The 97,252-nt window shown below is 67.9% G+C and carries 100 protein-coding genes, 4 tRNA genes and 1 pseudogene; 41 read left to right on the top strand and 64 right to left on the bottom strand.

What is annotated here, in order from left to right; translation table 11 throughout:
- The 5 genes and pseudogenes from IEX72_RS15570 to hutU all read right to left on the bottom strand — a co-directional run.
- Positions 1-109 (bottom strand): annotated as a pseudogene (locus IEX72_RS15570) (transposase); the annotation flags it as partial.
- A gap of 72 nt (positions 110-181) precedes the next feature.
- Positions 182-757 (bottom strand): iron-containing alcohol dehydrogenase, encoded by a 576-nt coding sequence (locus tag IEX72_RS10835; protein WP_188787408.1) that lies wholly within the window; start codon positions 755-757, stop codon positions 182-184.
- A gap of 128 nt (positions 758-885) precedes the next feature.
- The gene (hutH, locus tag IEX72_RS10840) at positions 886-2,460 is read right to left on the bottom strand and encodes a histidine ammonia-lyase (protein WP_188787409.1); all 1,575 of its coding nucleotides are present in this window, start codon (positions 2,458-2,460) and stop codon (positions 886-888) included.
- Positions 2,450-3,670, bottom strand: a complete 1,221-nt coding sequence (gene hutI / locus IEX72_RS10845) for an imidazolonepropionase (protein ID WP_188787410.1) — start codon at positions 3,668-3,670, stop codon at positions 2,450-2,452. The genes hutH and hutI overlap by 11 nt, the downstream gene beginning before the upstream one ends.
- A 66-nt stretch (positions 3,671-3,736) precedes the next feature.
- Complete coding sequence (gene hutU, locus IEX72_RS10850; protein WP_188787411.1) at positions 3,737-5,500, bottom strand: urocanate hydratase; 1,764 nt, start codon at positions 5,498-5,500, stop codon at positions 3,737-3,739.
- 102 nt (positions 5,501-5,602) lie between these two features.
- Between hutU and IEX72_RS10855 the strand changes: the two genes are divergently transcribed.
- Together IEX72_RS10855 and IEX72_RS10860 are read left to right on the top strand one after the other, a co-directional pair.
- Entirely contained in the window at positions 5,603-6,253 is a 651-nt protein-coding gene (locus tag IEX72_RS10855; RefSeq protein ID WP_188787412.1) for a helix-turn-helix domain-containing protein, read from the top strand.
- A 78-nt stretch (positions 6,254-6,331) separates the two neighbouring features.
- Positions 6,332-7,453, top strand: a complete 1,122-nt coding sequence (locus IEX72_RS10860) for an ABC transporter ATP-binding protein (RefSeq protein WP_188787413.1) — start codon at positions 6,332-6,334, stop codon at positions 7,451-7,453.
- Between the two features lies 1 nt (position 7,454).
- Here IEX72_RS10860 and IEX72_RS10865 read toward each other — a convergent pair whose 3' ends face one another.
- Together IEX72_RS10865 and IEX72_RS10870 are read right to left on the bottom strand one after the other, a co-directional pair.
- A complete protein-coding gene (locus IEX72_RS10865) occupies positions 7,455-8,618 on the bottom strand; it encodes a pyridoxal phosphate-dependent aminotransferase (RefSeq protein ID WP_188787414.1) in 1,164 nt (387 codons plus the stop codon).
- A 50-nt stretch (positions 8,619-8,668) separates the two neighbouring features.
- Positions 8,669-9,652 carry a C-terminal binding protein gene (locus IEX72_RS10870; protein WP_229663819.1) on the bottom strand — a complete coding sequence of 328 codons (984 nt, stop codon included), beginning with the start codon at positions 9,650-9,652 and terminating at the stop codon, positions 8,669-8,671.
- A 232-nt stretch (positions 9,653-9,884) separates the two neighbouring features.
- Between IEX72_RS10870 and IEX72_RS10875 the strand changes: the two genes are divergently transcribed.
- Together IEX72_RS10875 and coaBC are read left to right on the top strand one after the other, a co-directional pair.
- A complete protein-coding gene (locus IEX72_RS10875; RefSeq protein WP_188787415.1) occupies positions 9,885-10,931 on the top strand; it encodes a DNA-methyltransferase in 1,047 nt (348 codons plus the stop codon).
- 83 nt (positions 10,932-11,014) lie between these two features.
- Entirely contained in the window at positions 11,015-12,187 is a 1,173-nt protein-coding gene (coaBC, locus tag IEX72_RS10880) for a bifunctional phosphopantothenoylcysteine decarboxylase/phosphopantothenate--cysteine ligase CoaBC (RefSeq protein ID WP_188787416.1), read from the top strand.
- 23 nt (positions 12,188-12,210) lie between these two features.
- Here coaBC and IEX72_RS10885 read toward each other — a convergent pair whose 3' ends face one another.
- The 10 genes from IEX72_RS10885 to IEX72_RS10930 are packed head-to-tail and all read right to left on the bottom strand — an operon-like array spanning position 12,211 to position 21,575.
- On the bottom strand, positions 12,211-12,963 hold the full coding sequence (locus tag IEX72_RS10885; protein WP_188787417.1) for an acetoacetate decarboxylase family protein: 753 nt from the start codon (positions 12,961-12,963) through the stop codon (positions 12,211-12,213).
- A gap of 58 nt (positions 12,964-13,021) precedes the next feature.
- Positions 13,022-14,824: a Na(+)/H(+) antiporter subunit D gene (locus IEX72_RS10890; protein WP_188787418.1), complete on the bottom strand. Its 1,803-nt coding sequence runs from the start codon at positions 14,822-14,824 to the stop codon at positions 13,022-13,024.
- Positions 14,824-16,782 carry a proton-conducting transporter transmembrane domain-containing protein gene (locus tag IEX72_RS10895; RefSeq protein ID WP_188787419.1) on the bottom strand — a complete coding sequence of 653 codons (1,959 nt, stop codon included), beginning with the start codon at positions 16,780-16,782 and terminating at the stop codon, positions 14,824-14,826. Before IEX72_RS10895 ends, IEX72_RS10890 begins: the two co-directional genes overlap by 1 nt.
- Entirely contained in the window at positions 16,779-18,344 is a 1,566-nt protein-coding gene (locus tag IEX72_RS10900; RefSeq protein WP_188787420.1) for a monovalent cation/H+ antiporter subunit D family protein, read from the bottom strand. Before IEX72_RS10900 ends, IEX72_RS10895 begins: the two co-directional genes overlap by 4 nt.
- Positions 18,337-18,696, bottom strand: a complete 360-nt coding sequence (locus IEX72_RS10905; protein WP_188787421.1) for a cation:proton antiporter subunit C — start codon at positions 18,694-18,696, stop codon at positions 18,337-18,339. Before IEX72_RS10905 ends, IEX72_RS10900 begins: the two co-directional genes overlap by 8 nt.
- A complete protein-coding gene (locus IEX72_RS10910) occupies positions 18,693-19,199 on the bottom strand; it encodes an MnhB domain-containing protein (protein WP_188787422.1) in 507 nt (168 codons plus the stop codon). Before IEX72_RS10910 ends, IEX72_RS10905 begins: the two co-directional genes overlap by 4 nt.
- Entirely contained in the window at positions 19,196-19,738 is a 543-nt protein-coding gene (locus IEX72_RS10915; RefSeq protein ID WP_229663820.1) for a DUF4040 domain-containing protein, read from the bottom strand. The genes IEX72_RS10910 and IEX72_RS10915 overlap by 4 nt, the downstream gene beginning before the upstream one ends.
- A complete protein-coding gene (gene mnhG / locus IEX72_RS10920) occupies positions 19,735-20,046 on the bottom strand; it encodes a monovalent cation/H(+) antiporter subunit G (RefSeq protein WP_188787423.1) in 312 nt (103 codons plus the stop codon). Before mnhG ends, IEX72_RS10915 begins: the two co-directional genes overlap by 4 nt.
- Positions 20,047-20,331 (bottom strand): cation:proton antiporter, encoded by a 285-nt coding sequence (locus IEX72_RS10925; RefSeq protein ID WP_188787424.1) that lies wholly within the window; start codon positions 20,329-20,331, stop codon positions 20,047-20,049. It lies immediately after the preceding gene.
- Complete coding sequence (locus tag IEX72_RS10930) at positions 20,331-21,575, bottom strand: monovalent cation/H+ antiporter subunit E (protein ID WP_188787425.1); 1,245 nt, start codon at positions 21,573-21,575, stop codon at positions 20,331-20,333. The genes IEX72_RS10925 and IEX72_RS10930 overlap by 1 nt, the downstream gene beginning before the upstream one ends.
- A gap of 257 nt (positions 21,576-21,832) precedes the next feature.
- Here IEX72_RS10930 and IEX72_RS10935 point away from each other — a divergent pair, with 257 nt between their 5' ends.
- The gene (locus tag IEX72_RS10935) at positions 21,833-22,288 is read left to right on the top strand and encodes a type IV pilin (RefSeq protein WP_188787426.1); all 456 of its coding nucleotides are present in this window, start codon (positions 21,833-21,835) and stop codon (positions 22,286-22,288) included.
- An 89-nt stretch (positions 22,289-22,377) separates the two neighbouring features.
- Positions 22,378-22,944, top strand: coding sequence for a hypoxanthine/guanine phosphoribosyltransferase (gene hpt, locus IEX72_RS10940; RefSeq protein ID WP_188787427.1), 567 nt, complete (start codon positions 22,378-22,380; stop codon positions 22,942-22,944).
- Positions 22,945-22,971: 27 nt separating this feature from the next.
- Here the strand turns inward: hpt and IEX72_RS10945 are convergent, their stop codons facing one another.
- A complete protein-coding gene (locus IEX72_RS10945; RefSeq protein WP_188787428.1) occupies positions 22,972-23,271 on the bottom strand; it encodes a transcriptional regulator in 300 nt (99 codons plus the stop codon).
- Between the two features lie 112 nt (positions 23,272-23,383).
- Between IEX72_RS10945 and IEX72_RS10950 the strand changes: the two genes are divergently transcribed.
- The 3 genes from IEX72_RS10950 (at position 23,384) to trkA (ending at position 26,635) form a co-directional block, all read left to right on the top strand.
- The gene (locus IEX72_RS10950) at positions 23,384-24,526 is read left to right on the top strand and encodes a LolA family protein (protein ID WP_188787429.1); all 1,143 of its coding nucleotides are present in this window, start codon (positions 23,384-23,386) and stop codon (positions 24,524-24,526) included.
- 75 nt (positions 24,527-24,601) lie between these two features.
- Positions 24,602-25,162 (top strand): SRPBCC family protein, encoded by a 561-nt coding sequence (locus IEX72_RS10955; RefSeq protein ID WP_188787430.1) that lies wholly within the window; start codon positions 24,602-24,604, stop codon positions 25,160-25,162.
- 135 nt (positions 25,163-25,297) lie between these two features.
- Entirely contained in the window at positions 25,298-26,635 is a 1,338-nt protein-coding gene (gene trkA / locus IEX72_RS10960; protein WP_188787431.1) for a Trk system potassium transporter TrkA, read from the top strand.
- Between the two features lie 48 nt (positions 26,636-26,683).
- On the opposite strand, the gene IEX72_RS10965 is transcribed toward trkA, so the two are convergent.
- The 3 genes from IEX72_RS10965 to gatC form a co-directional block, all read right to left on the bottom strand.
- The gene (locus IEX72_RS10965; protein WP_188787432.1) at positions 26,684-28,222 is read right to left on the bottom strand and encodes a TrkH family potassium uptake protein; all 1,539 of its coding nucleotides are present in this window, start codon (positions 28,220-28,222) and stop codon (positions 26,684-26,686) included.
- A 69-nt stretch (positions 28,223-28,291) separates the two neighbouring features.
- Positions 28,292-29,632 carry an amidase family protein gene (locus IEX72_RS10970; RefSeq protein WP_188787433.1) on the bottom strand — a complete coding sequence of 447 codons (1,341 nt, stop codon included), beginning with the start codon at positions 29,630-29,632 and terminating at the stop codon, positions 28,292-28,294.
- On the bottom strand, positions 29,632-29,910 hold the full coding sequence (gene gatC / locus IEX72_RS10975) for an Asp-tRNA(Asn)/Glu-tRNA(Gln) amidotransferase subunit GatC (RefSeq protein ID WP_188787434.1): 279 nt from the start codon (positions 29,908-29,910) through the stop codon (positions 29,632-29,634). The genes IEX72_RS10970 and gatC overlap by 1 nt, the downstream gene beginning before the upstream one ends.
- 552 nt (positions 29,911-30,462) lie before the next feature.
- On the opposite strand from gatC, the gene IEX72_RS10980 reads away from it, so the two are divergent.
- On the top strand, positions 30,463-30,984 hold the full coding sequence (locus IEX72_RS10980) for an NUDIX hydrolase (protein ID WP_188787435.1): 522 nt from the start codon (positions 30,463-30,465) through the stop codon (positions 30,982-30,984).
- On the opposite strand, the gene IEX72_RS10985 is transcribed toward IEX72_RS10980, so the two are convergent.
- Both IEX72_RS10985 and IEX72_RS10990 read right to left on the bottom strand, forming a co-directional pair.
- Positions 30,942-32,096, bottom strand: coding sequence for an asparagine synthase C-terminal domain-containing protein (locus IEX72_RS10985; RefSeq protein ID WP_188787436.1), 1,155 nt, complete (start codon positions 32,094-32,096; stop codon positions 30,942-30,944). The two genes, IEX72_RS10980 and IEX72_RS10985, sit on opposite strands and share 43 nt — an antisense overlap.
- Before the next feature lie 5 nt (positions 32,097-32,101).
- Positions 32,102-32,785 (bottom strand): CehA/McbA family metallohydrolase, encoded by a 684-nt coding sequence (locus IEX72_RS10990; protein WP_188787437.1) that lies wholly within the window; start codon positions 32,783-32,785, stop codon positions 32,102-32,104.
- A gap of 124 nt (positions 32,786-32,909) precedes the next feature.
- On the opposite strand from IEX72_RS10990, the gene purL reads away from it, so the two are divergent.
- Positions 32,910-35,057: a phosphoribosylformylglycinamidine synthase subunit PurL gene (gene purL, locus IEX72_RS10995; RefSeq protein WP_188787438.1), complete on the top strand. Its 2,148-nt coding sequence runs from the start codon at positions 32,910-32,912 to the stop codon at positions 35,055-35,057.
- Positions 35,058-35,082: 25 nt separating this feature from the next.
- On the opposite strand, the gene IEX72_RS11000 is transcribed toward purL, so the two are convergent.
- Complete coding sequence (locus IEX72_RS11000) at positions 35,083-35,298, bottom strand: DUF7550 family protein (RefSeq protein WP_188787505.1); 216 nt, start codon at positions 35,296-35,298, stop codon at positions 35,083-35,085.
- A gap of 290 nt (positions 35,299-35,588) precedes the next feature.
- On the opposite strand from IEX72_RS11000, the gene hisF reads away from it, so the two are divergent.
- Positions 35,589-36,404 carry an imidazole glycerol phosphate synthase subunit HisF gene (hisF, locus tag IEX72_RS11005; RefSeq protein ID WP_188787439.1) on the top strand — a complete coding sequence of 272 codons (816 nt, stop codon included), beginning with the start codon at positions 35,589-35,591 and terminating at the stop codon, positions 36,402-36,404.
- Between the two features lie 35 nt (positions 36,405-36,439).
- Here the strand turns inward: hisF and IEX72_RS11010 are convergent, their stop codons facing one another.
- Positions 36,440-36,727, bottom strand: a complete 288-nt coding sequence (locus IEX72_RS11010) for a DNA-directed RNA polymerase subunit L (protein WP_188787440.1) — start codon at positions 36,725-36,727, stop codon at positions 36,440-36,442.
- Between the two features lie 25 nt (positions 36,728-36,752).
- Positions 36,753-37,754, bottom strand: coding sequence for an MBL fold metallo-hydrolase (locus tag IEX72_RS11015; RefSeq protein WP_188787441.1), 1,002 nt, complete (start codon positions 37,752-37,754; stop codon positions 36,753-36,755).
- A 24-nt stretch (positions 37,755-37,778) separates the two neighbouring features.
- On the opposite strand from IEX72_RS11015, the gene IEX72_RS11020 reads away from it, so the two are divergent.
- Positions 37,779-37,979, top strand: coding sequence for a hypothetical protein (locus IEX72_RS11020; protein ID WP_188787442.1), 201 nt, complete (start codon positions 37,779-37,781; stop codon positions 37,977-37,979).
- Positions 37,980-38,081: 102 nt separating this feature from the next.
- Entirely contained in the window at positions 38,082-38,294 is a 213-nt protein-coding gene (locus IEX72_RS11025; RefSeq protein ID WP_188787443.1) for a hypothetical protein, read from the top strand.
- A 359-nt stretch (positions 38,295-38,653) separates the two neighbouring features.
- Here the strand turns inward: IEX72_RS11025 and IEX72_RS11030 are convergent, their stop codons facing one another.
- Together IEX72_RS11030 and IEX72_RS11035 are read right to left on the bottom strand one after the other, a co-directional pair.
- Positions 38,654-39,283: a uracil-DNA glycosylase family protein gene (locus IEX72_RS11030; RefSeq protein WP_188787444.1), complete on the bottom strand. Its 630-nt coding sequence runs from the start codon at positions 39,281-39,283 to the stop codon at positions 38,654-38,656.
- 58 nt (positions 39,284-39,341) lie between these two features.
- Positions 39,342-39,815, bottom strand: a complete 474-nt coding sequence (locus tag IEX72_RS11035) for a DUF5793 family protein (RefSeq protein WP_188787445.1) — start codon at positions 39,813-39,815, stop codon at positions 39,342-39,344.
- Positions 39,816-40,132: 317 nt separating this feature from the next.
- On the opposite strand from IEX72_RS11035, the gene nrdR reads away from it, so the two are divergent.
- From nrdR to IEX72_RS11050, 3 genes are all read left to right on the top strand, one after another.
- Positions 40,133-40,621 carry a transcriptional regulator NrdR gene (gene nrdR, locus IEX72_RS11040; protein ID WP_188787446.1) on the top strand — a complete coding sequence of 163 codons (489 nt, stop codon included), beginning with the start codon at positions 40,133-40,135 and terminating at the stop codon, positions 40,619-40,621.
- A gap of 133 nt (positions 40,622-40,754) precedes the next feature.
- The gene (locus IEX72_RS11045) at positions 40,755-41,765 is read left to right on the top strand and encodes a ribonucleotide-diphosphate reductase subunit beta (RefSeq protein WP_188787447.1); all 1,011 of its coding nucleotides are present in this window, start codon (positions 40,755-40,757) and stop codon (positions 41,763-41,765) included.
- Positions 41,766-41,767: 2 nt separating this feature from the next.
- Positions 41,768-43,462 (top strand): ribonucleoside-diphosphate reductase subunit alpha, encoded by a 1,695-nt coding sequence (locus IEX72_RS11050; RefSeq protein WP_188787448.1) that lies wholly within the window; start codon positions 41,768-41,770, stop codon positions 43,460-43,462.
- Positions 43,463-44,033: 571 nt separating this feature from the next.
- On the opposite strand, the gene IEX72_RS11055 is transcribed toward IEX72_RS11050, so the two are convergent.
- Positions 44,034-44,942, bottom strand: a complete 909-nt coding sequence (locus IEX72_RS11055) for a serine/threonine-protein kinase RIO2 (RefSeq protein WP_188787449.1) — start codon at positions 44,940-44,942, stop codon at positions 44,034-44,036.
- A gap of 179 nt (positions 44,943-45,121) precedes the next feature.
- Between IEX72_RS11055 and IEX72_RS11060 the strand changes: the two genes are divergently transcribed.
- The 3 genes from IEX72_RS11060 to IEX72_RS11070 all read left to right on the top strand — a co-directional run bounded on the left by IEX72_RS11060 (position 45,122) and on the right by IEX72_RS11070 (position 47,712).
- Positions 45,122-45,949 (top strand): lipoate--protein ligase family protein, encoded by an 828-nt coding sequence (locus IEX72_RS11060; RefSeq protein WP_188787450.1) that lies wholly within the window; start codon positions 45,122-45,124, stop codon positions 45,947-45,949.
- A 52-nt stretch (positions 45,950-46,001) separates the two neighbouring features.
- Positions 46,002-46,829, top strand: a complete 828-nt coding sequence (locus IEX72_RS11065) for a deoxyribonuclease IV (RefSeq protein WP_188787451.1) — start codon at positions 46,002-46,004, stop codon at positions 46,827-46,829.
- A 76-nt stretch (positions 46,830-46,905) separates the two neighbouring features.
- The gene (locus IEX72_RS11070) at positions 46,906-47,712 is read left to right on the top strand and encodes a class I SAM-dependent methyltransferase (RefSeq protein WP_188787452.1); all 807 of its coding nucleotides are present in this window, start codon (positions 46,906-46,908) and stop codon (positions 47,710-47,712) included.
- Between the two features lies 1 nt (position 47,713).
- Here IEX72_RS11070 and IEX72_RS11075 read toward each other — a convergent pair whose 3' ends face one another.
- Both IEX72_RS11075 and IEX72_RS11080 read right to left on the bottom strand, forming a co-directional pair.
- Positions 47,714-48,589, bottom strand: coding sequence for a universal stress protein (locus tag IEX72_RS11075; protein ID WP_188787453.1), 876 nt, complete (start codon positions 48,587-48,589; stop codon positions 47,714-47,716).
- Between the two features lie 192 nt (positions 48,590-48,781).
- Complete coding sequence (locus IEX72_RS11080) at positions 48,782-49,426, bottom strand: DUF7095 family protein (protein ID WP_188787454.1); 645 nt, start codon at positions 49,424-49,426, stop codon at positions 48,782-48,784.
- A gap of 221 nt (positions 49,427-49,647) precedes the next feature.
- On the opposite strand from IEX72_RS11080, the gene ncsA reads away from it, so the two are divergent.
- The gene (ncsA, locus tag IEX72_RS11085) at positions 49,648-50,613 is read left to right on the top strand and encodes a tRNA 2-thiolation protein NcsA (protein ID WP_188787455.1); all 966 of its coding nucleotides are present in this window, start codon (positions 49,648-49,650) and stop codon (positions 50,611-50,613) included.
- A 213-nt stretch (positions 50,614-50,826) separates the two neighbouring features.
- On the opposite strand, the gene ftsZ is transcribed toward ncsA, so the two are convergent.
- The 3 genes from ftsZ to IEX72_RS11100 all read right to left on the bottom strand — a co-directional run bounded on the left by ftsZ (position 50,827) and on the right by IEX72_RS11100 (position 53,017).
- Entirely contained in the window at positions 50,827-52,029 is a 1,203-nt protein-coding gene (gene ftsZ, locus IEX72_RS11090; RefSeq protein WP_188787456.1) for a cell division protein FtsZ, read from the bottom strand.
- A gap of 4 nt (positions 52,030-52,033) precedes the next feature.
- Positions 52,034-52,213, bottom strand: a complete 180-nt coding sequence (locus tag IEX72_RS11095) for a ribbon-helix-helix domain-containing protein (RefSeq protein WP_188787457.1) — start codon at positions 52,211-52,213, stop codon at positions 52,034-52,036.
- Positions 52,214-52,423: 210 nt separating this feature from the next.
- On the bottom strand, positions 52,424-53,017 hold the full coding sequence (locus IEX72_RS11100; RefSeq protein WP_188787458.1) for a double zinc ribbon domain-containing protein: 594 nt from the start codon (positions 53,015-53,017) through the stop codon (positions 52,424-52,426).
- 128 nt (positions 53,018-53,145) lie between these two features.
- On the opposite strand from IEX72_RS11100, the gene IEX72_RS11105 reads away from it, so the two are divergent.
- From IEX72_RS11105 to IEX72_RS11135, 7 genes are read left to right on the top strand one after another with little or no spacing between them, the layout of a single operon-like run.
- The gene (locus IEX72_RS11105) at positions 53,146-53,784 is read left to right on the top strand and encodes an HAD family hydrolase (protein ID WP_188787502.1); all 639 of its coding nucleotides are present in this window, start codon (positions 53,146-53,148) and stop codon (positions 53,782-53,784) included.
- Between the two features lie 2 nt (positions 53,785-53,786).
- Positions 53,787-54,809: a CobD/CbiB family cobalamin biosynthesis protein gene (locus tag IEX72_RS11110; protein ID WP_188787503.1), complete on the top strand. Its 1,023-nt coding sequence runs from the start codon at positions 53,787-53,789 to the stop codon at positions 54,807-54,809.
- A complete protein-coding gene (gene cobS / locus IEX72_RS11115; RefSeq protein ID WP_188787459.1) occupies positions 54,800-55,564 on the top strand; it encodes an adenosylcobinamide-GDP ribazoletransferase in 765 nt (254 codons plus the stop codon). Before IEX72_RS11110 ends, cobS begins: the two co-directional genes overlap by 10 nt.
- The gene (locus tag IEX72_RS11120) at positions 55,564-56,166 is read left to right on the top strand and encodes an NTP transferase domain-containing protein (RefSeq protein WP_188787460.1); all 603 of its coding nucleotides are present in this window, start codon (positions 55,564-55,566) and stop codon (positions 56,164-56,166) included. Before cobS ends, IEX72_RS11120 begins: the two co-directional genes overlap by 1 nt.
- A complete protein-coding gene (locus IEX72_RS11125) occupies positions 56,157-57,200 on the top strand; it encodes a nicotinate-nucleotide--dimethylbenzimidazole phosphoribosyltransferase (protein ID WP_188787461.1) in 1,044 nt (347 codons plus the stop codon). The genes IEX72_RS11120 and IEX72_RS11125 overlap by 10 nt, the downstream gene beginning before the upstream one ends.
- Positions 57,190-58,284, top strand: a complete 1,095-nt coding sequence (locus IEX72_RS11130; RefSeq protein ID WP_188787462.1) for an aminotransferase class I/II-fold pyridoxal phosphate-dependent enzyme — start codon at positions 57,190-57,192, stop codon at positions 58,282-58,284. The genes IEX72_RS11125 and IEX72_RS11130 overlap by 11 nt, the downstream gene beginning before the upstream one ends.
- Complete coding sequence (locus tag IEX72_RS11135; RefSeq protein ID WP_188787463.1) at positions 58,281-59,063, top strand: adenosylcobinamide amidohydrolase; 783 nt, start codon at positions 58,281-58,283, stop codon at positions 59,061-59,063. The genes IEX72_RS11130 and IEX72_RS11135 overlap by 4 nt, the downstream gene beginning before the upstream one ends.
- 32 nt (positions 59,064-59,095) lie before the next feature.
- On the opposite strand, the gene IEX72_RS11140 is transcribed toward IEX72_RS11135, so the two are convergent.
- On the bottom strand, positions 59,096-59,644 hold the full coding sequence (locus IEX72_RS11140; RefSeq protein WP_188787464.1) for a PH domain-containing protein: 549 nt from the start codon (positions 59,642-59,644) through the stop codon (positions 59,096-59,098).
- Positions 59,641-60,444 (bottom strand): hypothetical protein, encoded by an 804-nt coding sequence (locus IEX72_RS11145; protein WP_188787465.1) that lies wholly within the window; start codon positions 60,442-60,444, stop codon positions 59,641-59,643. Before IEX72_RS11145 ends, IEX72_RS11140 begins: the two co-directional genes overlap by 4 nt.
- Before the next feature lie 158 nt (positions 60,445-60,602).
- Between IEX72_RS11145 and IEX72_RS11150 the strand changes: the two genes are divergently transcribed.
- The 6 genes from IEX72_RS11150 to IEX72_RS11175 all read left to right on the top strand — a co-directional run bounded on the left by IEX72_RS11150 (position 60,603) and on the right by IEX72_RS11175 (position 63,671).
- On the top strand, positions 60,603-61,946 hold the full coding sequence (locus IEX72_RS11150) for a cobyrinate a,c-diamide synthase (protein ID WP_188787466.1): 1,344 nt from the start codon (positions 60,603-60,605) through the stop codon (positions 61,944-61,946).
- 87 nt (positions 61,947-62,033) lie between these two features.
- A complete protein-coding gene (locus IEX72_RS11155) occupies positions 62,034-62,309 on the top strand; it encodes an eL43 family ribosomal protein (RefSeq protein ID WP_188787467.1) in 276 nt (91 codons plus the stop codon).
- A 57-nt stretch (positions 62,310-62,366) separates the two neighbouring features.
- Positions 62,367-62,501: a DNA-directed RNA polymerase subunit P gene (locus IEX72_RS11160; protein WP_188787468.1), complete on the top strand. Its 135-nt coding sequence runs from the start codon at positions 62,367-62,369 to the stop codon at positions 62,499-62,501.
- An 8-nt stretch (positions 62,502-62,509) separates the two neighbouring features.
- The gene (locus IEX72_RS11165) at positions 62,510-62,830 is read left to right on the top strand and encodes a KEOPS complex subunit Pcc1 (RefSeq protein ID WP_188787469.1); all 321 of its coding nucleotides are present in this window, start codon (positions 62,510-62,512) and stop codon (positions 62,828-62,830) included.
- A gap of 180 nt (positions 62,831-63,010) precedes the next feature.
- Complete coding sequence (locus tag IEX72_RS11170; protein WP_188787470.1) at positions 63,011-63,415, top strand: prefoldin subunit beta; 405 nt, start codon at positions 63,011-63,013, stop codon at positions 63,413-63,415.
- A gap of 4 nt (positions 63,416-63,419) precedes the next feature.
- Entirely contained in the window at positions 63,420-63,671 is a 252-nt protein-coding gene (locus IEX72_RS11175) for a DUF3194 domain-containing protein (RefSeq protein ID WP_188787471.1), read from the top strand.
- 160 nt (positions 63,672-63,831) lie between these two features.
- Here the strand turns inward: IEX72_RS11175 and IEX72_RS11180 are convergent, their stop codons facing one another.
- From IEX72_RS11180 to IEX72_RS11190, 3 genes are all read right to left on the bottom strand, one after another.
- A complete protein-coding gene (locus IEX72_RS11180; protein WP_188787472.1) occupies positions 63,832-65,739 on the bottom strand; it encodes a DUF2070 family protein in 1,908 nt (635 codons plus the stop codon).
- Between the two features lie 28 nt (positions 65,740-65,767).
- Positions 65,768-66,316, bottom strand: a complete 549-nt coding sequence (locus IEX72_RS11185; protein WP_188787473.1) for a GMP synthase subunit A — start codon at positions 66,314-66,316, stop codon at positions 65,768-65,770.
- Between the two features lie 79 nt (positions 66,317-66,395).
- Positions 66,396-66,938: a DUF7097 family protein gene (locus IEX72_RS11190; protein WP_188787474.1), complete on the bottom strand. Its 543-nt coding sequence runs from the start codon at positions 66,936-66,938 to the stop codon at positions 66,396-66,398.
- Between the two features lie 181 nt (positions 66,939-67,119).
- Between IEX72_RS11190 and IEX72_RS11195 the strand changes: the two genes are divergently transcribed.
- Complete coding sequence (locus IEX72_RS11195) at positions 67,120-67,467, top strand: DUF192 domain-containing protein (protein WP_188787475.1); 348 nt, start codon at positions 67,120-67,122, stop codon at positions 67,465-67,467.
- 114 nt (positions 67,468-67,581) lie between these two features.
- Entirely contained in the window at positions 67,582-69,159 is a 1,578-nt protein-coding gene (locus IEX72_RS11200) for a (R)-citramalate synthase (RefSeq protein WP_188787476.1), read from the top strand.
- Between the two features lie 60 nt (positions 69,160-69,219).
- Here the strand turns inward: IEX72_RS11200 and IEX72_RS11205 are convergent, their stop codons facing one another.
- From IEX72_RS11205 to IEX72_RS11255, 11 genes are all read right to left on the bottom strand, one after another.
- Positions 69,220-69,393, bottom strand: a complete 174-nt coding sequence (locus tag IEX72_RS11205) for a hypothetical protein (protein WP_188787477.1) — start codon at positions 69,391-69,393, stop codon at positions 69,220-69,222.
- A 199-nt stretch (positions 69,394-69,592) separates the two neighbouring features.
- Positions 69,593-69,677, bottom strand: a tRNA-Ser gene (locus tag IEX72_RS11210).
- A gap of 81 nt (positions 69,678-69,758) precedes the next feature.
- A complete protein-coding gene (locus IEX72_RS11215; RefSeq protein ID WP_188787478.1) occupies positions 69,759-71,432 on the bottom strand; it encodes a sensor histidine kinase in 1,674 nt (557 codons plus the stop codon).
- Between the two features lie 155 nt (positions 71,433-71,587).
- Positions 71,588-72,199, bottom strand: a complete 612-nt coding sequence (locus tag IEX72_RS11220; protein ID WP_229663821.1) for a DUF7261 family protein — start codon at positions 72,197-72,199, stop codon at positions 71,588-71,590.
- Complete coding sequence (locus tag IEX72_RS11225) at positions 72,196-72,618, bottom strand: DUF7262 family protein (RefSeq protein WP_188787479.1); 423 nt, start codon at positions 72,616-72,618, stop codon at positions 72,196-72,198. Before IEX72_RS11225 ends, IEX72_RS11220 begins: the two co-directional genes overlap by 4 nt.
- Positions 72,611-73,300 carry a DUF7263 family protein gene (locus tag IEX72_RS11230; protein WP_188787480.1) on the bottom strand — a complete coding sequence of 230 codons (690 nt, stop codon included), beginning with the start codon at positions 73,298-73,300 and terminating at the stop codon, positions 72,611-72,613. Before IEX72_RS11230 ends, IEX72_RS11225 begins: the two co-directional genes overlap by 8 nt.
- Positions 73,297-73,872, bottom strand: a complete 576-nt coding sequence (locus IEX72_RS11235) for a DUF7266 family protein (protein ID WP_188787481.1) — start codon at positions 73,870-73,872, stop codon at positions 73,297-73,299. The genes IEX72_RS11230 and IEX72_RS11235 overlap by 4 nt, the downstream gene beginning before the upstream one ends.
- Positions 73,869-74,642, bottom strand: coding sequence for a DUF7289 family protein (locus tag IEX72_RS11240; protein WP_188787482.1), 774 nt, complete (start codon positions 74,640-74,642; stop codon positions 73,869-73,871). The genes IEX72_RS11235 and IEX72_RS11240 overlap by 4 nt, the downstream gene beginning before the upstream one ends.
- Positions 74,639-76,507, bottom strand: coding sequence for a type II secretion system F family protein (locus IEX72_RS11245; RefSeq protein WP_229663823.1), 1,869 nt, complete (start codon positions 76,505-76,507; stop codon positions 74,639-74,641). Before IEX72_RS11245 ends, IEX72_RS11240 begins: the two co-directional genes overlap by 4 nt.
- A 119-nt stretch (positions 76,508-76,626) precedes the next feature.
- On the bottom strand, positions 76,627-78,975 hold the full coding sequence (locus IEX72_RS11250; RefSeq protein WP_188787484.1) for a type II/IV secretion system ATPase subunit: 2,349 nt from the start codon (positions 78,973-78,975) through the stop codon (positions 76,627-76,629).
- Between the two features lie 104 nt (positions 78,976-79,079).
- On the bottom strand, positions 79,080-79,820 hold the full coding sequence (locus IEX72_RS11255) for a hypothetical protein (protein WP_188787485.1): 741 nt from the start codon (positions 79,818-79,820) through the stop codon (positions 79,080-79,082).
- Positions 79,821-80,154: 334 nt separating this feature from the next.
- Between IEX72_RS11255 and IEX72_RS11260 the strand changes: the two genes are divergently transcribed.
- A complete protein-coding gene (locus IEX72_RS11260; RefSeq protein ID WP_188787486.1) occupies positions 80,155-80,385 on the top strand; it encodes a DUF7564 family protein in 231 nt (76 codons plus the stop codon).
- Positions 80,386-80,432: 47 nt separating this feature from the next.
- On the opposite strand, the gene IEX72_RS11265 is transcribed toward IEX72_RS11260, so the two are convergent.
- The 8 genes from IEX72_RS11265 to IEX72_RS11300 all read right to left on the bottom strand — a co-directional run bounded on the left by IEX72_RS11265 (position 80,433) and on the right by IEX72_RS11300 (position 89,611).
- Positions 80,433-80,957: a phosphate-starvation-inducible PsiE family protein gene (locus IEX72_RS11265; protein ID WP_188787487.1), complete on the bottom strand. Its 525-nt coding sequence runs from the start codon at positions 80,955-80,957 to the stop codon at positions 80,433-80,435.
- Positions 80,958-81,226: 269 nt separating this feature from the next.
- Positions 81,227-81,910: a winged helix-turn-helix domain-containing protein gene (locus tag IEX72_RS11270; RefSeq protein ID WP_188787488.1), complete on the bottom strand. Its 684-nt coding sequence runs from the start codon at positions 81,908-81,910 to the stop codon at positions 81,227-81,229.
- Positions 81,911-81,987: 77 nt separating this feature from the next.
- Positions 81,988-83,064 carry a glutamate--cysteine ligase gene (locus IEX72_RS11275; protein ID WP_188787489.1) on the bottom strand — a complete coding sequence of 359 codons (1,077 nt, stop codon included), beginning with the start codon at positions 83,062-83,064 and terminating at the stop codon, positions 81,988-81,990.
- Positions 83,065-83,176: 112 nt separating this feature from the next.
- Positions 83,177-83,830, bottom strand: a complete 654-nt coding sequence (locus tag IEX72_RS11280; RefSeq protein ID WP_188787490.1) for a fibrillarin-like rRNA/tRNA 2'-O-methyltransferase — start codon at positions 83,828-83,830, stop codon at positions 83,177-83,179.
- Positions 83,827-84,705, bottom strand: a complete 879-nt coding sequence (locus tag IEX72_RS11285; RefSeq protein WP_188787491.1) for an NOP5/NOP56 family protein — start codon at positions 84,703-84,705, stop codon at positions 83,827-83,829. Before IEX72_RS11285 ends, IEX72_RS11280 begins: the two co-directional genes overlap by 4 nt.
- A 187-nt stretch (positions 84,706-84,892) precedes the next feature.
- Positions 84,893-87,076, bottom strand: coding sequence for a PAS domain S-box protein (locus IEX72_RS11290; protein ID WP_188787492.1), 2,184 nt, complete (start codon positions 87,074-87,076; stop codon positions 84,893-84,895).
- A gap of 173 nt (positions 87,077-87,249) precedes the next feature.
- Complete coding sequence (locus IEX72_RS11295) at positions 87,250-88,716, bottom strand: ATPase domain-containing protein (protein WP_188787493.1); 1,467 nt, start codon at positions 88,714-88,716, stop codon at positions 87,250-87,252.
- A gap of 619 nt (positions 88,717-89,335) precedes the next feature.
- On the bottom strand, positions 89,336-89,611 hold the full coding sequence (locus IEX72_RS11300; protein WP_229663822.1) for a hypothetical protein: 276 nt from the start codon (positions 89,609-89,611) through the stop codon (positions 89,336-89,338).
- 190 nt (positions 89,612-89,801) lie between these two features.
- On the opposite strand from IEX72_RS11300, the gene IEX72_RS15380 reads away from it, so the two are divergent.
- Entirely contained in the window at positions 89,802-89,936 is a 135-nt protein-coding gene (locus IEX72_RS15380; protein ID WP_268238889.1) for a hypothetical protein, read from the top strand.
- Positions 89,937-90,162: 226 nt separating this feature from the next.
- Here the strand turns inward: IEX72_RS15380 and IEX72_RS11305 are convergent.
- Together IEX72_RS11305 and IEX72_RS11310 are read right to left on the bottom strand one after the other, a co-directional pair.
- Positions 90,163-90,237 (bottom strand) — tRNA-Ile (locus tag IEX72_RS11305).
- A gap of 100 nt (positions 90,238-90,337) precedes the next feature.
- A tRNA-Asn gene (locus IEX72_RS11310) sits at positions 90,338-90,410 on the bottom strand.
- 163 nt (positions 90,411-90,573) lie between these two features.
- On the opposite strand from IEX72_RS11310, the gene cca reads away from it, so the two are divergent.
- The gene (gene cca / locus IEX72_RS11315) at positions 90,574-91,974 is read left to right on the top strand and encodes a CCA tRNA nucleotidyltransferase (RefSeq protein ID WP_188787494.1); all 1,401 of its coding nucleotides are present in this window, start codon (positions 90,574-90,576) and stop codon (positions 91,972-91,974) included.
- A 19-nt stretch (positions 91,975-91,993) separates the two neighbouring features.
- Here cca and IEX72_RS11320 read toward each other — a convergent pair whose 3' ends face one another.
- From IEX72_RS11320 to IEX72_RS11335, 4 genes are all read right to left on the bottom strand, one after another.
- The gene (locus IEX72_RS11320) at positions 91,994-93,013 is read right to left on the bottom strand and encodes a histone deacetylase family protein (RefSeq protein ID WP_188787495.1); all 1,020 of its coding nucleotides are present in this window, start codon (positions 93,011-93,013) and stop codon (positions 91,994-91,996) included.
- A 1-nt stretch (position 93,014) separates the two neighbouring features.
- Positions 93,015-93,446, bottom strand: coding sequence for a histone family protein (locus tag IEX72_RS15460; RefSeq protein WP_188787496.1), 432 nt, complete (start codon positions 93,444-93,446; stop codon positions 93,015-93,017).
- 187 nt (positions 93,447-93,633) lie between these two features.
- Positions 93,634-95,136, bottom strand: coding sequence for a single-stranded DNA binding protein (locus IEX72_RS11330; RefSeq protein ID WP_188787497.1), 1,503 nt, complete (start codon positions 95,134-95,136; stop codon positions 93,634-93,636).
- A 314-nt stretch (positions 95,137-95,450) separates the two neighbouring features.
- Complete coding sequence (locus tag IEX72_RS11335) at positions 95,451-95,933, bottom strand: hypothetical protein (protein WP_188787498.1); 483 nt, start codon at positions 95,931-95,933, stop codon at positions 95,451-95,453.
- 116 nt (positions 95,934-96,049) lie between these two features.
- Between IEX72_RS11335 and IEX72_RS11340 the strand changes: the two genes are divergently transcribed.
- Positions 96,050-96,122: transfer RNA gene (locus tag IEX72_RS11340), tRNA-Arg, on the top strand.
- Positions 96,123-96,400: 278 nt separating this feature from the next.
- Entirely contained in the window at positions 96,401-97,123 is a 723-nt protein-coding gene (locus IEX72_RS11345; protein WP_188787499.1) for a phosphoglycerol geranylgeranyltransferase, read from the top strand.
- Positions 97,124-97,252: the final 129 nt, after the last annotated feature.

Below are 97,252 nucleotides of genomic sequence, written 5' to 3' on the forward strand. Positions count from 1 at the left end.
CGGCGGTTCGGTTCGCGCAATACAGGTATTGCTCGGCAGTTCGGTGGAGTGCATCACGTTGCCCGTCAGAAAGGTCGAGTTTCACGACGGCAGTTCGACGCACATCCATAACTTCAGGGAGTACCTGACGGTACTTATACATTCGGGAGTCAGTCGGTCGGAGTATGCCGGTTGTGTCGTACTATGTCGGTTTCCTCTCCGGCCTACTCACTCCCTTTGCTACGCTTCGGTCGCTCGTTGAGGCCGGAGGCTCCACCTCCAAAACGCTGAAGAAGCGAACGGGTGCGGCTGCGACAACGGCGGTGTCGACGAGCACCAGATCCGGATGGACGCCGTGGAACCGGAGTGTATCGAACTCCCCGTCGTCGGTGTAGATGACCGAGAGGCTGCTAGTCGGCGCGTCGGTCGAGGCGATGGTGGGGACGGTCACCAGCCGTGTGTCCAACCGGGCACTGACAGCCTTTGCCGTGTCAAGGGCCCGCCCGCCGCCCGCGCCGACAACGAGGTCGGCCCCCGCAGTCACGCCGGCGACACGGTCGATCTCGGCCCGGGTACACGGCCCGTCGAAGGTGACCGCGTCGACGGTCAGCCCGGCGGCCGCAAGCCCCGATGCGATCGAATCGCCGACGATCCCGCGGACTACTGGATCAGCGACGACCACGGCGCGGGACCCGTCTGTCGGCGCGTGTTCGCTGATGGCCTCGACCGCGTTTCGGCCCTGGACGTACGTGCTCGGCGCGCGGAAGATGCGGGTCACAGGAGGCACCCCACCGCGTCGGGGTTGGTCTGTCGTCGCATACCACGTGTCGGATACGGGATGATATCAAACACCGGGGCGGAGACGCCGCGGGAGCGCCGGTCGGGGACGCCGGGTTGTGACACGGACTACTGCAGGTCGCCGTCGACGGCGCTTTCGACCCGCTCGAAGAGCGCGTCGTCGGTGACGAGGTCACGAGCGGTCTCAACGTCGTCGCCGACCGGCCGATCAGCGTCGAGGTGCGGAACGTGCTCGCGCACCAGCCGGGCCGCGGCACCGGTTCCGTCGCCGGGGTCGAGGTCGTCGGCCACGAAATCCAGCGCCTGTGTCGCACACACCAGCTCGGTCGCGACGACGTGGAGGACGTTGCCGACGGCGTCCCGAGCGAGGAGGGCGCTCTGGGCGCTCATACTCACGTGGTCCTCCTGGTTGCCGCTGACGGGGACGTTGTCCGTCGAGGGGCGACCCAGGTTCCGGGTCGAACTGACGAGATCGGCCGCGGTGTACTGGGCGATCATGTACCCCGATTTGAGCCCGCTGCCCTCCGTCAGAAACGGCGGGAGGTGGTCCTCCTGGATTTCGGGGTTGAGCATCCTGTCAACGCGGCGCTCGGCGATGGCACCGAGTTCCGCGAGCGCACTCGTGACGTAATCCAGCGGGAGCGCGAGCGGTTCGCCGTGGAAGTTCCCGCCCGAGAGGACCGCGGCGGTGTCGGTCCCGCTGGCACGGTCGTCGACCGACGCGGCGTCGAACACCAGTGGGTTATCAGTCGCGCTGTTGAGTTCCGTCTCGACCACCGACCGGAGGTGTGATACCGCGTCGCGGACAGCACCGTGAACCTGCGGAAGACACCTAACGGAGTACGCGTCCTGGATCCGGTCGCAGTTCCGGTGGGATTCGACGATCCCTGAATCGGCAGTGAGAACGCGGACGTTCCGGGCGGACACGCCGTGGCCCTCGTGCGGTCGTACGTCGTTGATCCGCGGGTGGGCGGCGGCGATCGTCCCCATCGTCACCTCAGTCGTCAGCGACCCGGCGATGTCGGCGGCGCGCACCGCGCGCTCGGCGTCCCGGACGACGAGCGCCCCGAGTCCGACAGTCAACTGTGTGCCGTTGATAAGCGCGAGTCCCTCCTTAGCGCGCAGGTCGATGGGGTCGAGATCGCGGCGGGCAAGGGCTGCGTCGCCGGGCAGACGGTCACCGTCAACGCGTGCCGCGCCCTCGCCGATGGCAACCAACGCGAGGTGCGCCAGCGGCGCAAGGTCGCCACTCGCGCCGAGGCTCCCTTTCTCGGGCACTATGGGGTGGACCCGTTCGTTGAGCATCGCAACCAGCAGGCCGATCGCGCGCTCTCGGATCCCCGAGTATCCCTTGAGGAGGGCGTTGAGTCGGGTGAGAAGCATCGCACGCACCGCTTCGGTCGGCAGTTCCGCTCCGGTGCCGGCGGCGTGGCTCCGGAGCAGGTTCCGCTGGAGCTCCCCGATGTCGGTCTGAGAGATCCGCTCGCGGACGAGTTCGCCGAACCCGGTGTTGACGCCGTAGACCGCCTCGCCGGAGTCGACAACGTCTTCGACCCGTGCTCTCGAGTTTCGGACGCGAACGCGTGCGTCCTCGGGGATGGCGACGGTGGCACCCTCGCGTGCGACCGCCTCAACGTCTGCCGGGGTGAGCGACTCGCCGTCGGCGCGGACCTCACCGGGCATCGTAGACCACCTCCCCCGCTTTGAGAACGGTTTCGACCGTACTGACGCCGAAGTTATACGGGAGATGCTCACAGTCTGGGACGTCGGCGATCACGAGATCACCGGGGTGACCCTCGCGGAGCCGTCCGAGGCCGTCACGACGGGTGATGGCGGCGGCGGCACCGACCGTTGCCGCTCGGATGGCCGATCCCGGCTCCATCCGCATCCCGTGACACGCAAGGTCGACAGCGAACTCCATGCTCTGTGAGAAGCAGTTGGGGTTGAAGTCCGTCGCGATCGCGACTTCCGCACCCGCGGCCGCGAACTGGTCGGGGTCGGCGTAGTCGGCAGCCAGCGCGAAGGCCGTCCCCGGGAGTAGAACGGGTACCACGTCGGCCCTCGCCAGCGCCTGGGCGTCCGCCGCGGTCGCTTCCAAGAGGTGGTCAGCGCTCGCTGCGCCCAGTTCAGCGGCGAGTTCCGCCCCACCGATTCGCTCGAACTCCTCGGCGTGGACCTTCGGCGTCAACCCATAGTCCCGGCCGGCGGTCAGAATGCGGCGGGACTGCTCCACCGAAAAAATCCCAGCCTCACAGAAGACGTCGCAGAACTCCGCCAGTCCGCGGTCAGCGACGACCGGAAGCTGGTCTTCGATCACGTGGTCGACGTAGTCGTCGGTCGACCAGTCGTCGGGGACAGCGTGTGCGCCCATAAACGTCGGGACAAGGTCGATCGGGTGCCGGTCGTCGGCCTCCCGGATCGCTTCCAACAGCTTCGTCTCGGTGTCGGGGCGCAAGCCGTATCCGGATTTGACCTCCGCGGTCGTGGTCCCGTGAGCGAGCATCCCATCTAACTGCGAAAGCAGGTTCTCGACCAGCGTCTCCCGGGTGGCCTCCCGGACAGCCCGGACGGTCCGGAGGATGCCGCCGCCCGCCGCTGCGATCTCCTGGTAGGTCTTCCCGCGGAGCTTGTCGGTGAACTCGTCGGCCCGGTCGCCGGCGAAGACGGCGTGGGTATGGGGATCGACGAAGCCCGGAAGCACGGTTTTTCCCCCCGCATCCACGGCGACCACGGCGTTTTCTCCGGGGTACGCCCGGACCACCTCGTCGGTCGGGCCGGCCGCCACGACGTGACCGTCTTCGACGGCGACAGCGGCGCCCGACACGGTGTCAAGCCCGTTATCCCCGTTCCGAACGAGCTGTGCGGCGTCGTGAACGAGGGTATACTCAGTCATCCCGACCTCCGCGGAGCGCCGGATCGGTTGTCGCCGGCCGATGCGGACTCTTGGGTCGTGAAAGCGTCACGGTCGGTCTCGCGTCGGGATAGCCACGTCCGACCGCTCGGCTTCGTCGATTGCGTCCCGGTAGCCGGCGTCGGCGTGACGGATCACGCCCATCCCTGGATCGGTCGTAAACACCCGCTTCGCAGTCTCGGCGGCGCGGTCGGTGCCGTCAAGCACGACGTGGTTATTCGTGTGCAGGGAGTTTCCGATCCCGACGCCCCCGCCGTCGTGGACGGAGACGATGTCGGCGCCGGCAGCACAGTTCAGGAGCGCGTTCAGGATCGGCCAGTCCGCGACCGCGTCGGTGCCGTCCTTCATGGCCTCGGTCTCGCGGTTGGGGCTGGCAACGCTGCCCGCGTCGAGGTGATCGCGCGTGACGACGATCGGGGCCGCGATCTCGCCCTCGGCGACGAGTTCGTTGATGCGAAGCGCAAACTGGGCTCGCTCGGTGAGTTCGTCCCCGGGATCGACCGCGGCCAGATCGGACAGCGGGGTGTCGTCGGCCGGCGTGGTCTCATAGCCGAGCCAGCAGACCCGGGAGGGGAGCCCCTGGAACTCGATCTGCTCGTTTGCGAGTTCGATCCAGCGGACCAGACGCTCCTTTTGTGGGAACAGTTGCTTGACGGCTTCGTCGGTGCGGTGGATGTCGGCCTCCTCGCCCGACAGCGCAAGCCACCGGAAGGGGCCCTGCCCCCGGCAGAACATCGGGCGGACGTACGCCGGAACGAAGCCGGGGAAGTCGAACGCGTCGTCGCGGTCGCGGTGCTCTTTGACTTGCCCGCGGATGTTGTTGCCGTACTCGAAGGCGATCGCCCCTCGCTCCTGCATCTCCAGGATGGCGTCGAGGTGTCGCTCCATCGTGTCGATGCTCGCCTCGCGGTACGCGTCGGAGTCGCGCTCACGGAGCGCGTCGGCCGCCTCAACGGTGTAGCCGGCCGGATAATACCCCTCTAACGGGTCGTGAGCAGAGGTCTGGTCGGTTACCACATCGGGGACGAAATCCCGCTCAAGCAGCTGCTCGTACGCCTCCGCGGCGTTCATGTGGACACCGATGCTGTACGCCTCGCCGTTCGCCGCGGCCTCCCTAGCCGCCGCGATCGCCTCATCGAGGTCGTCGGTCATCTCCTGACAGTAGCCCGTGTCGATCCGCCGCTGGATCCGGTCGGCGTCGATGTCGGCCGCGATGCAGACCCCCTTGTTCATCGTGACTGCGAGCGGTTGCGCGCCGCCCATGCCTCCGAGGCCGGCAGTGAGGACGATCCGGCCTTCGAGGTCGCCGCCGAAATGTTGGTCGCCACACTCCGCGAGCGTCTCGTAGGTGCCCTGGATAATGCCCTGCGTCCCGATGTACGCCCACGACCCCGCGGTCATCTGGCCGTACATCATCAGCCCCTGGGCTTCGAGTTCGTGGAAATGGTCCCAGTTGTCCCAGCTCCCGACGAGATTGGAGTTGGCGATGAGAACGCGAGGAGCGGCTTCCCGAGTCCGGAAGCGCCCGACCGGTTTTCCGCTCTGGACGAGCAACGTCTCGTCGTCGGCCAACGCTTCGAGCTCATCCATGATCGCGTCGTAAGCGTCCCAACTACGCGCGGCTCGCCCCGTGCCACCGTAGACGACCAGGTTCTCGGGGTCTTCCCCGACCTCCGGGTCGAGATTGTTGTTCAGGAGCCTGAGGGCGGCCTCCTGGCGCCATCCGTTCGTATTGAGGTCGGTTCCGGTCGGGGCGCCCTGGAGTTCACGCCAGCGCTCGCTGGGCGCGCCGCGTTGCTGTTGTTCGGACATACAAACTCGAAGTAGTATCAACACAGCAATCAAATACGAGCCGTCATATGGGGGTTAATTTAAGTCGTGGAACGGCAATTACACCACGAGTAACGATACCACATGTACGAGGCAACGCTCAGAATAGATCACGACAGCCCCTACGCCGCGATCACCAGAGAGAACGACGCACAGGTTGAGCTGTGGTGCAACCGCTACTGCGATCTGTTGCATCTGACGGGGACGGATCTGGAGCCGTCGCTGGCGGAGGTTTCTGACGAGGTCGGTGTCAAAGACATCGTGCACAAAGACCAGGAGGTTGTACTCATCACCGATAGCTGTCTGTTGGACTCCTGTGATGACCTCCTCGAGGAGTACCTCCAGGAGAACAACTGCCTGTCGCTACCGCCGCTGACGTACGACCACGGGACCCTCCTGACCCGTGTTGTCTCGCTGACCGAAGCGGAGCTAACCGCGGTCTACCAAGCCATCAACCGGGACCACTACGTCGACGTGGAGTCGAAACACGAGATCGAGTCCGTCGTGCCGGACATGCCGCTTCTGATGTTGGACTCCGCGCTACCGAACCTCTCGGATGGACAGACGCAAGCGATCTTCACCGCCATCGACGAGGGCTACTACGAGATCCCGCGGGAGACCACCACCGCCGACGTCGCCGAGCAACTGAACATCTCCCGGCGCACCTTCGAGGAACACCTCCGTCGGGCGGAGAACAAGCTGGTGAAGAACATCACCGAGTATATCACCACCTGAGGTCGGGTCCCGTTCGCTGCAGCCGCCGTTCGGAGGGGTGTATCTATTTTTGTGTGGGCGAGTACGGCACAGCATAGAATGGCGCCAAAGCAGATACCGGAGCGCGACCCCGACGCGGAGGAGGAGCCTGTGGTCGAGATCGACCGTGTCACGAAGCGGTACGGCTCGCTCGTGGCAGTCAACGACGTGTCGATCCCGGTCCGAGACGGGGAGTTTCTGACGATTCTGGGTCCGAGCGGTGCGGGGAAAACGACCCTGTTGCACATGATCGCCGGGTTCGAGCGCCCCTCGGACGGCGAGATCTACATCGACAACCGGCCGGTCTCCGACGAACCGCCGAACGAGCGGAACATCGGGCTCGTGTTTCAGAGCCTTGCGCTGTTCCCGCACATGAGTGTCAAAGAGAACATCGCCTTCCCGCTAAAGATGCGTCGGGAGGCCCCCGAGGATATCGACGGGCGGATCGAGGAGGTGCTCGAACTGGTGCAGCTTCCCGTCGATTACAAGCACAAGCCGGTAGGGGACCTCTCGGGCGGCCAACAGCAGCGCGTGGCCTTCGCGCGGGCGATCGTCTACGAACCCACGCTGTTGCTGCTGGACGAGCCGCTGAGTTCACTCGACAAGAAGCTCCGCGAGGAGATGCGGAGTGAGCTCACGCGGATCCACGCGGAGACTGACCTGACCATCGTCCACGTCACCCACAACCAGACCGAAGCGCTGTCTATGGCCGACCGGATCGCCGTGATCAACGACGGCGCGCTCGAACAGCTCGCGCCGGCGAAGGAGATCTACGCGGAGCCGGCGACGCCGTTCGTCGCGGAGTTCATCGGTGACACGACGATGCTCGACGGGACCGTCGACCGGGTGGACGGCGGGCGGGCCACTGTCGCTGTCGGCGACGACGGGGTCGCGGTCGAGACCGACGGCGGGCTTACTCCCGGCGACGGCGTCCGGATCGCGCTGCGGGCCGAGAAGATCGCGCTCGATCACAACAGCGTGGACGCGGACAACGCCTACGACGCGACCGTCAAACAGGTGGCGTTCGAGGGGGACCAAACCCAGTACACGGTTTCGGTCCCCTCGCTGGACACCGTGATCGACGTGACCCACCAGGATCCCGACCCCGAGACGGTCTTCGACCGCGGCGACGCGGTCACCGCCGGGTGGGACGCCGCCGACACGTTCGTCTACGACCAGTGAGTCACCGCGTTTCGACCGCCCGCTCGAACCGGTCCATCGCCGTTCGGATCACCGTCTCGTCGTTGGCGTACGAGAACCGGACGAACCCCTCGCCCGCCGCCCCGAACACCGATCCCGGGACCGCCGCCACCCCGTCGGAAAGCAGGTGTTTCGTGAACTCGGTGGTGTCGTCCGTGAGGGCTGAGACGTCCGCGAACACGTAGAACGCGCCCTGGGGAGCGCCCGGGTCGACATCCGGGATGTCGGCCAGCCGGTCGAGGATGAGCTCCCGGCGACGGGCGAACGCCTCGTGGATCGCCGATGCGACCTCCGGGTGATCAAGCGCCGCCACTGCGGCGACCTGTGCGGGTTCGGCGGCACACGAGACGGTGTGCTCCTGGAGCACACGCATCTGTTCGATCACGTCGGCGGGGCCGGTCGCGTACCCGATCCGCCACCCCGTCATGGCGTAGGATTTCGAGAAGGTGTGGACCGTGATCGACCGCTCGAAGAACGCGTCGTCGCTGGCGAGTGAGTGGTGGACCGCGCCGTTGTAGACCAGATCCTCGTAGGTTTCGTCGAGAATCGCCCAGAGGTCGTGTGCTTCGAGCACCTCCCCGATCGCCCGGAGTGTCGAGGGAGGCACGACGGCGCCGGTCGGGTTGTTCGGCGTGTTCAGGATCACTCCAGCGGTGTCGTCGGTAATCCGCCGGGCGATGGCCTCGGGGTCGGGGACGAAGTCGTCCGCGGCGGCCGTCGGGACAGTGACCAGGTCCGCACCGGTGTTGGCGACGTGCCCGTGGTAGTTCGACCAGTAGGGCTCGGGAAGCAACACCTCGTCGCCGGCGTCGGCCACAACCTGCGTCGCAGCGAACAGCGCGCCCATCGCTCCGGGCGTGACGATCACCTCAGTTTCGGGGTCGGCGTGGATGCCGTTTGCGTCCGCGAGTTTCTCCGCGATCGCCGCCCGGAGGTCCGATCGTCCGGCGGTCTGTGTGTACCCGCTAGCGCCGGCACCGACGGCGTCGGCCACCGCCGCAGCGATTGGTTCGGGCGTCGCGAAGTCCGGTTCGCCGATGCTCAGGTCGGCGAGGTCGTCGTAGTCTTGGGCAGCGTCGAATATCTCGCGGATCCCCGACTGTGGCATCCGTGCCATCCGGTCGGTACACTCGAAGGAGTACGGCATACGCCACGTACTGATACCACCGAGTAAACGCTATCGCCTCCGTATGGTGGCTACGCGTTCCCCAGCGCGCCGGGGTTGACCAGGCCGTCGACCTCCTCGCCGCGGAGGGCGGCGACCGCGATCTCGGTCCCCCGGCGGCGGAGCGTCGCCGCCGAGCCGGTCGAGTACCACGCGGCGTGTGGCGTAACGATGACGTCGTCGCGGCCGAGCAGCGGGTTGTCGGGTTCGGGCGGTTCCTGCGCGAGCACGTCCAGCCCCGCGCCACGGAGTTCGCCGGCGTTGAGCGCGTCGACCAGTGCCGTCTCGTCGACGACACGCCCGCGCGAGGTGTTGATCAGGACGGCGTCGTCGCGGAGTCGGGCGAGGGCGTCGGCGTCGATCATACCCTCGGTCTCCTCGGTGAGTGGCGTATTCAGCGAGAGCACGTCGGCGCTGTCGAGTAGCTCCCCGAAGTCGACCGGTGTGGCGCCCAGCGCGTCCAGCTGGTCGTCGCTCAGGTAGGGGTCGTGAGCGACCACGTCGAACCCGAGCGCGCTGGCGCGTTCCGCGGCGGCTTGAGCCTTGTTACCGAACGCGAGGAACCCGAACGTCTGGCGTTCCGGCGGCCTGATCGGCGCCGCGCGGTCCCACTCCCAGGTCCCGTCCTCGGCGGCAGCGTCGTACATCGGCAGCCCGCGGACCAGCGCCATCGCCAGCGAGACGATGTGGGTCCCCACCTCGTCGTTGCAGTACGTGGGGACCCGCGTCACGCGGACGCCCCGGTCGGTTGCCGCCTCGACATCGATGCCGTCGATCCCGGTCGCGTAGCGGCTCACGACCTGACACCCGGTCGCGTCCATCACGTCGGCGGAGACGCCGGTGTAATGTGAGAGCAGCAGGTCGGCCTCCCCGACCCGCTCGGGGATCTCGGCCTCGTCACAGTTGATCCCCTCAACCACAACGTCGTCGAGAAGGTCCCGGAAGTGGTCCCGCTCGGCGGCGACGTCCCCGAACCAGTCGGGATCGAGCATCACCGCCCGGATCGCGTCACTCATACCGGAAGGGGACGGCCGACCGTATTGTATATTGCCCCTCCGTGTGGCGGCGGCTGCGGGTCGCGTTTCCCCCTCCGCGAGCGCGGACACCGCGCCGTCCGTGCTCGCGACGGGGACCGTCTCTCCGACCACCGCCGGCGACGACCCGACCGCCGCACCCGGCTCGAACCCCCACTGTTCCGTGACTTCGCCGGCGGGCGAACTAAACGATGGGCGCTCGTGTTGGCGGACAATGGAGACCCGACACCGGGTCGCGACCGGCGACGCCCGCGACCTCGACGGGATCGACGACAACGCCGTCGAACTCGTGGTGACGTCGCCGCCGTACCCGATGATCGAACTGTGGGACGATGTCTTCGCCGACCTCAACCCCGCGGTCGACGACGCCCTGGCGGCCGGCGACGGCGCGACGGCGTTCGAGTTGATGCACAAAGTCCTCGAGGACATCTGGGCGGAGGTCGAACGCGTCCTCGTCGATGGGGGGCTCGCGTGCGTGAACGTCGGGGACGCGACCCGAACCGTCGACGGGAGTTTTCGGATCTATCAGAACCACGCCCGGATCGTCGAGGCGTTTGAGACACTGGGGTTCGACCCGCTTCCGGAGGTGCTCTGGCGGAAGCCGGGCAATGCCGCGGCGAAGTTTATGGGGTCGGGGATGGCACCGCCGAACGCGTACGTCACGCTCGAACACGAGTACATCCTGGTGTTCCGGAACGGCTCCGACTCGCGGTCGTTCGATCCGAACGCGGACCGACGGTACAACGCGGCGTACTTCTGGGAGGAACGGAACCGGTGGTTCTCCGACGTCTGGACCGACGTCGGCGGGACGAAACAGGACCTCGACCACGACGGCCTCCGGGACCGGGCCGCCGCGTACCCGTTCGAGATCCCGTACCGCCTGATCTGTATGTACAGCGTCTACGGCGACACCGTCCTCGATCCGTTTTGGGGCACCGGCACGACATCGCTCGCGGCGCTTGTCGCCGGCCGCGACTCAATCGGGGTGGAACGCGACCCCGAGTTCGCCGAGGTGTTCGACGAGCGGGTAGAGACGGCCCCTCGGCTGTCGCGACGCGTGGTCAAGTCACGTCTGGACGACCACCGGGCGTTCGTCGAGGAGCGGCGCGAATCAGGGGCAACCGTCGGCTACGACGCCGACAGCTACGACTTCCCGGTGACCACAAAACAGGAGGTGCCGATCCAACTCTACGCGATCGAGTCGGTCGACGCCACCGACGAGGGGTACCGGGCGGTCCACACGCCCGTCGGTTCGGAGTGAGGCCCCGGAGTCGGCGTCGGGTGGCGGGCGTCGTGCGACCGAACCACGTGGAGTTTTGAACACCCGACCCGAACGTTCGGCCGATGTTGGAGGGCGTCAACGTCGCGCTCGGGATCTCGGGGAGCATCGCCGCCGTGAAGGTGGTCGAACTCGCCCACGAACTCCGGCGGCAGGGCGCTGCGGTCCGCGGGGTGATGACCGACAGCGCACGGGGGATCATCCACCCGTGGGCCGTCGAGTTCGCGACAGAGAACGACGTGGTGACCGAGATCACGGGCCGCGTCGAACACGTCGAACTCTGTGGCCGCGAGGGGTGGGCGGACGTGCTCCTGCTCGCGCCCGCGACCGCGAACACCGTCGGGAAGGTCGCGAGCGCGGTCGACGACACACCCGTGACGACGTGTGCGACAACCGCCCTCGGAGCGGGGGTGCCGGTCGTTGTCGTGCCCGCGATGCACGAGCCGATGTACGACCACCCGGGGGTGCTCGACGCGCTCGACCGGGTCGAGTCGTGGGGCGTCGACGTCGTCGACCCCCGGCTCGAGGAGGGTAAAGCCAAGATCGCGGCTGAACCGGCGGTCGTGACCGCGGTCGGGCGGGGGGCCACCGACGACACCCTCGTCGGGAAACACGTCGTCGTGACCGCGGGTGCGACCGCCGAAGCGGTCGACCCCGTCCGGATCCTCACGAATCGAGCCTCCGGGAAGACCGGCCGCGCGGTCGCCCGCGCGTGCCACATCCGTGGCGCGGATGTCACGCTGGTCCACGACGGCGGCGACGTCCACTACGCCGACACCGTCACCGTGGAGTCCGCCGCCGAGATGCACGACGCCGTCTTGGCCGCGATCGGTGACGGAACCGGCGCCGCCGCGGCCGACGCCTTGGTGTCGGCGGCGGCGATCTCCGACTACACCGTTGCGGCCGCCGCCCAGAAACTCCGGTCCGGGGAGCCGCGGAGCCTCGAGTTCGACCCGACGCCGAAGCTGTTGGACGACGTGCGCGCGGCCCACCCCGACCTCGCCATCGTGGGGTTCAAGACCGAGACCACCGGCGATGACGACGCGATGATCGACGCCGCCCGCGGCCTCCGGGACCGGATCGACTGCGCGTTCGTCGTTGCCAATGACGCGTCGGTGATGGGCGACGACGACACCCGAACCCTGTTCGTCGACGCCGACGACGCCGCGGCGTTCTCGGGGTCGAAGACCGCACTCGGCGGCGAGGTCGCGGCGCGGCTCGCTGTCGAACTGGGCTGAACGCGCTCCCGGGGGCGTCGAGGTCACCCGCCGTCGATCGGCTGTCCGGCCCGGAACCGGAGCCGAGCGTCGCTGTGGAACCGCGCGAACGCCCGGTCGCCGAGGTCGAGGTCCCGAAGCGTCGCGGCTCGGGGGTGCTCGCCCAGCGAGTACGAGAGGCCCGTCGTGTACGGCCACACGCCCAACTTGCCCGTGACGTCGGCCCGAACCCGGAGAAGCTGCCCGTCTCGGACCGCGTACGTGGTCAGCGTGTCGCTACGGGAGACGGTCGGTGGCTTCCGTATCGCAACCGTGAGCAGGCGGTCGCCGTCGACGGTGACGGTCGTCCGCCGACGCCCGGGTCCTTCTTCGATACTGATGTCGGCGACGACCTTCGGATACCCCCAGATCTCCTCGCCGAACGCGCGGGCGGGCTCGGTCGTGACGGGCATCGACCACACGTAGGTTTCGGTCCGGAGCGCAGGCGACACGTACGGGACGCCATCGGGCGCGCCGGGCGTCGCGCTCACCATCACCGCGAACTCGTGGTAGTCATCCAACGCGCCGCCGCCGACGTTCCGGTGGGTGGCGCTCAGCAGCCAGACCGCGGCGGTGGCGCGGCCCGCGCGGATCGGCGACAGCCCGTCGGGGAGCAGCTCCGCCGCAGCCCGCCGGTCGGCGGGGAGAACGACCGCGGTGATCGAGCTATCCATCGATACCGGGGGCTCGAGTGTCTGCCCGGTGGAGAGGGTGACCGCGTCGCCGTCGGTGGGAAGCCGTGTAACGCCCTCGCTCACACCGGTACATCGGGGTCCAGATGCATGGCCCTGTCGGCTGCCGGGGCGGACATCACCGTCAGAGCAGGCCGACGAGCGTCGCCGCCAGCACGACGATCACGAGCAGTACGCTCGTGGCGATGCCGGCTCGGAGACTGCCCTCCCGGACCGGCTCGTCACCGCCGACAACCCCCGACAGCGGCCCGCGGATCGTGCCGTAGGGGTCCGACGCCGCCGAGAGCGCACCGCGGGCGGTCGCGACCGCCCCACGGTCGACCGCGGCGAACAGGTCGGTCGCCGCCCGAACAACGCCGCGGACGCCGTAGAACGTGAGCGGTTCGAGCACGCGGTCGACGTCGACGCCGGGACCGACCTTCGAGAGCGGCGTTTTGAGCACTGCGAACCCGACAACACCCAGCGCCGCCAGCGCGAAGCCCTCCCCGAGGTGGCTCAGGGTGAACGGGTGCGCGTCGGCGGTGCTGCCGGGGAGCAGCGCGAACAGCGCGTCGGGGAAGACGCCGAGAACGACGCACAGGCCGGCGACACCGAGCATCGCGACCCGCTGGCCGGTGACAGACTGCTTGACCGACCACGTGCCGGCGGAGTCCTTGAGGAACGCGTAGTAGCCGAACTTGATGAACGACATGAACGTCCCCACGCCAGCCGCGAGCAGGATGTAGAAAATCCCGTCAAGGTGCTCCTTGTGTGCGGCCGCGGTGATCATCCCCTTGCTCACGAACCCGTTGAACCCGGGGAAGCCGCTGATCGACAGCGCCGCGACAGTGAAGGCAAGGGCGGTCACGGGCAGCGCCCGACCCAAGCCGCCGAGATATTTCAGGCTCTGCTCGTCGGTTCGGGCGATCACGACGCCCGCGGTCATGAACAGCAGCGCCTTGTAGAGGATGTGGTTGAACACGTGGGCGAACGCGCCGGCGGTCGCGAGTGCGGTCCCGACGCCGACGCCCGCGACCATGTACCCGACCTGCGACTGGATGTGATACGACAGCAGCCGGCGCATGTCGTTCTGGAGCAGGGCGTAGACGACGCCGACGAGCGCCATCGCCGCGCCCATGTACGCGATCGCGAGGCTGCCGTCGGGAAACGCCCGCGCGAGCCCGTAGACGCCGGTCTTCGTGGTGTAGACCGACAGGAACACGCTCGCGGCGACGTGCGGCCGCGGGTAGGTGTCGGGCAGCCAGGTGTGCAGGCCCACGAACCCCACGTTGACCCCGATCCCGACCGCGGCGATCGCGGCGGGGATCCCAGCGGTGATGCCGTCGGCGGCGGAAAACAGGAACGACCCCACAGTCGTGTAGTGCCACACCACCGCGATCATGAGCAGGCTGCCGCCGAGGCCGTGGTAGATGGCGTACCGGAATCCCGCCCGGACCGCCCTGCCCCCGTAATCCCACACCAAGAGCGTCGAGGTGACGGCCATGAGCTCCCAGAAGAACACGAGCGTGAGCCAATCGCCCGCGAACACCGCGCCGAGGCTGGTGCCGACGTATCCCAAAGCGAAGGCGGTCTGTCTGGTCCGGGCGTCGGAGGAGTACGAGTACAGAACCGCAGCGGCGCCGATGAACCCGAAAATAACCCCCATCACCCGGGAGAACGCGTCGACGTTGAACAGCACGGCGTCGAACCCCAGGAACGAGACCGCGAGGTACGTCCCCGCGGGCATCAGCAGCGACCAGACCGCGACCACGGCGGCGGCCCCGAACCCGAGCGCGTGGCCGACCCGCCGCGACAGGAACGGCGCCAGGAGCGCCGCCCCCAGCACGAAGAACGCGGGCGGCGCCACCGCGGGGATGTCCGCAGTCGGCAGCGACACCGACGACGCGAGGACGACAGCCGGCCCACCGCCGAACGCGACGCCGGGCATCAGACCGCCACCCCCGTGACCTCGAAGACGACGCGTTGGATCACCGCGAGGAAGACCATCGCCCGCGGCGCGATGCCGAGCGCAACGGCGCCCGCGGCCGCGACGGTGATCGGGCCGAGCATGAACCACGTCGTCTCGGCGCCGAACCCCCGGGCCTCCCACCCGCTGGCGGGCGCCCCGCCGTGGTGGCTGTGGCCGTCGTCGGTGCCGTCGGCGTGGTGCTCTGTGTCGGGGACGGCATCCGCCGGCGCCGGGTCGTCGTCCCCACGTTCGTCGCGACGATGGTCGCTCGGGTGCCGATCAACCGCGTACTCGCCTTCGACTTTCGCTTCAAGCTCGACTTGGCTCTCACCCTCGGAAGGGTCGATGTCGGGTTCAACCGTGCCCTCGGTCGGTGTGGTGTCGATCAACGCGCCGGCATCAAGCCCGGTGTCGGGGTCTGCGCCGCCGTTCGGGTCGGTCTGGTCGTCCCCGGCGGACGATTCGGTGTCCGCGGGGTCGGTCTGGTCGTCGTCACCACCGGCCGTACCGTCGTCTTCCTCGTCGCGATCGACCGGGTCGCCGCCGTCGGCGCGGACCCGCTGGCCGCCCAGCGGGAACTCCACCAGCGGCTTTGCGTCGGAGTCGTCGGCGGTCTGGAAGAACGCTTGGTAGACGATCGGCCAGAAGTAGCCGATGTTGAGGAGCCCGGAGAGGAACAGCACACCCGCAAACACCGCGGTCCCGCTGTCGATGCTCCCGATCAGGAGGTACCACTTGCTCACGAACCCCGCGACCAGCGGCAGTCCCGCCATCCCGAGACTCGCGACCGCGAACGCCGCCATCGTGACCGGCATCCGCCGACCGATCCCCGCCATCTCGCTGATGTTGTCGGTGTGGGTTTCGACGTGGATCGCGCCCGCACAGAAGAACAAGGTGAGCTTCATGAACGCGTGTGCCGGGATGTGGAGCAGCCCGCCCACAAGCGACGTGGGCGAGAGGATCCCCAACCCCAGGACGATGTACGACAGCTGGCTGATCGTGGAGTACGCCAGCCGGCGCTTCAGGTTGTCCTGCCGGAGCGCGATCACGCTCGCGACCAGGATGGTGAGCGCCGCGACCGCCGCCAGCGGGAGGCCGACCCCGAGTTCGGAGATCGTCTCCGGGCCGAACACGTCGAGGACGACCCGCGCGACCCCGAACACGCCGCTTTTGACGACCGCGACCGCGTGGAGTAATCCCGAGACCGGGGTGGGCGCGACCATTGCGTCAGGGAGCCACGAATGCACCGGCATCAACGCGGCCTTCACCCCGAACCCGCCCGCAAGTAGCGCGAAGGCCGCCCGCGCGATCACCGGGTCCGCCGACGCGAGTGCCGCGATCCCGCCGGGCGTGAACGCGACCGTGCCGGTGGTCCAGAAGACCAGCACCGCGCCCGCCAGCACCGCGACGCCGCCGCCGAAGGTGTAGGTGAGGTATTTCCGACCGGCCTCCCGGGCGGTCTCGCTCTCGTCGTGAGCGACCAGGGGGTAGGTCGCGACCGTCAGCAGCTCGTAGAACACGTACAGCGACACCAGATTCGACGCGAACGAGACGCCGAGCGCCGCGCCGACGCTCCCTGCGAACGCCGCGAAGTACCGGGTCTGGGAGTGCTCGTCAAGCCCGCGCATGTAGCCGATGCTGTAGAAACTGGTGACGAGCCACAACAGGCTGGCCACCAGCGCGAAGATCATCCCCAGCGGGTCGGCGCTGAGCGTGAGTTCGATCCCGGGGACGAGCGTCCCCAGCCGAGTGACGTAGACGTCCCCGGAGAGCGTTGCGGGGACGATGCTCGCGACGATCCCGAACGTCGCGAGCGCGGTGAGGATGGTGGCGCCCTCGCGGACGTCGGGGTTGCGGCGTAGTGCGACGATCGCCAGGACACCGATCGCGGGGAGGAGCACCGCCGCGAGCGGTCTGAGAGAGAGGATCTCGGTCATTGGAAGGACACCTCCACGACGGGCTCAAGGACGGAAATCAGGTCGGTCGCGAACACCCCGAGCACCACCGCGGCGACCGCAGCGACGACGACGACGACCCGGGCCTGTGGCGGGACCGTCGGGACGGCGTCGACAGGGTTATTGTCCGCGCCGGCCGCACCGCCGGAGCCGCTCCCGTCGGCGGTCAGCGCGGCGTCGGTATCGGACGCGGTCGCGGCGTCGGGACGATCCGCCACGCCGGCCGCGACCGGGGCGTCACGGAAGTAGAGCCGTTCGAGCACGCGGGCGAAGTACGCGAGCGTCAGCAGGGTGCTCACGACCGCGACGCCCGCGACGATCCACCGCCCGGCCTCCACGGCGCCCAGGACGATGTGCCACTTGCCCGCGAACCCGACCGCGGGCGGTACGCCCACCAGTGCGAACGAAAGCACCGCGAACGCCCCGCTCACGACCGGTGCGCGGTCGGCCATCCCCGCGAGGTCGTCGACGGTCCGCCCGCCGGCGACCGTCGCGAGCGCGCCGACCGCAACGAACAGTCCCGCCTTCATGACGGCGTGGCCGACAAGGTGGACCAACCCGCCGATGGCCGCCGTCTGGTTGACGACTGCAAAGCCCGCGACCACCAACCCGAACTGCGCCACCGACGAGTACGCCAACATCCGCTTGAGGTCGGACTGCAGCACCGCGAGCACGGAGCCGACCACCACACTGACCGACGCGAGCACCACGAGAACGTCCAGCGCGGCCGGGACCGCCGCGTCGAACGTGGGGGTGAACACCGTGTAGATCACGCGGAACAGCGCGTACGCCGCCGCGGTCGACACCAGTGCGGAGATATACGCCGTGACGCTGGTGGGCGACTCCGCGTAGGCGTCGGGCTGCCAGGTGTGCAGCGGGAACAGCGCGGTCTTCACGCCCAACCCGACCACGAGCAGCGCGAAGCCGGTCAGAAGCACCGGCGAGTCGTAGCCGACCGCCGGGAGGAGTCCGGCCAGGTCGGCCATGTTCAGCGTGCCCGTCGAGATGTAGAGGTAGCCGACGCCGAGGAGGTACAGCGACGCCCCGATGGTGCCGACGAGCAGGTACTTCAGGCCGGCCAGCGCCGCGGCGGGCGACCGCCCGGTCGCGACCAGCGCGTACGTCGCCAACCCGGTGATCTCTAAGAACACGTAGAGGTTGAACAGGTCGCCGGTCACGACGACCCCGGAGATCCCGGCGGTCAGGACGAGGAGTTCGCTGTAGAAGGTGTTCGAACGGGGACCCACCGAGCGCGCGTAGACCACGGTCGCGAGCGTCACCGCCGAGACCAGGACCACGAGCACTGCCGAGACCCCGTCAGCCACGAGTTCGATCCCGAACGGCGGGGCGTAGCCGCCGACCGCATACGACGTTCGCCCCGAGCCGAGGACGGTCCCGAGGACGCTGAACGAGAGCCCGAGGTGGGCAACGGCGGCCGCAGCGGCCGCGAGCCACCCGGTGTTCTCACGGACGCGGTCGACCGCGATGGGAGCCAGCGCGAACACGATGGGGACGACCACGAGGAGCGGAAGCGCGTCAGTCATAAGTCCGGACCTCCTCGATCGCGTCCTCGTCGAGCGTCCCGTAGGCGTCGTAGATCCGGACCACGAGCGCCAGCGCGACCGCGGTCAGGCTGACCCCGACCACGATGGCAGTGAGGATCAACACGTGGGGAAGCGGGCTGGCGTACGGCGCCGACCCGTGGCCGAGCAGCGGCGGGGCCGCGCCGTCGACGAACCCGCTGGTGACGAAAAACAGGAAAATCCCGACCTGGAAGACGTTCAGACCGATGATCTTCTTCACGAGGTTCGGGCTGGCGGTCACGCCGTACAGCCCGATGGCGAGCAGCGCGACGACGGCGAGGTAATTGAAATGCGTCGCGAGGAGGTCGATCACGCCTCCTCACCCCCAGGGGTGGCCGCGTCGCGCTCGTTGTCGGGTGCGTCGCCCGTGGACGTGGTGAAGTCGCCGCTTGCGAGGCTGAAAAACAGCCCCACCAGAACCCCGGAGACGACCGCGCCGATCCCGAGTTCGACGAGTTCGATGCCGTACTTCACGCCCGTGGAGCCGACGTCGTACGCGACGTACTCGAGGAACGCGCCGTCGAGCACGATGGCACCCACCCCGATGAGCGCGAACGCCGCGCCGCCGCCCGCGATCGCGGTTCGCGTCAACGGTCCGGCGAGCCACGCGCGCGTGGCATCGATCCCGAACGCGAAGGCGAGAAGCAACACCGCGGCGGCGACCAACACGCCGCCCTGGAACCCGCCGCCCGCCGACTCCGCGCCGTGAAACATCACGAACAGTCCGAAGGTGAAGACGAACGGCGCGATCACCCGGACCGTGGTCATGATGATCGTGCTCTCGACGTAGACGCCGTCGCTGCCGGTTCCGCTCATACGTACGCCTCCTGTCGGAGCACCAGCAGTACCGCGACACCGGCGGAGATCACGACCGTCGCCTCGCCGAAGGTGTCGAACCCGCGGTACGCCGCCAATACGGCGGTCACGGCGTTTTCCACGCCGGTTTCGCTATACGCGTTGGCGAGGTAATACTCCGTGACCGGCGAGGTCGCGACCGGGGCGTCGGCGGCGCCGACCGCCGGCAGCGATCCGACCGTCGCGAGGAGCGCCCCCGAGAGGATCGCCACGACCGCGACCGACCGCCACTCGATCCGCTCGAACAGCCGCTCGCCGCCGGGACGGACCGTCTTCGCGATGGTCACCAGGAAAAAGACGGTGGTGATACCGGCGCCGACCGCGGCCTCCGTCAGCGCGACGTCGGGCGCCGCGAGCAGGACCCACACAGTGGCGATCCCGAAGCTGAACGCCGCGAACGCGATGATGGCGTTGAGCACGTCCCGGAGGAGGATCGCCGCCGCGGCACCGAGCGCCGAGAACGTGAGCACCGCCGCGAGCACGATGGCTTCGGAGGTCACTCTTCGCCCTCCGTTGTCCAGGGGGTGATGTCCTGGTCGTACGCGGCCCGCGTGATCGCGTGAGCAGCCGTCGGGTTGGTCACGAACAGGAACAGCCCCAACAGCGCGGTCTTTGCGACCGCGAGGTCGGCCCCGAACACCAGGGCGACGCCGCCGAGCGTCAGGACGATCCCGAGGGTGTCGCTCTTTGAGGTTGCGTGCGCTCGGGTGTAGAGGTCCGGAAGCCGGATGATGCCCACGACCGCGACGAACCCAAAGAAGGTTCCGCCGCCGACTAAAGCGACGATCAGGATCTCGGTCGGAGTCACTCAGATCACCCCCCCACGCTCGACGGAGAACTTCGAGATCGCGATGCTCATGAGGAAGTTCAACAGCCCGTAGACCAACGCGATGTCGAGAAAGCCCGGGCGGTCGAGCGCGGCCGCAAGCAACGCGAGCACCACGACCGCGTTGGTGCCGATCCCGTTGACCGCGATGACGCGGTCTTGCATCGTCGGGCCGGCCATAATCCGGTAGACGAGCACGACCGCGAAGACCACGAACGCCGCCGCCGCGCCCAGAAGCACCGTTTGGAGGAGCCCCGAGACCGCCATCACTCGACCTCCTCTCCGGATTCAGCCGCCGGCTCGGTCGGTCGATCGGCGCCCGGATCACCCGTCCGCTCGGCGTCGGGAGCCGCCGGGCGTGGGTCGGAGTCGTCCGCCGAAGCCCTCGAATCCGACGGTCGTGAAGCGGCGACTGCGTCGATCACGACACTCCCACCGCTCCCGGTGTCGGTGTCGGTGTCGGTGTCGTCAACGGCCGAGATGCTCCCGCGCTCGGCCGGCGACGGAATCCGGGCGGCGGAGCGTCCGTAGAACACGAACCGGACCGCCCGTTCCAGTCCGCCGGCGGCGAGGTCGTCGCGGGCGCCGCCGGTCAGGGTGTGAATGTCAAGTCCCTCGCGCCCGACGTCGACGGTCAGCGTGCCGGGGGTGAGCGTGATGCTGTTGCCGAGCGTCGTCACGGGGAACCCGCCCCAGACCGCCGCCCGGTACCGTTGCATCTCGGGGTCGATCGGCAGCGACGGGTGGAGAATGATGTACGCGATCGAGAGGTTGGCCTTGGTGATCTCCCACACCAGGTACGGGACGAAGAGCAAGAGCCGGAGGACCCGAGCCCCAGTCCGGCGCGGGGACGGCGACGTGAGAAAGGAGACGCTCGAAAACCCCGCGGCGGCCAACAGGGCGGTCAACGCTCCGGTTGCGAGGTTGAACGGGGTGACCGACCCCGCTATCAGGAGGTAGAACGCGTAGGTGGCGCCGAACGTTGCAACCCCTTTCGAGAGGGTCGCCCGAGACACCAGTGGGACCCGCTCGGTCCGGCGCGTGGTCGGCGCCTCCTCGACGGTCAGCGACGACCGCGCGAGCTCGCGCTCGAAGGGCAGGAGCATCGGGGCGTTCCCGCCGGGCTGGAACCCGGGGTCGACAACGACGCGATCGAGGCCGAACTCCGCGGCGTACTCGGCGACCGCGTCCGCGTAGTCGCCGGGGCTGAAGAGGTACCGGTCGGCGCCGACAATGGCGGTCCTGATCTCGACCGCCGGGTCGTCGTCGGCGTCGCGGTCCAGGTCCTCACGGGCCCAGACCACGGCCCGATCGAGGAGGTCGGCCGCGATGTCGTCGCCGAGGTTGCCGCTGTCGGTGCGCCCGCGAGCGGGGGAAACGAAGTGAACAGTCGCCGCCTCCGCACCGGCCTCGACACCCGACCGGGCCGCGCGGACGGCGTACGCCACCGTGTTCCGGAACGTCGAGGACGCTCCGACCGGAACCAGGATCCGGGCGCTCCCCGCGGCCATCACCCACCACCCGCGCCGGTGGCCGGCCGCCGCGTTCGGTTGGTCGCTCGGCTCATGCGTTACCCCACTGTTACTAAGGGTATCAAATACGTCTGTCGCTCTCGCACCGGCCCGGTTCCGAACCGGCAGCGCGTTATTTAAATCAGTGTAGAAAACCAACGCCTCCGCTGCGGTGTGTGACGGCGAGGTACTGAGGCGTGTGATGTGTTACACGTGAATACAGAAATTTTATGCTTCCGTCGGGCGTACGCTATGCTATGGATATTAAAGAACTATTCACCGACGATTCGGCCGTCTCGCCGGTCATCGGTGTGATCCTGATGGTCGCGATCACGGTCATTCTCGCGGCCGTCATCGGCTCGTTCGTACTCAACCTCGGCGGGTCGCTCAACGACACCGCGCCGCAGGCGAGCTTCGACTTTGATTACGATACAGACACTAACAGCGTGACCATCACCCACCAGTCGGGGGACACGATCAAGGCCGACCGGCTGAACACGACGGGACTGGATGGCGGCAGTAACACCACGGCGTGGACAAATCCCGCTACGGGCTTGAGTTCCGGAGACACGGTATCCGCGGGGACAAGTATCAACATCACCAATGGCGGTAGTGGAAACACCTGGAGTGGCGAAACCGTCCGCGTCGTCTGGGAGTCCGAGAACAACGAGAACTCCGCGACGCTGAGCAGTTCGACGGCACCCACCGTCTGATCGGCCGATCGGTTTCGGCCCGGTGACACCCCACCGCCCGGCGGTGGCGGAACCGCTACCTTTTATTTTCGACCCCCAGAACCCAGGGTATGGATCGACTGCGGCAGTCGCTACTCGACGCGCCGATCATCGAAAAGGGCGACTACGAGTATTTCGTCCACCCGATAAGCGACGGGGTGCCGATGCTCCGTCCGGAACTCCTGCGGGAGATCGTCATCCGGATCATCCGGAAGGCCGAGATCGACGACGTCGACAAGATCGTCACCCCCGCCGCGATGGGGATTCACATCTCGACGGCAGTCTCTTTGATGACCGACATCCCCCTGGTGGTCATCCGGAAGCGGCAGTACGGCCTCGACGGCGAGGCGGCGCTGAGCCAGCAGACCGGCTACGACGAGAACGAGATGTACATCAACGACGTCGACCCCGGCGACCGGGTGCTCGTGCTCGATGACGTGCTCTCGACCGGCGGGACCATGCGGGCGGTGCTCGACGCTCTCGACGAGATCGGCGCCGACATCGTCGACACCGTCGCGGTGATCAAGAAGGCCGGCCCCAACGAACTCGACGACACCGACCACCACGTCAAGACGCTGGTCAACGTCCGCGTCGAAGACAGCGAGGTCGTGATCGTCGACGAGCACGGCGACGACTGAGCCGGCGTTCCCGCCGTTTTCGACCCGCTACTCGATCACGAACGTCGGGGGCGCGATCCGTTCCGAGCGGCACTCCGGACACCGCGAGGGGTCGTTCAACGGGTCGTCGAAGCCGTCGAACCCGCAGGCCCGACACTCCGGGGGCGCGACCAGGAACTGCTCGTCAGCCGCGTCCGCGCGGACGCTCCGCGCGACGTGTTCGAGGTGACGGTACACCGTCGACCGGGGGACGCCGACCGCCGTCGAGAGGTCGGCCGCGTCGTGCGGCGCCGTCCGCAGGGCGTCGGCGATCCGCTGTCGGGTGGTGGCGTCCTCGGCGTCGGACATACCCGAAGACGGGGACGTCGAGGTATATATGTCTCTTGGCGTTGTCCACGGTGGCCCTGGGGACGCTGCGACCACCGCAGAACGTATACGCGCCGGTGGCGTAATAGTGACAATGCGAACACCCGACGATGAAGACAGGGGCGCCGTCGCCGCCGTCGTCGTGATCGCCGCGCTGCTTTTTGTGGGCGTTGCGGCCGCGGCGGGACTGGGGATCGCGGACGTCGGCGACCCGTCCGGTGACGCGGTCCTTGACGACGCCGAGGAACGGTACGAGACCGCCGACACCGTCGTCGGCGCCGCGACCGTGACCGTCGCGAACGACACCACCGAGCGGCAGTACAACGCGTCGTTCACCGCCGGCGAGGGCAACGCCACCCGGGTGTCGGTGTCGAGCGACAACCGCACCGTGGTCGCGGGGACGAACGGCACCGTAGCGTGGGTCCACGACGAGCGGACCGGCATAACTCGGGTGGTCTCGAACGGGACCCACGGCGAAAACGCGACGAACGCGTCGGTTCGCGGCGTGGCGGCCGCTAACGCGACGGCCGAGTATCCGAACACCGGCGAGTACGACAACGAGAGCCTCCGGGACGCGGCCGAGCGGGTGGAGTCGTTCGTGTTCGACTGGACCGAAGACAACACCACGGCGACCCGAACCGGGCGTGAAGCGGTCGACGGCACCGACGCGTGGGTCGTTGAGGTCACCCCCGACAACGAGACCCGCGACGGAGCCATCACCCACTGGGTCGGGGTCGACTCCTCGACCGTGCTCAAAAGCGAGTACGACCGGCCGAACGCCACCGTGACCGTAGAATACACCGAAACCAGGTTCAACGTCAGCGTCGCAAACAGCACGTTCCGGCCGCCGGACGCGGGAGCGGGGCCGGTCTTCGACTCGTTTGAGCCGCTTCAAGACGCCACCAGGCTGACCGTGCCGGAACTCGGGAACGACTCCTACGCCTTCGAGGAGGGCCGGGTCGTCGGGTTCGGCGGCGAGACTGCGATCACCCGGTACGACGGCCCCGCGGACGTGACGCTCGTCGCCACCACCGCCGACGCCGACCGTCCGGATGACGGGAACACGACCACCGAGACGGTCGCCGGGGTGACCGCGAACGTCACCGAGACCGACAACGGAGTCGCAGTGAGTTGGGACCGCGCGGACCGCACCGTCTCGCTGTTCACTGACGCCGACCGCGGAACCGCACTCGATCTCGCCGCCGACGCAATCGAGGCGACCGACACCGAAGAGTAGGGAGCGCCGCCACAACGGGCGAACGGCTCCGACCCCGCCCACAACGCTTTGGTTGTCAGGGTCCAACCCACGTGCGTGGACGAACTCGTCGTCAGCACCGTCGTCTACCTGCCGGCGGAGGAGACCTACGACTTCCTCGTCGACTTCCCGCGGTACGCGAACTACTCCGAACACCTCAAGGAGATCGTCCAGCGGCGCGGCGACGGCGGCGCGGGCACCCGCTACGCGCTCCGGTTCGCGTGGTGGAAGCTCTCCTACACTGTCGAATCCGAAGTCACCGAGGTCGACCCGCCGGCCTGGGTCGAGTGGCGGATCGTGAAGAACCTCGACGCGAGCGGTCGGTGGCGAATCGAGGAGCTTGCGGACATCCCTGAGGACGCCCCGGCGGATGCGACAGTGGCCTCCCGGGTCTCGATGGAGGTGGCCTACGACCCCGGATCGGCCAACGAGAGCCGGGTCAGCCTGCCGCGGTTCGTCAACCTCGGGTGGGTGGCCGACAAGATCAGGCCCGCGATCACGAGCGAGGCCGAGAACGTGGTCGAACGGGTTGTCGCCGACCTCGAAGGCGAGCCCCGGTCTGTCGATCTCACGGTCGAGCGCGGGTCGGGGTCGGGGTCGGGGTCGGCCGTGGAATGACACGAGACTCGGGGAGAGGCGGCCCGGGCGGCCCGTTCGTTCGGCTCCGGGCGCCGCCCTAACCACAGCCCGATGCCGAAAGATGAATACGTCCCCGTCGGGCACCTCGAACCGAACTATGCCGGGTGACCGTCCGTGAACGTGATCATCGTGGGTGCGGGACAGGTCGGCTCCAGCATCGCGGCCGACCTCGCGGGCGAACACGACGTGATCGTCGTCGATCGGGACGACGAACGGGTAGAGGAGGTCAACTACTCGCTCGACGTGCTCGGAGTGACCGGCGACGGAACCGCGATGGACACGCTCGAGGAGGCCGGGATCGGCGACGCGGACATGGTGATCGCCTCGACCGACAACGACGAGACCAACATCGTGGTCTGTTCGACCGCGAAAGCGGTCTCGGACGCGTTCACCATCGCGCGGGTGAAAAACACCGAGTACCTCCGGACGTGGGAACGCTCAAATCGGGCCTTCGGGGTCGACTTCATGGTCTGCACCAACCTGCTGGCCGCGAAGTCGATCGCCCGGATGCTGAGTCTGCCGGCCGCGCGCGACGTCGACCTGTTCGCGGACGGCCAAGTCGAGATGGCGGAGTTCGAGGTCGGGGCGGAGAGCCCGGTCGCAGACCAGACCGTCGCGGAGGCCGACCGGTTCGAGTCGCTGACGTTCGTCGCGGTGCTGCGGAACGGGTCGGTCGAGATCGTCCGGGGGGAGACGGTCATCTCTCCCGGCGACCGGGTGGTTGTGATCGGCTGCCCGAGGAGCGTGCGCGGGTTCGCGGAGTCGATCGCGCCCGAGGAAGCGGCGGGCGGCACGGAGGAGGTGGTGGTCGTCGGGGGATCGGAGATCGGCTACCACGTCTCGCGCCTGCTCGAGGACCGCGGGTTCCGGCCGCGGCTGATCGAACAGGACGACGAACGTGCGCGCGACCTCGCCGAGCGCCTCCCGAAGACCGAGGTCATGAAGTCCGACGCAACCAACGTGGAGTTTCTCGAACGGGAACACATCGGCGACGCCGGCGTGGTCGTGTCGACGCTCGACTCCGACGAAAAGAACCTACTTGTGTCACTGCTGGCCGACCGGATGGGCGTCAAGCGAACCATCGCCATCATCGACACCGCGGAGTACGTCAACCTCTTCGAGACAGTCGGGATCGATATCGGCGTGAGCCCGCGGAGCGTGGTCGCCGAGGAGATCTCTCGGTTCACCCTGGAGGGCAACGCCGAGAACGTCGCGTTCATCGAGTCCGACAAGGCGGAAGTCTTAGAGATCGAAGTGGGCGGCGAGAGCATCCTCGCGGGGCAGCCGATCCGGGAGTCCGCCCGGGAGCTGCCGGACGGCGTCGTGATCGGCGCCTTGGTCCGCGACGGGACGTTCATCACGCCCCGCGGCGACACGATCGTCGAAGCCGGCGACCACGTGGTCGTCTTCGCGGAGATGGACGTCGTCGACGAGGTCACCTCCCAGCTCTGAGGACGTGAGAGCCGGGACTCGAACCGGAGCGGCTCGCGTCGCGGCGTCTCAGCGGTCTTCGACCGAGGAGATGAACACCGCAAGCACCGGGACGATCTCCAGCCGGCCGATCCACATCAGGAAGATCATAAGTAGCTTCGAGGGGTCCGAAAAAAACAGGTAGCTCCCGAACGGCCCCAGCCGACCGAACCCCGGACCGATGTTCCCGAGCGTCGCGAGCGACGCGCTGACAGCCTCGAGCGTCGTGAGTTGGATTCCGAGCCGGGCGGTGTCGAGCGAGAGGAACACTGACGCCAACCCGAACAACAGGACGTACAGCATCGTGAACACCAAGATGCCGCGGATCGCGTCCTCGTCGACGACCTCGCCGCCGAGCCGGACTGGTTGCACCACGTCCGGGCGAGCGGAGGTGAAAAGCTCTCGTCGGATGGCTTTCAGGACGACCAGCCACCGGACGACTTTCACCCCGCCACCGGTGGAGCCGGCCGACCCGCCGACGAACATGGCGAACAGCAGGAGGATCTGGGCGTGTGTGTCCCACTCCGCGAAGTCGGAGGTGGCATAGCCCGTGGAGTTGAGCAGCGACCCGATCTGGAACGCCGCCTGCCGGACGGTGTTTTCGGTGAATCCACCCGTGACGCCGCCGAGGTCCCCGAGCATCGGGGCGGCGCCGCCGAACAGCAGCACGGCGACGCCGGCTGTGAAGACCGCGATCGCGCCGGTGTACGCACGGAACTCCGGATTGTCGACCATCACCTCAACTTCGCCTTTCAGTACGTGCCAGAACAGCGCGAAGTTGACGCCCGCGATGACCATGAACGGGATCACGGCCCACTGGACCGCCGCCGAGAAGTACGCGATGCTGTCGGCCTGTGGGGAGAATCCGCCGGTCGGCAGCGTGGTGAACCCGTGGGCGATCGCGTTGTAGAGGTCCATGTTCGGCGCCATCCCGAGCAGGTGGAGCGCGTACAGCACTCCGATGTAAACGAACGTGAATCCGAAGTAGATGAGCCACAGCGCGCGGGCGGTCTCGGCGATCTTCGGGGTCAGCTTCTGAAGCTCCGGGCCGGGCGCCTCCGAATCCATCAGTTGGGCGCCGTTGACCGCGACCTCCGGAAGGATCGCGATCATGAGGACGATGATCCCCATCCCGCCGAGCCATTGGGTGAGCTGTCGCCACATCAAAAGCGCGTGGGAGTGTTGCTCGAAGCTGATCTCGCCCATCACGGTCGCACCCGTGGTGGTGAACCCGCTCATGGACTCGAAGAGTGCGTTGACCGGGTCCGCGAGCGTCGAGGTGGTCCCGGCGCCAGCCAGCACGTACGGCACGGCACCCACGAGGGCAGCGACCAGCCACGCCAGCGTCACGAACACCAGCGCCTCGCTCGGACCGAGGTCGGGGTCGGGGTCGACCCGTTCTAAGCCGAACCCGGCGGCCGCGACCACGAGGATAGACACCGCGAAGACCCACATATCGTCGCCGTATATCACCGCCACTGCGAGCGGAACGAACATCGTCACCGAGAGGTATTTCATCCCGGTCCCGAGCAGTCCGACCGTCGCACGCCAGTTGGGTCGCCACGGCATACAGTACGGTCCGAGGGAGTACCAACGGCCGTATCAAACCATCGAAAGCGGGGCTGTGCGACGTGGTCGTTAGCCTTCGACCGCGGACGCCGCCCGAACGATAGCTTCCTCGCCGAACTTCGGGCCGACGAACTGCAACCCCACCGGAAGCCCGTCGGCCTCGCCGGCGGGCACCGATATCGCGGGGAGGTTCGCGAGGTTGACCGGAACGGTGTTTGCGTCCATAAGGTAGAGCTGGAGCGGGTCCGACAGGCTCTCACCGAGCGCCGGCGGGAGCACCGGCATCGTCGGCGTCGCGAGCACGTCCGCGCGCTCGAAGGCGTCGTCGAAGTCGCGTTTGACCCACGCCCGAGCGTCCTGGGCCTTCTGGTAGTATTTGTCGTGGTACCCCGCCGAAAGGGCGTAGGTCCCGAGCAGGATCCGGCGTTTGACCTCCTCGCCGAACCCGTCCTCGCGGGCGCGGGCGAACGACTCGTTCCAGTTGCCCTCGTCTCCCCCGGAAACCCCGTACCGAACGCCGTCGAACCGTGCGAGGTTCGACGACGCCTCCGACATCGCAATGACGTAGTACGCTTGGACCGCGTGCTCGACGGAATCGAGCGAGACTTCGACCGTGTCGACGCCCTGCGACCGGAGGTCGTCGAGTGTGGCCTCGAACCGGTCGACAACCCGGTCGTCGGCACCCTCAAGAAGGTCGGTGACCACGCCGACGGTCGTCCCGTTGACGTCGCCGTCGGCGGCCGCAGCGTAGTTCGCGTCGGTCGCGGGGTGGGTCGCGGACCCGCCGTCGGCGGCGCTCCGGTCGTCCGCCGCGCCCCCGTCGTCGCCAGCGAGATCGAACCGGGTGGTCCCGTCGTTCGGGTCCGGACCGGAGATGACGTCGAGCAGCGCGGCGGCGTCCTCGACGGTCTGAGCGATCGGCCCGATCTGTTCGAGAGAGTTGGCGTAGGCAACGAGGCCGTACCGGGAGACCAGCCCGTAAGTGGGCTTGATCCCGACCACGCCGCAGAACGCCGCGGGGTTGCGGACCGATCCGCCCGTGTCGGAGCCGAGCGCGAGGTCAGCCTCGCCGGCGGCGACCGCCGCGGCCGACCCCCCGGAGGAGCCGCCGGGGACGTGACCGGAGTCGGCCGGGTTCTCAACCGGGCCGTACGCCGACGTCTCGGTGGTGCCGCCCATACCGAACTCGTCCATGTTCGTCTTGCCGACGATGGTCGCCCCCGCCTGCTTGAGGCGTTCGACGACGGTCGCGTCGTACGGCGGGACGTACGACTCCAGCATGGCCGACCCGCAGGTGGTCCGGACGCCCTCGGTGCTGATGTTGTCCTTGACCGCGACCGTCCGGCCCGAAAGCGGCCCGTCGTCGGCGCCGTCGATCGTCTCCCGAGTGATGAACGCGTTGTGTGCCATTACGACACCCGCGGCCCTTTGAAGAAGCCGTCCTCGGTCTCGTCGGCGTTCTGCAGCGCCGCCGTCTGGTCAAGGCTCTCCTCGATGTCGTCGGCCCGCATCACGTTCACCAGGTCCTCGTGGGTGTCGACTTCGGGCACTTCGTCGAGAGCGTCGAAATACTCCAGTATCTCCGCGAACTGCGCGGCGAAGGCGTCGGCCTCCTCGCTGTCGAGGTCGACGCGCGCGAGTTCAGCGACGTGTTTGACCTCCGCGGCGTCGACGGGCGTCTCGCTCATACTCGTGGGGTGCCGTGGATCGGGAGTAAGGGTTTCGGTGTCGGGGGCGTGAGAAGGCACACCTCAGATGAACAGGAGAAACTGGGTCCACCTCGAAAGCCCCCGCCCGCTCGCCGTCGCCGGCACTTTGCCCCGGCTGCCAGAGGGACCGCAGGTCCCTCCCCGCCTACGACTCGCTGCGCTCCTCACTTCGTTGCGGTGCTTGCATCGTCTCGGCTGACGAGCGGGCGGCCCCTTTCAGTCCTACCCGCGTCGGCTGCTTACTCGGCCCTACCGGGTGGGACTGATACTGTCGGCTATAGTCGCGTGACGTATTTCGACACCCCGGGGTGTCGAAAATCTTCACGTAGTTATAGCCGACAGTATGAAAGTGGCGCTTCGCTGGAGGAAGGCGGCCGACGTAAGCACGCGAGCGAAGCGAGCGCGCGCAGCGAGGCCCCCAACTCCAGCGAAGCGGGGCTTTCGAGGGGTTCTCACCACATTCTATCCTGTTTGCACACTACTGCGTGATGGAACCGCAAAGCCCACCTACGACTTCCCCAACGGAACGGTATGGAGACCACGCGTCACTTCACCGCGACAGTGTACATCGTCGAGAGCGGCGCGGTCGCGCTACATCACCACGACCGACTCGGGATCCAGGTTCCCCCGGGCGGCCACGTCGACCGCGACGAACTCCCCCACGAGGCCGGGCTCCGGGAGGTCGACGAGGAAACGGGGCTGGACGCGACGCTACTCGACGACACAGAGCCGGTGGACGCCCCCGCCGGCCGGGTGCTCCCGCAACCCCGCCACCAGATGCTCTACGACATCGACGTCCACGGCGACGGGAAAGTGAGCCACCAGCATATCGACCACGTCTACTACGCCCGCGTCGGCACCCGGGAGATCGACCCCGCGGGCGACGACGAAGCCGACCCCTCTGCGTGGGCGTGGTACGACCGCTCGGAGCTCCGAGATTCGGAGCTGGACCCCGACACGGTGCAGTTGGCGCTGGAAGCGATCAACGCTGCCGAGCCGGCCACCGGCGGCTACTCCGGGGCGTCCGGCTCCGACTCGCCGAGCAGCGACTGAACGTACCGCTCAACGTGGTCGTCCATCCGTCGTTTGTAGCCTGCCTGCCGGGCCAGCCGGTCCAGTTCGCGGGCGACGTAGGTGCCGTACTGCACCGCCTTCTTGTCCGCGGTCCGGACCGATTCCGGGACAACCCCGCGGGCCGCCGCTCGGAGCGCGATCTTCCGCTCGTCGCCGTCGACGAGGAGGTGACCCGGAAGCGACAGCGCCGCGGCGACGACATCGTCGTGGAGCAGCGGGGTCACGGGCTCGACGCCCGCGGCTCGGAGCGCCAGCACGTCGCGTTCGGCCTGGTCGGGGATCGTCCCGAGGAGTTCGCGGCGCGCACCCCTGACCGTGTCGGCGTCGACGCGGGGGTCGTCGGGCGCTTTCGCCACCTTCGCGTACCCGCCGAACAGTTCGTCGGCGCCCTGTCCGAGCGCCAACCGATCGAACCCGTCGGCCGCGGCACGGTCGCCGACCAAGAAGAGCGGCAGCGCGATCGCGAGGTCCATGGGGTTGGTGCGGCCGGTGGCGGCCGCGAGGTCGGGGATCCGTTCGCGGATGTCGTCGTGCGTGAGCTCGACGACCCGGAGGTGCCGGTCCATCGCTTCGGCCGCCTCGCGGGCGGCGGCGACGTCGTGACACCCCTCAAAGCCGGCGACGTAACACGGCGCGTCGGGGACGCCGGCTGCGACGACCGCCGAGTCGACACCGCCGGAGAACGCCACGGCGACCGAGCCACCGCCCGGGTTGTCGGTCGCCCGCGTCCGATCCAGCACCGCCGCCCGGACGGCAGCAAGCGCGCGATCGTCGTCCGTTTCGGGATCGGTTGTCGGGAGGGTCCACCGCCGATCGTCGGTGTGGGTGCCTCCACTGTCGAGAGCCCGAACGGAGCCTGCGGGCACCGAAACGGGACCCGCAAGCTCGGACGGATCGAACGCCCACGCGTCGCCGTCGACGAAGAGCGGCCGGCGGCCGAGAACATCGCGAACCAGGCGCCCGTCGAGTCCGCCCGCAAACCCCGCGGTTCCGGGGAGAGCGTCTCCCGTCTCGATCGCGTGCCGGACGGTCTCCGGATCGGCGCCGTCGAGTCGGTCGCGTGGGGGAGCCGCGCTGATGCCGTTCGGCATCCGAGCTACACCAGATCCGAGACGGTGCGTTTGATTCGTCGCTTGACGCCGCCGCCGAACTGCCGGAAGGAGATCCGCCACGGCGTCCGCCGGCCGACCACGCTGGTCCGGCCGTCGACAATGGCGTCCAAGATCCCCTGAACCGATCGGTCGTCAGTCCCGACTTCGGTGACGGCCTGGCCGACCATCTCCCCGATGTGGGCGTCGCTGCCCGCTGTCATCGGGAGGTCGCGGGTGGTGGCGAACCGCTCGGCCTTCCGGTTCGCTCGACCGGTGAAAAGCCGGGAGTTGTACACCTCGATCCCGTCGGCTTTCGCGAGTTGGTCCCGGGAGATGTGGGCCGCGACGCCGTGGCGCGACGACTGGAACGGGTGTGGGACGACGGCGATCCCACCCTGGTCGTGGATGTGCTCAAGCGTGTCGTCGTACGAGAGGTTCTCCGGGACGAGTTCGTTGATCCCGAACGCGAGCACGTGCCCCGCCTCCGAGGTGACCTCCATCGCCGGAATCCCGACGAGCCCGTACTCCGGTGCCAGCTCGGCGGCTTCGAGGCTGGCGTTGATCTCGTCGTGGTCCGTCACCGCGAGCGCGTCGAGCCCGACCGCCTGCGCCTGGGCTAACAGGAGCTCGACGGGATCGCGGCCGTCGTACGACAGCGACGAGTGGGCGTGCAGCTCGACCGACAGCACGCCTCAAGCTTGGACCCGAGGTTAAAAAAGCGGTCCGATCCCGCCGGCGGGTGGACCGCCGGATACGCTCCCGCGCCGCGGACACAGTAAGACATTAACCCGGCCTCGCTGAAGTGAGACCCGAATGAGCCTGTCGGACCCCGACCGCGAACTCGTCACCGCCGAACTCGGGCGCGACCCGACGCCCACCGAGGCCGCCCTGTTCGAGAACCTCTGGAGCGAACACTGCGCGTACCGCTCCTCGCGGCCCCTGCTTTCGGCGTTTGACTCCGAGAGCGACCAGGTGGTCGTCGGCCCCGGCGACGACGCCGCGGTCGTCAGCGTCCCCGACAACGGCGGCACCGAAGACTCGGAGACCTACGTGACAATGGGGATCGAGAGCCACAACCACCCTTCGTACGTCGATCCCTACGACGGCGCGGCGACCGGCGTTGGGGGGATCGTCCGCGACACGCTGTCTATGGGCGCGTACCCGATCGCGCTGGCTGACTCGCTGTACTTCGGCGGGTTCGACCGCGAACACACCCGGTACCTCCTCGACGGCGTGGTCGAGGGGATCGCGGACTACGGCAACGCGATCGGCGTCCCGACGGTGGGCGGGAGCGTCGAGTTTCACGACGGCTACGAGGGGAACCCCCTGGTCAACGTGGCCTGCGTCGGCCTCGTCGACGGGGAGCGTCTGGTGACCGCCGAGGCGCAGGCGGCCGGCAACAAGCTGGTGCTCGTCGGCAACGCGACCGGACGGGACGGCCTCGGCGGCGCGTCGTTCGCCAGCGAGGATCTCGCTGAGGACGCCGAAACCGAGGACCGCCCGGCGGTGCAGGTGGGCGACCCCTACTCGGAGAAGCTCCTGATCGAGGCCAACGAGGATCTGATCGACGCCGGCCTGGTGCAGTCCGCGCGGGACCTCGGTGCAGCGGGACTCGGCGGCGCCTCCTCGGAACTCGTCGCGAAGGGTGGGTTCGGCGCGCGGATCGAACTCGACCGGGTCCACCAGCGCGAGCCGAACATGAACCCTCTGGAGATCGTGCTCGCGGAGTCCCAAGAGCGGATGGTCTACGAGGTCCGCCTGGAGGATGTCGACGACGTCGCGGCGGTGGCGGAACGGTACGACCTCGGGTGTTCAGTGATCGGCGAGGTCGCCGAGGGCAACTACGTCTGTACTTTCGAGGGGAGCGAGCCGGGAGAGCGCGAAACCGTCGTCGACGTGCCCGCGGAGTTCCTGGCGGACGGCGCACCGATGAACGATCTCGTCACTGTCGAGCCCCCGGAACCGGAACGGAACCCCCCCGACGTCGATGTCGAAGCCGCGTTCGAGGCGGTCGTCGGGTCGCCCAATGCGGCCTCGAAACGGTGGGTCTACCGACAGTACGACCACGAGGTCGGCACGCGGACGGCGCTGCGGCCCGGCGACGACGCCGCGATTGTCGCACTCCGGGAGGCCGGGACCGGGCTCGCAATCTCGTCGGGCGCGGTCCCCGCCTGGACCGACTGTGCGCCGTACGACGGCGCACGCGCGGTGGCGCTAGAGAACGCCACGAACCTCGCGGCGAAGGGAGCGACGCCGCTGGCTGCAGTCGACTGCCTGAACGGCGGCAACCCCGAGACGCCGGACGTTTACGGCGGGTTCTCCGCGGTGGTCGACGGGCTCGCGGACATGTGCAGAGAGCTGTCGGTGCCGGTGGTCGGCGGGAACGTGTCGCTGTACAACGACTCTGTGGCGGGGCCGATCCCGCCGACGCCGACACTCGCGATGATTGGCACGAAGGCCGGCTACGACGCGCCGACGGCCGAGCTTGACGGCGACGGTGCGCTCCTACTCGTTGGCGCCGGCAGCGACGCGCTCGGCGGGTCGGAGCTCCTGTCGCAGGCGGGGGGGACCGACCGGTTCCCGACACTGCCCGAGAACGCCCCTGAGGTGGTCGCGACGCTCGCGGATGTCGCGGACGCCGACGCAACGCTGTCGGTCCACGACGTGAGCACCGGCGGGCTGGCGGTCGCGCTCGCGGAACTGCTCACCGCCGATGCGGGTGCGGACGTCGCCGTCGACGACGCCGTCTCGCTCTTCGAGGAGACGCCAGGCCGCGCGGTCGTCGAGACAACCGACCCGGAGAGTGTGGCGGAGGCGTTCGACGACGTCGCACCGGTCACGCGGCTCGGAACGGCGACCGACGACGGCTCGTTGTCGCTCGACGTCGGTGGGGAGGAACTGACGGTCGACGCCGACCGGGTCGCCGCGATCCGCGGCGTGCTCGACGAAGCGTTGGATTGACGAGAAGTGCGCAGCGGTTCTGCCGCTACAACAACAGCGGGATCCCGAACACGACGACGAGACCCACGACAAGCACCACTAGCCCGGTCGTCACCTGGCTCGATCCGAACTCCTGCATCGGCGAGGTGACGCGCCCCGCGTCGGCGCCCCCGTGGTCGCCGTGTTCGGCAGCGTGGTCCTCGTGTGCCTCACCGTGGTCCTCGTGTGTCTCGGCGTGGCCGTCCGCGTCGTGGTCACTCATACGCGGTGGATCAGCCTCAGATGGTAAAACGCTCCCGGATCCTGCCGGGTCGCGGGTCAGGAATCGAAACGGGCGAACAGGCGACACGCCGCTGGAGCCCGCCGGCTCCCGTCCCGCGACACACCGTGTCGCACACCCGCACGTGTGTCGCGGCCGATCTCAGGACACGCGGCGTCTGGCCGCGGTCACGTGTATAAACGTTCGTCACAGGGTCGGATCCGGGGTCGAAGCAACCCGCCCACCGGATCCAGACCCCTTTTGACGCGGCGTCGCCTACCGTGAGCTATCAGATGACGCTCACGAAACGGATCATCCCCTGCATCGACGTCGATCTCGACGACGACGGCAACCCTGCGGTCTACACCGGCGTCAACTTCGAGGACCTGCAGTACACCGGCGACCCGGTGGAGATGGCGAAACTGTACAACGAGGCGGGCGCCGACGAGTTCGTCTTCCTCGACATTACCGCCTCCGCGGCGGGCCGGGAGACGATGCTCGATACGGTCTCAGCAGTCGCCGACGAGGTGTTCATCCCGCTCACGGTCGGCGGCGGGATCCGGACTCGCGACGACATCAAGGAGACCCTCCGGGCGGGCGCCGACAAGGTCTCGATCAACACTGCGGCGCTGGAAAACCCCGAGGTGATCGACGAGGGCGCCCGGTCGTTCGGGTCGCAGTGCATCGTGATCTCCGTCGACGCGCGGCGGCGGTACGACGAGGCGGGCGAACACTACGTCGGGATTAACGGCGAGTCCTGCTGGTTCGAGTGTACAGTGAAAGGCGGGCGTGAGGGAACCGGCGTCGACGTGGTCGAGTGGGCGCGTGAGGCCGAGTCGCGCGGCGCGGGCGAACTGTTCGTCAACTCAATCGACGCCGACGGCACCAAGGACGGATACGACATCCCGCTCACAACGGCCGTCTGCGACGCCGTCTCCACCCCCGTGATCGCCTCCTCGGGGTGTGGCGGCCCCGAGGACATGCACGAGGTGTTTACCGACGCCGGCGCGGACGCGGGGCTGGCGGCGTCGATTTTCCACTTCGGCGACTACAGTATTCAAGACACTAAGGCGTATCTCGACGAGCGCGGCGTTCCGGTCCGGTTGTGAGACGCCGACGGGAGTCGGAGCGGGGCCGGGAGCCGCTACGGCGCAGCGGCCTCGAACGCCTCGGAAAAGTCCTCGACAGTCGTCTGGACGTCGCGGGACGCGCCACCCAGCGCGTCGAGCGGGTCGACGCCGGCCTCGGTCTTGATCGAGAGGATGGGTTCGGTCTGGCCCCCCGATTGTTCCGGGTTCATATCGTACGTAGCCGCGGCGACGCCGTCGGTCTCCAGGAGTGCACCCTTGATTACGTTCATAAACGTGTGGTCCTCGCCCGCAACCTCCATCCGGAGTTCCTCGTCGGTCTTGTCGATGACCCGCAGTTCCATATGCGATGTAGCTGACGCCGGCGTTTCAGTATTTCGTATTCGGGAACAGCGACGGAACGTCGGGGTCGACGTCGACGAGGTGGAACTCGTCCCCGTCGCGCTCGACGATCCCGTGGCGTTCGAGGTGGTCGAGGTGTGCGAACGCCTCGCCGGGGCCGTGGAGGACGTGGATCCCCTCGAGTTCGCCGAACAGCCGGGCGCTGACCGTCCAGGTGTCGGCCGGGCCCTGGTCGTCGAGCGCTTCGATCACACGCCGCGTGCGGTCGATGTGGTGGGTCCGGATCTCACCCGCTCGCCCGGCAGGGTCGTCGATCGGATCCCGGTGGCCGGGCCACGCGCGGTCGAGGTCGCGGGCCGCCAGCCGATCCAGGCTGTCGACGTACTGCGCCAGCGGGTGGCCGACGCGGAGGTCCGCACCGCCGACGTTCGGGGTGTACTGCGGAAGGATGGCGTCGCCGACGAACGCCTCGGCGGACTGGGTCGGCGAGCCGTCCGCGGAAACCGTCTCGTAGGCGACCAGCCCGGCGGCGTGGCCGGGGAGGTGCAACACCGAGAGTGCTCCGTCCCCGGCCGCGACGCGGTCGCCGTCGGTCAGCGGCTCGACCGCCACCGACTCGCCCGCCGCGCCCGCGAACTCGGTCCGGAACGCCTCGAGTTCCGCCCGCTTGGCCGGGGGGATTCCCCACGCCTCGAACTGGCGGTCCCGGCGGTCCCACAGGTCCGAAAACGCGTCGTCGTCGCCCGCGACGAGCGGCACGTCAGCCTCGTGGGCGAACACCGTCGCCCCCGACTCCACGGCGAGTTCACCCGCGAGCCCGCTGTGGTCGGCGTGCCAGTGCGTGAGCAGGATCCGGTCGAGATCCGGGAGGTCGAGGCCGGCGTCGGAGAGCCCCTCGACGAGGTCGGCCCGGACGTCGGGCGTCGAGACGCCGGTGTCGATCAGCGTCGGCGTGTCGCCGTTGAGCACGTACGCGTTGTTCCGCCCCTCGAACACCGTGTTCCCGAGCCGGATCCGCGTGAGTTTCATACCTCGATACACGAGCGGGCGGGTATGAGCGTTGTCGTCCCCCGTCGGTGTCGGCGGGGCCAGCGGTCGGCGGACAACGCGGCTGTCTGGGACCTCCGCGCGCTGTCGGTGGAGCGACTCCCGGGCCCGCGGCAGCAGCGATCCCGCCGGAACGGCCGGGCGCGAACGAGCGGCGAACGTGCGAACGACACGAGAACGGAGCGGGCGGACGCAACCGCGGACTGACACGAGGGTGTCGCCGACTGGACAGCCCGAGCGGCCCCGGAGACCGGTGGCGTACGGGCGGGGAGGAACCGCTGTCGCGAGCGTGGTGTCTCTCCTCGGCGCGTGGGCGCACCTCTACGCGGTGGAGGGCTCACCCCGAACGCGGGACTCGTGATCGGGCCGGTCGTCGTCGTCATCCCGGACGGGCCGGTTCTCGCGCTCGTCGTGGTGGCCCCGACGGCGACTGCGGGGCTGTTTCGCAGTGACGTCGGAGAGAGCGTCTCACCGGCCGGTGAATCGGAACCCGGGTGTTGGGACAGTGATCCCGACTACTGACGGTCGCCCGACGGTTCGGCAGCGACCGATCGGCGACGAGGATGGTGAAAGAAAGGGGTCCGCGAGGACCCCTGACTGACCAAGCCACTGCGGAGAGCACCAGTCTCGCAGGCTTTTGCCTGACGCGCCCGGCGTTTCCGGGCCGGACGCGCCGTATTATTGTCCAACGTTTGTGAGTAAAAATGCTATGATAGGGCCAAGATATACAATATATATTCTTATTATACCCCACTCGTCTTCTCGCTGTGTCTAATACTGCGCGATAGGTCGTTTCGGCTTCCGAAAGCGCAACTGTGTCCGGTCATTCCCGAAGACACCGACGCCACAACGGAGGTGGCAACCAGCCGGGACGGCAGGGATCACCGAACGAGATACGACTCATCACCCGGGAGGAACCGACCGAGGTCCGCCTCGCGGCGGAAGTCCGTCGACTGGAGCTGTCCGAGTCCGTCGACCAGCCGGTCGTGGTGGGTTCCGTTCCACGCCGCCGGGTCCACGATGGGGATGACAAGAAAGCCGCGACCGACTCGTTCGGCGGCGTGTAGCGACTCCATATCCGGCTCGCCGTCCGCAGGGTGAGCGGTGTAGGTCTCCAGCACGTGCGCCGTCGCCCGTGCGCCGACCGGCAGGAGGACGTGGGCCGCGATCGCGCGGAGTTCGGCGTCGAAAACGGGTTCGAGTTCGTCGTACGACGACCGCGACGGCGGAGTCTCCGCGAGCGCGCACGGGTGAAGATATGAGAGGAACGTCTCCGCGACAACCGGAGCGTCCCCCGTCGCGGCCAAAAGCCCGGCGTCGGCCAGTGCAGCCTGGAGCCGGCGCCCGGCCGCGTTGGTGAACGGCACCCCGGTGTCGAGGCCGCCGTGGACACCAGGGTGGTCGCCGATAACGTGGAACGCGGCGTTGGCGTCGCCGTACCCTGCCACGAAGCGCTTACACGGCGCGCACATCCCGAAGGGGTTGCTGATCCGGTCGGTGACGTTCTCCACGGCGACCACAAGAGCAGCGTCGATTAAAACGGCTCGGTTCGGGGGGCTCGACGGGACCTCAGAGTTCGACGCCCGAGGGGATCAGGCTGTGCGACCGGAGGAGGTTCCCCTCGGCATCGTACACCAGAAACGTCTGTTTCTCGTAGACAACGACCTCATCGCCGTCGATGCCGACCTCAACGCGGTACCGGCCGTCGTCAGAGTCGGACGCGCGGCCATACTCTCGTGCCGCCCGGATGAACGTCAGTACGTCGTCAGCGGTCTGGTTGAGTTCCAGAACGAAATCACCGGTGATCCGGTTGGTGACGCTCACGACACCGCCGGCGTCCGACGCCTCGAGAGAGTCCTGCAGCCGGAACGCCACGTCGGTCTCCTCGGCGTCGAGATATGTGCCGGATGGATCCGAAAGCCGGCGCTCGAGTTCCTCTCTGGGGCCGCGAAAGTCGATCCGGACGAGCGGCTTCTCGGGATCGCCGCTCCCGTCGACCCACGTGACATTGTCAACATCTAGCTCGAAGTAGTCCCGCCTCATTCCGTACGCACGGTTTGGGTAGCATCAGGTATGAACGTAACGCCGTGTCAGACGGGTGGACGCCGAGTACCCCGCGTGGGCGGTGCCGGCGATCCGAGCGGTGATGTCGGGTGAGCCGGACGGGTCTCAGCAGTCGGGACTGGCGTTCTCACTGCGCACGACCCCGAGTATCCACGCCCACCAACCAAGTTTGGTTGTACTATATCAATTCCATTGGGGAAGCTTTATGTCCCAGGCTTTACCACCAGATGTTGCGGTCAAAACCGAGGGGCCCCACATATGAGGTTAAGACCCCAGAGGAGTAAGCAGTGACAACGATGAACTGTCCGGACTGCGGCAACGAGCAAACACGCGTCATCGATACAGGGGCCAGTGCCGACGGTACCTCCGTCCGACGGCGCCGCGAGTGTCAACGCTGTTCGTTCCGTTTTACGACCTACGAACGTCCGGGGTGGGAGTCCCTCCAAACAAAGAAGCGCGACGGGACCATCGAACCGTTTGAGCGACAGAAACTCCGCGCAGGGATCGAGCGAGCCGTTGAGAAGCGACATGTGACCGAGAAAACAGTGACTGGTCTCGTCGACGATATCGAGAGCGAACTACAAGACCGAGAGGGACGCATCGTCTCTTCGAGTCTCATCGGCGAACTCGTCTCTGAGAAGCTCCGCACGCTCGATAAGATCGCCTACATTCGATTTGTCTCCGTTTACAAAGCATTCGCCGAGCCGGAGGAATTTTTGAGAGAGCTTGATGCAGTCTTGGATGCAGAACTTGATGACTTCGAAGCCTCGACCGATTCACAATGACACAAAGAGACGTAATTCAGACGAATGCGCGGTCAGTTCTTGACCGAGCGAACACAGCCCACGTCCAGATGCACAGACAACGACGGACCCAGAAATCGACCGACAGCGGACGACTCTTCCGGAGTACGTGCCAATGACTGAAAGCAAAACAACGGGCGGAGATTCCGAGACTGACATCTTCTCCGAACGGACGCGGCTCAAACCGTACGAATACCCCGACGTCATCGAGTACAAAGACGCGATACGGAACAGCTACTGGGTTCACACGGAGTTCAACTTCTCAGGAGACGTTCAAGACTTCAAGGTCAACACGACTCTCGCCGAGAAGACCGTTATCAAGCGGACGATGCTGGCCATCGCGCAGATTGAGGTCCAGGTCAAGACGTTCTGGGCAGACATCTACGACGAAATGCCCAAAGCAGAGGTCGGGAACGTCGGCATGACCTTCGCAGAGAGTGAGGTCAGACACATGGACGCGTACAGCCACCTGCTCGACATCCTGGGGATTACGGAGGACTTCGAGGAGGTGACCGACGTCCCCGCAATCGAAGAGCGGATCAGCTACCTCGACGAGTACCTCGAAAAGAGCGAGAGCGACGACACACAGGAGTACGTGATGAGTCTCCTGCTGTTCGCCACGTTCGTCGAGCACGTCTCGCTGTTCTCGCAGTTCCTCATCATGACGAGCTTCGACAAACACGAAAAGAAATTCAAGGGGATCGCGAACGCCGTCGAAGCAACCAGCAAGGAGGAGCAGATTCACGGACTGTTCGGTGTCGAACTCGTGGAGACGATTCGCGAGGAGAATCCGGACCTCTTCGACGAGGACTTCGAGGACGAGGTCCAAGCGGCCTGTCAGCAGGCGTTCGAGGCAGAGATGAAGATACTGGACTGGATCTTCGATGAGGGCGAACTGGAGTTCCTTCCCCGAGCGCACGTCGACGCGTTCCTGCGGGACCGGTTCAACCAGAGCCTCGAGAACGTCGGTGTCGAGCCGATATTCGACCCGGACGAGGGCCTGATCGAGAAAACGCGGTGGTTCGAGGAGGACATCATGATGACGAAGGACAACGACTTCTTCAGCAAGCGGTCAACCACGTACAACAAGCACACACAGAGCGTTACCGCGGACGACATATTCTAACAATGGCACAAACAGAACCAACACTCGACGAGGTACAACAGCAGCACAAAGAGCCGTTCTACTGGCTGAACGAGGATAGCAGGGCATTCCTCAACGAGGGTTACCTGCTTGAGGGCGTCACAGCCGAAGAAAGGGTCAGGGAGATCGCAGAGCGGGCTGAAGAAATCCTGAACGACGACGGCTTCGCGGACAAGTTCTACGACTACATGAGTCGGGGTTTCTACAGCCTCGCGAGTCCAGTGTGGTCGAACTTCGGCCTGGACCGAGGCCTGCCCATCAGCTGCTTCGGGAGCTACATGGAGGACAGCATGGAGAGCATCCTCTACACGCAGGCCGAAGTGGGCGAGATGACAAAGCTGGGCGGCGGGACCAGCGGGTACTTCGGCGACATCCGGCCTCGAGGCAGTTCGATCACGAACAACGGCAAGAGCAACGGGAGCTACAGTTTCACCGAGCTGTTCGACACGATCATCAACGTCGTCAGCCAAGGGGAGACGCGACGCGGCCAGTTCGCGGGGTACATCGACATCGAACACGACGACCTGGATGAGTGGCTCAACATCAAGACCGAGGGCGACCCCGTACAGGACATCTACTACGGTGTCATCATTGGTGACGACTGGTTCCAGGCGATGGTCGACGGTGACGAGGAGAAGCGAGAGACATGGGCGGAGATCATCGAGACGCGGATCAACATCGGTGTCCCGTACATCATCTTCCGGGACAACATGAACGACGGGAAGCCACAGGTCTACAAGGACGGAGACTACGAGATCAACGCCTCCAATCTGTGCACCGAGATCGCGCTGCCGGCCACCCCGGACGAGAGTTTCGTCTGTTGTCTCTCGTCGATGAACGCGCTCCACTACGACGAGTGGAAAGAGACCGACGCAGTAGAGACGCTGACGCGGTTCCTCGACGCCGTTATGGAGGAGTTCATCCAGGAGGCTGCGGGGACGCAGTTCATGGAGCGCCCGGTGCGGTTTGCGAAACGGCACAGGGCGATCGGCATCGGCGTTCTCGGCTGGCACAGCTACCTCCAAAGCGAGATGATTCCGTTCGACAGCATGGAGGCGATGGAGAAAAACGAGGGAGTATTCCGCACAATCAAGCAGCGAAGTTACGAGGAGAGTCGTCGGCTCGCCGACGAGTTCGGTGAGCCGGAGGTACTCGACGGCTACGGCCGCCGGAACACGACGACTATGAGCGTGGCCCCGACGAAATCCAGCAGTGTCATCCTGGGGCAGGTCAGTCCGAGCATCGAACCCCTAAAGTCGAACTACTTCGTCCGCGACGGTGCGAAGCTGAAATCGACGCAGAAGAACCGGTTCCTCGAGACGATACTGAAACAGCGAGGTAGAGATGAGCGCGAGGTCTGGGACAGCATCGCACAGAACGACGGGAGCGTCCAACACCTCGAGTGCCTGACCGAGAATGAAAAGGAGGTATTCAAGACCTTCGCTGAGATCCCGCAGATGGCGATCATCAATCAGGCAGCGCAGCGGCAGAAACACATCGATCAGGCACAGAGCCTGAATGTCTCGATCGATCCGAGCGAAGTGAGCATCAAACAGATCAACCAGCTCTACATCGAGGCCTGGAGAAAAGGGGTGAAGAGTCTCTACTACCAACACAGCGTGAACGCCGCACAGAAGTTCAGCCGAGACATCCTCGAATGCAAGGCCTGTGAGAGCTGAGTTCTCACCGGTCGGTGAGATAGCGTAGTCGATCTCAGCCTGAACAAAGAAGCTGCTCCATTCGAGAAGCAGGCGACCGAACGCCAGAGTGGGGGTCGCATCCGACCGCGTTCCACATGGCGACGTGGGTCCGTACAGCGGCGTTTGCGAGTCTGTACTCACTTGATCGCACGCAGTCGTGCGGTCTGATGAGTAATCAGCTGCAAACGCTACTATAGCCGTCCTCGAAACATGGCTGTATCTCCTTGTCGGGGGAGACCTTACAGGCTGTATCTCCTTGTCGGGGGAGACCTTACAGGCTGCATCTCCTTGTCGAGGAGACCTTACAGGCTGTATGTCCTTGTCGAGGAGACCTTACAGCGTCTCTTGAGCGGATTGTTCCGGCGGCGCGGTGCCGTGGAATTCAATCGCCTGCAGGCGTGGGAGGATGTCAGGCACCACAGCCTCGCTCCCGCTGTTGTCTCGACCGGCCGGTTTTGATGTAGCGGTATGTACTTTACACTATACACGGAGAATGCCCCGGGGCGTGACCCCGGGCGGTTCACATCATTGTTTGGGGAGCGTGACGCCGCTACACCGTGTGGGACCGGACTGTCTCGAAGTCATCGGCAGCGATTCGCTCGCTCACCGCGTCGACGTCGAGGGTCGGTATCGGTCCGGGATATTTGCGCCGGAAGTACGAAACCAGGTTTCCGACGTCGCGCTCGAGGAACTCGCGGGCGTTCTCGTGGTCGGTGGGCACCGACTGTGGCCAGTCGAAAACCGTGACCCCGGACTCGCTAACCGCCACGTTGTACTCGCTCATGTCCGCGTGGACGTAGCCGGCGGCGTGCGCTGTCGCAACTTCCCGGAGGATCAGATCCAGCACTCCGACCGCCTGGTCGTCTGTGAGTTTCGTCCGGTCGAGTTCGACACCGTCGAACTTTCCCATCACGATGGCGTGGCGGTTCTGGTCGATCGGGCGGGGGACCGAGACCTCCGGGTAGAGTGCTTCCAGCGCGTCGTACTCGCGTTCGGCGGCCTTCCGGGCGGTGTAAAGCCACGACACGTGCTGGTTGTCCGCGGTGTAGTCCCGCTCTCGGGTCACCTCGCGGAACTCCGTGTACCCCTCCCTGTGGAACTTCAGCGCCAGCGGCGTGTACGACTGTACTTCGAGCACGTCGCTCTCCTTGCCGACGCCGAGCGGCGCGCCGACCCCTTCGATCGTGTCGCGTTCGGAGAAGGTCCGGAGCGCCAGCGCGTCGTACCCCTCGGCTGTCAGGGTGTAGCCCTCGTACTGGATGGTCTTGCGGTGGATCAACTCCCTGGTCGCACACCGATCAATCCGGTACTCAACCTCCTCGCTCGTGAGATTCGAGAGCTCCGGGAGCTTCCCCCGGTTGACCCACTCGGAGAACCGCATGCCCTGTTCGACGCCGGAGAGGAGATAGAAGTCCTCGGGTTCGAGTTCTGCCATCACACCGGCGACGTTCCGAACCATATGTGCGAGTAGACAGCGACGCCTAAAAGCCTCGCGAGTCGGCGCCTCAGGCTGTTGGCAGTAGTGATCCCGACTGAGCGGGTTGTACTGCTGCCGGCAATAATATAGCACATATCGCGATATCAAACTGCGATTCCGGGGGGCGAAACGGGTTTCCCTCCCCGGGTGTAGCCTCAGATATGGTCGATGACACGGCTGGTCCGCTCGGAGAGCGGGAGTGGCGTCTGATCCGCGAGGACGTCCGTGGCGGACCGATGCAGATGGCGCTCGACGAAGTGGCCGCCGAAACCGCCGCAGCGGGCGGGCCACGGACGGTTCGAGTCTACCGGTGGCGGCCGAGCACTCTCTCTGTGGGCTACGGCCAGGACCCCGACACCGTCGACTGGGACACCTGCGCCGAGCGGGGGGTCTCCGTCACCCGCCGCCAGACCGGTGGCGGCGGCATCTACCACGACGTCGACGGGGACATTTCCTACTCAATCGTGGCCCCGCGGTCGGAGCTCCCGGGCGACCTGCTCGACGCGTACCACCTCCTGTGTGAGCCGGTATTGAACGCCCTCGATCGACTCGGTGTCGGCGCCGACTACGCCGCGGAGTCGGTGCCTGCGACATGGTCGCCCGCCTGTTACCTCCGGGCGTTACACCCTGCTCACGACATCGTTGCCGCGGGGCGGAAGGTGAGCGGCAACGCCCAGTACCGCCGGCGGGAGTCGGTGGTCCAACACGGATCGCTCACCTACTCGGTCCGGCCGGACGCGCACCTCGACGTCTTCTCGGGCCACGGCGTGACCCACGAGGAGTTCCGCGAGCGCGTGGTCGGAGTCGACGAGTTGGTCGATGCCTCCCGCGAAGAGACCGTAACGGCGCTTGAGGCGTCGCTCGCGGAGTGGGCCGACGCGTTCGAGGGGTCGTGGACCGACGCCGAACTCGACACCGCCCGCGAGAAGGTCAATCGAAAGTACGACGCCGACGAGTGGGTGCGGCGGCGCCCCGAGGTTCGATCGTAGGCTACCGGACCGACTCCGAAGTCGCTTTACTCCCCGGGTCACATCCTCGTGTATGCGAGTTGGTGCACACGAATCGATCGCCGGTGGCGTCGCGAAAGCCGTGGATCGACAAGTCGACGACGGCGGGAACTGCGGCCAGGTCTTCACTCACTCCCCGCAGGTCTGGCAGGATCCAAACATCGACGACGACGACGCTGCGGCGTTTCGTGACCGCTCCGCGGAGCACGACGTCGGCCCGTGGGTTATCCACTCGTCGTACCTCGTGAACCTCTGCACGCCGAAAGACGACCTCCGAGCGAAATCGATCGAGTCGATGCAGCGGGAAGTCGACGCCGCGGCGACCCTCGGCATCCCGTACGTGAACGTCCACCTCGGCGCACACACGGGTGCAGGGGAGCAACAGGGCCTCGACAACGCGGTTTCGGCGCTCGACGAACTCGATATCCCGGAAGGCGTCACGGCCCTCGTGGAGTCCGACGCGGGTTCGGGAACCAAACTCGGCGACGATTTCGCCCACCTGGGGTACGTCATCGAGAAGAGCGCCCACGACCTCGAAGTGTGTCTCGACACAGCTCACACCTTCGCAGCGGGCTATGACCTCTCGACGCCGGCGGGTGTCGACGAGACGTTCGCGGAGTTGGACAGCGAGGTCGGGGTCGGGAACCTGGGGTATGTCCACCTCAACGACTCCAAACACACCTGCGGGACAAACAAGGACGAACACGCCCACATCGGGGAAGGCGAGATCGGCGAGGCGGGGATGCGCGCGTTCATCAACCACCCTGCGGTGGAGGACGTGCCGCTGGTCGTCGAGACGCCGACGGAGGATGGGAAGGGGTTCGCCTGGAACATCCAACGGGTCCGCGACCTCCGCGGGTAGTCCGAGCGGCCCCACTTGACGGTCGTGACGGGGCGTGATCGACCCGTTTTTTACCCGCCGAACCGGTGTCGTATCTGTGCGGCGTTTCTCACCCGAGTACCTGCGCCGGACCCGTGAGGGGTTGTGGGACCGCTCAACGGCGGCGTTGGAGCCGTTTTCGCTGCCGGACCGCAATCGGATCCTCGACGCCGGCGCGGGGACCGGGGAGTTCGCGCGCGTGCTCGCTGCCGAGTCCCCGGCCGACGTGGTCTGTCTCGACGCCGACACCGGCCTCCTCGGTGTCGCACGCGAGGAGACCGGACTCAACGCGGTCGCGGGCGATGCGACGCGACCCCCCATCGCGGACGGCACCTTCGACCTGGTGACGTGCCAAGCGCTGCTCGTGAACCTCCCCGAGCCGGCGGCGGCGCTCCGGGCGTTCGGCGGTCTCTCGACGGACCTCGTCGGCGCTGTCGAACCCGATAACTCCGACGTGAGTGTCGACTCGACGGTTGACAGCGAGGCCAACCTCGAACGACAGGTCCGAGCGGCGTACATCGAGGGTGTCGGGACCGACGTCGCAATGGGGTCCCGGCTCGAGAGGCTGTTCCGGGAGTCCGGGTTCGGGTCGGTCCGGAGTCGGCGGCACTACCACCGGAAGGTCGTGGAATCGCCGTACGACCGGGCGTCGCTGTCGGCGGCCGCGCGGAAGGCCAGCGGCGCGGGGCTGGCCGACCACGAAACCGAGCTCCGGCGCGTGCTCTCCGCGGACGAATACGACGCGCTCAGGTCCGAATGGCGGGAGATGGGGCGAGCGGTCGTCGACGCGATGCGAGCGGGAACCTACCGGCGGGTCGAAGTCGTGCCGTTCGACGTCGTCGTCGGAGGCGTCACCGACGAGTGACCTACTGGTTCGCCCGGACCGAGACAACGGCGCTACGGGCGCCGTGTCGGACGGTCCGGCTGGTCGACCCCGCGATGAACGCACGGAGGCGCCCCTTCGTGGGCGCGCCCAGAACAGTCAAGCCGTAATACTCCGACTGCGCAACGATGGCATCGGCCGGCGACTCCGCTTCGAGCACCCAGGTCGTGGTCCGGTCGGGCCGCTCAATCCGGTTGTAGATTGTGTCGACACACTGGGTGGCCCGCTCCCGCTGCCGGTCGGTGGCGCGGGGCGGAACGACGTGGAGGATGTCGATCCACGCGTCGGTGTCCGCGGCGATCCCCCGGACGACGTCAGCGGCGGGGCCCGAGTGGGGGCCACCGGTGACTGCGAGCAGAATCGACCGGGCGCCGTCGTAGCTCCGCCGGCCGTTGACCGTGACGATGTCACACGACCCCCGGAGTGCCAGGTGCTCGGCCAGGCTCTGCCGGAAAAATCCGGTTTCGGACGCGCTCGGCGTCACGAGCGCCTCGATATCGGTGGTTTCGATCGCGGCGAGGATGCCGTTCAAGAGCGCGCGCATCCGGAGGAGTTCCGGCTGTGCCGGCCGGATCGTCGACTGCACCGCACGATCGATGAGGTTCCGTTCGGCGTCCCGCGAGAGGTTCGGCCCGTGGGCTGTCGGCGTCTCGCTCGTCGGATCCACAACGCAGAGGCTGGCGTCCGACGACCGCGAGAGTGAGGCGGCCACCCGGAGTTGATGCGTGACTGCGGGTTCCGACGGCGAGAGGAGGGGGACTAAAACGCAATCGTCCGTGAGGCCGTCAGCCACCGCGGAGGCACCCACGGGCGCGGTGCCGGCTTCGATCAGGAGCGACGGCGCGGCTGTGAAACCCATCGGGTCACGCAATAGCGTGCCGACGCAAAAAGGTACATCATAGTTTATATCGGGTTGTTGGGGATGCTACCGTCTGATATCACGGGTATTACTCATGTGACGGAACCGGTCCGGGCGAGGCCGGTGGCGGTGTGGGCCGGGAACGGGCGATCGGCGTCCACCGGGACCCCTCGAACGCCCGGACGGAGCGCCTCAGACGACGTCCCCGCGGACGCTACGCCCCGACTGCGACGTCCGGGCGGCCGCGATCGCGTCAGCCGCCTCCGCGGCGTCGTCGTCGGCGGCCCCGAGCATCGACAGCGACTCCGGAAGCGTCGGGAACGCGAGTTCGCCGCCCCGGAGCTTCGCCAGCGTTTCTGGTGACCGTTGCTGCTCCGCGTACAGACAGACGCCCCGAGGGTCGATAACGTGGTCGTACGCCCCGCGATCCAAGGCGATCTCCAGCCGCCGTCGGACGTTCTGCTCAAACGGGGCGTTACACACCTCCAAGTGGGTCGGTTCGTCGTCCGGGAGGAGCGCGGCGGCGAGACAGTCCGCCGGGGCGGCGTGGCCGCTGGCGTTCGTCCGGACGAGGTCCGGGTTCCCCTCGGCCCACTCGGCGGACACGGCGGAGCCGACCCCCTCCACCCCGTGTTCGGCCCTGAACGCCTCGCCGGCCTCGGTGTCGCCGCGGAGGAGGAGGTCCTTCGTGACGTAGACATCGAGGCGATCGACGGGGTCAAGTCCGAGCGCGACATCCCCGTACACCCAGACCTCCCGAACCGGAACCGGAAGCGGTCCTGCCTCGACGGTGTCAAGAACGGCCTCGACCCGGTCCAACGCGCTCACACGGTCCATACCCCCTGATCCGACCCCACGGCGTGAAATTCTTTCGCCACCCGACCGCGAGCAGGTGGAGGGTGTATGCTGTTCCGAGCCCAGACGGCCCCTCTTGGGTGTCGGCCGGCCGGTCACCGCGACGGTGGTCGCTCGGGGCACCACAACCCCCGGGTGTTCCCCCGAATCCTGTGTTCGTTGAGGCGAAACCGGTATCCTTCCGCGTCGCGAACCGCGGGTCGATGAAGTGCGACAAGTGCGGGCACGACGCCGTGATGCACGCGGGGTACTCCGGGGCACACTTGTGCGATGAGCACTTCCGGGCGTCGGTGGAGAAACGGGTCCGCCGGCGGATCCGGTCCGATGGTCTGGTGCCGCGTGACGCCACCACCGAAGACCCCAACCGGTGGGTCATCGGGCTCTCGGGCGGGAAAGACAGTGTCGTGCTCGCACAGATTCTCGACGACACGTTCGACCGGGATCCTCGGATCGACGTCATCGCGCTGACAATCCACGAAGGGATCGAGGGCTACCGCGACGAGAGCGTCGACGCCTGCGTCGAACTCGCGTCGGATCTGGACATTCACCACGAACTCGTGTCGTACGAGGAGGAGTTCGGTGTCCGGATGGACGACGTCGTCGACGAGGACCCCGAGGGGATGGCGCCGTGTGCGTACTGCGGCGTCTTCCGTCGTGACCTGTTGGAAACCTACGCCGAGAAGTTGGACGCCGACCTGCTTTTGACCGGCCACAACCTCGACGACGAGGCCCAGACCGCGCTCATGAACGTTCTCAACGGCGACGTGGAACAGATGGCGAAACATTTCGATGCCAGTTTGGGGCCGCTCGGCGAACGGGCCGACCAGGCCGCGTTCGTCCCCCGGGCGAAACCCCTCCGGGACATCCCCGAAAAAGAGGTGGCGCTGTACGCCCACCTCCGGGACCTCCCGGCGCACATCACCGAGTGTCCCCACGCCTCGGAGGCGTTCCGCGGTGAGATCCAGGAACTACTCCTGAAACTCGAGGCGGACCACCCCGGCACCAGACACTCGATCGTCTCCGGGTACGAGGAGGTGGCGTCGATGGCGGCCGACCGGTATCGTGGCGAGTCGACGCCCGACCTCCGGGAGTGTGCGGAGTGTGGGTCGCAGACGACCCGCGAGGTCTGTCGAAAATGTCGGCTGCTGGAGTCGATTCGGGCGATGTAGGACGCGGAGCAGGTCCACACACCGTGTTCGATGGCACGGCTCACCGACGGAACGATCGAAGAAACGGCGCGAGCCCGGGCCGCAAACGACTGGAGACACCGGGTCCGTCGCGTCCGGTGGGCGGCCGTCGCGTCCGGTGGGCGGCCGTCGCGTCTGGTGGGCGGCCGTCGCGTCCGGTGGGCGGCCGTCGCGTCCGGTGGGGTGGTGCGGCGTCTACCGGATGACGTCGAGACCGTTCTGTTTCTCACGCGGCTGTTCGCCGCCGTCGGACTCCCAAGAGCCGCCGGTGGCGGTCGAGCCAGTCTCGCCGAAATCGACGTTTTCGGTCGCGTCGAACTCCGAGCCGGTGGATTCAATGCTCTGGCGTGACTTGTCTGCCTGCTTCTGGGTCGAGGGGCCGAGGACCTGCGCGGACTGGACGCCGGTCATGATCGCCATCACCCGGACCTTCCCCTTGTACTCGTCTTGGATTCGAGCGCCCCAGATGACGTTCGCGCGCGCCTCTAGGCGCTCGGTGATGCTCTCGGCGATCCCCTGTGCCTCCTTCAGTGTGAGGTCGGGCCCGCCGGTGATGTGGACGAGGCCCCCGGAGGCCCCGCGGTAGTCCACGTCCAGAAGGGGATGGTTCATGGCGTCGTTGACCACCTCCTCGGTTTTGTTCTTGTCCTGTGTCTCCCCGACGAGCATCACCGCGACGCCGCCCTGGTCCATGATCGTGGACATGTCCGCGTAGTCCAGGTTGATCAGGGAGGGCTGGGTGATGGTCTCGGAGATCCCCTTGACCGTCTCGGCGATGATCTGGTCCATCACCGAGAACGCCTTGCCGATCGGGAGGTTGGGGACGTAGTCGAGCAGCCGGTTATTGTCGAGGACGATGATGGAGTCGGCCTCGTTCCGGAGCTTCTCCAGCCCCTCTTCTGCCTTCACGGTCCGCGCGCGTTCGACGTTGAACGGGGTCGAGACCATCCCGACCACGATCGCGCCCTGTTCTTTCGCGATTTTGGAGACGACCGGGGCCGCACCGGTCCCGGTACCGCCGCCCATCCCCGCGGTGACGAAGACGAGGTCCGCCTCGCCGAGCACGTCCTTGATGGTTCCTTGCGCCATCTCGGTCGCGCGTTCGCCCATCGAGGGGTCGCCGCCGGCACCCAGCCCCTGCGTGAGCGATTTGCCCACCAGGATCTTGGTGTCGGCTTCGATCATCTTCAGGTGCTGTTTGTCGGTGTTGATCGCGACGGTTTCGGCGCCGTCGACACCGATGTTGTACAGCCGGTTGACCGTGTTGTTGCCGGCACCGCCCGCGCCGACGATGACGATCCGGGGACTCCCGAAGTCGTCGTCGCCATCCGGGACCTCGGCGTTCGTATCCTGCTCTTCCTCGTCGCGCTTCATAGCCTCTCTGACGATGTCTTGCATCGGATTACACCTTGGCCCAGGTTCGTTTGGTCGGCGACTCGCGCCCCTCGGGCTCCTGTTCGTCGATCATCTCGCGAACAGCCGAGCGGATCGCTTCCGACCGGTTCGGGTACTGGCCGGTCTCGACCATCTGTTCGACCTCCTCGATCTGCTGTTTCGGGATCCGTAGTGTCACACGTTCCATTGTTGCATTCCCCCGGTAAGACGGCACGCGGCTCGCGTGCGAGCGCCTCGCACGCCCGATGACCGGACGGAGATCCGCTCCCCGCCCGATCTGTCGGGTCTGTAAGACGACCGTCTTACGCATCTGACAACACAGACTCACGGAATATAAATGTACCGGCGTTTGTAAGACACGCCGGCCGGTGTGGCGTATGCGCCCGCCGCAGAGGGGCTACGAGCGCTCCAGTACGTTGGCGGCCGAGGTCCGCCGGCCACAGCCCGGACAGAACGCCCAGTCGGACCTGACCTCATCGCCGCACTCGCAGAACACGCGGTGAGCGGCCTTCTCGCCGCAGTTTGGACAGTAAACGTGAGCGTCCTCGATCGGTTCCCCGCATTTGTCACACGCGTCCGCGGCACCGCCGGCACCGGTGTCTGACGACGCGGACCCGGTGGTCGTCTTGCGGCCGTCGCCGTCACGCGCGCCGACGGTCGTCCCGCCGTCTTCACCGGCCCTGGCGGCGTTTACGCCGTCGAGCGTGACGTTGAGGTTGAGGTCGCGGGGTCGCCCCACGGGAGCGACCCGCTCGCCGGGGAGGGTATCGAGCCGGTCGGCCACCAGCTCGTCCACGCGCTCCCGTATGACATCATCAACGGAGCCGGTGTCAGCGCCGTCCCCACCCAGGCCCGTCGCGGCCCCCGCATCACGGCCCGCCCCGTCGAGATACGCGCGCAGTGCCTCGCGCATCGCCTCGCTTTTGGAGGTGTCGAGGCCCTCGAGCCGCTCGACGAGGTCGTCGTCCGCGCGGAACGTGATCTTACTCATCGGTTAGGGATACACGACAGACTATTTCAAACTTCCCACGTGTCTGACGCGTGTCTGCCGGGACAACAGGTGAGGGTCTCACCCCAACAGTCGACAGTATCAAGTCCGCGTTCGTCGATCCACCTGTCGTGGTAGTTACGTTCGACCTCTTCGGGACGCTTGTCGACGCCGACCGCCCCGAGTCCCCGGCGGCGGCCGTCGAGGCGGCGCTGTCGGCCCGTGGGATCGCCGTCCCCGCCGACTGGACGGTGGCGTTCCGAGAAGCACACATCGACGCCCCCGGGGGCGCGGCGGTGCCCCTGCCGGCGCACGTCGCCGCGGCGCTGCGCTCCCGGGGCGTCGACGCGCCAGGGAACGCCGCCCGCCGCGCGGTCGTCGCCGCGTTCGACCCCGACGTCCGGACCCGCGCCGGCGCGGTCGACGCCGTCGCCGCCGCGGCCAGTCGTGGACCGGTCGGACTCCTCTCGAACTGCTCGGTTCCTGAACTCGTCGCCCGCACGTTGATCAGGTCCGACCTTGGCCGGGAGGCGTTCGACGCGACCGTGACCAGCGTGGGGTGTGGGTGGCGGAAGCCCCACCCGAAGGCGTTCGAGGCGGTCGCCGAAGGGTTAGGGGTCGGCGCCGACGCGATCACCCACATCGGCGACAACCCCGCGGCCGACGGCGGAATCGCGGACCTGGGCGGGACGTTCGTCGACGTCGACGACGCGGGACTGGAGACGGTCGCGGAGCGCCTGCGTGCGGGAGCGCCGCCGGGGGGCGAGTGACCGTGCCGGCGACCGCGGCGGCCGCCGTCGCGGTGGCGGCCGCGCTGGACGCCGCGGTCGCGGAACCCCCGTCGAGGGCCCACCCGGTCGCGCTGTTCGGGCACCTGGTCGCCGTCGTCGACCGCGACGTGGACGGATCGGAGTCCAGTGGGTGGACACACCCACGGATCGTCGGCGTCGCCGCCGCGGTGATCCTCCCGGTGTTCGCCGCGGCGGTCGCGACCGCCGCGGTCCTCGCCGGGTCGCACACACACCCGTGGGTGGGGGCGGCCGTCGCGGGTCTGGTCCTCTTCTCGACAACGAGTTTGCGTGCGTTGCTCGACCGCGCTCGGGAAGTGATCGCCGCGAGCGGCGGCGACCTCGACGCCGCCCGACACAGCCTCCGGGCGCTCGCGGGGCGCGACGCGTCGTCGCTGGACGCGGCCCACGTCCGCTCGGCGGCCGTCGAGAGCCTCGCGGAGAACCTCGCCGACGGGTGGGTGGCCCCGCTTGTGGCGTTCGGCGGGGTCGTCGGCGGCGGCGAGTTCGTCGGCGGCGTGACGGTCGTTGGGATCGACGCGGGGGTCGCACTCGCCGCAGGCGCGGCGGCGTGGGTGAAGGCTGTCAACACCATGGATTCGATGCTCGGCTACCGGTCGAAGCCGGTCGGGTGGGCGCCCGCCCGGCTGGACGACGTCGTGATGTGGCTCCCGGCGCGGCTCTCGGCGGGCCTGCTCGGGGCCGCGGCCGGGACGCCCGGGGTCCCGAGCAGGCGGCGGGTCCGCGCGCTCGCCCGCACCCCCGCATCGCCGAACTCCGGGTGGCCGATGGCGACGATGGCGGCAGCGCTGCCCGCACGGCTGGTCAAGCCGGGGGCGTACGACCTCGATCCGGCCGGGTCCGAGACAGGGAGCGGCGGAGCGGCCGGCGGGGCCGACAACACCACCACGCTCCCGGATATCGCGACGGCGACCCGTGCGGTCGGGGTGACGCGGCGGGCGGGCGTGCTCGCCGCTGCCGTCACGGGGGGCGTAGTGTGGTTCTGACCGCGCTCCGGGGTGCGCTCGGGTTTCTGACTAGGCTGCCGGTCGGCGGCGGCGAGCGGTCGTGGGAGGCGTTCCGGCGGACGCCCGTGTCGATCCCGCTCGCGGGCTACGTGGTTGGTGGGCTCGGGGCCGTCCCGCTGCTTTTGCCCCTGCCGGTCCCCACCGCCGCGGCGGTGTACCTCGTCACCATCGTCCTGCTCACCGGCGTCACCCACGCCGACGGGCTGGCCGACCTGGGCGACGCCGCGGCGGTCCACGGCAGCGTCGACAGGGAGCGCCGCCGAGAGGTGTTGCACGATTCCGCGACCGGGGTCGGCGGCGCGCTCGCGGTGGTGCTCGTGTTCGTCACCCTGGGGTTGGGTGCGCTGGGACTGGCCGGGTCGCGGCCGCGCGTCGCGTTCGGGCTGGCGCTCACGGCGGAGGTCGGTGCGAAGGTAGGTATTGCGGTCCTGGTCTGCACGGAAGACGCCGCCCACGAGGGGCTCGGGTCGGCGCTGACAGAGCACGCAACTCCGACCGCCCTGCTCCCCGTCGCCGCGGTGATCGCGCCCCTCCTCGGGCTCGCGACCGTGCCGGCCGTCGGCGGGGTGGGGATCCCGGCGGCGCTTCTCGCGCCGGTCGGCGTGGCGTGGTTGGTGGGGGCGTGGGCGCGAGGGGCGCTCGGCGGCGTCTCCGGCGACGCACTCGGCGCCGCGAACGAACTCGGACGGGTCGCGGGCGTGCACGCGGGGGTGGTCGCGTGGACGCTCTTGTGATGTGCGGCGGTCGCGGGAGCCGGCTCCGGGTGGGAGACGCCGGCGGTAGGGGTGATGCGGCCGGTGTTGAAAAGCCGCTGGTCGAGGTCGCCGGCGCGTCGATGCTGTCGCGGGTGACCGACGCGCTGCGCGCGAGTGAGGTGGAGACGGTCCACGCCGTCGTGTCGCCACACGCCCCGGAGACGGCCGACCGCGCCCGGAGCCTGTCGGTGCCGACGATCGAGACTCCCGGCGACGGGTACGTGTCCGATCTTCGCGCAGCGCTCGAAACCGTCGGGCGGCCGGCGGTGACCGTCCCCGCCGACCTCCCGCTGCTCGCGGCCGGCCACGTCGACGACGCGGTGGCGGAGGCGCGACACCGAGGTGACGGGCGCGGCAGTGGTGTCACCTCGCTCGCTGTCTGTGTCCCCGCTGCAGTGAAGCGCCGGCTCGGCGCGTCGGTCGACACCGCCTTCGACCACGACGGTGGGACGGTCGCCCCGACAGGGGTGAACGTCGTCGCCGACGGCGACGACACCGTGGCGTTGACGTACGACGCGCGCCTCGCGGTCAACGTGAACCGACCCCAGGATCTGGAGCTCGCGGAGGCGCTGTGCGGCTGATCCTCGTCGCGGGGACGACTCGCACAGCGGAGATCGACGGGATCACCGCTGCGGGCGCGTCGCGGGAGCTGCTGGTCCACACGCCGAGTGCCGACACCGAGATCCTGACGTACGGCGACACGGTCCGCGCACCGGTGACGCCCGTGAGCCCGGGCGGGTGTCCGACACCGGCGGTGGTGACCCGCGCGGTCCGGGAACTGCTCGGGTTCGACGTCACGGTGGTCGACGCCGGGATCGCAACGCCGACCGGCGCGCCGACGGTGGCGGTGGGCGCGCGCCCCGGCGACGACATCCGGGAGCCTGACCCCGTCCGGACCGCGCCGGGGGCGTTCGCGGCCGCGCGGTCGTTCGGGCAGGGCCTCCCGGACGACCGGATCGTGGTCGGGGAGACCGTCCCCGGCGGGACCACGACGGCGATGGCGGTCCTCAGGGCGCTCGGAGAGGGGCCGCTCTCGGCCACGTCGTCGTCGCTGCCCGAAAACCCGCTGGGGTTGAAACGGCGCGTCGTCGCCGAGGCGTTCGAGGCATCGGACCTCAACCCCGGCCAGGCCGCCCACACCCCGGAGCTCGCCGTCCGGTTCGTGGGCGATCCGGTGTTGGCCGTCGCGTCGGGGGTGGTCGCCGGCGCCTTGGAATCGGGAACCGACGTCGTGCTCGGCGGCGGCACCCAGCTGCTCGCGGTGGCGGCGTTGGTCCGTCACGCGGGCGTGCCGACACCCGCGACGCTCGCGACGACGCCGTACCTCGCGGCCGATGTGCCCGATCTCGGCAGCAACGCCGCCGCGTTGGATCTCGACTTAGCGGTCGCGGACCCGGGGTTCGACCCGTCGGACGGGGGGCCGTTGGCTGCGTACACCGACGGCGTCGCGAAGGAGGGCGCGGGGATGGGCGGCGCGCTCCACCTCGCCGACGAGGCGGGTCGGCTCGGGGAGGTCCGTGACGCGACCCGTACGGTGCTCGAGCGCGTAGGGAACGACGAGAGCCCAGCGTCGGCGGCTGACGACGCCGGTCGGGGGACCGAGGGTGGATCCTGACGCCGTCGACGACGCCGTGCGCGTTCCCCACGGCGGCAGCGACGACCCCGACGTCGTCGACTTCAGCGCGAACACGAACCCCCTGCGACCCGCGGGCGTCGCGGACGCGTACGAGGCCGCGCTCGCGGACGCGACGAGTTACGCCGATGATCACCCGGAGTTCCGGGACGCGGCCGCCGACTACGTCGCGTGCGACCCGGCGAACGTGGTTCCGACCGCCGGCGGGGTCGCGGCGCTCCGGCTCGCGTTCGGCGTGACGGTTACGCCCGGCGACCGCGTTGCGCTCCCGGTACCGGGGTTCGGGGAGTACGCCCGCGAGATCCGGCTCCAGGGCGGCGAGCCGGTTGGGGTCCGGGACGAGACGCTCCTCGACGTCGATCCCGCGGCGTACGCCGCGGTGGTGGTCTGTACGCCGAACAACCCCACCGGATTCCTCCCGGACCCGGCGGCGCTCCGAGCGTTCCGCGCGGAGTGTCGCGCGGCCGAGACGCCGCTGATCGTCGACGAGGCGTTCCTGGACTTCACCGACGCCCCCAGCCTGGCCGGCGACCCTGGGGTGATCGTCGCCCGCTCGCTCACGAAGATGTTCGGGCTGCCCGGGATCCGGGCGGGCTTTGCGGTCGCGACCGGCCGCCTCGGCGACCGGCTCCGGACCGCCCGGCCGACGTGGTCGGTGTCGGCCCCCGCGGCCGCGGTCGGGACACACTGCCTCCACGCGGAGGCGTTCGTCGAGCGCACCCGCGAGCGGGTCGAAACGGAGCGAACCCGCGTGCGCGCGGCGCTGTCGGACGCGTACGACGTGGCGCCGTCGGACGCGCCGTTCCTCCTCGTCGATGTCGGCGACGGGCCGGTCGGCGGCGACGGGCCGGTCGGCGGCGACGGGTCATCCGGGTCCAGCGAGCGGGTCGGTTCCGGGAGTCGATCCGCCGATGACCCCGTCGACGCGGTGCTCGAACGGGCGCGCGCCGACGGCATCGCGGTTCGCGACGCGCGGACGTTCTCGGGACTCGACTCCCACGTCCGCGTTGCCGTCCGACGCCCCCACGAGAACGATCTGCTGCTGGACTCCCTGCTCGACCGATGACTGGGTCGGATCGGGGCGACGACGCCGACCCGACGCCCGTCTTCGAGGCGACCGTTCGCGGGGAGGTCTGTCGGCTTCGACGCCCCGGGACCCGGTGGGTCTCGACCGGGCACGCCGGCGGGGAGTGCCGCTGCGACGCGGCGTTTCTCCTCTCCGTTCCCGAGAGGTGGGGTGATGTCGACATCCCGGCGTACGTCCGCGAGCGGTGCGACGCCGCCGGGTTCGCGACCGGACCGTCGGCGCCGGCGTTGCTCACCGGGGTCTCGATGCGGCACGCCCGCCGCGCCCGGCTCGGGCCCGTCGAGGCGATCGCCACGGCTGGGGTGAGCAACCCCGCGGCGCTGCCGGTCGGCGGCGGAGCGGACGGTGACGTGCCGGAGGGATCGGGAGGTGGTGGGAGCGACACCGACCGACACCACACGGGCACCGTCAACGTCGTCGTCGGGACGACGCGGTCGCTCGCTCCGGGCGCGCTGCCGAACCTCGTCGCCGTCGCCGCGGAGGCAAAGGCCGCGACGTTGCTCGCGCGGGTGGGGGTTCCCGGGACCACGTCCGACGCCGTCGCTGTCGGGTGCGACCCCGAGGGCGAGACGGCGGCCTTCTCCGGGAGCGCGACGCCGGTCGGGTCGGCCGCGCGGGTCTGCGTTCGGGACGCCGTGGCGGCGGCGCTGGACGCTCGGTACGAAGACGAGTCGCCGCCGACATCGGTCGACGCCGCCGAGTACGGTGTCGTGAGTGACGCGCGAGCGCGAGTGGAACGGGTCGGAGGGCGCGAGTGAGACGGAACCAGCGGCCGGGGAGGAACCGCCGGCTACGCCGTGTCGCGGGGCAGCCGGTCCCGGACGGTGCGTCGGACGCGTTCGGGTCGCGGAACGTTCGCGAACTCGAGGTGGGCGGGGCTCTGTGCGACGCTCCCGGTGAGAAACGCCACGCTCCCGATCCCGAAGATGGCCTCGATCCGGCTTCGACGGAGTTCGAGGCTCCGCAATCTCGCGAGGGGGAGTTCCCGTGAGAACGTCTTGTACAACAGGGAGTACTCACGGCGGACGGCGTTCGGGGTGACGACGTACCGCGTCTTTGTCAGGACGTAGAGCCGAGTAAGGAGCCGCCCGGCGCCGATGGCCGTCAGGATCACCACCAGGTTGGCGGCGATCTCCGTCCGCTCGGCCGCGCCGAGCAGGGTGGGGTTGAGAAACAGGAAGCCGACGACGACGAGTCCCCCCAGGATCACCCCCGCGAGGCTGAGAAGCGTCGGCTTCAGCGTCGGCTGGGTTTCGAGGACGAGACCGCTACGCGCCCCGGTGGCGCCGGCCTCGTTGGCGTTCCGTTCGGTCTGTGTGTCAGTGTGTGATTGGCTCATAGCATGAGTCCTCCGGTTGAGTATACGAGGAGGGCCGCGACGTACAGCACGGGGGAGAGCCCGACCGCGAGAAGCGAGAGCGCGGCGCTTGTGACGCCCGCGCCGTGGTTGAGGCGCGCGCCGAGGTACATCGAGTACGCGAAATACAGGACGAGCACGCCGAGGACCGCGAGGATGGTCGTCTCGCTGGGCGACAGCCGCGACGCCGGGACGGGGTCGCCCAGCGTGAACACCCGCTGTGACGGCGGAACGCCGAAGACGTCGTACATCACGGCGATAAAGCGGACCTGGACGTTGATCACGAGTTCGCGGGCGGTCGCGAACGGGCCGGCGCGCGAGAGGAACACCAGAACGGTGAAGATCCCCGCCAGGTACGCGCTGACGCTGTACACCACGGTGTGGAGTGTCAGGAGGAACCCCTCGGAGCTTCGGGTCACGATCAACGCGGCGTGGTAGGTCAGAAGGGTCAGCCCCGAGATCGCAGTGATAAACACGGAGTTCTGGGCGATTCCCGCGAGCAGCCACCACGCAGTGTCCGGGTTCCCCAGGACCGACCGTCCGATCGGCACGAACCACGCCGGCGCGTCGCTTTCGACCGCGACACCGAACCCCGAGAGGGTCAGCGGCGTCGCGTACAGGACGACGTTAACCACGAACACGACCGAGAGGCCGCGCAGACGCCGCAGCGTGCTCCGGATCGACGTCCGCGTGGCGGCGTTCGGGGCGCGCACGAACCGCGACGGCCGGAACACGGCGTCGAACAGTCCAGTGATGGCTCGGGTCGCTCGTCCGGTCGGCATTTCCGATCGGAACGACGTGTGGGGGGGTCAAAAAACGTCGCCTCCCCGACCGGTCCGTCGATGCGCCGACGGGGAGCCGGGTCGGCCCCGCCGATGTCCGATCCTGCCGAGGCGTCGGACGGAACGACTTAACTCGACGCACGGTCGAGAGGCGCGTGATGACGACCGACGCAGTGCCCTCGGATCTCCCGGGCGTCGTCCTCGCAGGGACGGGATCCGGCGTCGGGAAGACCGTCGCGACGCTCGCGGTCTGTCGCGCGCTTGAGCGGGCGGGACGGACCCCGGTTGCCGCGAAGGCGGGGCCGGACTTCGTCGACCCCGGCCACCACGCCGCGGTGCTCGGCCGCGCCGCACGAACGCTCGACCCGTGGATCGCGGGCGACGACGGGATGCGACGCGCCTACGCCCGTGGTGCCGACGACGGCGATGTCTGCGTCGTGGAAGGGATGCTGGGTGTCTACGAGGGGACAGTCAACACTGCCGCGGTCGCGGAGGCGCTCGACCTCCCGGTCGTGCTCGTGGTCGACGCCGAAACCGGAGTGGAACGGGTCGCCGCCACGGCTCTGGGGTTCAGGGAGTACGCCGACCGCCGGGGCTACGACATCGACATCGTTGGGCTACTCGCCGCCCGCGCCCGCGGGGGCCGCCACGAGGCTGGGATCCGGGACGCGGTCGACGGACTCCGGTACGTGGGACGGACCCCGCCGCTCGGCAGCCTGTCGATCCCGGATCGGCACCGCGATCCGCGCCTCGGCGACGACCACCCGGTCGCCGAGGAGCCCCTGGAAGCGGCGGCGCGACAGATCTGTCCCGGCGTCCTGTTGGATCTGGTCCGCCGGCCGGGCTTCGACACCCAGCCCTCCCTCCGCGCCGACGACGAGACGGGTGTCCACATCGGAGTCGCGGCCGACCAGGCGTTCCGGTTCGTCTACCCGAGCACCCGCGAACGGCTGGCCGCGCGGGCGACTGTCGAACTCTTCTCGCCGGTCGCCGGCGACCCAGTCCCCGACTGTGACGTGGTCTACCTTCCGGGGGGGTACCCCGAGCGCCACGCGATGACGCTGTCAGCGTCGGAGACACTCGCCGGACTCGCGGCCGTCGCCGCCGACGGCCGTCCGGTCTTCGGCACCGGCGGCGGGCTGATGACCCTCGGGGAGTCGGTGACAACGGCCGACGGCGATGAGTACGGCATGGCTGGCGTGCTCCCGGTGTCGACCCGAATGTCGGATCGGGTGGTCGCGTCCGACCACGTCGGGGTCCGCGCCCGGGAGGACTGCCTGCTCGCCCCGATGGGCGAGACCCGGCGGGGCCACGAGTTCCACCACTCCTCGGCGACCCCCGCGCCGGACGCGCGGTACGCCCTCGAGATGGTCCGGGGTGCCGGCGTTGACGGGGCCAACGACGGCTTCCGGGAGTACCGGACGCTCGGGACCTACACCCACTTTCACCCGGGATCGGGCGCGTTCGATTATCTGCTCGAAACGGTGGCTTCGGGGGTCTGAGGCCGTCGGGGCCACTGTGCTGGTCCGAGTCGCTGCCGACCGCGTCTCGTAGGGTTTATGACGCCGCCACGGGTACGGTACGGTACTATGGCCGACAACAAAGCGCGTTCGACCGGCAGCGCCGGTCGCTTTGGCGCGCGGTACGGGCGCGTCGCCCGGCGCCGCGTCAAGGAAATCGAGGCGGCGACACGGGACGCGACGGTCGACGGCGACAGCGTCACCCGAGTCGAACCCGGCATCTGGCGGAACGACGAGACCGGCGAAGTCTTCACCGGCGGCACCTACAGGCCACAGACCCCCGGTGGCACGCAGGTTCGCCGCTCCATCCGCGCGGCCCTGTCGAGCGACGGTGACGAGGAGTAACGTGGCGGCATCCGACCAGCGAACGAACCACCAACGACAATCCCGGTTCCCCTTCCGATGAGCTACAAGTGTTCCCGGTGTAAACGCGACGTGGAACTTGACGAGTACGGCGGCGTGCGGTGCCCGTACTGCGGCCACCGCGTCCTGCTGAAGGAGCGCGCGCCGGAGATCAAGGACGTCCCGGTCGAGTAACGCCACCCGTGCCGGATCGGACGGGCAGCGCGGACGGGTCCGGCGCCGGCGGTCGACCATCCGACCCCGACGCCGCCGACCACCACCTCAACGTCGACGTCGAGTATGCCACCGAGCGGCGCGCCGAGGCCGTCGCCGAGAGCATCCGCGTCGAAGTCGGCGAGATGCCCGACGAACGGTCGGGCGCAACCGTTGAGTGCGATGGAACCGTAGTGCGCCTCAAGATCGGGGCAGCCGACCCGGTGGCGCTCCGTGCCGGAACCAACACCTGGGTCCGACTGGTCGGCGTCGCCGAGGACGTCGCCGCCGCGTGTGACGGGCGAGCGTGACGTGGCGGGGACGACCGGTAGGCGGGCCGGTGCGAACGGCAGTCAGTCGCGGGTCGGTGCGAACGGCAGTCAGTCCGACGCGCACCCCCGTGAGATCCGAACCCGGACCGGATCCGGAAGCGACCGGGCGTCGGTCGACGAATACGGGCCTTTTTCAGTGCGCGTCCCGTCGCCGTGAGTATGCAGGGTAATCTGCCGCCGGAGGCGCAGGAGAAACTCGAAGAACTGCAGGACCTCCAAGAGACCGCCCAGAAGGTCGCCGCTCAGAAAGAGCAGGCCGAGTCCTCGCTCACCGAGTCCGAGACCGCATTGGAAGCGCTCGACGACATGGACGAGGACACCCCGATGTACCGCGAGGTCGGCGAACTCCTCGTTGAGACCGAGTACGGCGACGCCCACGAGGAGCTCTCGGAGTCCGTTGACAGCCTCGAGGTCCGCGTCGAACAGCTTTCGAAACAGGAAGAACGCGTTCAAGAGCAGTTCGAGAGTCTTCAAGAGGAGCTACAGCAGATGCTCCAGGGTGGCGGCGCGGGCGGTCCGGGTGCCGGCGGTCCGATGGGCCCTGGCGGCGCCGGCGGCGCGTAAGCCGATGCCCAGCGACGAGGAAGTCGTCCGCACGGCCTCCGCGGCCGCAGAGGGCGTGATCCTCGATTTCTACAAGCAGTCGGAGTTGACCGACTTCGACGTGACCGTGGAATTCGAAGACGGGGTGTTGGATATCGACGTCTACGTCAACCCACCCGAGGGCGCCGACCCTGACCCCGACGCGGTCGCGGACGAGGCCGCCGTGGCGGCCGGCGACGCGGTCGATGACCTGTTCGCAGTCGGCAACGGCGAGTGAACCACGCGCGTCGTCCACGCGCCCGGCCCGGTTCTCGGTTCTCGGTTCGTCTGATACTGTCGGCTATAACTACGTGAAGATTTTCGACACCCCGGGGTGTCGAAATACGTCACGCGACTATAGCCGACAGTATGAAGGCCCGGAGCATTCGGTCCGTCTGTTAGGCGAACAGGAAGAGCAGAATGCTCACCGCGACCGCCGCGAGGGTGACCGACACCGCGAACGCGCCGCCCATTGCGACGACCGCGTTAGCGTGGCTCGCGAGGGCCTCGGTGCGGTCGTTTCCGAACACCGTGACGGTCGCGCGCTCGGTCGCCGCGCCCGCCTCGACCGGTTCGTAGTCGTCGCGCGCCTCGTCGACGAGGTCGCAGACGAGGCCCTCGAGTTCCGGCCACGGGACCGCCGCGCCAACCTGGTTGTCGGCCTCAACGGTGTTGACGACGTGGGTATCGGTGGTCAGGACCTCCGCCGCGTCGACCGGCCCCTCGGCGACCAGCGCGTCGAGTAGGTCCCCGCGGAGTCCCGGTTCCATATTGTTGCCGTCGATCAGGACGTACCCGGTCTCGTGGCCATCAACGTCGACGACCGCGACTCGGACCCCGAGCGGGCCGATCCCTTCTGTGGGAGTCCACGGGGTTTCGTCCCACGCGATCCCCAGTTCGAGGTCGCCGCGGTCGGCAGTCGACAGCCGCCGGCCGGCGGCTCCAGCGGCCTCGATCATGTCGAACGCGCGTTTCGATCCCGGAGTGACGTGACCCAGATCCGGCCCCTCCAACCCGTCGTTGGAGTTGTGGGCATCGACCAGGAGGACGTCCTCAAGGCCGCTCGTGCGTGCCTCGGCGGTCGCCGACAGCCCGACACCGTACTCGACATCATCGGCGAACCCCGGAGCATAGGTCGCCACCAGCAGGCCGTCGTCGTCGAACGCCTGCCCCAGCATCGACATCTCCCCGGAGGTGACACGGACGCCCCGGGTGGCGGCAGTGTCGTACGTGATCCGGTCGGCCGCCGTCTCCGCCGCGTCAATGATCGTGTCGACCTCGCGCTCGGTCACGAGGTTGAAGTCGTGACCCGCGGTGGCGTGCGGCGGAAAGACCAGCCCAGGGGAGTCCGCGGCGACCCGCTCGGGGAAGTTGCCGCCGCCGATCTCACCCATCGGCCCGGGGTGGATCATTGGGAGAACGAACCGGGCTTTTTCGTTGCCGGAGTCGGTTCGGAACGACAGAACCGAGACGGGCACGATGGCCTCCTCGCCGAGGTCCTGGAAGAACTCCTCCAGTTCCCGGGTGCCCTCGGCGACGTGGCCGACGAACCCGCGGAGGAAATCCAGGAGCGAGACGCCCATGCTCCGCCGCCAAGGCCGGTCGACCGCGACCACGAAAGCGTACACCGCCACGGCGTAGATCCCACACGAGATCCCGAGCAGGAGGAAATGATCCACCGAGATGGCGGAGAACTCCGCTGGAGCGGTTTCGGGGCGGGAGAGGTACTCCTGGACGTACGCGTCGGTCAGCGGACCACCGACCTCCAGAAACCGGAGGGTACCGCCGTAAATCAAGAGCAGCGCCCCAGCAGCGGCGGTCTGGAGCCCCGCAGGGATCGACGCGACCACCACCGACGACTCCGAGACCGCTATGACGACCAAGAGCCGGAACGCAAAGATCGACGCGAGCGAGACGACGAGGGCGTCGAAGACGAACCGCTGGCCCAACCCGGAGAGCACCGACACGACCGCGGCGGCGGTGACGATCGTCACCACGACGATCTCCGAGATCAACGCGAGCAGCGACGACCGGTTCGGGGTGAGTCGGCCGCCGACGAACCGGTCGAGTCCGGTGGTACCGAACGCCGCGATCACTGTCGGCACGCCGATGAAGAAGATCCCCTCCCACGCGTCGCGACCGAGGAAGAACAGCCCCTGCCAGGTGCGCGCGTAGGCGCCGGAATCGAACGCCGCAACGCCGGCAACCGCCGCCAGAAGCAGCGCAAACGCCAGGCTGGTGTACCACTTCGGGGCTCGGAAGATGAACCGCGAGAGGTCCGCGAGGTTGCTCTGTGTGGAAGTCATCGTTGGAGGGCGGGGGGCGGGTGAGACGCTACTCGCAGACCGCGAGGAAGTTCTTGAAGACCTCCTCGCCGCGCTCGGTGTGGGCGACCTCGGGGTGCCACTGGACGCCGTAGCGGTCGTGGTCGGGGTCGCTCATCGCCTCCACGCCGCAGACGTCGGAGGTGGCCGTCCGCGCGAAGCCGTCCGGGACCTGCTTGACTTCGTCGGCGTGGCTGGCCCACACGCGGGTCTCGGGCGCGAGCGACCCGATCAGTGGGTCCTCGCTGTCGAGGATCTCCACGTCGACGTCGGCGTAGCCGCCGTAGTCACCCGCGCCGACGGTGCCGTCGAGTTCGGCCGCGAGGATCTGCATCCCGAGACAGATGCCGAAGATCGGGACGTCGAGGTCGAGGTACGCCGGGCAGTTGCCGATTCGGTCCATGTCCGGGCCGCCGGAGAGTACGAGTCCGTCGGCGTCGATCTCGTCGGTGGGCGTGGTGTTGTCGACGATGTCGACGTCGACCCCGAGGTCGCGGAGCGTCCGGTGTTCGAGGTGGGTGAACTGGCCGTGGTTGTCGACGACAGCGATTCGGGTCATCAGTTGTGGGTCTGTACACCGAAGGAGGTCAAAAAGCGCCCGGTCTGAGTTCGAGTGCTGGCTTCGAGCGAACCGGGAATCACCCGCTACCGTCGTCACGCCGTTCCCGAGCGGTGGCAAACTCCATCTCGAAGCCCTCCTTCGCACGGCGCTGCTCCCGCGCCGCGATGGCCTCGGGGTCGGGTTCGGCGTCGTCGTCAACCCGCGCGAAGGAGTTGTGGATCTTCGCGTGACACCACCGGCAGAGCGCGACCGTGATCTCGTGGCTGGTGTCGGCGTCGGGGGCGCCACCCAGCCCGCTGTCGCCGTACGAGAGGTGGTGCTCCTCGAGCAGCGGCCGGGAGTCGTCGTGCGCCATCCGGACGGACTCCAACCCACACCGGCGACACTCCCGACCGTCGGTGGTCGACCGGTAGTGGGGGCAGTCCCCGAATTCACACCCCTCAGCGGCGGCGATACAGTCGTAGTCCGCGGCACGGCGCTCGGCGGCGAACTCGGGATCGTCGCCCGCGCGAGTCAGCGCGAACCGGCACCGGCCGTCGTCGGTGAGGTGGTCGCAGACGCCGGCGTGGTCGAATGGATCGTCGACGCCGACGGGGCTTCCGGTGGGCGTCTCACGCATACGTGCCGCATCGGTCGCCGGTGAATTGATACTGTCGGCTATACTCGCGTGACGTATTTCGACACCCCGGGGTGTCGAAAATCTTCACGTAGTTATAACCGACAGTATGAATCCCCCGGTGGGACAGACCGGGTCCGTCGGCGGTCGGGCGGTTTATCTTCGACCCCGCCGATCACCCCGTGTGCAACTCGAACACCGCGCCGACGGCACGCGCCGGACACTCGCAGCCGACGTCGAGGTCGTAGACACGTTCCTCTCGCGGGCCCGCGGGCTCATGTTCCGGCGGTCGATCCCCGACGACTACGCGCTGGTGTTCGAGTTCGACGACGCCGACGACCGGGACCTGCACATGGTCTTCGTGCCGTTCGACATCGACGCCGTCTGGATCGTCGAGGGAGCGGTGACAGCGAGAAAGCGGCTCCCCGCGTGGCGGGGGCTGGGCGAGGCCGTCGCCGACACAGTGGTGGAGCTCCCGGCCGGAGCCGCCGCGGGTGTCGAACCCGGTGACAGGGTGCGGGTTGTGGAGTGACTCCCGGTCCCCGACGCCGTCACGCGATCGGACCTCGGACACACCCGGCAGGCCACGTCGAAAGGCGTCGGTTTAAGTAGCTGCGCGATGACGCTGGAAGTGAGCGTATGACTCGTGGTCGATTTATTCGGGGGTAACCCCGACAACCCCCTTGCATCCATCGCGGATTCCGACGAGACTGTACAGCTGTTAGACACAACGCTGCGCGACGGCGAGCAGGCCCCCGGCGTGTCGTTGATGCCGGAGGAGAAAGCCGACATCGCCCGATCGCTCGACAGGGCCGGGATCGGCTTCATCGAAGCGGGCAGCGCCTGCACCGGCGAGGGCGAGCGCGAGACCATCAGGCGGGTCACCGACCTCGACCTCGGCGCGACTGTCACGAGCTTCGCCCGCGGGATCAGAAACGATATCGATCTGGCGTTGGACTGCGGGGTCGACGGTGTCACTATCGTCGTTCCCGGTAGCGACAAGCACATCGAGCGGAAGGTCGGAACCACCCACGACGAGGTGGTCGAGACCACCGGCGACCTCGTCGCCTACGCCAAGGACCACGACCTCTGGGTCGAGGTCATCGGCGAGGACGGCTCCCGCGCGGATCTCGACTTCCTCGAACGCCTCATGGGCGAGGCACTCGACGCCGGCGCCGATCGGTCGTGTTACGCCGACACCGTCGGCCACGCCACGCCGGAGAAGACCTACGAGTACGTCTCCCGGCTCGCGGAGCTCGGCCCGGTGTCGACCCACACCCACGACGACCTGGGGTTCGGGTTGACCAACGCCTGGGCCAGCCTGCACGCCGGCGCGGACCTGGTCCACGGCACGATCAACGGGATCGGCGAGCGCGCCGGCAACGTCGCCTTAGAGGAGGTCGCGATCGCGCTGGCGCACGGCTACGGGATCGAGACAATGAACCTCGAGACCGTCTACGACCTCTCGAAGCGGGTTTCCCACGCCACCGGCGTCCCGCTGCCGCCGAACAAGGCGGTCGTCGGCGAGAACGCCTTCACTCACGAGAGCGGCATCCACACCGACGGGACGCTGAAAGACGACGCCATGTACGAGCCGTACCCGCCGGAGACAGTGGGTCGGGAGCGCCGTCTCGTGTTGGGCAAACACGCCGGCGCCGCCGGCGTCCGCGCCGCCTTGGAAGAACACGACGTGTCGGTGTCGGAGGGCGAACTCAAATCGATCGTCGAGCGCGTCAAACGGCTCGGCGACCGCGACAAGCGCGTCACCGACGCCGACCTGCTGGCGATCGCGGAGGCTGTTCAGGGCCGGGAGCGCGACCGCCACGTCGAACTCCTGGATCTTACGGCCGCGTCGGGCGGCGGCACCCCGACCGCGTCGGTCCGGCTCCGGGTCGGCGACGAGGAGCGGGTCGCCTCCGGTACCGGCAGCGGCCCGGTCGACGCCGCGATCGAGGCGGTCCGGGCCGCGGTGGGCGCCGACGCCAACGCCCAACTCGACTCCTACCACGTCGACGCCATCACCGGCGGCACCGACGCCGTTGTCACCGTCGAGGTGGAGATGTCGAAGGGCGACCGGACGGTCAGCGTTGCCACCTCCGACTCGGACATCACGTTGTGTAGCGTGGAGGCGATGATCGAGGCGCTCGACCGGCTACTCGCGAACGACCGACCGGATCGCGACGACGCCGAACCCGAGGACGCAACCCTCGCGGACGACGACTGACCGGGGCGAGTCACCGGCGACGCCCCCGACCTCGGAATCGCCGGCACCGACCATTCCGGGCTACTGTTCTTCGATCAGGTACGTCCAGCCGCCACGCCGCTCGAAGTGGAGGTCACCGCGGGAAGCGGCGTACTCGATGACCTGCGCCACATCAACGTCAGTGACGTCGATTCGCCTGGTGTCTCGGTCTCGGTCTCGGTCCGCCCTCGATTCGTCGACCGCCAGTGCGTGCATATATCCTGCCACGGGCGGAATAGATGTGTGAGCGAGCCTAGCGGAGTGAACACGAAACTGAGTGACTGCGTCGGGGTCGTGGTAGTCGACCGATGATCGCTCACTTCGTTCGCTCCCTCATACAAATCTCAGCGGGTTCGAAAACGAACGGCGCGTACCGCGGCGCGAGGGGACGCGTCGCTGGGTGGATCCTGAAGAGCGCCGAGGGTGAGATTTGAACTCACGTGTCCGAATGGACAGCAGATCTCGAATCTGCCGCCTTGGCCGGGCTAGGCTACCTCGGCTCCACCTGAACGTGGTCGGTGACGCGGTTAATCGGTTTCGATTTGTGAGAGCCCCAAGCGGCGGGGTCGGCGCCCCCGAGATCACTCCCCGGAAGTCGGGAGGCAGAAGACGACACACGCTGGCTCGGAGTCCTCGGAGTCGGTCCGCTCGGCGCCGGTGTCGAAACACAGGTCGCCACCGTTCTCGGTCACACACCAGTGCGCCAGCCACAACCCCAGTCCGTCGGCGTGCTGGAGCGGGCTCTCGGAGCCGGCGGTCAGCGTCTCCCGCTCGACCGCTGGGATCCCCGGTCCCTCCGAGTCGAATCTGACGGTCACCCCCCCATCCTCGCATTCGATGACAATGTGGATCTCGACCTCGTCGGAAGCCCGTACGGCGAGGAGTTCGATCACCTCCCGGATCGCGGTCCCGAGCGACCCGGAGTTGGTGAGCGTCGCCTCCGCGCCGGCCGTCCCGTCGATCGAGAGAGACACGTCCGGGTAGTCCCGGGCCGTCCGGTTGACGATCCCGGCGACGAGTTCCGTCATGTCGTGTGTCGTCGGTGTCTGTCTGTGTGAGTCGTCGAGTTCCGAGACCTTCCGTGCTTTCTCCCCCACGGCGAGGAGGTCGTCAGTACGGTCGAGGATCGCGGTTGCGGCGCGTTCGGCGTTGGCTTCCTCCTCGGAGTCGATCGTCTCGGCGTATCCCCGCACGACGTTCATGTCGTTCCGGAGGTTGTGCCGGAGCACCCGGTTCGCCACCTCGAGCCGCTGTTGGTACCGGTGCCGTTCCGTGATGTTTCGGAGCGCCACCGCGTAGCCAACGTCGCCACCACGCTCGTCGGTCAGCGCTGAGACGCGGATGTCGTACGCCAGGTTGTTGCCGCCGACAACGGTGGTACCGTCGAGTTCGGCGAGCGATCCGTCCAGAGACGTCTTCTCGATCGGGCGCCCGACCTCCGGGGCGGGATCGAGCACCCGGGCGGCGGTGTCGTCGACGTCGACGACCACGCCTGCGGAGTTGAGCGTGACGAGGCCGTCGCCCATCGCATCGAACGCCTGCCGCCGGGCGATCGGGGTCCGTTCGAGCAGGTCGCTCCAGTAGAGGCTGTAGACGACGACCACGCCGGTGACCGTGAACGTGAAAGGGGTTACATCGACGTTGGGAATCGGGCTCGCCCCGAGGAGGAAAGCGATGTTCGAGACCAACGGGGGGATCGGCGCCACCACGAGGAACGCGGCCTGCCGCCAGTAGACCAGCGACTGCCGCACCCCGACGAGGAGCAGTACCGTCACGCCGACCGCGACAGCGGTGTACGTCACGGCGAGGTGGGCGTAGTACAGCGGCCCGAACGTGATCTCGATCGCCGACCCGGGTGAGACTGTTACCGACTGAACACGCCACACGAACCCGTGGACGTAGTTCGTGAGGGCGGCGGTCCCGGCAGCGAGCGGTTCGACCGCGAGTACCCCCAGGCGCCGGCGCGTCAACCACTGCGGCCGGCCGGCGTACCGGGCGACGAACACCAACCACAACAGCGGCACGGCCGTCGAGAGCAGGAAGGTGAGCCGCCACCAAGACACCTGTGCGGAAACCGAATCGAATCCGAGTTGCACCGAGTACGAGAGCGCCGAGCACCCCACAACCCCGATGGTGGCAGCCACCTCGTAGCCGCACCGCGCATCGCGGTGTCCCCATACGACGAGTCCAAGCGCCGTGTAGACCGCGACGGCGGCGAATCCGACAGCTGAGATCGGTGTGAGTTCCCACGCCATACGAGAGTGGTGATGCCGTAGTGCAGAAGTGCCCGACACATCAAACCACTAGCCGGCCTGGCCGTAGCGGAATCGCGAGACCGCGACGGACGGCGGCCGGAACGCGCCAAAAAAATGACACTTTTTTGTTGTATAGCGCGCGGACGCAGCCGATCTCACCCGGGCTGTGGATCCGTCGTGGTCTCAGACCGGGGTGGTGCTTGTACGACCTGCGGCACGACAAACGCCGTTGTCGACTCGTCGGGTGAGAGGATGCGAATCCGGAACGCGGCAGCGACGACGGCGGTTTCGTCCGCCCGTTCCTGTACCACGACTCCGTCGATCACGCGACACGGACCGAACTCGCGGCCGTCCCCGCCGGGACACCGGTCTCGGGCCCACTGAGTTGCGGCCGCGTCGTCGAGTTCGACCGTGAGCGATCTGCTCTCCTCGGCGTGGGCCCGTTCCAGCCGGTCGGCGTCGGTGTCGAGTGATCCCACGACGCGTTCGGCGACCGCCCGACGGTCCCGCCAAGCGTGGTCGTCGCCGCGGCGGACCGCCCGGGCGGTGGCGCGGAGCGATCCGGTGAGGCTTCGGTCGATCTCCGCCACCGACGCCACCTCGACAGTGCCGGCGCCCGTCCGGTCGGCGTCGTAGCCGAGCTGTGCGTACGCGAGCGTCATCGAGAGGAGCGCGACGGCGACGACCGCAGCCGCAACGAGAACGATCTGTCCGCGGTCGACGTCGGATCCCGACCTCGGGGGGCGGCGCGAATCGGGGGCACTCACACCGACCACACCCTGAGCGTGACCGAGCACCCCGCGACCGTACGCGTCGCACGACCGACGGGAACGCCGGTGGGTTGCGGCGGGCCGACACTCCCGTACGGCGTTTCGAGCCGGCCGAAGGCCGATGTCGGGAGGACCACCCCCAACCGATGTTCGAGCGCGTCCCGTTCGGTGGCGAACGACTCGGGGGACCGACACGCCGCGGCGAGGCGGTTCCGGCCGCCGCCCGCGGACGGTTCAGCGGCGAGTATCGAGAGCGCGTCGTCCGCAGTGCGGTCGAGCGTCGACGCGGTCGGCCCGGCCTCGCCCCCGACGGGCACCCAGACGAAGCCCGCGACGGCCGAGGAGATCAGCAGCGCCCCCACCACGGCCTCAACGAGCGACGTTGCGAGCTGTCCGCGGTCGGGCGGTTCACGCACCGGCGCTCACCACCAGCCGTTCGACGCTCGCGTTCGTCGCGGTCCACGATACGCCCGCGGTCCCCGGTCCGTCGCCGTCCGACTCGAAGCCGACGGTCAACGGGTGAGTCTCCGGCACACTGAGAACGTACCGTCCGGAGAGCCCCGATGGGTCGTGGAGCACCACCCGCCCGTCGGCGCGGACTGTGCGGACGGTTCGCGTCCGGTCGGTGTCGATCCGTACCACGAGACGGCCGGTGTGGTCCGAAAGGGTGACCGACCCCCGGGTCGCGAGGTCGACGCGTCGGCTCCGATCGACCGCCCGCTCGACGCGAACTCGGCGCTCGACCCGCACCGCCCCGTCGGTCGGACCCACGTCGTTGGCGCCGCGCACAACGAGGGTGTCGCCGCCGAGCGTGACCGAGAGGGAGCGGCCGCGGACCGGCGGGACTGCGGCGTCGAGGTCGTCGGCAGTCAGGGTCGCGGTCCGGTCGGCGCGGAGCACGTTCCGCTCTCGGGTGTGTGCGGCGTCGGCGGCGACGAGGTGTGTCGCCAGCCGCTCGGCGGCGTGTGTCGACGTCGGTGTGCGGTCCGCGCCCCCCAGGGCGTCGCTCGCGACCGCGACACCGGTGACGGTGACCGTGATGACCACGACGACCGCCGCGGCGAACCCCAGCAGGTTCGCCTGGGCGCGAGCCGTCATCCCGACGCCTCCTGGCCGGTGGGTCGTGCGGATCCGCCGGCGCCGTCGTCGGGCGTCCCATCGACCAACCGAACCGAGGTGGTTCCGTTCGCGGCGTCGACCACGACCCGCGACGGCGACGTGCTCTGCCACGACCCGCGAACCGCAACCGGGGCCGGGAGGTCGAGTCGGAGTCGGCCACCGACCCCCCGATCCGGGTGGACGAGCGCTACTTCCGGGGTCCCGCCCCCGGCGACGATCCGGTACGGGTCACCACGGATTGTCGCCGGAAGCCTGACCGTCACGGTGCGGTCGATCTGCGGGTAGTCACCGGCCGGGACCGCGGCTTCTATCCGATCGGCCGCGGCCGCCAGCGTCCGATCTCCGAGTTCTGCGCCCACGGACGCGCGGTAGTCGGGGGCGATTCCGCCGAAGAACGTCGCCGTCAGGAGCGCGGCGAACAGCACGCCGACGCCGAGTTCGAGCGTCTTACCGACAACGGGCGAAAGCCCCCGATCCGCGGACTTCGACGACGGCGCGTTGGTGGATGGACGACGCCGTCGGTGCCCGGGCGACCGTCGGGATCCGCTCATCTGCCGACCCTCACGTCGAGTCTGACATCGTGAACGACCAGGTGGACGGTCTTCGGACCCTCGAACGACGCCACGACGCTTGGGACCCCGTCACCGTCGATATCGCGGCGCTCGGTGGTTGCCCCACGGTCTCGGAGGTGTCGTTCCCAGGCCGTCGGGTCCCGCGTCTCGACTGCGACCTGGTAATCGCCCGCAGGTAGTGTGTCGCGGACGGTTTCGGCGTCGGTCCGAAGCGTGACCGCGAGCCGGCGGTCGCCGGTCGCGAGTCCGTCGGCGCCCGTGGCGTTCAACACCGGCACACCCACGTACAGACTCCCCCCGGCGGGCGCGATCCGACTCGGAGCCACCAGCCGGCTGCTTCCGCTGTCGCTCCGGACCACGGCCCCCGCGAACCCGGTCACCCGGTGGTCGTCGTCGGTGTAGACGACCGCACCGGCGTGGCCCGCCCACACGACGTCGGCGCCCCGCAGGAGCCACACGCTCCGATTGACCACGCGGATCGTGCCGTCGGTCAACTCGATCGTCGTCTCCGGATCCTCGGGCGCGGGTCCGAGCGCGGCCGACAGGTCGGCGCCGACACGGGTCGCAGCTGCGGTGGTCGCTCCCTCGTCGACGACCGACCCCGCGGTCGCAGTCAGCCCGCCAACAGCAAGGACCGTCACGGCCAGAAGGAGCGCGACGCCGACAACCGCGGTCTGGCCGCGCGTGTCGCGTCCGGGCGTCGGCGCCGGCCACCGAGAGAGTGTGGGCGGGTCGGCAAACGGGGTCACACCAACCCCACCCCCGCGAAGACAACGTGGCAGACGGCCACCAGACACCCTGAGTGCAGCAGCGCCTCGTACTGCCCCCGGCTGGCGGCCCCTGCGAACCACCCGGCGGCGAGCATCGTGGCCTGCGTGACCACGTACACGCGGTACTGGTCGCGAGCGATGTCGATCGCGCCGGCGTCGACTGCGACTCCGGAGAGGTCCGACATCGCCGACAACCGGTCGAACCCCGCGAGAACGTTGGCGCTCGTTGCGACACTGATGCCGATCACCAAGAGCGCGGTCGTCCACCCCACGGCGACGTAAACCAACATACCCGAGCGGAGCGCGCGCTTCTCGTGGTAGAGCCGCCCAACCTCCCCCTGGAGCGTCTCGAAGACCACGCCAGTGTCGCTGCCCGCATCGAGCGCGCCGATCACCAGTCCCACGGTCTGTTCAGCCATCGGCGTGCCGACACGGTCGACGAACCGGTCCAAGGCGGCGGTTCGGAGGTCACCGACGCCGTCGGTCGTCGTCGTGAGTCGGAGGTTGCTCGCGAGGTCCGCAACATCACCGTCGAGGGGGCCGAGGTCAACGTCGCGCGCGACGTGCTCAACCGCCTCGGGGAACGGCCGGCCGAGATTGACGTGCCCGGAGACCGCGTGGACGAAATCTTTGAGTTCGTGGTCTTTCGCGTCGTCGATCCGGGCCCGCCGAACGGCCACCACCCCGGCCGGAACCGCGAAGGCGACGTACCCGACGAGGGCGGCGACCACGCTATCGACGCCCAGCGAGAGCGCCGCCACGAGCGCCGCGATCCCGACGGGTGCGAGCACGACCGTCGCGCTCGCGGGGTTGGTGGTCGCCGTAGCGAGCGTGGCCGCCGTCCCCGGCGGCCGGCGGTAGTCGACGTGTTGATCCGGTGGCCGGAGCCGCGCCACCAGCCGGGCGGTGCCGAGTCCGATGAGCAGAACGAACAGCGCGGAGCCGTAAACGGTCGCCGCACGCGGCGTGACGCCCCCAAATGGCGTCCGGACCGTCGCCGACAGTCCCGGCGAGATGAGACTCATCACGGTCAGGACGATCACAACCAGGGTCGGGAGAACCAGAAGCACCACGAACAGCTCCGCGAGCAGTTCTAAGAACCCCTCCGCGCGCTTCCGCTCCCGATCCTGGCGGTTCCGAAGCATCCGACTCTCCATGGCGAGATACTCCCGGAGCGCGTCGGAACCCTGGTCGGCGTGCTCCCGGAACTTCAGCAGGAACGGCGCGAGCGTGTCCTGTGCCGGGGTGTCGCGGGCGACCCGACGGAGCCCCTCGTCGACGTTGCCGGTCATCGCGGCGGTGTTGAGCGCGCGCTTGCACGCGACGGCCGTCTCGCCGTAGGCGTCGGTGTCGGCGACCCGTCTGAGCATCGCGCGCCGGCCATCGCTGCCCGAGGCGAGAACGTGCAGATACCGAACCGCACCGGGGAGCGTCCGGGCGATGTCGGAGCGCCGCGCCGCGGCGAGCCACCGGAGGTAGCGGCCGCCGACGTAGACCACGGCGAGGCGGACGCCGGTGGCGAGGAGCAGGCCGGCCACACCCGCGATAGCCGCGACCGACGTCGCCGCGAGACGCGGACTCGTGGGGATCGCATCCGGGACGCCACCGACGCCGCCGAGTCGCCGGAGAACGCGCCCCGCAGCCGTCTCAACGACACCCGCCGGAAGCGCCGTTCCGAGAGCGACCACGAGGGCAAAGCCGAACACCGCGAGGAGCCACGAGGCGGCGTGGACCCGAGCGACGTACAGGTCGAACGCGACAGACAGGTTCGTGCCGCGGTAGACGCGGCGGTCGCGCTCGTGGCGGCGGGTGTCGGCCCGGCTCGCGAACAGCGCGTAGGTCAGCCGGTCGACGACGCCGAGCGAGCGCGTCGCGGGCGTGAGAGCAGCCCCATCCGCGTCGGTGTCTCCCCCGGTGCCACCGGTTGTGTGTGTGTCCGCATCCGACGGTGACCGGTGAGTGGTCACCGGCCACCGCCTCCGGAGTCGGTGCTGCCGGAGTCAGTGCTGCCCGCCGCCCGTCGGTCGGCCGACGGCGACGCCGAACCGGTGGGTTCACGCGCCTGCCGGCGTCTGACACGCTCGACGGTCGCCGCCTCGTCGGTCCGGAGGTCGGAGAGAAACCCGAACAGCCGGGAGACGTCGGTGACGCCCTCCCGAAGGAGGTACTCGACGTACCCGCGCTTCCGGCGAAACTCCCGCTCGATGGCGTCGGGGTCGCTGTCGGTCGCGTCGGCGAGCCGGTGGAAGGCGCGGACGGCGTTGCGGTGGGTATCACCGTCGGTTGCGGCGTGTGTGCCGCCGAGGTCGGGGTGGTCGTACGCCATTCCGAACGAGCCGTCGGGCTCCCGCCACAGGACGGTGTTGTAGTACAGCGTGGTGCCGTCCTTTTCCACGACGCCCGTCCGCGCGGAGGCCGGCAGTTCCTCGTGGGCGTCCTCGGAGAGGAGTTCTACCACCGACCCCACGTAGCGCTCGCCGTCAACCCGCCGGGGAAAGACCACGAGGTCGAGCTCCCGCAGGAGGTACACCGGGAGCCCCTGCTCGACCACGCGGTTCACCAGCGTCTCGATGTCCTCGGCGTGTGTTGTGCCGACGACACCGTGGCCGGTGTTCAGCACTTCAGCGAACGTTTCGAACGACTCGGGGGTGTTGACCTCGGCGATGACCTCCACATCCGGATTGAGGTAGTTCGCTTCGGTCATGAGGTCCGCCATCGACACCCGCTTGTACTCGTTCTCGTGGTCACGAGTCGACAGCGACACGCCCGTCTCGTGGGGGAGATACACCTCCCGGGAACCCTCGTCGATGCTGATCGGGCGGTGGTCGTACGGAATAAACGGCATGTGGGCGTTCATCAAGGTCGTCTTCCCCGCGCCGGTCGGGCCGGAGAAGAGCACGACGCCGCGGTGCTCGTACAGCAGCCACAGCAGCGTCACGAGTTCCGTCGGGATGGATCCGAACTCGACGAGGTCTACGGGCGTCAGCGGCGACGACGCCTGCTTCCGGATGGAGACGTGTGGGCCGTGCTCGGAGATCGCGGGCAGTGCCACCGCACACCGAATGGTCTCGCCGTGGCCGGTGGCGTCGGGAGCGACCCCCGGGGGTTCGAGGTTGACTTTCGCGGAGGGTTGGCTCGCGCTAAGTTCGACGCCGTCGGCCGCCGCGAGCTGCGTCACCACGTTGACGAAGCTCGTCTCGTCGTTGAACGCGAGGTTGGTGGGGACCCGTTCGCCCGCGCGGACCACGTCGGCACGCGGGACCACCTTGATCCGTTCACCAACCCGATTGGCCTCGATATCCTCCAGGTAAGGATCCCTGATCGGGACCGTGAGCACCCCCTCGCCGACGTAGTCGCGGAGCACGTAGTAGACCAAGTCGTCGAGCCGGTCCTCGGCGTACCGGCGGTCGACCGGTGGGACCCCTACGCCGTGGGCCGCGAGCGCCGTCCGGATGCGGTAGCGCGTCGCTTCGAGCCACGCCCTGGTGTTGCGCGCGGTCAGCCGGCGGGAGAGGAACTGCCGGGCGCGCTCCCGGATGAACGCCGTCCGGTCGTCGACCACCTCCTCGACGTTGGCCTCCCAGATCCGCTCTTTGCACTCCGCGACGAGCGCCTCGTCACCGGGCAGGAGGTCCGGCTCCAGGACGGCGTATTTGGCCTCGAAGCGGTCGTCGCCCAGCAGGCGGTCGCGGTGGACGACCACGTCGACGTCGAAACCCGCGAACCCGACGGTGTAGTGGCGGAGCCGCTCGCTCGCGACCCGGGTGGCGAACTCGGTGTCGGCGCCGAACGCCGTGACCGCCGGGGCGTAGTTCTCCGTGTGGACGACCAAGGCGCCGTCGCCGCCGCCTTCGACGTCGACAACCTCGATCCGGTCGTCGAGCGCGATGGGTGTCACCGGGCCGAGCAGTCGGAGTTCGGACATCGCGTGGTAGTCGACACGGCGGCGGGCGCCCGCTGGAAGATCCACCACCCGGTCGATCACTCGCCGGTACTTCCGCGGCATCCCGGCTGCGGCGCGTTCGGCCGCCCCATCCCGAGTCAGCGGCCGGCGGACTGAGACGTCCGAAAAATACTCGCTCACCGAGGCGAGCGCTCGCTCCGACCGGGCGTCTACCGCTGGTTCTCTGATCTGATACGCAAACGCCACATCGCCGACAGGGTCGCGGATGGTAACGACGACACCAGGGGCGACCTCGTACTGCTCTCGGACGTCGGTCGCGTACCACGCATCCGGGCTTTCGGGTGGTTCGGGCGATGGAACGGCCGTACTGCTGGTGCGTGCATCCCCGTGTTTCGTTGCCGAGGTCACCCTGTCTCCCCCGGGTAGGCCCGATCGCTCATACCGGGGACTCGCCCCACATTCGTATTTAAATCCTCGTCCGCGGTATCATATTCGATACTGTAGGTCGGGGCTCAGACCGCGCCGCCGAACCGCTCGCGCTCCCGGTTACAGACCCGTTCCCAGACGGTCAGAAGCGAACTCCCCAGGTCGTACCGCTCGTTCACCGCCCGGACCCACTCGTCGTCGGTGAAAAGCAGGTACTGGAGCCGGCGGACAGGGGGGGCGAGGTCCGCGATATCGAGTTCGCCGACGTAGTACCCCACGATCTGGGTCCGCGCCTCCCCGATCAGCCCCGGCGGGACGCCGATCCCGCACTCGCCGGCGACGTACTCGAACCACTCTAAATGGAGAATGGCGTCGGCGAACGCGAAGCGGTCGGCGAACCCCGACACGGAGTCGACTGCGGGTTCACCCCGGCGAACCACGTCGGTCGGGCGGCTGAACCGCGGCCGGGAAACGTGGTCGATGGTGGCGGCGTACTGGTCGGCGATCCGGTCAAGACGCCACCCGGCGTAGGCGGTGGGTGCGGCCAACCCCAGTTCGTACCACACCGGCATCCATTCCAAGAACGGGTGCCCGAAGGTGGCGTCGGCGTAGAGGTCGGCCGCGATCAGACGGTTGACCGCGGGCGCGACGTCCTCGCCGGTCCGGCCCGCCCGCATCGCGGCTTCGGCCTCGTCTACGAGCCCCGGAAGGTCGCCGGTTGGAAACCCCATCCCCTCCGCAATCCGGAGGAGGTAGTCCCCGCCGGGGCGGAACCAGTCGGCGAAGTCCGGGGGCTTCCGCGCGCGCAGAAGCGAAAAGACGGTCACGGTTGAGCTACGGCGTCGGATGGTATATACGTCCTGGATCCCGTCACCCAGTACTGTGTAGTCGGGTGTGAAATCGGTGAGACTGGGAGGGAGTTGAGCTCGGAAGCCCCCGCGGTCCCGACTCAATGGGCCCGCTATCGTTCGAAAGACGGTTGCGCCCATCGATGTCCCGCCCGTTTCACTCGCGGGACTCCCGCCCGAGGGCGGCTTTCCGGTCGGCTATCGCGTAAGTGAACACTACGGGTCACCCCGGTGACGAACTTATCCGGCTGCGGTCCCTGTGCTTTGACGCACCGACGATGACTACACATTCCGCACATCTGTTCCGGTGTCGATGACTCGCACGAGGGTTACGTGTCTCGACTGCGGCGCCGAGTTCGTCCGCCCGAACGGGTACCAGGGGAACTACTGCCAGTCGTGCCACGAGGCGTGGATCGACACTGCGGCGGATCGAGACGGCGACGACGGCTCGAACCCCCGCAGTTCACGCCCCAGCGGAACACCTGCTACCCGCCGGGTCGACGACGAGGATGCCGACGCGCCGTCGCGGTACGGCGAAGAGTAGGCCGCGCGACGCGTGCTGGTTCCGGCGTGTGACCGCGGCACGTCGCGCTACTGTCCCGTGTTCGATGTCTGTCTGTCGACGTAGAGAAGCGCAACGAGTCCGAGCGTGAGGATCCCGTAGGCGACCGCCACGATCAGCGCGTCGCCGCTGGAGCCGTACTCGCTGGTACGGAAGATGATCACCTTTCGGACCACCGCAATCACTCCCGTGTAGATCACCAGCCGGACGATACGCCGGGTGTCGTTCTCCTTGATGTAGGCAACGACAGTCTGGTAGATCTCGACGATAATGAGCAGCAGGAGTCCGACGTCAATGAACCCGATAACGGTGGTTGGATCCGTGATAGATCCGCTGAGTGTCGCTTCCCAGATCTGGAGGCCGAGGTCGAACACGCCGACCGCAAACAGCAGCGCGAACAGCGCGCCGGCGGCAACCTCGATGAGGTTGACGAACCCATCCATCCGTTCGACGACTGCGTTGAGTCGCGGGTGGGTACTCTCCGCGACAGGTTCCGACGACTCGTCGGTTGCCGTCTCGGTCGTCTTGTCGGCCGTCGACCCGTCATCCGGCATAACTACCGGCTGTTGGAACGGGGGAGGCATAAATACACGACCGTCGTCGCCGTCTGGCGACCGAACTCAACGCTCCAGTGTCGGTCCCGCGAACTCAACGCTCCAGTGTCGGTCCCGCGGACTCAACGCTCCAGTGTCGGTCCCGCGAACTCAACGCTCCAGTGTCGGTCCCGCGAAGTCGACCCCCCGGTGTCGGTCCCTCCGGTGGGTCACAGCGTCGGCTCCTGGTGTTCCGAGCGGGGACCGACGGGTGTCGCCGCGTGGCGGTGTCAGGCCGCGCCGTCGTTGTCGGACGAGCGGTGCCCGTCGACGTCAGTATCACCGGCTGTCCCGGTAGAGGCGTCGTCGTCGACAGCCCCCGGGTCGGAGTCAGCCGGTCCGTCGGCGGCGGTCCGGTCCTCGTCAACGGTGATAGTGACAGGGCCCTCGTCGCCACTTGACGCCGCTACGTCGTCGCTACCGCCGAGTTGGTGGTCGAGATTGAACACCGTGTTCAACTCTGATTGGACCTGTTCGACGACGTTCCGGACCAGATCGCTCGGCGCGATGGCGGTGTACTCGTACGGGTTGTTCCCCGCGCCGTCGTGTTCGCGCTTCCGGCGCGTGACGGTCTCCTCGTCGTGGAGGTCCGCGAGCGCCTCGCGGACGGTGCTGGGGTACAGTCCCGTGCCGTTTGCGACTTCCTCACTTGTCGACCCGGGCTGTTGCCGCAGGTAGACGTAGATCCGGGCGCGGGTCTCGGTGTCAAGCAGCCACGCCAACAGGTCGACAAGCCCTTCATCGAACTCCGAGACCGCTTTGTCGGCCTCGCGCTCCAGGCGCTCGCGGGCACCGACGCCGGGTCCGTCGTCCCCGTCGCTCTCGGCATCCACGTCGATCCCGATGCCGGTGCCCTCGCCGGACCCGGCATCGTCTGTCCGTTCCGCGTCGTCCGCTGGCTCGTCTGAGGACATCGTGTTCTATCTCAAAGGTCAGAACCCGTCGGTCAAAAGGCTTTCTCGATCCGGTCGGCGAGCGCACGACCGGCGGATCAGTCGAGACAGAGCGCCTCACACAGCGCGTCGACTCCTTTCTCGCGGTGGATCCGTCGCTGCCGGGCCGCGCCGCTTTCGGCGTCCAGCAGCCGCGGGAGCGCGTCGACCCCCAGCCGGTCGGTCTCCGCGGCGACGAACTCCTCGAGAGTCACCGTGTCCTCGGCGTCGCGGGTGGTGAACTCGGCGTTGCGGCCGTACCGCATCGCCCGCCACTTGTTGGCGTCGAGAAACTCTCGTCGGAGGTCCGTGCCCGACTCGCCGTCCTCATACCGGGCCGCGAGGTCCGCGACCAAGGCGTGGACGTACTCCACGAACGCGATGGTCCGTTCGGGGTCGGTCTGGCTGTCGGGCGTCCGGACCTCCACGGTGCCGTGGCCGGTGTGTGGCCTGACGTCGTACCAGAGTTCGCCGCGGTCCTCGATCGACCCCCGCTCTACCATCAGGCGCTCGAACCGAGCGTAATCCTCGTAGTCCGAAAACCGGGTCGGCATCCCGGTGTTGGGGAGTGCCTCGAAGATCTTCGCCCGCGCGGAGGCCAGTCCGGTGTCGAATCCGCACCAAAACGGGGAGGTGGCCGACAGCGCCAGGATCGGCGGGAGGTACCACCGGAGTTCGTTCGCGATCCAGGTCGCCTTGTCGGGGTCGTCGACGCCGACGTGGACGTGGAGCCCGGCGGTGGTGTTGCGGTGCTGGGGATACTGGATCCGGTCGAGTTGGGACTGGTACCGCGGCTTGGTTGCGTGGTCGAGGTCGCGCCACTTGGCGGCCGGATGCAGCCCGGCGGCGGCGATCCGGTAGCCGTGGTCGGCGGCGTGGCCGACGAGCGCCTCGCGGGCCTCACGGACGGTCTCGGCGACCGAACTCGTATCGTCGATCGTCGGCGTCTGCGTCTCGATCGTGAACTGGAACAGTTCGTGGTCGATCCGGTTCTCCAGGATCCCGGACGGCGGGTGGTCGTACACGAGCTCTTGGATCCCCGACGTCGGGCGAGCGTGCCGGTCGACGATGTAGAACTCCTCCTCGACGCCGAGCGTACCCATCCGGTCGAAGGCAGCCGCCGACCCTAGGTCCATCGCCCCGTCGTTTGCAGCGGCCGATTAAATATGTCGCGGGCCGCGGCGAGGGGGTCGCAAAACCGGCACCCCGGAGGCCGGGCGAGGGTGTGTCCCGGCGACGACCCCACTGCTACGGGTCTCCCCCGGCCTGCGGTTCGGCGACGACTGCGAGGTGGTCGTCGTGGAACCGGTCCAGCCGCCGGGTCTCGACGATCGCGTACCCCTCCCGAAGCTCGTCGAGGACGTCCGCGAAGACGTCGTCAGGGTCTGTGAGGACGTCTTCGCTCCGAGCTTTGACCGCGGCCACCAGCCGGCCGTCGGGTGCGAGAAACCGCCGGTTCCGGAGCGCGACTGTCGCCTGTCCGCGGGTCGCGACGTCCTGGACGAGGTAGTCAAGCCCCGCCTCGACGACGTGGGCGTAGGTCTCGGGCGCCCGAGCGTCTTTCAACAGCGGAAACAGGTTCGGGCGGGAATCGGCCACGCCCAAGAGATCCCGGGTCGGCCGCGGGGCGAACTCGACCGCGTAGGTCGGCCCCGCGAAGTCGGCGACGTGGGAGACGGTGGTGCCGGACGCCGCGCCCAGATACAGGACCGAATCCTCGCCGTCGAACCCGGGATCCATCCCGAGTTCGAGCACGGCGCCGAGCTTCGACCGGCCGGCGTCCCACGCCCGCCACCCCGCGTCGTCCTGGGGCTCACCGTACACGGGCTCTCCGCGGGTGGCGAACCGCTCGCGGCCGTCGAACCGCCGACGCTCGATCCCGGGCGGGAGATCCGCGGTCATTCCCCGACCTCCCGAGCGCGGATGACGGCCATCCGATCTGCGAGGTCGTCGTGGACGGACTGCCTGAAATCGCCGGCGTAGTGGTCGATACGAGCGGCGATCGCGAGTTTCCCGGCGAGCGCCCGCGCGGCTGATCCCCGGTTTTCGGGGTGGGTTCCGCGGACGTGTTCGTGGGTGAAGATCGCGCCGTGTTTCGGCGACGGGCCCCGGCCGCGGAGGTGCGCGAACAGCGCATCCTCCGCGCCCAGGACCTGTACGGTACCGGCGGGCTTTTTCGCCAGCGACTCCAACCCGCCGGCGAGCGAGAGCAACCGCGCCGCGAGCACAGGGCCGGCCATCTCAGCGAGGTTCGGCGCGACCGCCGGCGCCTGGGACTCCACGAACGACCGCAGTTCCGCGCGCTCGGCGTCGAGGTCGGCCGCGCGCTCGGCGAGCGAGACCACGCGCTCCTCGGCGGGCGTCTCGGGCGTCCACGCCGCGACCGCGCGGGCGCCGTCGATGCCGCCGGGGAGGTCGGACGCGCGGTCACCGTCCGCCCGGCCGTCCGCGAGCGATCCGGCCCACTCGGCGACGCGTTCGGCGATCTCGTTCGCGGTTCGTTCGGCGTCGTCCATCGCCGCGATGCTATACTGTAGTTGTCGCTCAGTTGCCGTTTCTCGGGCCTGTACCGCCGCTCGCGTGGCGTGGACGGTCGCGTGATACAGCGTGTCATAATACTCGTTCTCGTTCTCCACGAACCCCGCACGAACCGCTTCGGCAGGCCAGTTCTGCGGCTGCTCGGCTGTTCGCTCGCGGATCGCGGTCGCCGCCGACTCGGCGTCGTGGGGGTCTCCGTGTCGGAACCACCCGGAATCTCCGGGGTTGTGGCCGGTCATACGGTTCGTTGAGTGCGTGTTGGTATATGTATTCTCGAACGGAGTCTGTGTGGGTTGGGTCTGAGTATGCCAGTTCACACCGGTTGCACTCGCCTCTGCCGCCGATGGCCACCCGTTGACCGCGCTTGGCGGGACACACTCGGAGTGAGCAGTATCAAGCCGCGTCCAACCGGCCGATATGGCGCTGTCACTGTGACAGTTCTATGGTAACGATGTTGCCAGTCGGGGAGTTCTCCGAGAGTGTAATGCTGCCGCCTGACCGGGTGATGATCAACCGAACCAGCCACAAGCCGAGTCCGCTGCCGTGGTACAGCGGTGTTTGTGTGGTTTTGCCCACCAGCATATTCCGTTCCATCTCCGGAATCCGGGGGCCGGTGTCAGCGACGTCGATGCGAACAGTCCCGTCGGCCCGGGTAACGGTGAGAACGACCGTCGGGGACGGCGACTCGTTGTGAACGATTGCGTTCGTAACGAGCTCTGTGATCGCCTGTCCGAGCTTCGGTGTCGCCCGGGCAGTTACCCGCTCCGAGCAGTCGATAACGACCGTCGCTCCCGGGTGCTTCGATTCAACGCGTGAGGCGATCTGTTGGAGTCGGTCGCAGACTGCGGTGTCTTTCAGGGTCGGCTCGTTACGCAACAGGTCCGTGATCTGCCGTTCCTTTTCAGCCAACCCGACCAGCCGGTCGCTCATGTCGACGATCTTTCCGGCGAAGTCAGCGGTCGCGTTCGAGGCCCCGGACTGGATCGTTTCGGCGTATCCCCGCACCACGTTCATTTGGTTGCGGATGTTGTGACGAAGGATCCGGTCGAGAACCGTTAGCTGCGCCTGGCGTTGCTTCCGACCGGTCACGTCCTGTTGGAAGCCGACGTAGTTGACCACCTCTCCGGCATCGGTTGCCACGGGTGCGATCTCGAGGTGGTTCCAAAACTCCGTGCCGTCCTTCCGATAGTTGCGAAGCGTGACTGAGACCGGCTCTTCGGCGTCGATGGCCTCTCGGACGCGGTTGACACGCTCGGGGTCAGTGTGCGCTCCTTGGAGGAACCGGCAGTTCTCCCCGAGCGCCTCCTCGCGTGAGTACCCCGTCATCTCCACGAACGCATCGTTCACGTAGATCATTGGATTATCGGCCCGGTTCGGGTCGGAGATGACGATGCCGACCGGTGCGTCTTCGATCGCCTGTGTCCGCCGCGTGAGCATCTCCTCACGTGCTTTGCGCTCCGTGATGTCGTCTTGGATCGCGACGAACGCGTGGGTGTCATCACCGTCGGTTACGGGCGCGATCGTCTGTATCGCTGTGTACGTCTCCCCGTTCTTGCGGCGGTCGGTGATCTCCGCTTCCCACACCTCGCCGGAACGAAGGGTCTCCCAGAGGTCGTCGAAATAGTCGTCTGACATCTCTCCGGAACTCAACGCGTGTGGTGTCTCACCGGCGACCTCCGACCGGGTGAACCCGGTCAACTCCTCGAACGCCGGATTAACGTACTCGATTGTCCCGTCCGCGTCGGTGATGAAGATTGCGTGACCCGCGGATTCGACCGCCTGCTTGATACGCTGGAGGTTGCGTTCGCGCTCCTTGCGGTCGGTGGTGTCTTGAATCGTCCCTCGGATCCGGGTCACCTCCCCGTCCTCGTGCTGCGGTTCGCCTCGGGTTCGAACCCACCGCTGATTGCCCTCCGCATCGATGAGCCGGACTTCGACATCGTACGGCTCACCCTCCTCAACGGCGCGCTCGAACGCGTCTTCGATGATCGGTCGGTCCTCGGCGTGAAACTGCCGGAGGCTCAGTTCCGGTGACGGCGTCGTGTCGTCCGGGAGAGCGTGAATGCGATACACCTCGTCAGTCCACCACGCCTCCTCGGCGTCGATATCGTACTCCCATGCACCGACGCTCGCGATGTCCTGGGCCTTCTCGAAGAGGTCGACCTGCCGTTCGAGCTCCTGTTCGCGCTGTCGTAACCTGAACGACTGGCCGCGGAGCCGAAGGAGTGCTGACAGCCGCCAGTGGAGTTCGGCCTGTTGGATCGGTAGGGTGACGATCTCGTCGATCGCCTCCGTCACCACGTTGTCGGCCAACCGGCCGGCGTCGGTGTCGGCAAGCTTCGAGTCGCTCTCCGGAAGCAAAAGCAGATACGGGAGCAAGACCGGGGCCGCGGCCGTTTTCTTTTCGCTGAGCGCATCAAGACGCTCCTCGAAGGCCCGTTTATCCACGATGCACACGTCGAAGTCGGTGTCGCGGACACTCCCTGCGAACTCCACGGCGTCGTACGAGGGGTGGTCCTCGATCCATTCGACGAGCAACTGACGGTTGCCCGCATCCGACACGAGCGGGAGCACGCGGCTCCGGACGTCGGGAACCTCCTCACGGGTCATCGTTACCGGTATATTCGCCTGTTGGTGGATGTGTCGGGCGTTCGTCGCCGACACGGTCCACGGCCGGGACCGGCGAGGCGATTCGGGCCGGCGAGGCGATTCGGGCCGGCGAGGCGATTCGGGCCGGCGAAGCGGGTGTTCCGGGTCGGTCGGCGGTTCCGGACGCCGGTGATTCAGTCTCCATCGTCCTTCCAGTTCGGCGTCCCGGTGAGAATCCCTCGGAGTTCGGGGAGCGATTCACCGACCCGCAGTCCGTGTTTGGTGATCTCCAGTTGCCGGAGTTGATTCTCGTAGTCGCTGGTGCGCATTTTGAGCACGCCGATCACCTTCCGGAGCGACCCCTTGTATTCCACGTGCCGGAGGATGACGATGCTGTCGGCGAGGTAGCTCATCTCTTCGTCAGTCGCGCGGAACTCGCCGGTGATCCGGTGGACCTCGTTGGTGACAAGCCCGGTTACACCCATATTGCGGAGATAGCGCCCGATCTTGACGAGGTGCTGCATCGGGTCGGTGCCGGCGCCCCGTAGCGACTGTTCGAATCCGCTCGTCCCATCGATCATCACGATCTCCGCGTGGTTGTCTTCGACTTCCGATCGGAGCTGGTGCGTGAACTCGTCGACGGTGAGTTCTCCCGGCCCGATCACCTCCACGTTGAGCGTTCCCCGATCGATCATCGCGCCCACGGGAATGTTGACGGCTTCCGCTCGCTCAAAGAGGGTTTTGCGGTCCTCCTCGAAGCTGTACAGGACCGAGCGTTGGCCCCGTCCCGCGGCCTCCTTCATAAACTGGAGCCCGGTCGTGGTCTTGCCGACCCCCGTCGGCCCGCTCAGAAACGTGATCGTGCCGGTGGTGAGCCCACCCGACAGCAGCGAGTCCAGTTCGGGAACCCCCGAGGAGAGTTTCGCTGAAGTGTGCTCGCGCTCGTGGTGGTTCGGGTCGAGTCGCGGCCACACCCGCATCCCGTCGTCGGTGATCTGGAGCGTGTGGTGGCCGGACTTCACAGACGACCCGCGGAATTTCGAGACGTGGAGTGTCAGGTGGTCAGACCCATCGCCCAGGTTGATGACGGCGTCGACCAGAAACTGCAGGTCGTCGTCGGGCATCGATGTGGCGGCCTGCGACGTGAGTACGACCGTCACACCCTCGTTTTTCAGGAAGTTGACGAGCCCCAGAATCTGCGAGCGGAACTGGTGGTCGTCGGGAGCGAGGTACCGAAACTCCGTAACCGGGTCGACAACCACGTAGTCCGGGTTGATCTCCTGTACCTCCGTGCGAATGCTCTCGACGAGTGAGGGCGTCTCAACCTCTCCGGAGTCGAACAACGTGTACGTTTCGTCGCTCCGGAACTGGTCGCCGGAGGCCGAGAGGTTGAGGAGATTGAGACCGTCGATATCGAAGCCGAACTCCCGGGCGGTGTCCCGGATGTAGTTTTTGGGTTCGCCGAGGTTGACATACAGCGTGGTGTCGTCGGAATCGATGCCAGCGGCCAGAAAGTGTAACGAAAAGATTGATTTGCCCGAACCGGGCGGCCCACGGACCAGAGTCGCGGTTTCGGGAAGGTAGCCGCCGGCCAGGACATCATCTACTCCCGGAATCCCGGTAGAAATCCGACCGCGGCCCCTGCTGTCCGTTGTATCCATACACCAGCGTCTGCAGTCCGCACACATATTTGTTCTCGTCAGATGCGCCCCAGACGTCGATCCGCCGGTGGCTCGGGTCCCCGGCAACACCGTCGCTCACGGTCAAGTTCACACTCGGACGTCCGGCTGTGAGCCGCCTCGGGGTCAAGCCCTGAGGCGCTCGCCTTGCTCTTCTGTGGATCCGGTACCCCTCCAGCGTGGACGCTGTCGGCGTCGCCGTGATGCTGTACTTGGACGGCGCGCTGGGGTAGCGACCGGGTCGGCGCCCGTCGCAGGGTGGCGCAGAATCCCTGCATCCTGACTGTGCACGGCTCGAGATCCGCGATGTCCCCGGGCTGGTCGGTGACCTGCGTCGCGAGGTGCCGGTGAACGTACCCCGGGGTCAAGCTCCGAGGCAGTCGTCTTGAGTGCCTGTACACCCCGTGAGGCCGAGTGTGCTCGCCGCTGCGACGCCCGCTGATGTCAAGTGGTTTTTATACTTCCAATGAACCGGTTGTGGTCCGACTACGGCCGGAGAAGGGAGCCGAGCGGATCCGACCGAACAACCGGCGGCACCTCGGCAGGGGCGTCGGCCCCGCCGCACATCGCGGAGCGGGTGGGCCCGGGGGCGGTGTCGGGGCTACGCGTCCGACGCCGATTCGACGGGGATCACAACGCCGTCCTCGTCGTCGCGGACCGGACGCCCCCCGTCGGGCAGCGGCGTCACCGATGAGACGTCACCCTTCGCAGCGTCAACGGCGCTGCCGGCGAGGTAGCCGACGGCGCCGCCGAGCCCTGCCGACAGGCCAGTCGCAAGCGGACCCACGCGGGCGCCGACCTGGCTCCCGACCGCCGCGCCGGTTTCAGCGTACGAGTTGCGTTTCTTTGAGGTTCCACACGGACAGAGTCCAAGCATCGTACCTTACCCACGGATCGGATCCACTTGTATGCCGCGCCCGCTACGTGGGCCGGTCTACAGAAGAGCGAGGCGAGTGCCTCGAGGCCTACCCCCGAGGTGCCTCACTGTTCGGCGAGGGAACGGGCGGCCGCCGAACGCCACGGGTAAGGTTGACTGTATTCACCGTTTTGCGCGTCATAGACACAGTATGTGTCAGTTCAATATCCGACGCGAACCGGTTGAGGAGGCCGACGAAGAACCCGAAGCCGCGACCGACCCCGGGTTCGCCGAGATGGCGGAAGCCGAGGACGTCCGGATCGTCACGGACGGCGGCGACGGGTGAGTCAGGCGTCGATCGGCGTCACACCCAGTCTTATTTCGCGAGTGGAACAGGTGTCGGTCTGAACCGACCCGGAGAGTCGAGTCGGTCGTCCCGTCGTCGCCGACGAGGTCAACCCGGACGGTGACGGAGTCGGCGCGCTTGTTCCGGGCGATGAGGTCAGGCCGTTCGGGCGTTCGGCTCCGATGGGGCCTGCGGAACGTGTTCGGCTATTGCTCGGGGGCGTAAGTGGGCCCTGTGGGGTTCGAACCCACGACCACCCGGTTATGAGCCGAGCGCTCTGACCAGACTGAGCTAAGGGCCCAACAGCGTACTGTTTCCCCGGACTCCCTTTTAGACGTTGCCTTACACACCGTGGGCATCGCCCGGAGCAAACACTCGGCGGTCGACAGCCGAAGAATCCACGCCGTCGCCAGGGCTCGAACCTGGGACCACCTCGTTAACAGCGAGGTGCTCTACCATCTGAGCTACGACGGCTTGCCTGCACGCAATGGTAGTCCGAGACAGAATGATAGGGCTTTCGTTTTGCCGCCGGAGTGGGCCGAATCGGCCGACTGGAGGGGCCACCACGCAGAGCCCCACTCACCCGTCGCAGCGGACCGACACCCTTTCGCCGCGGCCCCGCAAAGCTGTGGCAACGATGGCCGACGCCGACGAACCCGGGCGGGTACTCGCGACGATCCGCCGGCGTGTCACCCCCGACGACACCGAGCGCGCGGCGATGCGCGACGCTGTCGCTCGGCTCTCTGACCGGATCAGGAGCGAGGTGTCGGGCCTGCCGGTCGACGCCGACGTTGTCCAAGTGGGGTCGACAGCGCGCGGGACGTGGCTCGCCGGCGACCGCGACATCGACCTCTTCGTCCGGTTCCCGCCGGACCTCGGCCGGGAGCGACTGGAGCGGTACGGGCTCGCAGTCGGGAACGCGGTGCTCCCTGAGGGCCACGAGGAGTACGCCGAACACCCCTATGTCACCGGCACGTTCGAGGGATTCGACGTTGACCTCGTGCCGTGTTACGACGTCGACGACGCCGCCGCCCCGCAGTCAGCGGTCGACCGGACGCCACACCACAACGCCTACCTCGGCCAGCGGCTCGACGACGGGACCGCCGGCGAGGTGCGGGTGTTCAAACAGTTCCTCAAGGGGATCGGCGTCTACGGCAGCGACCTTCGAACCAGAGGATTCTCGGGGTACCTCGCGGAGCTTCTGATGCTCGAATACGGCGGGTTCGAGCCGCTCCTGGAGGCGGCCGCGGGGTGGCACCCGCCGGTCGCCTTCGACCCCGAGAATCACGCCACCGAGTCCCACGACGATCCGCTGGTGATGGTCGACCCGACCGACCCGACGCGGAACGTCGCGGCGGTCTGCTCGGCGGCGAACGTCGCGCGGCTCCAACACTACGCTCGGGCGTTCTTGAAGCACCCCCAGCCGGACCTGTTCGAGCCGCACGACCCCGACCCGGTGGACGCCGCCGCGGTTCGGCGTCACATCGAGCGCCGCGGGACGGTGCCCGTTGCCGTCGTTTTCGACGCCCCTGGCATCGTCGACGACCAGCTCTACCCCCAACTCCGAAAGTCGCTGTCGGGCGTCCGCGACGAACTCGACCGCCGGGGGTTTGAGGCGATCCGCGCCGCGACCTTCGCCGACGACCGGGCGGTGTTGTTCGTGGAGCTCACACACCGTCGGCTCCCGCGGATCGAGCGCCACGAAGGCCCGCCGGTTCACGTCCGTGAGCACGCCGAGGGGTTTTATGCGGCGTACACCGGCGAGAGCCCCGAGACGGCGGGCGACCGCGACGACAGAACCGGAGCCGCCGCCTACGGCCCGTTCGTCGACGGCGATCAGTATGTAGTCGAACGCGAGCGGTCGTTCGCAGACGCCGCTGCGTTTCTCCGCTCTGCGGAACTGTTCGGCGTCGGGTTGGGCGCGCGGGTCGAGACCCGGCTCCAAGAGGAGTACGAGGTTCTGGTGGGCACAGCGGTGGCGGACCTCTGCCCCGAGTTCGGCCGGGCGCTCGCCGACTACTTCCACCCGCGGCCCTGACCGCGGCTCGCCGGCGCTGTCACGACTCGTCAAGCTCGTGGAGCCCACGCAGTTCCGCGACCAACTCCCGAGTCCTCTCGTCGGGGTCGTCGTCGGGCTCCATCGGCGGACGGCCGTCGAACGTCTCGTGGACCATCGCGACCCCCTCCGAGAGGGTGTCGAGGCCGTAGCCGCCTTCGAGGACGAACGCCAGCCCCGCGTCGACGTCGTCGGCGATCGACCGGACCCGGTCGGTCAACAGGGCGTACCCCTCCGTCGAGACCCGCATCCGGGAGATGGGGTCGTGGCGGTGAGCGTCGAACCCCGCGCTGACGACGAAGAGATCCGGGTCGTACCACTCGATCGCCGGCCGGAGGAGGTCTTCAACCACGAGGCGGAACTCCGGGTCGCCCGCGCCGGCCGGGAGCGGCACGTTCAGCGTCGTGCCCGCGCCGTCGCCGGCGCCGGTCTCGTCGGCCGCGCCGGTGCCGGGGTAGAGCCCCTTCTCGTGGGTCGACGCGTAGAACACGTCGCCGTCGTCGTAGAAGATGTCCTGCGTGCCGTTGCCGTGGTGGACGTCCCAGTCGAAGACGACCGCCCGGTCCACGTCGGCGCCGGGGTCGTCGAGGACCGACTGGACCGCGACTGCGGCGTTGTTGACGAAACAGAACCCCATCGCGTCGTCGGCGACGGCGTGGTGGCCCGGGGGCCGTCCGATCGAGAAGGGGGTCTCCCGACCGTCGGCCCCGTTTGCGGCCTCTCTGGCGGCCCACACCGCGAGGCCGGCCGACGCGCGTGCGGCGTCCCACGTGTCCGCCGACGCGACCGTGTCGGGGTCCCAGTTGCCGCCGCCACCCGCGCAGAACGAACTGATCTCCTCGACGTAGCTGGGGTCGTGGACGGTCGTCACCGTCGATTCCGGTACCGGGTCGGCTTCGACGTAGGAGACGCCGTGGCGTTTCGCGAGCGCCCGCCTGATCGCGCGGATCCGGTCGGCAGTCTCGGGGTGGCGCTCGCCGGTGTCGTGCGCGAGACAGGTCTCGCTGTGGCCGAACCGCATCCTACTCGAAGAGTGCGAAGTACGTCTCGATGTCCTCGGCTTGGACCGTCCGGCGGGCCGCGTGCCGCGCCAGCGTCGCGGCCGCGCCCGCGACGTTGTCGGTGTAGTCCTCAAGGATGTCAGCGAGCGCGATTCGGGCATCCATCGAGACGCGGTACCGGTCGTCGATCCGGAGGCGGGCGATGCGGTCGATCGGCGCGATCGGGAGTTCGAGCTCGCGTCGGCTCACGACCTGCTGGACGCCGAAATCCTGGGCCATCAGCGTCTTCCGGCCGTCGTCGCCGGCGCGGTCGGCGGCGTCGATGGCGAGCGCCGCTCCGTGGGACTGGACCCGCCGGGCGAGCTCCTCGGCGGCCCCGGAGCTGACCCGGAGGTCGCCGGCCTGCCGTCGGATGATGGTGTCCACGGGCGCGAACGGCAGCTCGACACTCATTACCTACACCAACCGTCCGACCGCGGTATAATCCTTTCCTTGGCCTCCTCCGTACGGTGAGCGCCGGTGGCTCTCGGCTCGCGGCTGCAGTGGCGACGCGCCGGTCAGCCGACTCCACCTCGCGTTGCTGTCCGAACCGGGCCAGTCTCGTCGTCCCGGCCGATCCGAGTCACCTCGGACCGCAGGGTTACTCGACCCGCTCGATTTCGTCGGCGGCGATGGTGTTGTCGGTGACGGGGCCCGTGACGGTCACCTTCTCGCCGAGTCGGAGCGAGTCGTCGGTCTCGACGCTCCGGGTCTCGGTGCCGTTGTCGAGGACGACCGGGCTGCCGGCCTGAACGACCGTTCCGGTGAACGTCTCGGTCTGCTCGGCACTGTCCTCAGCCTTATCCGGCGGCTCTGCCACCGCAGCGCTCGCCGAACCGGCGGGACCGGCGTCACCGCTCGGGGGCGACGACGCACCGGATCCCGCGTCGGCGTCGCCCGCGCCGTCGGCGCTGAACGCACCGAGGCCGGTCGACTGGCTCGCTCCGTCGCCGGTGGCCGACTGCGCGGCCTCTGCCCCCGTGTCGGTGGCGTCCTCGGGCGCGTCGTCCATCACGTTGACTGTAGATTGCCACCCCGCGGAAGCTTCGAGATCGTCCTGCCACCCGTCTTGGACCTCCACGTCGGTGCACACGACGTAGTCCGCGAGGTCGATGTCGCGGTCGGCCTTCTCACCCCAGAGCGCCACCCGGATGTCTCCGGTCTCGTCTTTGATCCGGACGTTTCGGACCTGCCCTTCCGAGCCGTCGTCGCGGTCGAACGTGCGCTTGGGGTCAGTCTCGATCACGCCGCCCGCAACATCGGCGGTCTCGCCCAACTCCAAGGCGCGGATATCGGTCGTTTCAGGCACGTATTCGACGTGTTCGTCGACCGTCTCGACAGTGCCGCGGTCGCCGACGTGGAGTTCGAGGGTGCCGTCACGTTCCCGAACGTACCCGTCGACGATCTCGACGGTCTCGCCCGCCGCGAACTCCTCGGTGAGGTCGGCTTTCCCGTCCCAGAGGGTCGCGCGGACCCGTCCGGTCGGGTCGCCGAGAACCAGGTTCGAGACGCGACCCTCCGAACCGTCGTCACGGTCGAACGTGCGCACGGTGTCGGTGCTGAGCACGCGCCCCGCGAGGTTCACGTCCGAGAGGCCGAGCGAGAGGTCCTCGACCCGGTGGGAGTCGGTCGACTCCACGTCGACCTCCGCGTCGGGTGCGGGTTCGGCCTTGTCGACATCGACTTCGAGGCCGTTGTAGCCGTCCTTCGGGCGACCGGCCACACGGAGCGTGTCTCCGGGTTCCAGCCGGTCGACCGCGTCCTCGGCCATACCGTCCCACATCGTGATCGTGGTCCGGCCGGTCTCGTCGGCGACATCGACGTTGACGACGCGACCGTCATCGTCCGCGTCGTCGCGCTCGAAGGTCCGGAGGTCGCCGACCCGCATCACTTTCGCGAGGAATTTCACGTCGTCCATCCCGGGGTCGACGTCGGCGATGCCCTCGACCTCCTGGTCTCTGAGCTCGTGGGCGATCAACATCGCCGCTGTCTCCTCGTCGGCGAGCCCCCCCATCTGTTCGACCTTGTCCTCGACGGCAGCCTCGAACTCCTCGAAGCCGACGTCGGTGTCGAGGTCCTCGTATACGTCTTCGATCACACCCATCCGGGCGACACCCCCAGCGATACGGTCCCGAATCGGAAACCCGTGGTTCGGGCGGTCGCGGCCTCAAGCATATCCACAGCCAGGGCAGGACGCCGCTTAAGCGTTGTCTTGTTCGAGGTGGCGCGCCGCTGTGGTGCGGTTTGGGCCCGGACTGCGGTGGCGGCTCGGGGCGACGGCCCCGCCGGTCGCGGCTCGCATCGTGGCATAGGCCGACTGGTCGCGCCTTGGTACAAGAACGTTCGCGGCGGCGCGCTCGCGGGCCCACCGGGTTGTGTCGCGCGAGGTGGGTTTTCGTCCGCACCGGGGTTACGCACTCACCGCGTGGCGTCCACGACCGTCCGCCGGCCATCCGTGTCGTCGTGGACGACGGTCACACTCGTCGGCGGGTCGGCGTAGTCGATCCGAACCTCGTAGCCGAGGTCGACGAGTGCCTCCGCGCACGCCTCGCCATCCTCGCGTTCCTCGACGGCGGCGACCACGACCGTGACAGCTCCGGCGTCGCGATCAACCGACGCCAGTTGCGGTCGCGTACACCCGTTCGTGCCGACCACGCAACCGACGACCGAAACCGGGTCCGCGCCGAGTCTGACTGTCGCACCGCCGGGGTCCGGACACGGCTCCCGGGGTGTGAACGTGACTGCAGCGAGTCCATCGGGCGTGGTTGTCGGAGTCGCTGTTCCCGTCGCGTCTGTGGGTTCGCCGCCGTCGGTCGCGGTTCCACCCTCGCCGCCAGTGCAGCCAGTGACCGCGGCCGCGGCGATCGCGGCAGCACCTGAGAGTACTCGCCTGCGACGCATACGCGATGTCCCGCGGCGGACAGCAAAGCGGTTCCGGAGGCACAAACGATCGCTTGTGTGACCTGTCCCTGTCGCATCGTAACCCTCATAAGCGAACCCGGAGTACGTATGCTTGAGTCCTGGTAGGGTAGTGGACCATCCTCCTGGCTTGCGGAGCCAGGGACCGGAGTTCAAATCTCCGTCAGGACGCTCCCTTCGGTCGCGACTCGACTTGCTCCACGCTCACTCCGTTCGCGGGGAACTCCGTCAGGACGCTCCCTTCGGTCGCGACTCGACTTGCTCCACGCTCACTCCGTTCGCGGGGAACTCCGTCAGGACGCTCCCTTCGGTCGCGACTCAGTCAACGACTGCAAGCGAGGGTTCCGCTATCGCTTCGAAGCCCCCCATATCTGATCTACGAGTGGGTCCGGTTCCGAGCCCCGCTCCTTCCGCGCCATTTTTAGTGTTGCCCGGGAGACGTACGGGCAATGACCGGGCCTTGGACGGAGTGGGACCACGTGCTGAAGGTGGATCCCGACAAAGACCTCGTCGACGGCGAGACCTTCAGCGACGTCTGCCGGACGGGGACCGACGCGATCGAGATCGGTGGCACCCTCGATGTTACGACCGACAAGATGCAGCGAGTCGTCGACGCCTGCTCGCGCTACGATGTTCCGCTGTACCAGGAGCCATCGAACCCCGGCGTCGTGATCGAATCCGACGACCTCAACGGCTACCTCGTCCCCACGGTGTTCAACGCCGACTCCGCGTTTTGGGTCACTGGCGCCCACAAAGAGTGGGTCCGGATCGATGGTCCACTCGACTGGGACCGGACCACGACCGAGGCGTACATCGTGCTGAACCCCGACGCGTCAGTCGCGGAACTCACCGAGGCCGACACCGAACAGGCCGCCGACGATGTTGCGTCTTTCGCTGCAGTCGCCGAACGGATGTTCGGCCAGGAGATCATCTACATCGAGTACTCCGGGACGTTCGGCGACCCGGCGAAGGTGGCCGCCGCACAGGACGCCCTGCAGACGTCGACACTGTTCTACGGCGGTGGGATCGGCGACTACGACACCGCCTACGAGATGGGCAGACACGCCGACACCATCGTCGTCGGCGACCTCCTCCACGACGAGGGCGTCGACGCGGTCCGGGAGACCGTCAAGGGCGTCACAGACGCCCACGCCGAAACCATCGCAGATTGACATCCTCCCCGCGCTAAAGCGCGAGGATTCCACGAGGTGGAGTTTGCGGTTCCGTGTTTCCTCGGGGTTCAAGCACGCTTTCGCGTGACCCCTCAACGGTAGCCGTCCAATTATGACCGAGGACGTGCA

Source organism: Halobellus salinus (genome assembly GCF_014646875.1).
Taxonomy (GTDB): Archaea; Halobacteriota; Halobacteria; order Halobacteriales; family Haloferacaceae; genus Haloquadratum; species Haloquadratum salinum.

Coding starts and splice junctions, on each gene's coding strand:
- IEX72_RS11050 (WP_188787448.1), top strand. CDS start 41,768: ATGGCACAAACAGAACCAACACTCGACGAGGTACAACAGCAGCACAAA.
- IEX72_RS10910 (WP_188787422.1), bottom strand. CDS start 19,199: ATGAGCGGAACCGGCAGCGACGGCGTCTACGTCGAGAGCACGATCATC.
- IEX72_RS10945 (WP_188787428.1), bottom strand. CDS start 23,271: ATGTCCGACGCCGAGGACGCCACCACCCGACAGCGGATCGCCGACGCC.
- IEX72_RS10935 (WP_188787426.1), top strand. CDS start 21,833: ATGGATATTAAAGAACTATTCACCGACGATTCGGCCGTCTCGCCGGTC.
- ftsZ (WP_188787456.1), bottom strand. CDS start 52,029: ATGCAAGACATCGTCAGAGAGGCTATGAAGCGCGACGAGGAAGAGCAG.
- IEX72_RS11100 (WP_188787458.1), bottom strand. CDS start 53,017: ATGAGTAAGATCACGTTCCGCGCGGACGACGACCTCGTCGAGCGGCTC.
- IEX72_RS11055 (WP_188787449.1), bottom strand. CDS start 44,942: ATGGTTCGGAACGTCGCCGGTGTGATGGCAGAACTCGAACCCGAGGAC.
- IEX72_RS11280 (WP_188787490.1), bottom strand. CDS start 83,830: ATGACCGCGGATCTCCCGCCCGGGATCGAGCGTCGGCGGTTCGACGGC.
- IEX72_RS11145 (WP_188787465.1), bottom strand. CDS start 60,444: ATGCCGACCGGACGAGCGACCCGAGCCATCACTGGACTGTTCGACGCC.
- IEX72_RS10980 (WP_188787435.1), top strand. CDS start 30,463: ATGGAGACCACGCGTCACTTCACCGCGACAGTGTACATCGTCGAGAGC.
- IEX72_RS11080 (WP_188787454.1), bottom strand. CDS start 49,426: ATGGACCGTGTGAGCGCGTTGGACCGGGTCGAGGCCGTTCTTGACACC.
- IEX72_RS11265 (WP_188787487.1), bottom strand. CDS start 80,957: ATGCCGGATGACGGGTCGACGGCCGACAAGACGACCGAGACGGCAACC.
- gatC (WP_188787434.1), bottom strand. CDS start 29,910: ATGAGCGAGACGCCCGTCGACGCCGCGGAGGTCAAACACGTCGCTGAA.
- IEX72_RS11180 (WP_188787472.1), bottom strand. CDS start 65,739: ATGACTTCCACACAGAGCAACCTCGCGGACCTCTCGCGGTTCATCTTC.
- IEX72_RS15380 (WP_268238889.1), top strand. CDS start 89,802: ATGTGTCAGTTCAATATCCGACGCGAACCGGTTGAGGAGGCCGACGAA.
- IEX72_RS11260 (WP_188787486.1), top strand. CDS start 80,155: ATGACTCGCACGAGGGTTACGTGTCTCGACTGCGGCGCCGAGTTCGTC.
- IEX72_RS11215 (WP_188787478.1), bottom strand. CDS start 71,432: ATGGCGTGGGAACTCACACCGATCTCAGCTGTCGGATTCGCCGCCGTC.
- IEX72_RS11270 (WP_188787488.1), bottom strand. CDS start 81,910: ATGTCCTCAGACGAGCCAGCGGACGACGCGGAACGGACAGACGATGCC.
- IEX72_RS11160 (WP_188787468.1), top strand. CDS start 62,367: ATGAGCTACAAGTGTTCCCGGTGTAAACGCGACGTGGAACTTGACGAG.
- IEX72_RS11230 (WP_188787480.1), bottom strand. CDS start 73,300: ATGACGGCTCGCGCCCAGGCGAACCTGCTGGGGTTCGCCGCGGCGGTC.
- IEX72_RS11295 (WP_188787493.1), bottom strand. CDS start 88,716: ATGGATACAACGGACAGCAGGGGCCGCGGTCGGATTTCTACCGGGATT.
- IEX72_RS11330 (WP_188787497.1), bottom strand. CDS start 95,136: ATGGGTGTGATCGAAGACGTATACGAGGACCTCGACACCGACGTCGGC.
- IEX72_RS11075 (WP_188787453.1), bottom strand. CDS start 48,589: ATGGGTTTCACAGCCGCGCCGTCGCTCCTGATCGAAGCCGGCACCGCG.
- IEX72_RS10895 (WP_188787419.1), bottom strand. CDS start 16,782: ATGACCGAGATCCTCTCTCTCAGACCGCTCGCGGCGGTGCTCCTCCCC.
- IEX72_RS11095 (WP_188787457.1), bottom strand. CDS start 52,213: ATGGAACGTGTGACACTACGGATCCCGAAACAGCAGATCGAGGAGGTC.
- IEX72_RS11065 (WP_188787451.1), top strand. CDS start 46,002: ATGCGAGTTGGTGCACACGAATCGATCGCCGGTGGCGTCGCGAAAGCC.
- nrdR (WP_188787446.1), top strand. CDS start 40,133: ATGAACTGTCCGGACTGCGGCAACGAGCAAACACGCGTCATCGATACA.
- IEX72_RS11290 (WP_188787492.1), bottom strand. CDS start 87,076: ATGACCCGTGAGGAGGTTCCCGACGTCCGGAGCCGCGTGCTCCCGCTC.
- IEX72_RS10890 (WP_188787418.1), bottom strand. CDS start 14,824: ATGCCCGGCGTCGCGTTCGGCGGTGGGCCGGCTGTCGTCCTCGCGTCG.
- IEX72_RS11275 (WP_188787489.1), bottom strand. CDS start 83,064: ATGGACCTAGGGTCGGCGGCTGCCTTCGACCGGATGGGTACGCTCGGC.
- IEX72_RS11175 (WP_188787471.1), top strand. CDS start 63,420: ATGCCCAGCGACGAGGAAGTCGTCCGCACGGCCTCCGCGGCCGCAGAG.
- IEX72_RS11285 (WP_188787491.1), bottom strand. CDS start 84,705: ATGACCGGCCACAACCCCGGAGATTCCGGGTGGTTCCGACACGGAGAC.
- IEX72_RS11140 (WP_188787464.1), bottom strand. CDS start 59,644: ATGAGCCAATCACACACTGACACACAGACCGAACGGAACGCCAACGAG.
- IEX72_RS10925 (WP_188787424.1), bottom strand. CDS start 20,331: ATGGCGGTCTCGGGGCTCCTCCAAACGGTGCTTCTGGGCGCGGCGGCG.
- IEX72_RS11300 (WP_229663822.1), bottom strand. CDS start 89,611: ATGCTTGGACTCTGTCCGTGTGGAACCTCAAAGAAACGCAACTCGTAC.
- hutI (WP_188787410.1), bottom strand. CDS start 3,670: ATGACTGAGTATACCCTCGTTCACGACGCCGCACAGCTCGTTCGGAAC.
- IEX72_RS10865 (WP_188787414.1), bottom strand. CDS start 8,618: ATGCCGTACTCCTTCGAGTGTACCGACCGGATGGCACGGATGCCACAG.
- hutH (WP_188787409.1), bottom strand. CDS start 2,460: ATGCCCGGTGAGGTCCGCGCCGACGGCGAGTCGCTCACCCCGGCAGAC.
- IEX72_RS10900 (WP_188787420.1), bottom strand. CDS start 18,344: ATGACTGACGCGCTTCCGCTCCTCGTGGTCGTCCCCATCGTGTTCGCG.
- IEX72_RS10875 (WP_188787415.1), top strand. CDS start 9,885: ATGGAGACCCGACACCGGGTCGCGACCGGCGACGCCCGCGACCTCGAC.
- hpt (WP_188787427.1), top strand. CDS start 22,378: ATGGATCGACTGCGGCAGTCGCTACTCGACGCGCCGATCATCGAAAAG.
- hisF (WP_188787439.1), top strand. CDS start 35,589: ATGACGCTCACGAAACGGATCATCCCCTGCATCGACGTCGATCTCGAC.
- IEX72_RS11045 (WP_188787447.1), top strand. CDS start 40,755: ATGACTGAAAGCAAAACAACGGGCGGAGATTCCGAGACTGACATCTTC.
- IEX72_RS11120 (WP_188787460.1), top strand. CDS start 55,564: ATGTGCGGCGGTCGCGGGAGCCGGCTCCGGGTGGGAGACGCCGGCGGT.
- IEX72_RS11345 (WP_188787499.1), top strand. CDS start 96,401: ATGACCGGGCCTTGGACGGAGTGGGACCACGTGCTGAAGGTGGATCCC.
- IEX72_RS11020 (WP_188787442.1), top strand. CDS start 37,779: ATGAGCGTTGTCGTCCCCCGTCGGTGTCGGCGGGGCCAGCGGTCGGCG.
- IEX72_RS11060 (WP_188787450.1), top strand. CDS start 45,122: ATGGTCGATGACACGGCTGGTCCGCTCGGAGAGCGGGAGTGGCGTCTG.
- IEX72_RS11205 (WP_188787477.1), bottom strand. CDS start 69,393: ATGCACGCACTGGCGGTCGACGAATCGAGGGCGGACCGAGACCGAGAC.
- IEX72_RS15460 (WP_188787496.1), bottom strand. CDS start 93,446: ATGAGTGTCGAGCTGCCGTTCGCGCCCGTGGACACCATCATCCGACGG.
- hutU (WP_188787411.1), bottom strand. CDS start 5,500: ATGTCCGAACAACAGCAACGCGGCGCGCCCAGCGAGCGCTGGCGTGAA.
- purL (WP_188787438.1), top strand. CDS start 32,910: ATGAGCCTGTCGGACCCCGACCGCGAACTCGTCACCGCCGAACTCGGG.
- IEX72_RS11190 (WP_188787474.1), bottom strand. CDS start 66,938: ATGCGTGAGACGCCCACCGGAAGCCCCGTCGGCGTCGACGATCCATTC.
- IEX72_RS10950 (WP_188787429.1), top strand. CDS start 23,384: ATGCGAACACCCGACGATGAAGACAGGGGCGCCGTCGCCGCCGTCGTC.
- IEX72_RS10970 (WP_188787433.1), bottom strand. CDS start 29,632: ATGGCACACAACGCGTTCATCACTCGGGAGACGATCGACGGCGCCGAC.
- IEX72_RS11155 (WP_188787467.1), top strand. CDS start 62,034: ATGGCCGACAACAAAGCGCGTTCGACCGGCAGCGCCGGTCGCTTTGGC.
- IEX72_RS11235 (WP_188787481.1), bottom strand. CDS start 73,872: ATGAGCGGATCCCGACGGTCGCCCGGGCACCGACGGCGTCGTCCATCC.
- IEX72_RS11150 (WP_188787466.1), top strand. CDS start 60,603: ATGACGACCGACGCAGTGCCCTCGGATCTCCCGGGCGTCGTCCTCGCA.
- IEX72_RS11185 (WP_188787473.1), bottom strand. CDS start 66,316: ATGACCCGAATCGCTGTCGTCGACAACCACGGCCAGTTCACCCACCTC.
- IEX72_RS11170 (WP_188787470.1), top strand. CDS start 63,011: ATGCAGGGTAATCTGCCGCCGGAGGCGCAGGAGAAACTCGAAGAACTG.
- ncsA (WP_188787455.1), top strand. CDS start 49,648: ATGAAGTGCGACAAGTGCGGGCACGACGCCGTGATGCACGCGGGGTAC.
- IEX72_RS11000 (WP_188787505.1), bottom strand. CDS start 35,298: ATGAGTGACCACGACGCGGACGGCCACGCCGAGACACACGAGGACCAC.
- IEX72_RS11010 (WP_188787440.1), bottom strand. CDS start 36,727: ATGGAACTGCGGGTCATCGACAAGACCGACGAGGAACTCCGGATGGAG.
- coaBC (WP_188787416.1), top strand. CDS start 11,015: ATGTTGGAGGGCGTCAACGTCGCGCTCGGGATCTCGGGGAGCATCGCC.
- IEX72_RS11335 (WP_188787498.1), bottom strand. CDS start 95,933: ATGCGTCGCAGGCGAGTACTCTCAGGTGCTGCCGCGATCGCCGCGGCC.
- IEX72_RS10870 (WP_229663819.1), bottom strand. CDS start 9,652: ATGAGTGACGCGATCCGGGCGGTGATGCTCGATCCCGACTGGTTCGGG.
- IEX72_RS10855 (WP_188787412.1), top strand. CDS start 5,603: ATGTACGAGGCAACGCTCAGAATAGATCACGACAGCCCCTACGCCGCG.
- IEX72_RS10965 (WP_188787432.1), bottom strand. CDS start 28,222: ATGCCGTGGCGACCCAACTGGCGTGCGACGGTCGGACTGCTCGGGACC.
- cca (WP_188787494.1), top strand. CDS start 90,574: ATGGCCGACGCCGACGAACCCGGGCGGGTACTCGCGACGATCCGCCGG.
- IEX72_RS11035 (WP_188787445.1), bottom strand. CDS start 39,815: ATGAGGCGGGACTACTTCGAGCTAGATGTTGACAATGTCACGTGGGTC.
- IEX72_RS10860 (WP_188787413.1), top strand. CDS start 6,332: ATGGCGCCAAAGCAGATACCGGAGCGCGACCCCGACGCGGAGGAGGAG.
- IEX72_RS11135 (WP_188787463.1), top strand. CDS start 58,281: ATGACTGGGTCGGATCGGGGCGACGACGCCGACCCGACGCCCGTCTTC.
- IEX72_RS10985 (WP_188787436.1), bottom strand. CDS start 32,096: ATGCCGAACGGCATCAGCGCGGCTCCCCCACGCGACCGACTCGACGGC.
- IEX72_RS11320 (WP_188787495.1), bottom strand. CDS start 93,013: ATGCGGTTCGGCCACAGCGAGACCTGTCTCGCGCACGACACCGGCGAG.
- IEX72_RS10930 (WP_188787425.1), bottom strand. CDS start 21,575: ATGGCCGCGGGGAGCGCCCGGATCCTGGTTCCGGTCGGAGCGTCCTCG.
- IEX72_RS11015 (WP_188787441.1), bottom strand. CDS start 37,754: ATGAAACTCACGCGGATCCGGCTCGGGAACACGGTGTTCGAGGGGCGG.